Here is a 115,343-nt window from a genome sequence, read left to right as displayed (position 1 = left end):
CCCATTTGATAACAGACGAACGAAAGCAAGTCGTGATTCAAGGCGATGAAATCTAGCGTTGCGAAGCAACTTCGGAGATGCTAGGAAGCCATCTCAACTCCCGGCTGGATGCGGGCCACTCTGGGCGACCACGCATCTTTGCGGGGACGCTTCGCGTGGGGTCAGACTCGGGGTTCGGGATTCAAACGGTAGGGAAAGGCTTTGCTGGGGGGAGACTTCACCGGCGCCAGGCCATGTGTTCGGTGTTTCAAGGGTCGGTAGCATAAATCTGCAGACGCGTTACCAAATACGCCCACGACAATCGATACCGATTGGAGACGGAGACGTGGAAGACTGGCGGAACGACTGATCGGACGTTCGATTATGCTTACGATACATCCGATCGCCTGATTTCGATTGATGACAGTGACTCTTTCGCCACTGATTTTGAGTTCGCTTACGACGACCGGTCGCAGCTCATTCCGGAAAGCCAATTGATCGGCTTGCTTGGGACCGCGATCTCCTACTGTGAGAATTGGGGCGGGACGTCGACACTCCCCTCCTCGCTTGGCAGTTCTGATTTGCTGGCCGCTTACACGTTCCAGTATGACGCGGACAATCGCTTGACGCAGTTCTCTTCTTATCGTGATGGCACCTCAACCGCTTACGGCTACGACGTGCGTGATCAGCTGACGGGGAGAATGCCTCTCGCAAGCAGCACATCATCAATTCAATACCCTTTGTCCCCGGCCAATCGGACTGAAACCATCGGCTCAGAACGCTCGTTGCCGCAAATGACTTCTGCGTCGAGGACCTCGTCGAGATACATCGACTCGTGATTTTGTCCGGGCGCCAATACAGCGGCAAGTGGATTGCCGTTCCCATCGCAGAGAAAGTGGATTTTTGTACCGAAAAGTGCCGTTTCGTGGTGTGTCGGAAATGGACTACCAGCCGTGCCAACGGTCTTTCATTACCAAGCAAAGCGTGCAATCTTGTGGGAGACTCTTTGTAAGGCAGTGACGTTCCAAAAGCGCCTTCGCCAAACCGACGAACTCGCCGTAGCTCATCCCGGCGGTCGGAGGAAGCTCCGACTTTATCTTCGCAACGTCGACGCGTTTCAGCTTCCGATCAACATTGCGTGCATGCTCATCACTCGGGATTTGAGTACTCCAACGAATCTCTAATCTCTCGATTGCGTCCAGGAATTCAGCAATATTGTTGTCCGTGGTTGAAGATTTCCAGGCGGAATCGTCACAAGTGCCGTCAATTTCTGCGTCGTACACCTTCAGTCCTTGGGTTGGGGAGACATGCGAACGCCTCAATGTTACCACGAGCATTTCGGGGCCCGCCAAACACTCTGGAACAGTGATTTTGTGTCAATTCAGCTGGATTGTCTAAGCGGCACTGCCAGCGTTTTGTCGGCACCCAACAAAACGAATGTGGTTTATCGGATGCCTGCCTTAGTTTTCAAAACCGAGCTTCGCAGAGTGTCCCCCTCCAGGCAGAAGGGTAATTTGTGCACGAAATGTGCACGTTTCCCATGGAGAACAGGCCCATATCGTGCACTTCCTGGAATCCGAATTCGCATAAAACCCAGTGAATACGAGGGTTTGCGGGTGGAGCGGCTCGACTGGGGGTGCAGGGAATTCGTGACCAACGCCTCTATCCGCGGCGTACCGGTCAAGCGGAATGTCGACGGAAGCGATTTGGAGTGCAGGCGTTGAATTGCCAGCTCTTGCCGAGCAACTTCGGGTGATCCGTTCGTCACCTGCGAGATCCGCTCAACCCTATCTTGCGTCGATCTTCGGCGAGTTTTATAGTGCACGATTCAATGCACGAAACGAATGTAAATCGTGCAATTCCGTGCGAAACGTGCACGGGGTGGAAACGCAAAAACACCGTAAATTACGGTGCGGGCGATTAGCTCAGTTGGTTAGAGCGCTGCTTTCACACGGCAGAGGTCACAGATTCGAATTCTGTATCGCCCATTTCGGCAGCTTGCCGAATACCTCGTAAATCACCGGTCGAAACGCCGCTCAGGCGTTACCAGCTCAGTCAGGCTGCGCGACTCACTTTCAGCATTTACGGTACAGCGTACCGCAAACGATTGGAACTGAATCGCATGCCAAGACAAAAAGCAAAGCTCCCCAAGTACCTCTACCACGTCTCGGGCCAAGCCCGAGTCTATCTCGATGGACGGTACTTCTACCTCGGCACACACGACTCGCCCGAGAGTCACGCCCGGTACTTCGCCCTCTGCAAGGAGTACCAAAAACACGGCTGCGAGATGCCCGATCACTGCTCGACCCATCCGAGCGAGGACGCGCCCATCACGGTGAGCTGCGTCACCGCAGACTACCTCGAGTTTGCGCAGGTGAAGTATGCCAAGTCGCCAGGAGACTACTCAAAACATGAAAGCCTCTGCGACCTTCTCGATGACGAATACGGAGACCTGCCGGCGGTCGAATTCGGGCCGAGACGGCTCTCCGAAATACGTGACTTGCTCGTGGCCACCAAGAACCGCCGTGGCCGGCACAACACACGCCACTACATCAACCAGCAAGTTCAGACCATCGTGCAAGTTTTCAAACGAGCTGTCGCGAGAGAACTGGTTCCAGTCGAAGTCTGGACAGCACTGAAGGCGTTGGACTCGCTGCGAGAAGGCGAGACCGTGGCAAATGAATCCACCGACCGAGAACCGGTGGGGATTGAGGCTGTACGACAGACCGCCGAGCACCTTTCACCGGTCCTCAAGACCATGGTGCGGATCCAAGCGGCAACCGGCATGCGCCCCAGCGAAGTGCTCCGGATGCGTCCAATCGACATCGACAAACGAGCGGACGGTGTGTGGGTCTACCGTCCGAATGAGCACAAAACGAAACGGCACGGCAAGAAGAAACAGGTGCCAATCGTCGGTGACGCCCAAGTGGCTCTTGAGCCCTACCTGGATCGGGAGCCAACGGAATACTGTTTCAAACCGGAGGAATCCGCTCGTTGGTATCAGGAACAAAAATCCGCCAAGCGAAAAACACCGGCCAACCAAGGCGATCGCCCCGGTTACAACAAGCGCACCCGTGCGGGTGAATCGAAACCACGTCAGTACTCCCCGAAGTTCGACAAGGACTCCTATCGCCGAGCAATTGTCCGTGCGGCCAAAAAGGCCGGGGCGGAACACTGGACGCCGTATCAACTCCGGCACACCGCCGCGACTGTGATCCGGGAAGCACTCGGGATCGAAGGAGCCCAAGCTCTGCTCGGGCACTCCAAACGTCAGATGACCGAGCACTACGCGAAGGAGTCCCTCGACAAGGCGATCGAAGCAGCGAAGGCCGGTCCCAAAATCTAGGCTCGCCATTCCAGGTGGACCGACCATAGGCTCGTACCCTCTCGAGTCACTTTGGCGAAGCGATGAATCGGCCAGCGGTAAACGCCGCCGGCTGAATGCTTCCAAGCTTCCTTGCTCGTTGGGATGGGGGACGAAAATTGCAGGAACAATCTGTGGTCACAGCGTATCAGCGATCACAACTCGCACTTGCCAGGGCTGCAAAACGCAGACAGTTGGCGCTGGGCTAGCCAGGACAATGTCCGTCTGGACCTACCGTTACCCCTCGAACAGGAATGCGAATCCCGGACGTGATATTGATTGATACGCAATCCAGCCCGGTCCTGCCGGGGCCCGGTCCCCGGCACTCCGCAGCAGACGCGAAGGGTATCGAGAACTGAGTCGCCGGCAATTACAGAAGTGCCGAACGGCCATGTCCGTCGCACGACTGTTGCTGAGCGAGGCGTACAGGATTCGTTTTCAAAGAAGCTGAAGAATTGTGCATGACGTCTGATTGCTACGCCCAAGTGACTACGCAGAACCCTCTGCTATAGAGCATCGGGCTCGCCAAGGACGGTGTGAACGGAAATGAAATTGTCTTTTCAAAAAACGTACCTTGAGTCATCTGTTGCATGCGTTTTGATGTGACCTTCTGTTTCTTTCATTCACCGGAGGTCACTATGCCACATGGCAACAAGAACAAGGCATTTAAATCGCAAGCTGCCAACCCCATGAAACTCCTCACCGAGGAGCTCATCCAGTTCAAGGAAGTGCCGCCGCTGCTCCAGGACCGAGTTCATGTCTCCACGGTCTGGCGCTGGGCCACGCGAGGGTTAAAGAACTGCAAGCTGGAAACCGTGAGTATCGGCGGCAAAAGAGTCACCAGCGTTCAGGCAGTCAACCGTTTTCTGGAAAAGACATCGAGTCGCTGAGGAAGCTGTTTGGATCATGCAGAGATGCATTGGCCGCATTGAGGGTCCCGCACTCTCGTGCCTGCCCAGTGATGCGGAAACATGTGCGACGTCCGTCGCTGGTCGTTTGATCGGAAAACAGGATTTGCAGCCGAGGGGATACAGTTCGAGCATCTTTTGCAATTGCCGGGGGTATGCCGTCGCGACATGACGCCTTGGCCCTATTTCTACAAGTACTTTCGATGTCACGATCTGTACTACGGCTACTTCGACGAACGACGCAACTGCGAGAAGCAACAGCCTATGGTGACTCATTTCCTCGAAACTTTCTTTGAACGTCTGGGCGACAACTACGCTCGCTGCAAAGTTTGCTTGGACGCAGTCCTCAGGCTGGGACTCACTCCTAGGCAATTGACGCTTCGGACGAACCCGGCCAATCGCAAGGGCTATCTGTTGGGTGAACGGGACCGACATGAAATCGAACGAGATCCGCCTAGTGTCTGTGATGCGGACCTCCCAAGTTGTGCTGAGGAGGCATTTGGTTCCAACAGCCTGGTGATTGCTGTGCAGACCGCAACGGGGAGAATCCCTTACGCATCACCGAACGGATCTGTGAAGAAGCGGTCGTCCGGGGACTGAGCCCCGGCAGAAAGAGGTTGGGCGAGGAACTGGCCGTTTGCTTGACGGTCTTTCTTGGCTTTGCGTTGGACGGCAGCTTGCGGACGCGCTGACTGCCGTCCCCACCCTTTTTTAGATGGCGACGACTGCAGACTCTGGCTTCCTCTTCGCCTTCGCCCAGACGCCCGCTCTCACAAAGTTTGCAAATGTCCGCAGGTGCGGACACTCAGGGGATCAACGCTTTCTGTCACCTGATCAGTCAGGGCATCGGATCCACTGGAGTTGGGTCTCGGCGTTGATCGGTGCCCTGACGCATTGAGGAAATGCAATGACACGCAAGGAACAAGCTCGACGCAACCGCTATGAACAACCGTCGATTCCCACACTGCTCTTGCACTACCAATCGTTCTTTCGTCGGATCCACCCGAACTGCTCTGAAGTTCGGCCTTTGAAAAGTGACTTGTTCAATCAACTGGTCCGGTCTATCAGGAAGCACGGGTTGATGCGTCCGGTTTTGATTGACGAAGGCATGAGCTTGCTGGATGGACGTGCTCGCTTGGGTGCATTGCTGGTCCTCGGTATCGAACCAGAGCCCAGCATGTTTCGTGTCACAAAGCGCTCGCCAACAGTGGTCACGGAAAGGAACCTCGAACGACGGAAGCGAATTCGCGAAGCACAGCGAAGGAAGAAGCGTAGTGAAGCGGAGAAGGTACAACCGGCCGCCCAGGCCGCCACGGCGGATTCGAATTCAGTTCACACAGATTCACCGTCGAGAAAGAAGCCGGGTTCCAACCGTGCGTCTTCGAAACAGAAACGCCGTAAAAAGGTCCGCAGGTCCGCTTTGTTGAACCCCCGACCCGAGAACGCTGAAGAGACGCGGCGGAGTGAGTCGGCTGTTGGGGAAGCTTGGAACGAGACTGGAAAAGAGAGTCAACTCGCAGGAACTCGTTTGACTAACGAGGAGGTCGATCTGTTCAGAAAGCTTCTGGTGTTCCAGTTGAATGAAGAACAAGCCAATGATGACTCCAGCACCCCCTACGTTCGTTTGCTACTCTGGGACTACCTGGAGGCTTGCCGACGTAATCCGAGAGCCCACCGCTCTGGATACGAATATCAGCCCAGCATCCGCCGCCTCGCAATGTACTGCCAGTGCGATGAAAAGACGCTCCGCAATCTTGAGCTGCGTCCAAATCAGAGAGTCGATCTCGAGATTGTTTCGATCATCTTGCTATTGTCAGCACACCTGATGCCTGGCTCGGAAGATCACCGACACAACTTAATGGCTGATCGCATCATCGTTGCGGACCAGCGGTTGCACGAGCCAGAGGATACTCGTGGGCTTCTCTCAGCTCGGCTAGCAAGAATTAGGCCGCGTTAGCAAAAGTCCGCAGAAAACGTGCTCGGACGCGGCAGGCGAAGGGGGTAAAATCAGACTCAATAATACCCCTGAAAATGCCCCTCGTTTGGGCTCCGGTGCGGATGGACGCTCCAGCATAGGGGTGGAAATCCTGGATTCCCGGGGGGAAAGTGGAGGGGCGGTCCGCACCCTGACAGCACGGTCAGCAGGTGTTGTCTGCCGCAATTCACGTGGTTTCCGAGATAGATGTCCCGATATGAAAAAGTCCGCGGGGGATAAAACCGGCTGTTTGAACCTCAAGTGCGAAAATCACGGTTTCCAACGCTTGGGCTTCCTCCTCGTGGCATAACCTGCTTGATTCGGACTCACTCCGCGTTCGATTGTCGGTTCGTCCGCAACGGAGAGCGGCCATTTCACAAATGGTCCGGTAGCTAAAAAAAGAGCGTCAATCCAAATCGGATTGACGCTCGCTACTGTCTCGGCGCAGCCCTCACCGATGCTCCAGCTGAAGCTTGAGTTTTTCGATGAGTTCGCTGGCCTGTCGAATCGAAAGCCGAGATGGTGAATCAACACCAAAGTCCGCTTGAACCTGAGTTCCCAAGCGGACGTTTGCTTTCGATGCGATCGCATGAATTGCTCGAAGCTGTGCGTCCGTTGCCTTTCTCTGATGGGAAGGCGACGTTCGATTTGGCGACGGTTCGCGAGTACCGCAACTCGCGTTTCTGCCTGGCTCAGGCTCTGGAAGCAGCAACGGATCATTGCCTCTTTGCAAATTCAGCTGCCTTGAGATTTCTCGCTGACAAAGCGTGAAAGAGTTTCGAATGCGTTCAGTCAGCCTGGCTGAGTCGGGCCTGTCTGTCAGGTCGACTTCGATCTGGCAAGTTGCTCCCAAACTTCCGAAGTTTGGCTGCCCAATCTTTTGCGTCAGGCCAACAACAATGCGTGTCGTCATTGCAGGTTCCTGTGGTTGGAATGAGAATTCTGGGGATGGAGTAACCAATGGCAATGCAGCCATTCGATCTCGGCCTCAATCGCGTCCGAGCGGATCGCGAAGGGACCGAGCACAGGGCCGCCGACCGGTGAGAGGTCCGCGGTCCACTGGCCATTCTTCGTGGGTTCGACGTGGGAGCCTCGTTCAATATGAACGTGCCCTAACTGCTGCAAATCCAACGACTCGTCGTAGATCATTCGCAGCTCACCTTGTCGCCCCACGACGATCTCGGTGGAAGCTCGCATCAGCGTGATCGTCTCAGGATGCTTCGGCGTGGACGCTCGGTCATCCAGCCTTCCAGTGACGCTTCCACCCGCGACAGCTCATTGGCAACGCGTTGACGCATTTCCGACTGTTCTCGTAACTGCTGAGGCATCACGCCGCCGACGATGCGACGAGCATCCGCCACCAGGCGGTCCAGTTGGTTATCCGATCGAATGTTCAATCGCTGGAAACGGTCCAGAAACTCCGTCAGGTTGGTCACTGCGGTGTCACGGAACACTTTGGGGGAACCCTCGCCGTCGCCACGAAGTCTTTCGCCGAGATGAGTGACCAGCTGTTCGAGTTCATCGGCGAACGCTTGCTCGGCGAGCTTCACTGCTTCATCGAAACGACGCTGCACCCTGCTGCATTCGCTGTAGTACAACTGCGGGCTGACCTGCAGCAGATACTCCGGTGGATTGCAGCTGGGGTAATCCCACTCAATCCCAAACAGACGATGCAGGTTCACCTCGTAGTCAGCTGGATCGAACAGATCGCCCAACCGCTCGCGAGCTTGATCGATCAGTTCGTCGAAGTGCAGCTCCAGTTGCTCGACCGCTTCATTCAGTTCGGCTCGCACCGAAGTCATGAACACGTCGAACGTGGGCACATCGACTCGCTTGATCAACCGCATGCCAGGTTCGGTGTAAGGCAACGTGTTGGCCTTCCAGTGATCAGCGGCCTGCTTGCGGACAGCGGTCGCAGCACGGAATGCCGGGTGACTGGTGTCCAATAGCTTCTTCGAGGCGGAGACCGATTTGGAATCGGCATCGAACGTTCCGGCCGCTTGCCGGGTTTGATCGCTGCTCAGCGTCTTGCGGACGCTAGGCCAATGGATCCTCAACCGCACGGCCGTGGTCTCGGCTTGCAAGCGTTCGCTGACGCTGGCCATGGGGTTGGTGGTCGAGACTGGCTGGGAATCAACCGGTTGGGTTTGCATCGAAATTGACATGAGGTCTTCCTCTTCAAGTGTGGATGAAATGAAACGAAAACACCCCACCGACCAAATGGCCGATGGGGTGTCGAAAGTTCAGAAATGCTCCAGTTTGGACGGACGCACTGGATCAGGAGATGCCAGGTGCAGCTTGCTCGCTGCGTGGCGATCGATTGGGATCCTCGATCTTTGCCCTGGTCGCCTCCGGTGGAGAAAAAGCTTCGTCAAGCAATGCTTCGCAGACAGCTTGGCTTCCGATTGGTTCAGGTCGTGGCCAAAGCAGAAATAGGATAACGACCAATGGAAGGACACATGCCAGCAACAACGAGGAGGCTTCAAGTGCAGATGCCAGCAGTGTGTGTTTACGTTCCCGTTCATCCCATTCGCGGCGATCAGCCTCCAGTTGGTCGCGTTGTCGTCCGACTTCCGCGCGTTCAGTCTGCATCTCCTGTTGCAGTTTCAACCATTGGGCGTCAGTCAAATCACGACCAGACGGCCCGCATCCAACGAACGCATTAAACAGACTCATCACCAGGGGAAGCGTTATCCAAAAACGTATCTGGCTTCGAGGGCGTCGCATGCTGATGATCCCGGTGTGAGAAAAGAAAAAACAGGGCTTGCAAACTGCCGAGTTGCTGCCGAAGGCGGAGCACAAGCAAACACGCTATAGCGAGGGCAAGTGACAGCAGTATGCAAACAATCAAAATTGGAAACATCGAGAGATTCCTTTTTGGCTGAGGGAATTGAATTCAATCAACTCTCGCCGGGGATCGGTCCCCGGCGTCGTGGAGAGTCAGTTGACCGAAGGTGCAGTCCGCACTCGACGGCCTTGGGCTGAATGGTTGGTGGCTGTCTGGAACAACCCCGAATGGTCCGATGACAAACACCTTCCGTTGGCCCACTGACGCAGTCGCTCCACAGAATCAGAAGACGTCGTCGCCACGGGAACCACGTTTTTGGCTGCTTCCATCAAAGAGACGTCCAGCAACGCAGCGAGCCGGCAACAAGACTTGATCTCGGCACCCGTCCACTGATCGTCCACGGGAATCGTTTCGTCGTCAGCGATTCCGAAGTGCGTTCGATGCAGTCGCCAGATCTCGTCCTTCTGAGTCCTCCCGGGGAGATCCAAGAAGAACACACCGTCAAACCGTTCGGCTCGGCTGAATTCGGGCGGCAGGCGCTTCACGTCGTTGGCTGTGCAAACGACGAAAACATCGGACTCGTGGTCATTCAGCCAAGTCAGAAACGTCCCCATCATTCGGGACGACACACCGCTGTCATTCGCTGATCCAGTCGCTCCAGAGAATGCCTTTTCGACTTCGTCGATCATCAACACGCAGGGGGCCATGGCATCGACGGTTCGGAGTGCCTGGCGAGTCCGTTCTTCGGACTGGCCGACAAGCGAGCCCATCAAGCTGCCAACATCCAGGGTCAGCACCGGTCGTCCGACTTCGGTGCCGAGACACTTGCAAAACTCCGACTTGCCGCAGCCTGGTGGAGACAGCAGCATCACGCCGCGAGCGCGAGCCCGCCCCTCGGAATCAGAACGCATCAGTGCTCGACGAGTGAACGCTTTGAGCGACGAGAGTCCGCCAAGCGAATCGAAGCCGTTGCCGCCTCGGTGAAGCGTCAGCAGCCCAGAGCTTTTGAGTGTCTGCGTCTTGATCTCCCAGATCGCGTCGGGTTCCAAACGCTGATGACGCACCAGAGAAAGCGAAAACGCGTTCTCAGCTTCGAGTCGTGTCAGCCCGGAAGCGGCATCCAAGACAGCGGACATCTGGTCATCCGCAGGACGTTCGGCCTCATCGACCGCCACACCGCGTGCGATGTCGTGGAGCTGGCGACGGCACGGCCTCGAATGCTCGACAACCATGAAAAGTGTCGCCAGTTCCACCGGCAAGTCGACGACGGGCGACAGGATTACCAGCAAGTTGCGAGTCATCTTACCAGCCACCACCGCATGATGGACCGCTTGCACGATCTCAGCGGACTGGAGGAACCGATGGAAGTTCCGCAGGATCAAGACATGCGTCCCCTCCTGTTCGTTGCTTTGAAACGCGTGAATCGCCCCCAGCGGATCGTCACCATCAGGGATGGAAGGGCTCATCCCGCGATCAACGTCCCAGATTGACATTCGCCATTCCTCTGCATCGCAGAGACGTGCCAGTTCCGAGATTGCATCTTCGTGTTCGTGCGAGTGGATGTAGGTGCCGCTGAAGCAAGCGTCAACGAGTTCTCGCATCCGTGTTGTGAGTGACATGAGCGTCGCTCCTGATTGAAGGGTTGAGTGGATACAAAAAGAAGGCCCTATCAGCGTCAGTGCTGCCGGGCTTGTGTGTTGAGGTTGGATTCGTGGCTTTGGTGGAACTCCGATTTCATACGCTCGCTTTGCCGAGAACCCAAGGCATGTTCCAAAAACTCACTGGCTTGGCGACAGGAACTGCCGGCAAAGCCTTCCGTTTCGATCTTCGTTGAGCCATCGGGCGCAACGATCACTTGAATGATCTTCATCGCTCAAGCTCCCACGTTGACGGATAGCTGGATGTTTCCGCCCTCAAGCGAACGCTCGGTGACGGAGTAGCCCTTGCGTCGAGCCTCCAGCTTGGTCTTCTCGACGGCGTAAGCCTGCAAGAACTGATCGAGCTCTTTCTGGTTGCCCCAGTGCCCCTGATAGTTGTCGAATTTCGACTCGCCCGTCGTCAGGTCAAAGACGACCGGGTATCGCCACTTGGCAAGCTGAACTGCCAGACCCGAGACGGTCTGGCTGAACAGCTTCACCTCTCCTTCGACGGGATCGTCCAATCCCAGTCGATCGCAAGCCTTCCGGACCGCTGCCGCGTCCCGGACCTGCGTCGCAATCTGAACCACGTGAGACATGCGTCAATCTCCCTGCGTACAAAAGTGCTGGTGGCAACGCTGCCACCTTCACCTCTATGTAGCGCAAATGGTCTGCAAATTTAGTGCATGGTGTAATGTTGCAGTGATGTCCTGTCATTGAACGCCAGGGATGCCGTTTTGGGCGCCCAGCTAGGACTGCCATTTCACTGAATTTTGAGCATTTTGCCCTCCGTCAGAGCACTGAAAAAGATTTACACGGGGTCGAGGGGCGTTTGGGTGCGGAAAAGACGGGGAAAAGGGTCGGTTTGTGTGTGTTTTTTGTGCTCTTCCGTATACACGGGTATAAGTGTTGTGTGTTTGGTAGGTTTGGCTGCGACGATTCCGGCCCTCTTCCGCCCGGGACTGGCCCCCGGCTTCCAGCATCCGTGATCCGTTAGTCCTAGGAAGGATCAAGTCGTCGTTTCACCTCGCTCTGGATTTCGCGAATCCGTTTGGACGCTTCACCTGCGGACTTAGTCAATGCCTTGAGATCCTCAATCGCGAGTTCGCATTGTTCAGCCGCTTTGTCTAAATCACGGGCTTTGATACGAACAGCATCAGACGAACGTGCTTTCGCGGCAAATTCAGTTAGCAAATCGGTGAGGGATGATGTGTTTTGGACCACCTGGGTGATCATCTGTGTCGGTCGAATCTGTTTTTGAGTGTCCGGTCGATCGGACTGCTCGGCGTTCCACGCGGTGATGGCCCTGCTGAACTCCGCGCTCGACCACCCTTCACGAACCGACTTTTTGAGTAGCATGCGACGAGCAGAATTGAGTTTCCGAGTTTTGGAGTGCTTTAATTTTCCCAGCTTCAGAACGTGGGTCCATGAGAACCCCGCTGATATGGGACCAGAGCGTCTCCGCTTTTGAGAATTTTGTGGCGTCGCGGCCAATGTGTTCCTTGCGAGTTGCAAGATGTACCGACGAAGCTCAGTAGACAAGCTTCCAAGCGCGAGTAGACTCGCCGCAGTTGAGTGGTCGCCAATTGCAAATCGCAAGTCGGCAATCACTTCTTTCTGTGTTGCCGACGAAGCTGGTTGGCTTTCAACAAGAGCAAAAGAATCAGACGCAATGTCGAGCGCGTTCTCAATTTTTTTTACCGGCGATGGTTCTTTCAGCATTGCTTTCCATCTGGAAGCGCGTTCGCTCACTTTCAGGGGCATATCTCAAGTGGTGGTTTGGGGCTTGAAAAACGGGAACACCGGATCCACCGCATGCAGTTCGTCACGCTTCGGATGCTGAGTGGATCTGGCCGTGTCAACAGATTGTGCTGGATGGCGGGTTCCGGTTCCACGGGGTCTTGCTTCCAGCAAACGGATGTGGCATGGCGGGACACTGCAAGAATCATCTTTTTTTGCGCGAACCCTCGTGACGTCAACGCGTCTATCTCTCCGAACACCCAAGTCACATCCATCGACGAGCGAGTAACGAGCTTTCTGATGTCAACGAATATCCATTCCAGTCGACTCGAACAGAAACACGAAGGCAGTCTTTTCGCCTCGCTGGCAGTCCATTGCGAGCCGTCGAATTGCAATGCCCCGGCGTTCCCACGTCTGATGTGACACTCGCTTTCAAAAGCGAACGACTTCTTCATGAAGGCTCGGTGTCACACGGACAGCGAGCCTTTTTTCGTGTCCGCATCGAACGGGCAACCCCAACAACGAACCCAATTTGGGCTGGTAGCTGAGACGCCGGGCTTGCCCTATTGGCTAACGCGGGCGGCGGTCGGAGGAACCGCAGACGAGGATTCGAGCGTCTCCCGGCCCACTGAAAAGGAAGATATGCGCCGACAGCAAACGCTGCGGCGACGGAAGCAACACAACATCGGATACAGGTGCAGATGGAAGCACGCCTGGTTTGGGACCAGGAGGCTCTCGGTTCGACTCCGAGGTGTCCGACTTTTGAAACGACAGATGGTAGTCGAGGGCTGGTTGTCCAGGCCTTGCTGATAACGAGGTTGTGCCGAGTTCGATCCTCGGGGCTACCACTCAGGAAGTTTGAAGAGAGAAGGGTGAAGAGTGAAATGGTTGTGCCGCTGTGTGCATTCAAACTTCACCCTTCACATTTCAAACTTCCGCAGGCGTCCTTATAAGGCGACGGTCGCGGGTTCAATTCCCGCCACGCCGACTGAAACGAAACAACGACGACACATGGGATTGTGGCAGACAAGGTAATGCATCGGACTCTTAATCCGAGCGATGTGAGTTCGATTCTCACCGATCCCACTTGGAAATAGCAACTAGCTATTAGCCGTTTGCGATTAGCTCCAGCACTGGAAAGCTAGTTGCCAAGAGCTAACCGCTAAATGCTACTCCAGCACTGATGGTCTAACGGCAAGACTCCTCCGTCGTAACGAGGTGATGCGGGTTCGATTCCGGCTCGGTGCTCTTGAACGCTTCGGCGTATTGATCTTTGACAGTTTGGTAGTGATGCATTTTTGCGCCCATGATGTAGCGGTAGCCTGCTGCCTTGCCATGGCGGAAGTGTGGGTTCGACTCCCACTGGGCGCTTTGCAAAAGTCGGAAGGATGAAGCGAGAAGTGTGAAATAGCTCGCTTCGTTTCACACTTCATCCTTCCGAATTCAAATATTCATCGTGTCCTTGGCCGAGCGGCAGAGGTGCTGGGCTTCCAACTCAGATAGGCGGGTTCAATTCCCGCAGGGCACTCTTCATTGTCGAAAACTGTCTCCGGCGCGTAGTCGCGACGTGAGCCTTTGAAGCTCGCAGATCGGGTTCAATTCCCGGACGGAGTGCTTTGCAAGTTTGAGTTACGCCGGAATAGCAGTTGTTGGTCGCTGCACCTGACTCTGGCTGTGTTTTTCGCCGAGGGGGTCGTTCATTGGTTCGATTCCAGTCTCCGGTGCTGTTTGAATCCATAATCCATGGGGGAGCCGTTGGTGGCTCGGACTGACTGTTAATCAGTTTGCCGCTGGTTCGATTCCAGCCTATGGAGCTGTGGCCGTCCTGTATTGGTTTCAGGAACTTCGCTGTGAACGAAGTCCATGTCGGTTCAATTCCGATCGGTCACACTCGCGTCAAGATTTTCGGTGGCAAGTTCCTCTGGGAAGGAAGCTTGATTGTCTATCAAGTCGCTGCGGGTTCGACTCCCGTTGCCATCGCTTTCAATTCGCCGCATTCAACTACTGGCTAGGTCGGCTGTCTTTCTAACAGCAGGAGGGAGATCGATACTCCCATGCGGTACTCGCTTCGACCGAAGCAACAAAACGGCGTGGTAGATTCTGTTGGCAGAATCGTCTGGTTTTCATCCAGGAGTCCGCGGGTTCGATTCCCGCTCACGTCACTTGGCTAGCTTTTGGCTGTTAGCCAATTAGCGATTAGCTTTCTGCCACCGGGTTTTGCCAAGCAGGCACGCAGGATTGATTGGGTTTCAACTTGTGAGCCGTTTGGGCGTCAGCCCCGGTTTTGCTTGGGAACCGTGGCTAACGCCAAACGGCTCACATACACGATGACACCTACGTATCTGCTTAACGACTAACCCGCTAAGTGCTAACACGCTATTCCTGGAAGTCACCCGGCCGGATGAGGACACTGTCTTGAAAACAGCTGCGGGTCAAACCGTTGTGGGTTCGAGTCCCACGGCTTCCGCTTGTTTGACGAAAACTTGGGAGCGTTTCCACACGGGAGGTTGTAACCCTTCTGCCTTTAATTGTGTGGTAGTCGGCGAGAGGTGCGATTCCTTGCGTTCCCACTTCAAACACGTCCTTGGTGTAACGGTAGCACTGCTGATTCCAAACCAGTAAGTCAGGGTTCAAATCCTTGGGGACGTGCTCTCCGGATCGACAAACACAGTCCTGTGGTCCAACGGCTACGACACGTGTTTTACACGCAGGAAACGATGGTTCGATTCCATCCGGGACTACTGCCGGCGTCGTGGTGACGCTGGCCCGCACTTAACCATGGAGAACGACGATGTCCAGAAACACGAAGTACGTGCAATGTGCGATGAGACGCAGCATCGCCGGCGGATTAGAGCAGATGACTTCGTTCATTCCGCGAGAATTTGCCAAGGTCGGCCGAGTGCTGAGACTTCGGGACGACAGCGTTGGTTGGGTCGACGGCTGGGTGGTCGAAAGCGTCGGTGACGTAGTTGTCGAAGGCGACCAACTTCCTGACTCGCACAAGGCGATCAAAAACCATCGCAAGTCGACGGGCGACAGTGCTCCGCGACTGCATGCGTAGCACGGAAGGAAGCTTGAAGAGTGAAACTCCCGAGGCGAACCATTTTCGCTATCCACTCATCACTCTTCTTGCTTCATTCATGGGGCGCTCGTCCAACGGGAAGACGTCTGTTTTGCAAGCAGAAAATCGGGGTTCGATTCCCCGGCGCTCCACTCATTCACAAACGCTGAGGTAGGCCAACGGCGAGCCGCTTGTCTTAGGAACAAGTGCTTGCGGGTTCGACTCCCGCCCTCAGTACTGATTCAACATGCTGTGGTACGCAAACCGGCAAAGCGGCGAATTTCAAACGTTCGTGTTTGAGGGTTCGACTCCCTCCCGCAGTACTTCGATCTAAACATAGCCAAGTGGTGGAACCGGTAGACACGCGACACTCAGAATGTCGTGCCATTTCTGGCGTGCGAGTTCAACTCTCGCCTTGGCTACTTCGCGATTCAGTTGCGACAACGACGCGGATGGGCCAGTGCCCAACTGAGCCTCATAAGCTCGGGCCGCCGGGTGCGACCCCCGGATCCGCTACTGAAATAGCTTTTCGCTCAGGAGGAAAAGCTAACGGCTAACAGCTAATCGCTTCCTCAACGATCGCGTGGTCCAGCGGCTAAGACGCCTGCGTGACAAGCAGGAGACCGATGGTTCGATTCCATCCGTGATCACTGAAACGACAAGGTCTGTAAGTGTTGCGGCAGCACGCGTCTGTGGTATGGACGAAGACCGGGTTCAATTCCCGGACGGACCTCTGAGTGACGTTTGAAACAAATGGGCTGGCATGTTCCAAGGGGGCGACTGATCCTTGCAAGATCGGTGAGAAGGGTTCGATTCCCTTCCGGTCCACTCATTAACGGAAGGGCAATCCGATGGGCGACGGTATCCGGTTGCTAGCCGGACGAGCATCTTGATGGTGCCTTGAGGGTTCGACTCCCTCTCCTTCCGCTTGATTGAAAGGGCTCGATGGTGAAACGGACATCATCTCTGGCTTCTAACCAGAAGTTCCGGGTTTGATTCCTGGTCGGGCTACTGCCGATATTCGCAGTCACGTTGGCTGCCGGCATCCATTCGCTTGTTTGACACTTTTGAAAGGCAATGTCATGAGCATGCGTCAGATTGAGCGTCAATTCACGCGGATTGGTGCTCGAGCAAACGTTCATCCGCCGATAGTTCGGCGTTGGGGAACGGCTCTCCGTGAAAAAGTTTCGATCGACATCGGCAACGACGCCGAGGGCGAGTTCTTCGACATCTCGATTCAGCCACCACAGTTGGCCGAAACGCAGGTGATCGACGTTCAGCCTTCAATGCGGCACCTGCTGCTGATGTCGCGACAAGACGACGGAAAGCACAAGTTCTTGTGCGGACACGACGAGCGACATTGGTTCGTTGCTGCTGTTCCTGAATTGGCAGCCGTTTCATCTGTGAAGACAGCTTTCGACGCGCTCAAGCCGGTTGCGGTGCGAGCACTTGAGAACCGTCTTGGCGTGAAGCCGCGAAAGCGGAATTGTCGACGCAATGAAGCGATCATCCGTCAGGGCGAGTGGTTCTTCGTCCCGGTCGAAAACCCGGCGTTGGTCGATGAGCGTCTCGTTCTACGCAGCGAGCCGATCGCACGTGGTGGTGGAAAGCCGCACATTTGCGAAGAAGTGGTTCGGCAGGGTGGACAACTGGTTTACATCAGTAACCAGCACCCGAACGGATTGACCGAAGGACAGCGAATGCGATTGATCAGTCGTAAGCCTGAACTTCGTCACCTGCACTGGGTCGCTCAACGTAGAAACCCAAGCGTGTTCGTTCGCGGACGAGTTCGCCATCCGGATCACAAGACAATCATCTTGAACGGTTGGCACCAAGTCCTGATGAACACTGAAAACGAGTCGATCGCAATGCGACATGTCGCATTCATCGACTGAAGTTCGGTCCCGCACTTCGGTGCGGGGCCATTTTCCAAGCCGACGTGGCTCGATGCAGAAAGGCACCGCTCTTGGTCGTGTTTCTTTCATGGCTCGCTCATGCTGGTGCGAACCCAGTCGTCGGCTCTTGTGACTATGAATGAAGAAAACAACCAACTGACTCGCGGGTGTGCTGGACAGCATGGCAGTCTTCGAAACTGTCGGACCAGGTTCAATTCCTGGCGAGAACACTGCAGTTGACGATCGAGACCTCAAACACGGAGCAGACCCATGCGATACGAACACAACGTCGAGCAATACGACGAAGACCACTGCTTTCGAGCCGATGAGTAAACGCCGCCGCGGCTACCCATCCGAAACCAACGTCAAACGCGGAGTCCGAATCATCCAAGGCAAGCAACTCGAGGAAAAACTCGGCCGCAACGACCTGTGTCCATGCGGCAGCGGTCAGCGGTTCAAACGTTGTTGCCTTCGATCGGGGCGTCTGTGATGGCGTCAATCGCGATGACTACTGGCGGAGTAAATAGTCTGTAGCCTTGAGTCTCTAGCAATCAGGAATCGCTGCGAAGCGATTTGAGTAGCCCATACGTTCCCTTCGATGTCTCGACGACTTTGTCGTTGAGCGTTTTGGCGACATCGGCTGGCAGATACTCGAGCCGCCCAGCGATGTTGAGCTGATATTCCACTTCGCGTGCAGACGCGAACGCCATGTCGAGGAACCTGACGAAGTCTGCTTGCGATTGTCGAGCGCAACCCTCGACGATGTTGGATGCGATCGAAACGGCGGCTCGACGAAGTTGCGATGTCAGCCCGAACATTTCCTCGCGTGGAAATGTCTTGGTTGCACGGTACACATCCAACACCAATTCATCGGCCAGCTCAAATGCACGCAATTTCCTGTGATCACGCATTCCATTCCCCTGTCTTCCTAGAGACTAAAGACTAATCCCTAAAGACTACCTCAACGCTGGAGCCAGATGGCCAGGCAACCGGCTGCAACCCGGTTTAAGTGGGTTCGACTCCCACCAGCGTTTCTGACTGATCGACTGCAGGCTCGGACTACATATTGTCAATGTGAAACATCTGAGTTGTCCCTTCGTCGATCCGTCTTCAACCAAACCACGGCGACTGCCGGTTCGGACTACATCCACCAACGATAGCGTCCAGCGAGTCTGGGGATCGTGGAAACACGATCGGTAGGTTCGACTCCTACACGTTTGTGATCTGAATCAACACTTCGTCGCCGCGTTTACAGCACACGATTGACTGCCAGATTGGACTACATCACCTCGACTGTCGTGGGTTCGAGTCCCACCGAAGCGATCCTCGCGTTCGCTTCGTAGCTCAGTGGGTAGAGCATCGAATTTGTCTGATCGACCCACTTCGTCAATCGCGTTTTCCCCAATCGTCTCGAGAGATCGAACTATGCGTGTTTTACATTCCTGTTTTGCCATTCCGACCGGCCGCGAGTAGTCCAACTCGCTCCCCAACAGAGAACACACATGCACAATTCACTCTTTCAACGATTGCGGAACCATGAAAACCACAACCGAATCCCGATCCAAAACCGTGACCACCGTCGCGGCCCGGATCGCTGGCGAAGACATCGCCAAAGGTGACTACGTCACCATCCTCAGCGAGATCATCGAGCTTCCGTCCTACCTCTGGGACTGCTCAGGAATCTCGCAACCCATCGACGAACTCGTACGACTTCGCTACCTGCCAAGCGCAGCCGGCGAACCGCACAAAGTCGTCGCCGTTTGCTTGCCGTTCGTTTACGCGAAGCGACCCAAGGGAAACCTGATCGCTTTCGACACACGACAGCAACAACTCGTCCGTCTCGACCGAGACAACGGCCGTTCCCTTTGGAAACAAATGGGAAAGACCACCAAGAAGAAAACGAAATAGAAAGCGCACACGATCGACTGCCGATTCGGAGTACATCGATGAAGTGAGAAGAGTGATGGGTGAAGAGTGAAAGTTAGTCGCGGAGCTTCTTGACGATTGATGTCAAGATTGCGACCAGCTCGTCGCACTCCTCCATCATCGGCTGGAGTCGGTCCGTGGGAACGACATCCGTTTCTGCAAGCAGCCGTAGCCAATACAGCGTCTCGCGTGCCTCCTTGCAGGCAATGTTGTACTTCAGCCGGAAGTCCTTCCGACTTTGGCTCGCTTGCCCTTCCTCCACATTCGCACCGATTGACGTGCCTGACCGAATCAGCTGCCGGCTCAGCGTTTGAGCAACACCCGCCTGGTCTTCCAAGGACTGGCAGAGTTTCACAATCCGCTTTGCAAACGCGAACGTCCGGTCAGGCAAGTCAGTCTTCATCCCCAACAGACTACCGAATCTGCATCACTACCGCACGCTTCTCCATTTCACACTTCACTCCTCACCATTCAAACTTCTCCCGTGGCCAACAAGTCTCTATTCCAAAGCATCACCAGCGTCCTGCCACGAGCGACTGTTGTCAACGAAGCAGGCGGCCCTGCGTACAAGTTGTCAGCGAAGCACGCGCTCGCCCAAATGGCGGCGACGGGCACGTTCGGTAACGTCTACTACGCGTCCGCGCAAAACCAACTCGACGCGATGCGAAAGCTGATCGACGAGATCGACGACAACGAATTCCTGGCAAAGCTGGCAGTCTACTCACGTGAGCGTGCTTACATGAAGGACATGCCCGCAGCGCTGCTGGTCGTACTGTCGACGCGAGACACCAAGCTCATGCACCAAGTCTTCGACCGAGTCGCCGATAACGGCCGCGTTCTGCGCACCGTTTTCCAAATGACTCGTTCCGGACAGTTCGGTCGTAAGGGACTGTCGTCTTCGCTGCAGCGTGCGTTCCAACGTTGGCTGAACGATGCGTCTGTTGGCAAGTTGCTCTCAGCTTCGATCGGAAAAGATCCAAGCCTGCGAGACATCTTGCGAATGGCACGTCCGACGCCGAAGGATGACGCGCGTCGAGCGTTGTTCGGATGGTTGACCGACAAGCCAGTCGAGAAGTGGGCACCAGCTACGGCTGACAACCTGCCATCGACGGTTCAGTCACTGGTCGCTTACCGAGCAGCCGACACGGCCGAAACCCAAACGCTGATCGCCGGCGACCTGCAAGTTCGATGGGACTTGCTAGCCGACGCAGCCAAGGGTCCGCTCGTTTGGAAGGCGATTGCCCGACAAATGGGTCCGCAAGCACTGCGAATGAACCTCAACACGCTTTTGCGTCACGACGTGTTCAAGAAGCCCAAGGCGAACGGAGCACTTCGTAGCCTCGGATTCGCGGGAACCGACAACGCGATGATTGACTACGTGGCTGGCCAACTGGCTGACCGCGACGCGATCGCTCGCAGCCGTCAGTTCCCGTACCAGTTCCTGGCGGCTTACATGAACGCATCGGACGAGGTTCCAAGCAAGATCAAGACGGCGTTGCATGACGCTGCCGAGATCGCGTGCGGAAACGTACCGACGCTGCCTGGACCGGTCATCATCGGACTCGACACGTCTGGTTCGATGGGATGTCCAGTTACTGGCAATCGGGGCACGGGCAACCGTGCGGGTCGTTCGGGAAGAGGGGTCGGAACGTCAAAGATGCGATGCGTCGATGTTGCGGCTCTGTTCGCAGCAGCGATCCTGCGTCGCAACCCAGACAGCGTCGTGATTCCATTCGATACGCAAGCTTACAAGGCCAAGGTCGATCCAAGCGATTCGATCCTGTCACTGTCAGCACGCTTGTCGAAGTACGGAGGCGGAGGAACGGACTGTTCGTTGCCATTTGTCGAAGCCAACACACGCTACGCGAAGCAAGCCTTCGCAGGCATCGTGCTGGTCAGCGACAACCAGAGTTGGATTTCAAATGGCGTTTCGCAAGTCGGTACCTTTCACACTTCACCCTTCACTCGTCAAACTTCAACGATGACGCAGTGGGAGAAGTTCAAGAAGACCCAGCGTGGACTCGGCGTTGCCGATCCAAAGCTAGTCTGCATCGACATTCAACCCTACGGAACCACGCAAGCACCCGAGCGAGACGACATCCTGAACATCGGCGGCTTCAGTGACGCCGTGTTCAACGTCGTCGCATCGTTCCTCGAAAATGACGCATCCCGCTTCGTCCGCGAAGTGGAATCCGTCGAACTGTAAGTCGAAAGACGAACTGAAAACCGAAACGCCCGCGGAGGAACTTTCTCCGCGGGCGTTTGTTTTACCGTCAGTTACAACTCGACAAAAAATCGTCGTTCTTCAGCCGCTCATACGAAAACAAGATCAGCAGCAAGCACATCGGCTTTCTGCATTGCAATCCGACCACGATGCAGCCGGCTATCGCGATCGAGTTCGACGACGCAAGCTAAAACCGCAAGGGTCGGCAAGATCGCGACGCCCTCCTCGCCGTGATCGCACCTTGCATCCGCTGAGGTTGCTCGTCACACACGCCAACCAATTCCACCTCAGGATGATCGTGCGCCATGCGCAGCAGCTCGCTCATGTGCAAGTGGTCGAAGTTGATTCTGCCGATTCGCAATGGCTTGGTCATCGTTCTAAAAATCCGTGCTAGGGTCGCTCAGTTCGATCGGCTTGATCCAGATGTTTCGGTAGAGCACTTCGTGACCCTCACACTGCAATTTGATGCCACCGGGAGTGTCCGTGATTCCAAATCCGTTGTCGTTACCACCGTCGATTCCGGAATTGGCACCGCCCCAAACTTTGTTGATCTGCTGATTGAGATGAACTTTTTCACCATTGAAGTACATCGTCACCATCGGCTTCTCGGAAAGCGTGCCCTGTTCAAATCGAGCCGCCCGAAATTGGATGTCGTAAGCATTCCATTTGCCGAGCCCGTTGTAGGCATGATAGGGCGAGGGCGTTTCGTTGATCACAGCACCAAGCCCATGCTTGGTCTTGTCGCCATCCAGAATCTGAATCTCGTAGCGGTTCTGCAGGTAAACGCCGCTATTGCCACCCGCATTCGGAATCAGAAACTCGACGTGCAAACGAAAGTCACGAAATTTCTGCTTGGTCACGATGTCGGCGGTTCCGTACTTGCCCCCTGCCGCGGCTGGATCATCAGTCATGATCGCCGCTCCATCGTCCACCGGATCCTCGACCACCTTCCATTTGATTGGCAGTGAAGAACTGAACCGAGGGCCTTCCCAGTAAGTCCATTTCTCGTCCAGCATTTCTCGCGACCCATCAAGGATCAGCTCTGCCCCCACGATCGCCCGGGCACCGACACCAATCGCATCGTCACTCCTGGAAACCGCCGGCGCAAGAAACCCGACCCAGAAAACACACCATGAAGTGAAGCAGAGAAGACGCATCAGCAGGCTCTTGAACGAGAAATAACGGGCTAGCGACAATCGATCACTATAGCCCATTTCTCCACCGGCATCGTTTCGTCCTTGCCCCAGTGACTTCAGACGCGCCCGATCAGCATTGACGTTCATCCAATGAATCCGCCTGAGCCGCGTCGTCCGGTGTTTCGTACCCAGTGTTGTTTCGTACCCAAGTGTTCTCGACAATCGTATTGCTTGGCACGAATCGCGGGTCGTCAGAAGCGGTGCTAGCTACGATGAAGGATAAACTGGCGGACGCTAACTTCACTGGTCGTATCGTCATCGTCTAATTTCAAACAAGCCAACGATCACGAGATTGAATCATGAAGATCAAAACGCAGGTCGGTGACGTGCTGCAGACTCCCGCCGACGTTCTGATCTCCACGGCGAACCCATGGCTAAATCTGTCGGGCGGTGTCAACGGAGCGATCTTTTCCGCGGTTGGACCAGTCATTCAAGGCGAATTGCATTTGCACCTGAAAAACCTCGGCGTGTCTGCTGTCCCCGCCGGAACGGTGGTTCAGAGCCAGTCCGGCGGACTGCCGTTTCGTTGCATCCTACACGCGGTTGCGATTGATCCGTTCTATGATTCATCGGTTGACCTTGTGCGTGGAACACTTACCAAAGCACTGGACATGGCGGTTGATCTGGGAGCCAAGGCGGTTTCCGCACCAACGCTCGCGACTGGCTATGGCCCGATGTCGATTGCTGAGTTTGGCAAGGCATTGTCTCCGCTCGCGAATGAACGACGCTTTGACTCGTTGGCATTGACGGTCGTCGTTCGTTCGAAGGATGACCGATCGGAGCTCGACCAGGCGTTAATTTTTTTCAGCGATTCACGGATGGTCGAGTGAAGTACGGTTTTCTCTTCCTTCTGCTGGCCATTGGAATCACCGGCACCGCGTTGCGGGCCGGGCCGTGGGCATGGGTGCTGCTCTATCCCGCGTTCTCATTCGGAGTTGTCGCCGCGGCGTATCTCTTTTCAGCACCAAGTGTCTTCAGGAAACGGTTTGATGGACGGAGGTCACCGCTTGGAACATCAAGAACTACCGGTGCGTGCCAATGTTGGATGGTACGGGTGCGACCGCCAAAGAACTCCGCGAGCTAGCCAACGAAATTCAGCAAATGCCCAAACCGGTGCTGATTCATTGCGCCCAAGGCCACGGAAGAACAGGCCTGGTAGCGTCAGCGGTGCTTCTCGTGTCAGGAGCAGCGCAAACAGCGTCCGACGCGATCGCAATGGTCCAAGCCGTGAGGCCAGGAATCGAATTGAACGCCACTCAAAGATCCATCTTGGAGCAAGTCCAATGACCCGCAACGCCATCACCGGATGCATTCTGGGAACCGCTGTTGGCGACGCACTCGGCTTGCCATACGAAGGCGTTTCCAAGCAGCGTGCTCCAAAGTTGCTTGGGCCGCCCGACCGGTACCGGTTCTTTTTCCGGCGTGGCATGATCTCGGACGATACCGAACACACCTGCATGGTGGCTCAATCGCTGATCGAAGCTAACGGCGATGTGGATCGATTCGCACGTCTCTTCGCGAGTCGACTGCGATGGTGGATTCTGGCTTTGCCGGCGGGCGTCGGGAAAGCAACGGCGCGTGCGGGCATCAAGCTTTGGTTGGGTGCAACGCCCGCTACCTCCGGCGTCTTCTCGGCAGGCAATGGACCGGCGATGCGAGCCGCGATCTTCGGCGCGGCGATCGACGACGTGCCGCAGATGCTCGAATTCGTGCGTGTTTCCTCTCGTGTCACACACAGTGATCCGAAAGCCGAGTTCGGTGCGATCGCGGTGGCGTTTGCCGCTCGACACTCTCGCGTTCACAAACAGGTCGATGCGAACCTGTGGCTGTCCGATGTTGTCAATGCAGTGGGTGACGACGGTTCGGAGTTGACCAATCTCCTGCGTCGATCCGTCGATAGCGTTTCGGCTGGCGAATCAACCAAGTCGTTTGCCGATTCGCTTGGGCTATCCAAGGGCATCACCGGCTACACCTACCACACCGTCCCGGTCGTCATTCACGCTTGGTTGTCGCACTCGGAAGACTTCCTACAAGCGGTCACCGCCATCATCGAATGCGGCGGCGATGCCGATACGACCGCGGCAATCGTGGGCGGGATCGTGGGTGCCGGTGTCGGGGAAGCCGGCATCCCGTCCAATTGGATCAACGGCATTTGGGAATACCCACGAAGCATCGCCTGGATGCGATCACTTGGTGAAAGCCTAGCCGTAGTGGATCTTGTCAAAGATCCCAGTGTGGAAGGATCTATAACAAGATCCACTACAAGAGCTCCACGTATCAATCCGATCGCGGTGTTGTTTCGCAATCTGCTCTTCTTACTCATCGTCCTCTTCCACGGTTTCCGCCGACTCGCACCGCCTTACTGAAACGAAGAATTTGGGCCCATGAATCTCGACCGCGATTCCATCGAAGCGAACCTTCGCCTGCATGTCGATCGACTTGCCGGGTTGATCGGTCCGCGCACGCTCACAAAGCCGAAGACGATCGAAGCGACAATCGGATACATCGAAGGCCAGTGGTCCGCGATGGGCTATTCCAATGATCGCGAATGCTACGACGCACTCGGCGACGAAGCCACCAACCTGATCGTCGAGCAACCTGGAAGCAAACGGGCTGACGAAATCATTTTGCTCGGTGCCCACTATGACACGGTCGCAACCACACCCGGAGCCGACGACAACGCCTCGGCCGTGGCCGTCTTACTGGAAGTCAGCCGGTTGCTGCGCGAGCACACCGGCCGGCGGACCGCACGCTACGTCGCGTTCGCTTGCGAGGAGCCGCCGTACTTCAACGTCGATGCGATGGGCAGCCAACACCACGCTCGCGAGTCACGCCAACGCGGCGACAAGATCGTCGGCATGTTGTGCCTGGAAATGGTGGGCTACTACGCGTTGCACAAAGGCTCGCAGATCGTCCCACCCACGATCCCCCAGTTCCTGCATCGCTTCTTCCCGCAACGCGGCAATTTCCTGGCCGCCGTCGGCAACATGCCGTCCTGGAAACTCAACTGGCAATTCCGGCGAGGCTTCAAACGCGGCACCCGCCGGATGCCCCTGTTCTCGATCTGCCTGCCCGAAAAGATCAACGAAATCCGTCTCAGTGACAACAGTTCGTTCTGGGACCAGGGCTATCCCGCCCTGATGCTGACCGACACCAGTTTCCTCCGCAATCCAAACTATCACCAATCCACCGACACCCCCGAAACGCTCGACTACCCCCGCATGACCGAAGTTACCCTCGGCGTGGCCTCGGCGATGCGAAGGTTGCTGCATTGAACACGCGATCGTCGTGCAAGTGGTCAAACTACCTCCAACTCAACTCGGACTTCAAATAGTTCACAGTCGCCATGCAACCGCTTGAGAACAAACGCACCAAGATTCAATCGGGGATCGCCCGTGCGCGTTTGCTCCTCAAACGCGATTTGGCTTGGTTGCCCGGCTACCCGATGAGGATGACAAAGATCGAAGGCGAACCCGAAAATCCTTGTCCCTGGCAATCCGATTCGATGACGCCTGAAAACGATTCCACGAGCTGGTCGATTGACGGGGAACACCTACGGCGGGCTCAAATGACGGTCACCAAGCTGCGTCATCGGTTTCCTCGTGCGCTTCCGAAAATTGTGGATGATGCCGATGATTGGCTAAGACGCATCGACTTTCTGTTGGGCTTGCTGAAAGGGTTCGTTCACCACGGCCAGACTTTCGGCAGTGACGATGTTCTTCAAAGCGGAGTATTGCCGGCGCGTTGGACGAACTTAGCCGGTCGGATGAAATCCACGCATCCACAGCTCGCGAGCCTGCTGGATGCGGTCACGTTCCAAACGCTATCCGACCAGCGAACTTGCGATCTCGATTCATTAGTGTGGATTGAGCAGCATGCTGCCGAGCTCACGTTGCTCAGCAGTGTCAACCGCGAACAACCGCTCCAACTTCCGATTCGCATCCTGACCGTACGAGAGAATCTCCCGTCGGAATTGTTGAAGGTTCTCGTTCGGTGTTTGACTGATCCCTTGATTTGCACCTGCCGGTGGAAGCGACCGCACGCTCGGCTGCGTCAGTTGTGCGAAACCACACTGAAGGCAGCGAAACAAGTCGAGGTCGTTTTCCCGAAGGATTCGTCCGAAGAATCACTCGCCCATTTAGTCACGACCACTTTCCTCGAAGTTTGTGCCGATCGTCCAAAACAACAACGCGACCGTTTTGGCCTGCTCAATCAACTCCTGACGCCTGAGCTGGTTGACGTCGTCGCTGAGACTCAGGCGAAGATCGTCGCCGGTGAAGAAGAATTGTCGAAACGATTGCGGCGGTTGCAACCTCGGCATGGCCAAGGTCCGCAGCCGGAGTTCAGTTACCGTGACTTAAAGCGAAAAGTCGCAGCAACTTCGGAGATCGACCGCGTCCGAATCGCGACCATCACTGCGTTGGGAAATTGCCTGCAGTTGCAAAAGACGTTCAGTCCGACGGAATCGAGACTTTGGATTGATTTCTTGACTGGATTCCCGACTGACCATGTCGCACTGTCGATACGTCTGATTGCCAAATGGTGCCACAGCTGGAACTACAAGGCTGATCATCGGAGAAACTTCATTCGAGTCATCATATTGGTTTCGGCATTGATTCGGCGACGTGGAATCCCCCAGTCAATGCTGAAACATTGGTACCACCATGTCGACGAGAAACGTGCGTACAACGAATTCGTCGTGGATACAGCAGACGAATTAGCGGATCAGCCCAAGCTGGAAATTCGCACGGTGCGTCTGTTGGAAAAGGTTGCCTATGACCTTCAATTGGATATCGGATCCGAATTGATTTCGTCACTTGTGGAATTCGCACAAGCGACCGACAACGAGGACATGTCATGCTCACTCATCGAGCACTTGACGCGGAAACCCGACACGACCTACACCGCGATTAATTTGCGACTCGCGTATCACTTTGGCGACTCGGTTGACGTCATCTCCGATGTCTTGCTCTCGTTGGACAACCATCCCGATCTGACGGAGTTAGCGACACAGTTGAAGCCGCTTGCCGACGATAAAGATCTGAAACGGATGATTGCACGGCGCTTGGCTGACAACGATGGGAAGGTTCTATCGAGGATTGCTGCAACGACGGCAATTCTCCATAACCTGAAACAGCCAATCCCGAAGTGCGAGCGGTTTGATCAGACTGCGGATTGGGTGAATCGGTATCCGAGCGAATTCCATTCGGCTCTCGAGTCACTCGGCCAAGCAGCCGCTGACGCACCCCGAATCGCGGAAAGCGTGTTGGGCAAAGCGTTTCCATCCCCGGAAAAACTGAACCAACAGATCGACGCCCTTGAATCGAAACTTACCGAGAGTGCGGCAAAGCGGAATGACAATGCGCAGCGGGATCACCCCGCGGAGCCGTTCGATACTGCGCAGCCCATTGACGAAGACCGCATGCGTGGTCGTCTGACGAACCTTCGGCGAAGGAGAACGCAGGTGCCGTCCGTGTCGCTGGCGCGGCGTGAAAAGCTGATCGAGAAGTTGAGGAAGCGAACGGAGCTTGAACTTCTTCAACAGTACGCAGCGACGTCTCGATTGCACGCCGCCGCAGCGATGCAACGACGTTTCAGCCTAAAGACGTTTCCGGATGAATGGCTCAGCCCGCCGTTTGATCGCGTGCTCCGCGAAATCAATGGCTTGGATAGTCCCATGCAAGACTTGGGCATCCGGCTTTTGTTTGAGACTTCGGAACGAACCACTCGGAGCTTTGACGAAGAGCCCCGAAACCTAGTGTTTCGCCAGCGTATGGAAGCCACGGGAGTGCGGATGGAGCCTTGGTTGAGCGATCAAGTCAGACAGTCCGCAACCACCGCCGATGGTTTCCCCTATCAATTGGCCTTCACTCGCGATGTCATCGACTTCCTTCTGATGGGTTTTCATTTCGACACCTGCTTGTCGCCCGATTCGTTCAACTTTTTCAGTACCGTTGCCAATGCGGTCGATTTGAACAAACGCGTCGTTTATGCAAAAACGGATACGGGGAAAGTTATCGGCCGCTGCTTGTTTGCGTTGAATGATTCTGGCGAAGTCCTCACCTACTATCGCTACTCGCACAATCCTCGAGATGGCTTCGCAGAAGCGGTGGATCAATTTGCAGAGCAACTTGCTTCGCAGATGCAGACTTCAATCGCGACTGGCGGCAAGGTTTCCAAGTTGGTCGCGAAGGATTGGTACGATGACGGACCCTGGCAAACGAATTCAAATTGGCTCGGTGATGACGGGTTGCTCGCAAGGCTGACGAAAGACGGGGGTGACGCAAGTCTGCTGCCTGTGTTGTTGGAGGAGGTAGGCAGAGATTTCTTGAAACGCCGCGTAACTGAGTTGGCAATCAATACACGTGTTCGCGAAAAGCCCCAATTCCTACAGTCGTTGCTGGATGAATTTGAAAACGAATTGAGCGTCAGGCACAAGTTCACAATCGGAGTCAACGTCGATTCCATCGCCATCAGCCATCAACTGCTTTCACAGTTGCGATGGTCGGAGATTGTCGGCTTGGTCAATCGGCATCAATGCAACGAGTGCGATGTTTTCCACGGAATCGCAGAGTATTCACGCGTCTTCCGTGTCCTGAGCAATTTCCATCCGACGCTTGCCCTGCGAGCGATACGGGCATCACGCCCCTCATTCATCAAAGATGACACCAGCGACCCCAACCGAACTCGTCGTAATGCCCTGGCCCACGTACACCGACTGCTGGGACGCGAGCATTTGGCGGCCAAGCTGAGTGCGAAGTAGAAGACTGGTGTGATTGGAAATGGATCTCATCCTTCATTCGTGAGCCGATGGCATTCCGCCGACTTCGCGGCGTTCAGTTCGATGAAGCCTTTCCATTGGTCCGGGACGTCGTCCTCGTAGAAGATCGCTTCGGTGGGATCTCCTAAAGTAGAACGGTGGTCTCCACCGTGTGAAATCGAATCACGGTGGAGGACCACCGTGCCACCAAGGAAGTGAGAAAGCGAGTTTGGAACCGATCGGCCGGATGGTTGGTTGCTGCGCGAGTGGAAATCAGGTGACGAGCGAGCCGCCGAAATCCTGTTTGATCGCTACGCCATGCGTTTGGTTGCTTTGGTCGCCAGCCGCCTGAATCGAAGCGACCAAACCTCGATTGATCCAAACGATGTCGTTCAATCGGCAATGGCCAGCTTCTTCGACGCCGCCAGACACAGTCGCATCGAAGTCAGTCGCAGTGTTTCGCTGTGGCGTCTGCTCGCGACGTTCGCTCGTCGCAAGATGGCCCGTTCGATTGAACGGCAATCAGCGTTCAAGCGTGGAGGTGATCAGGTACGTGTCTCTCTCTATATAGCGTCCAAACACAAATTTTCGGCAACCACGAATCGGAATCCGAAGATGAGGCGGATGCATTCCTGCTGACGTTGAAAGCAGAATTACCGGACGATCTATTTGTGATCATCGAGGAAATCTTGGCCGGCCAAACGCATCGAGAGCTTGCTGGGTCGTCAGGCATCGACGAGCGAACCGTCCGTCGTCGCCTTTCGCGCGTTCGCGAACGACTGGCCCCAAACGTCGCCAGCACGAACGAAACGGCACACGCGGCAGTCAGTCCGCCGACGTTGCCGAGTGAACTACAACGAGTTCGTGCTCGGCAAATTGATCGGTAGCGGTGGTTTCGGCAAAGTCTATCGTGCGAGCATGCAAGCCGATGGCGGAACGTTCGCCGTCAAATACCTTCAGAAAGCGTTCTGGCAGAACGAAGCGGCTCGCGGATCGTTCCTGAGCGAGATTTACCTCGCCTCGCAAATCAACCATTCAGGCGTCATCCGCTACCTCAGTTACGGCGAATCGCCGCACAGTGGCCCGTATGTCATCAGCGAGTGGATTGATGGGCATTCACTACAGGACGTTGCCGACGTGACGCCGAATCAGATCGTCCATTGGCTCCGGCAAATCTGCGATGCCATCGGGGCCGTGCATCACGCCGGACTTTTCCACGGTGACCTCACGCCGAGCAACCTTCTGGTCGATGCAAACGATCGAATCACAATCACCGACTTTGGTTTTTCACAAGCATCTGCGGATTCGTCATCGCAAGTACTGGGAGGAACTCCGTGCTTCGCTACGCCCGAGCAAATCGACCCAGCGTTTGGTTCGATCGGCCCCAAGACCGACATCTACGCGATTGGCGGTCTCCTTCATTGGCTCACCTTCCGAAGGCCACCCAACTCCGGCGTGAGCCTCGATGAATCGCTGGCGTCAACGCTCTCGAATAGCGTGTATTGAAGCAGTTGTCTTCCTCGGCCGGCCACTTGGCTGACCGCGACGCGATCGCTCGCAGCCGTCAGTTCCCGTACCAGTTCCTGGCCGCCTACATGAACACATCGGACGAGGTTCCAGCCAAGATCAAGACGGCGCTACATGACGCTGCCGAGATCGCGTGCGGAAACGTGCCCACGCTTCCGGGACCAGTCATCATCGGACTCGACACGTCAGGTTCGATGGGATGTGCCGTTACGGGCAACCGGGGCACGGGCAACCGTGCGGGTCGTTCGGGAAGAGGGGGCGGAACGTCGAAGATGCGATGCGTCGATGTTGCGGCACTGTTCGCAGCAGCGATCCTGCGTCGCAACCCAGACAGCGTCGTGATTCCGTTCGATACGCGAGCCTACAAGGCAAAGGTCGATCCAAGCGATTCGATCCTCAGCCTGTCAGCACGCTTGTCGAAGTACGGAGGCGGAGGAACGGACTGTTCGTTGCCATTTGTCGAAGCCAACACACGCTACGCGAAGCAAGCCTTCGCAGGCATCGTGCTGGTCAGCGACAACCAGAGTTGGATTTCAAATGGCGTTTCGCAAGTCGGTACCTTTCACACTTCACCCTTCACTCGTCAAACTTCAACGATGACGCAGTGGGAGAAGTTCAAGAAGACCCAGCGCGGACACGGCGTTGCCGATCCAAAGCTAGTCTGCATTGACATCCAACCCTACGGAACCACGCAAGCACCCGAGCGAGACGACATCCTCAACATCGGCGGCTTCAGTGACGCCGTGTTCAACGTCGTCGCATCGTTCCTAGAAAACGACGCATCCCGCTTCGTCCGCGAAGTCGAATCCGTCGAACTGTAAGTCGAAAGACGAACAAAACCGAAACGCCCGCGGAGGAGCAATCCCCTGCGGGCGTTTTTTGTTTCCTCTGAGGACGCTGTACTGAACCGATGCGTGGCGATAGTGTCTCAGTTGGCTATGAGAATCACATCCATCGAATCGAAAATGCTTGCCGAAATACGGTATCTGAATGCAGGTCGTGGACCTGGCGACTTCTACAACGACGTCATCCCGGTTCATCGCGGATTCGTTGATGTATTGCCCGAGGGCACGTCTGCGATTGTCGTCACGGCCGACCTTCAAGGACGCGAGACCTTCGAGTCGGCTGGCGGACAACCGCTGCGGCTTCTAGGTGAAGTCCTTCCGGCGATTCTGCGAGCGGATGTACTCCCCTGTCTTGGTCTGCCAAAGGGAGACATCGGTGTTTTGCTTGCTGGTGATTTCTACACCGTCCCGGCACTCGACAAACGCGGCGGCAGCGGCGACGTACGGCCCGTCTGGGACGCGTTCGCCTCTGGGTTCGACTGGGTTGTCGGCGTCGCTGGAAACCACGACACGTTCGCGGACGGGGCGAACCGGCCGAGCTTCACTGGCTCGGTTCACTTCCTAGACAACGACCACGTTACGATCGGCGGCGTTTCGATCACCGGACTGAGCGGTATCACTGGAAACCCAAGACGTCCATGGCGACGCACCGAAGACGACTATGTCGAGACGCTGGGCATGCTCTTGTGCGAGGAGCCAGCGATCACACTCATGCACGATGGACCGGACGCTCCAGAGCGTGGATTCCGTGGATCACCACGAATCCGAGAAGTCCTTGAAGAACAGGGTCCAGGGCAATACGAGAACACGCTTGTTGTCAGGGGCCATTCACACTGGCCGGAACCGCTCGCCGAACTCTCATGCGAAACACAAGTTCTCAATGTGGACGCGAGAGTCGTTATCTTGACTGAGAACGAAACGTGAACCCAACCATCATCAATCAACAATGACAATCGCCTGCATCGACGTCGGCTACACCGAGTCCGAAACTGATCCAACGACAGCGATCGCTGCCTGCGTTGTCATCAACGACTGGAGCGATGCAACATCATTGAGCGAATTCGTCGTCAATGTCGATGCCGTCGAAGACTATCAGCCTGGTCAGTTCTATATTCGTGAATTGCCGTGTATCAAAGCGGTCCTTAGCGAACTTCCAAGTCCTCCAACGCACATCGTCATTGATGGTTACGTCTGGTTGGACGACCTGGACCATCCTGGCCTCGGTAAATACCTTCACGATGTTCTAAATAAAACGACTCCCGTGATCGGCGTCGCCAAGAATCCATTCAAGCGATCACTGCACGCTCACGAGCTACAGCGAGGCGGAAGTACTCGACCGCTATACATCACATCTGCCGGCATTCCTGTCGCCCAGGCGGCTAGCAAGATCGCTGCCATGCACGGCCCCCATCGGTTTCCAACCATCCTCAAGCGAGTCGACCGCCTCAGCCGAGGAGAACAACCGGTATGAATGATGTGCTCAAACGCTTCGCCGACTTTCCGTGGGTCGAAATCGCTCCTGGGGCGAGAGAAAAGCGTTTCAATGCTCCAAACCAGACAGTCCGCTTAGTTCAGTTCTCACCGCCATTTCAAGAGACCGAACCCTGCACCAAGGCACATGTCGGTTTTGTCGTCAACGGCGAGTTTGCAATCGAGTTCACCGATTCACACGTAGTCTTTCGCGAGGGTGACGCACTTTCGATTCCTGCTGGTCCTGCCACCGCCCACCGAGCGATCATCACGCAAGAGGTAACGCTATTCATGGTCGAACCGAAATAGGGCGGAGACGACAGTATCCGTCTGCATACGGGACTAGTTCAACGTGTCGACCAGCTCGACGGGCAAGCGTCCCGGTGCGGGCCAGGCTGCTCCGTATCCATGGTGTTGACGTGATTGCAGCCACGTAGCGGGTTTGGTAAGGTTTTGCAGGCTATTGCTGCGTCGAACCGGGAGGAATGGAGTAAACGTGACGAAGCTCAACGAATACCTCACGATCAAAGAAGCAGCGGAGTTCCTTGGAGTTTCGCAGAACACCCTTCGTAACTGGGGTAGATCCGGAAAGCTAAAAGAGCGTCGACATCCATTGAACGGATATCGTCTCTATTCGCCGGAAGAACTGAAGAAACTTCTTGATGCTGCGGACACTCACGCAAAGGGATCACGAAAACCGCGGTAGCAACTTGTCGTAGGGCATGGTCGAGTGAAAAAGATAGACAAGAAACAGCTTACCGAAACCGATATCCGCACGAAATTCATCACACCAGCAATCAAGGGCGGCGGTTGGGATCTGATGACACAGATCCGTGAAGAATTTTACTTCACCGATGGTCCGATCCTTTTCAAAGGTAAGAAGGGAAACAAGCAGCCCGTTCGCGGCAAGGCCAAGAAAGTTGACTACATTCTTTATTTCAAGCCCGACATTCCTCTGGCTGTCGTTGAGGCGAAAGACAATAAACACCGCTTGTGCGACGGCATGGACCAAGCACTTGAGTATGCGGATTTGCTTGACATCCCCTTCGTCTTTACCTCCAACGGAGACGGGTTTCGCTTCCACGACAAAACTCTGACCGGTAGCGAGCTAGAGAAAGACCTAGGGCTCGATGAATTTCCGTCGCCCGAGCATTTGTTTCACCGCTACTGTGCTTGGAAAAAAATCCCGAAGAGCAAATCGCTCCTCGTGTCTCAGGACTACTACGTCGACCCTGACGGCAAACGCGCTCGTTACTATCAAACGAATGCCATCAACCGAACCTTGGAAGCGGTCGCGAAAGGGCAGGACCGGATTCTCTTGACGATGGCAACGGGGACCGGCAAGACCTTTTGCGCGTTCCAGATCATTTGGCGTCTTTGGAAAGCTGGGACGAAGAAGCGAATTCTCTTCCTCGCGGATCGCAATGTTCTCGTAGATCAAACGATGGTTAACGATTTCAAGCCATTCAAAGGAGCAATGGCGAAGCTCAGCAAAAAGTCCAAGACAATCGAGCGATCCGACGGAACCAAAGAAGTACTTGAGTTGGCCGTCGATACGAAGCGAGGCATCGTCGACACATCGTACGAGATCTACTTGTCGCTCTATCAAGCGATCACTGGCCCAGATGAATCGAAGAAGCTTTATAAGCAATTCTCGGAAGACTTCTTCGACCTCATTGTGATCGACGAATGTCACCGCGGCAGTGCCGATGAAGACTCGGAATGGCGTGAAATTCTCGCTTACTTCTCATCAGCGACTCAGATCGGTCTAACCGCGACACCCAAAGAAACAAAGCGAATTTCCAATTCCGAGTACTTTGGCACGGAAGTCTATAAGTATTCCTTGAAGCAGGGGATCGCTGACGGCTTCCTCGCTCCGTACCGCGTTATTCGCGTGAATTTTGACAAAGACGACTTTTGGCGACCTGAAAAAGGGAAGAAGGACGCGAAAGGAAAAGATGTTCCAGATCGCGTCTACAACAAGAAGGATTGGGACAAAAACATCGTCATGACCCGACGCAATGAGGAAGTCGCAAGGCGGGTCGTAGAGTTCCTTCGCAAAACGAGTCCCTACGACAAAACCATCATCTTCTGCGAGGACATTGATCATGCGGAACGAATGCGGGGCATGGTTGCCAATGAGGCAAGCGAATTTGTCGTCGAGGACTCGAAATACATCATGCGCATCACAGGCGACAACCCAGTTGGAAAGCGTCAGTTAGACAACTTCATCCATCCCGAAGAACGGTATCCTGTCATCGCTGTCACATCACGATTGATGAGCACGGGAGTCGATGCAAAGACGTGCAAGTTGATCGTTCTGGATCGGGCGATTGAATCAATGACAGAGTTCAAGCAAATCATCGGTCGAGGGACTCGTATCGACGAAGACTACGATAAAACGTTCTTCACCATCATCGACTTCCGAAATGCCACCAAAAAGTTTGCCGACAAGGACTTTGACGGCGACCCGGTGCAGATTTACGAACCGCGTGATGGCGACGATATCCTCCCAGATGGAGACCCGGAGAACGAGCACCTCGACGACACAGAAATCGAAGACGATGACGAGTCGCTAGCTCGACCCGACGACTTGGACTTTCCGATGGTTGCCGAAGACGGCGAAGGCTATGAGTCATCCAAGGTCGTTGTCAACGATGTCCCGTTCACGATAACAACAGAACAAGTCAGTCACTACGACGATTCTGGGAAATTGATCACGGAATCCTTGCGAGACTACACACGGCGCGCGGTGACTGGCAAATACAAGACACTCGACGATTTCCTAAACGACTGGACCGTGAGCGAACAAAAAACGGCGATCATTTCTGAGTTGGAAAAGGAAGGCGTTGAGTTTCGAGCACTCGCCAAAGCGGTCGGGAAAGAATTCGATCCATTTGACTTGGTCTGCCACGTGGCGTTCGACCGGCCGGCACTCACGCGGAAAGAACGGGCAAACAATGTCCAGAAGCGAGATTACTTCGGCCAGTATGGGGACCAGGCCCGCGCCGTTCTGGAGGCACTGCTCATGAAGTATGCCAACCAGGGGATTAAGGCGATCGAAGACATTGACGTTCTTCGCGTACAGCCTTTTGATGAGATGGGTTCGTTGGTCGAACTTATCCAACTATTCGGTGGAAGGGATGGATATGACAAAGCGATCCGTGACCTTGCCGCTCTCATTTACGAACTTGCAGCTTAGGGACGGGTTGTCTTTTTATGTCGTTATCTTCAACCGTCAAGGCAATTCAGGACATCATGCGCAAGGATGTCGGCGTCGACGGCGATGCGCAGCGAATCAGTCAACTGGCCTGGATGCTATTTCTGAAATTTCTTGACGACCGCGAATTGGAGATGGAGGTCAAGGAACGAGGTTTTAAGTCACCGATTCCGGAGAGATTGCGTTGGCGAAATTGGGCCACCGACAATGAAGGAATCACCGGTGACGCTCTTTCTGACTTCGTCAACAACGAACTATTCCCCGTTCTGCAAGGCAAAGCGAATGGGATGAAGGCAGTTGCTCCTGAAACTATGGGCGCGGTAGTCCGAGGAGTTTTTGAAGACTCCTACAACTACATGAAAAGCGGAACACTGCTCCGCCAAGTAATCAACAAAATCCAAACTGGTTTTAGTCTCAATGACATGAAGGCTCGGCACGCGTTGGGAAACGTCTACGAGCAAATACTGAAGGACCTGCAGTCGGCAGGGAATTCTGGGGAGTATTACACTCCTCGTGCGGTCACTGAATTCATGATTGATCGGCTCGATCCGCAACTTGGCGAAACAATCTTTGATCCGGCATGTGGAACTGGCGGCTTCCTTACTTGTGCGATTGAACAGGTTCGTAAGAAACACGTGAAGAAGGCTTCCGATGAACGCAAGTTGCAAAAGTCAATCAGGGGTGTAGAAAAGAAAGCACTGCCGCATCTTTTGTGCACGACAAACATGCTGATCCATGGCGTTGATGTCCCCCACCAGATCAAACACGACAACACGTTGGCGAAGCCTTATAAAGAAATCCGAGCGCAACACCGGGTCGATGTCATTCCGACCAATCCTCCTTTCGGAGGCATGGAGGAAGATGGGATCGAGCAGAACTTCCCCAGCGCATACCGCACGCGAGAAACAGCCGATTTGTTCCTGGTGTACATCATGGCAATGCTCAAGCCGATGGGTCGCGCCGGAATTGTCTTGCCTGATGGAACGTTGTTTGGTGAAGGCGTTAAGACTCGAATCAAGGAAAAACTCCTGGACGAGTGCAATCTTCATACGATCGTTCGTCTTCCTAACGGGGTCTTCAATCCCTATACAGGCATCAAAACCAACTTATTGTTTTTCACGAAGATCGAGAAAGATGCCAAGGGTTCAACCAAGGATGTTTGGTACTACGAGCATCCCTACCCTTGTGGAATCAAAAGCTACAACAAAACGAAACCGATTGATTTCAAAGAATTCGCACCCGAACAAGAGTGGTGGGGTAAACCAGACGCCAGGGGCGGATTCAAAGGTCGCAAAGCGAATGATTTTGCGTGGAAGGTGCCAGTCGAGGAGATTATCGAGAATGGCTACAACCTTGACATCAAGAACCCGCACAGCACCGACACGGGCCCCGGCGATCCCGACGAACTGTTGGCTGAACTGGAGTCAATCCGCACCGCCAGCCGCGAAACACTGGTCCAACTCAAAAGTGAACTCGCCGCCGCGTTGACCGCATCGGACGGTGGGAAATAGCCGTGGCCGATAACACTCAACTCACAACGCCAGCTCAGTTCACCGAACTGCTTAGCACCATTCAGATCGTCGACGGGCGACTGGCAAGCCACGCATCCCGAGCGGTCAACATTAGCCTGACGGCCCGCAACTGGCTGATCGGTTACTACATCCACCAGTACGAACAAAACGGCGAAGACCGAGCCACTTACGGCGACAAATTGCTCAATCGGCTCTCCAAAGAGCTGGGGGAAGCGGGCGGCAGCCGTTCCGAAGCGAGGGAACTACGACGCTATCGGAAGTTCTATCAGTCCTATCCGCGAATTCGGGAGTCACTGTCTCCCGAATTTCGCAAGCTACTGCCAGTCAATGACTTAGGGCCTGGCGAGCCAATTCGGGAGACACAGTCTCCCATTTCTGACGATCCAAATCAAGTTTCCGCGTCCGACATCATCACCAAGCTGGCCTTCAGTCACATCGCTGAACTGATGGCTCTCGACACCCCCGAAAAACGCGAATTCTACGCCTCCCAGTGCATCTCTGGAGTCTGGTCCGTCCGCGAACTTCGGCGACAGATCGCCAGCCTGCTTTACGAACGCAGCGAACTGTCTGCCGACAAACAGAAACTGGATCAACTCACCGCATCCACCGCCGAAACTCAGCCATCGGCACTCGTCATTCGCGACCCGTACATTTTCGAGTTCCTCGGCCTGCGTCCCACTGAGGTCATGAGCGAATCCGATCTGGAAGCTCAGCTTCTGGACAAGCTGCAAGATTTTCTGCTGGAGCTTGGTGAAGGCTTTTGCTTCGAGTCCCGTCAAAAGCGAATCCTGATCGGCGCCACCCACAACTTCATCGACCTGGTCTTCTACCACCGCATCCTCAAGTGCCACGTGCTGGTCGAGCTGAAATTGGAGTCATTCAGTCACGAAAACATCGGCCAGTTGAACACGTACGTCAGTTGGTACGACCGCAATGTTCGCGGCGAAGACGACAATCCGCCGGTCGGCATCTTGCTTTGCACCGAGCGTAACCAATCACTGGTCGAGTACGCGCTGGCGGGCATGGACAATTCGCTGTTTGTCTCGCGTTACCAATTACAACTGCCCAGCAAAGAAACCCTGCAAGCCCAACTCGAAACCGAGCGTCAGCGATTGGAAGCCGACCACCGTGGAGGTCAGTCATGAGCAAGCGCCTCCGCGACACCGCGACGAATCGTAAGCCATCCACACCATCCAAGAAGCGCACCGCCACCAAGTCGTCATCCAAATCTTCCTCGAAGTCAGCTCGCCCGTGGGAGTCGCCGGCATGGGAGGAAGCGGTCCGCCAGACTCCCGGCTTAAAGCCGTTCTTCGACAACCTTGAGTCGTTTGTGGAGTTGCCGGAGGGAGTAGAGAAGCTGCGTGGCCTAACTCTTGGCTTGGCGTTTCAAGGCAAGCTACCGGATTCGGACGCCGTTCCCTACGAACAGTGGGAAGCCAAAACAGTTGCCGACATCGCTACCACAATTCACCCAGGCGCGGCTTGCGGAAAGCAACACATTCAAGAAGGCGGTTACGTCCATCTCCGTACTCATAATATCGCTACAGACGGCAAGCTGAATTTTGACCTCATTATACGAGTCAATCCTGACAAGATCGAACCCAAAAAAGCGCACCTGAAGAAGGGTGACGTGATCTTCAATAACACGAACAGTCAGGAACTTGTCGGAAAGACGGCTTTGGTCGATCAAGATTACGACTATGCGTTCAGCAATCATTTAACGTTAATTCGATTGAAGGAGGACGTTGATCCGAGTTTTCTAGTTGGTTATTTTCAGTACCTTTTAAAAACTCAATTCTTCTTCAATCTATGCAACCGATGGATCGGCCAGGCTGGAATCAATACAAAAGTCCTTAAGGAAATCCAAGTTCCACTTCCTCCCATAGCCGAACAGCGGCGGATCGTGTCGAAGGTGGAGGGACTGATGTCGTTGTGCGATACGTTGGAAGACGCGCGGCGGGCGCGAGAGAGTGTGCGAGAGCGAGCCAGCCGCAGCGTGCTGGCGAGCCTGACCAGCGCGCCCCGTTCTTTAGAACGCCGTGAAGACCGTGAGCGCCCCTCAGCAGAATCCACGGACAAAAAACCGTCGTCCGCTGCCGAGCCGCTCACACAGCCCACCGCCACCGGCGAAGCAAGTGAGCCGCACTCCACCAGCCGCGGTTATCAAGTCAGCACCGAGGAAACGCTGGCAAGTAGCTGGCAGCGTCTGAGCGATCACTTCGAGGTCCTGCTCGACCAGCCCGAAACGATTCCCCACCTCCGCCAGTCCATCCTCCAGCTCGCCGTCCAAGGCAAACTCGTCCCCCAAGACCCGTCGGACGGACTCGTTGAACAACAAATTTATGCAGCTCAACAAAAACAGACGGAGTTGTTTGAGCAGAGAAAGGGCAACCAGCGGTGGAGCTTTGAACCAATCGAAGCCTCGCACGAGCCTTTCCGAATCCCGCGAACGTGGAACTGGGCGCGAGTCGTAGATGTCGTTCAAAGAGTGACGGTTGGCCACGTTGGTTCGATGAAGAATGAGTACGTAAGCAACGGAGTTCCGTTTCTTCGCAGCCAGAACGTCCGAGTCAACAGATACGATTCGCTCGGACTCGTACATATTCCCAAAGACTTTCACGAACAGTTATCGAAATCTAGGCTGGAACCAAACGATGTCGTCGTTGTCCGTAGCGGCGCAAATGTTGGGATGACGTGCGTAATTCCTGAGTCCCTTTCCGATGCCAACTGCTCCGATTTGGTCATTATAAAACAACCCATTGCAATAGTTCCTGCATTTCTAGGCTACTACCTTAATCTGACATCAAAAAGGAATACTGACGAACAAGTTGTGGGCGTAGCACTTCCGCATTTCAATACACAGTCAGTTGCTGCGCTACCCGTGCCGTTGCCTCCGCTCGCCGAACAAAAGCGGATCGTGTCGAAGGTATCCGCCCTTTTGTCTCAGTGCGACGAGTTGTCCGCGCGATTGCGTTCCCGTCAGTCCTCCACTGACGCCCTCCTTACCGCCCTCATCCATCAAATTCTGGGAACCGAACAGGAAACAGAAATGGCAGCTTCAAAAACAAAGTCATCGAAAGCTACGGATTCGATACACACGGATCAGTTGAGGTCTGCTAAAGAACCCGTTTCATCGTCAACGGATCTTGTCAAACTCTTTGCAAAGAAGGGCGATCAGACGACGCCGGACCGACTCCTGTCAGCCAGCAGGCTCGCTGAAGACGTTGACTTGTTTTTTCAGCTTCTACGTGAATCGCGCGATGGCGGTGCACTTGATTTCTCTGAAGGGCTTAACCAGCCGATACGGAGAGTCAAATGAGGCTAATCCGACTTGCAATCAAGAGTCCATTTAAGAATTTGAACGGATTTGAAATCGACTTTTCGCCAGACGAAGACGCCACCATTGTGATTGGGCGAAACGGTGCGGCAAAAAGCAACTTCCTCGAATCTCTTGTTGCCATCTTTACGACAATTGACTTAGATGATTCATCGGATTTCGCTTACGAAATCGAATATCGCATCAAATCCCAAGTCGTTGCGTTGAGCTGTCAGGAAGATGGAAAGCCAAAGGCAACGCTGGATGGTAAGCGGCTCGCGAAGAAAAAGCTGGTAGAGGAATATATTCCGCGATACCTCGTCGCCTACTATTCGGGTGAGAGCGATCGTTTTAAAAAGCTGTTCTACAAGCATGACGATCAGGCGCTTGATAAAACGCTGAACAAGAAAGCAAATGAACTCAACGATCCAACTCGATTGGAGTTTCGCCGATTCGTCTATGCGAGACCCGAGCATGGTTTGTTTTCTTTGCTTGCGTTCTATTTCTCAAAGGATGACGCGGTTCAGCAGTTCTTAAAGGAACAACCTCGCATCACTGGTTTTGATTCCGTCCTACTTGTCGTTCACAAACCAATCTGGGCGCGGAAGGGTACGACAGCGGATGATTTCTGGGGCGCCACCGGACCTGTAAGAGTCTTGCTTGATCGCTTTTTGAGCCATTCACTCGGCGCTTTCGTCGGCTCTGAACGCGTGAGAATTGGTGTCAAAAAGTACGAAACTCGAGAGCTAATCTATCTGTACATCCCGGATTCAGAAGCCCTCGCGGAGCTCGCGGCTGAATACTCCAACGACCCAAGGGACTTGTTTCAAGCATTGGATACGATGCGGCTAAGCGATCTTTTAGAGTCATTTCGAGTTCGAGTGAACGTGCTTGGCGCAGACAACGCGATTCACACTCGAGAATTGAGCGAAGGCGAACAACAGCTTTTGACAGTTCTCGGCCTGATGCGATTTACCATGAACGATCATTCGCTCTATCTGCTCGACGAACCTGACACTCACCTCAACCCAACGTGGTCAGTCAACTACATGCTCTATCTAGCTGAGCTTGCTGGCCTGTTTGAAAACAGTCATACGCTGATCTCAACTCATGATCCTTTACTGGTGTCAGGGCTGCGCAAGGAGCAGATACGTGTTCTTTCTCGAAATCAAGCCGGACAAGTCTCTGCCCAACAACCCGAAGACGATCCAAGAGGAACCGGAGTCGCGAACGTGCTCACGAGTGAGTTGTACGGACTGGAGAGCCAGCTCGATCCATATAGTTTGGAAATCCTGAAAGAGATGTACCAGCTCTCCCAGCAGAAGAAGACCAAAAAGCGAGATAAACGGCTCGCCGAACTACGAGCCGAAGTCCCTGCTTTGGAAATCCTTGAAACATCGCCAGACCCCTATCGAAATATCGCGATGCAGGCATACGAGATGGCACTCGACAAAGTGCTCAATTCCAGCGAGGAGACTACAAAACGATCGAGGATTGTAGAGGCATTGGCCAACCGACTTTACGAAGAAGCCGAAGGGGCAGTCGAGTGATTCACATAGATTTAGACGACCTTGAGAACTTAGACGACTGGGTGGATAACGCTAAGAAGCTCACAGAAGATCTAGTAGCGAAGGATGCAAACAAGCGTTCGGAGTTCATCGAAGAGAAACGCATTGAAACGTGGGGAGCAAGCGATCTTCGCGAAGCATTAAGCAAGCTAGTTGGGCACAAGTGCTGGTACACCGAAGTTGGACTGGAAGGGGCTGACCCCCACGTTGACCACTTTCGACCGAAAGGCGCTGTCCGCGAGGTAGATGAGAATCTCAAGAAAACAGGGAAGTCAACGGACGGGTATTGGTGGCTTGCCTTTGAGCTAGAGAACTATCGTCTCACGTGCCAACATGCCAACGTCCGACGGATTGACGAGACCACCGACGGGGGCAAGTGGGACTATTTTCCAATCGAAGGCAATCGAGCACCTGAGAAAACGCCAACACCGCAGATAAATGAATGCAAGTTGATTTTGGATCCCGCATCTCCGACGGATGTGCAGCTGCTCTGGTTCGATTCCGACGGTTCCCCGAGTTGCTCGAGCGTGAAACGACAGCCAAATGACCTCGATCAACGACGAGTCGAAGCTACGATCTGGCTCTATCACCTTAAAAAGAAGGAGATCAAATCGGCGAGGGCGAAGGCGATGCGAGATATTGAGAAGGAGGTGAAGAACGCGAATGTTCAGTTCCAGCTTTGGAACCGTGATGGAGCGAATCCTAATCAACAAGCGAAGAACGTTTTCGACAAACACATTGCAGCAATTTGCAAAATGATTCACAAGAAAGAGAATTTCGCAGGAGCAAAACGTTGCATGCTCAAAATACTCTTCGCGAAGAATCCGGACTTTGCATGGATCGAGGAGTTTGTGCCGTGTTAGCGGGAGACGAGTCTAACGCCCACCATACACGTGCCGTGCATATCGAGCAAAGGTTGGCAGCGATAGATGAGCAGACGCTGGAAGCGTTGGAGTCGTCGATCGGAATGGGAGGATAGCAACATTGATCGCAATGGGGGCAATTGTGGGCTGGCTGGCCGTTTTAGTCGGCACGGTGTTAGTTTTCGTGCTGGGCATGCTGCCACTGGTGGTGTGTGTTGCCTATTGGCGTCGGCTGCAGTCACAGAAGACTCGCCAGAACCCTCTGACGCGGACACTGTTACGAAGCCCTGGTCATTCACTGCGCAAAAAGATTGATGAGCTCGATATCGAAGTGGATTCAATACTTACCGCATGGATGCTGCTCCCTGCACTCATCTGTGTAGCACACTTGTCGGATTCTTATTTTCGAGGAACACCCGAAAACGCCGGACGAGTCGTTGCAGGCATTGTCGCTGCCGTTGGCATTTCGCTCGTGATTGGTCGCACGCTTATCAAAAGACTCGAAGAGCTTCGCCAGTTTAAGCTTGGGCTGGAGGGTGAACTGGCGACTGGCCAAGAGCTGGACCAGTTGATGCTGGACGGTTGTCGAGTTTTCCATGACATCCCATTTCCATACGGCAACATTGACCATGTCGTGGTCAGCTGCAGCGGCGTATTCACGGTCAATACGAAGATGCGAGGCAAACCGAAAGAAGGCGAGGGTAAGGCGGAGGTCGTTGTGGATCACGAAAAAGACGAGATTCGATTCCCTGACTTCAAATGGCGAATTCCCAATAAGCAGCTTGAGACGGAATCCCGTTGGCTCTCGCAACATTTGTCAGCGGCGATGGGCGAGACCGTTGAAGCCGAGCCAATCTTGGCTCTTCCTGGCTGGTTCGTCGCCAACCGAATCGGCCGCGGCAAGGTGTTTGTGATCAACCCGGTCAAACCCAAGCGATTCTTCGTCCAGTCACGTCAGGTATTTTCAGATACGCGCGTCAGCCAACTGGCCCATCATTTGGAACAGCTATGCCGCGACGTGCAGCCGTCGTTTCGCGAAGATCCGAGATGGGACCAGCAAACCTAGGAGAGATCCTATGACATCCACTTGCGTTTAGCTCGACTATTCCGAATGCGAAGTTTAAGAGGTACTCGATGTGATCGAGCTGTTTGCATTACCTAGGACCCGTTCGGAAACAACTTCGGGATTTCAACACGGCACAACATAGTTGAATTTGCTGAGGCTTGAGTCCCGCTGAGTCGGTTCGTTGTTTTTGAATGCTTTCTCTACCTTGATTCCAGATTGATAGACTTTGCGAGCCAACTCGCAGACAACCCTCAAGCCGGTGCGAGTGCAGACTTTCGAAATCAGCGTCTGCATCCATGGGAGTGATTCGATGAGCCGTCCGCTGATCGCTCGTGTGAGATGACAGAACAGGCGATGGTCGATCGGGTTGTATTTGCTGCAATACGGAGGCAGGTGAGCGACGCGAATTGGGATTCCAAGGGTGACCGCCACGCGGTGCAGACGTTCGCGATAAAGCGGAACGCGGTAGCCGTTGCTGCCACCACAGTCGGCCAAGAGCAGCATTCCCCCGGCATCGGCGTAACGGGTTCGTCCCATTCGATGCCACCACCGGCGAACCGCATCAGCAGCTAACTCACCGGTGTCAGCGCCCGTCGCCAAATATACAAACGCTTCGTTGGCAACTGTATCGTAGACGCCGTAGGGAATTGCTTTTGGATCGCTGCTGTAGGTCCCGAAGTCATGGTCAAAAGCATGAAGCGATCCATCCGTCCAAGCGCGTCCGCTGCGGGAAAACTGACCGATTAACTCCTTCTTTTTCGTGTCCACGCTCAGGATTGGCCAACCGAGTCGTTCGTATTCCTGGCGAAGGTGCTGCAACCGGTCGAACTGTGACTGGCGAAACTCGCTGGCACCCAAAGGAATGTCTTTGGAAATCTTGCGACGGCCCAGCTTCAGGTTTCTACGAAGGATATTAGCGATCACGCCCGGTGAGAGCGAAAACCCAAGTCGATCGATGGCCGAGGCAATCACTCGCAGCCCGATGTTGGTCCAGACTTGACCGTCGCGGACCGGCGATCCAGCTGTTTGCGTCTTGACTTCAGCTTCAATCGCCTCAACGACCCCCGGCTGGCTTTTGCTAGCAAATGGACGGCCTCCCCTTTTTTACGGACTCGTCCTTGGGCCTCATCATGGGGCAAGTGTTGCAAGTCACGCTTGCCCTGCGTGATCGTATCGGGATGACAATCGAACAACTCGGCGATGTAAGCGATCCCACCATGCCCTAACTTGCTCGCTTCAATGGCCGCATACCGTCGTCGGTCCTTCTCGCTGAGCGATTCGTACAAGTTCCGCATTTGCGTTTCTACATCGAATCCGTAAACATTCTTCATCGCTGGCCTCCGTGAAAAGTGACGAGATCAGTTTACACGTTTCCCGAAGTTGTTTCCGAACGGGTCCCTAATGCAATTGTCGTCGGTGCGTGTTGCAAGAAATCTACCGAGCTCGGACATGCAGGCCATCACACCAGAGCACATGGGAAGCGCGATTGAATCGACACGCACTGGAGCATCCCCGAAGACAGTTGAGAGGAGTACTCTTTGTGATGCCTCTGCTTTTTGGGCGGTAGGGTAAATCAAGGTGGCTTGGCTGGCACCGAAGCCAAGTGCGTACGCGCACATTTGAAATCGGTCGTTTCGGGATTCATTTCCAAAGCTGCATTTGTATTTTGCGTCGAGGATCCAGCGTTGGTTACCGTTCACAAGGAGTGTGTCGGCCCTCATCAGCCGATAGGACTCGTCAGATCCATTGGCATCGTCCCAATGTCGGATGGACTCGCTTCGCGGCGCTACATGCCACCCTGTCTCGGTGGATAGCTCGCGGCACATCTTGCAGATCGCGTTTTCCCAAAGGAGAGCCAATGAGATGGTAAAGGTGTCACCGCCCCAACCGTGCGTTGGGCCGAAGGTCGCGCCCGTCAAAATCAGTCTCGCCAATTGCAGTGCTGGGCGGTAACCGGCAGGTGGAGCCGACATGCTGGACTGGATGATGTATTCACGATCTTCCGTGGAACGAGAAATACCAGACCAGAAATGTCGTAGGTTTTGGAATGAGGCAAGCTGTTCGCTCCCCAACTCACCGACGAACAACAGGATTCGATCCAATGCTGCTGCGAGCATTTGATTTGTCGGCGTGTTGATGCTCCGCCCGCGAACGGTCTGAGGAATCGCCGGAAGTCGCCAAGGTCGCTGGGCCAATCGACGACTCAGAATGCGTCCGCGAAGTTCGGGTGATTCCGTATCGAACCGGACGAATCCCATTCGCATATGGCAGCGGGTGACGATTTCGAGTTCCCGCAAGAAAAGGCCGGCGAGTACTGACTGGTACGATGCACTCTGTGAAACGTTCCCGTCTTGCTCCCAAAATTGAAGGTCCGGAAATTCGCCCAAATAGACCAGCCAATCAAGCAGCACCAATCCTGCCACTTTGGTCCGAATCAAGACTTGTCGGCCGCTGGGCAAACGAATGACGCCAACTCGTTCTCGCCCTCGGATCTCAACTTGGCCACGATGCTCGTGCACACGCAGCATTCGGTCTTCATGGTGACGAAGGAGTGTCGCGTAATCCTGGCCGAGGCTTTCAATTGAACCACGCCAAGCAACCGGATCCAGCGAACCTTCTTCGTCACAAACGATTGGATTGGCGGCAGCGTGGTTTGGAGCTTCCGCGAATAGAATCATAGTCAAAGACCCTCGCCGCTTTCCGGAGCTTGGGTATAATCCAACGGGGCCACATGAGCGTCTACCGAAACGCACTGGAGCAACGTGCTTTCAATCTGGGATTCGAGTACGCGATCTGGTCGACCGAACTGCATGGTGCAAAGCTCACGAACGTACGGCAGGACGCTGTACCGCACGATCCGTCGCAAGGCCGCTGCAATGAGCGGCTTGTCTTCAGATGCCTGGCTCTCGTTCCCAGCAGTTTGGACCATGAACAATGCGTGACCGATTTGCTGTTCAGGTGCGATACCGCGCTCCTCAAGCATCTGGTTGCATGCTTTCAAAGCTCCGCTTGAGAATCCCGATGGATTATTGCCCGTGCGACTCAGCCACGAATGCAGAACGCTGTAGTCCGGAAGCAGGTCGAGCCAGAGAAATCGTCGCCGTAACGCCAGATCCATTCTGCCGATGGATCGATCGGCACTGTTCATCGTGCCAATGATGTAGACATTGCTTGGGAATCGAAACTTGCGTCCCGAGAGTAACCGAACGCTCCGCCCACGGTACTCGAGCAACTGAAGCAGTTCACCCAGTACGGCCGCCGTATCGCAACGATTGATTTCGTCAAGCACAAGGACATGGCGGGTGTTCGGCCGATAGCGACTGAGAGAATCGATCCATTCAAGAAAGCAGCCAAGCTTCGGCTCGAACTTCAGTACGCCGTCGACAGTGAAAGGCTTGATGCCCTCGAAAAAATCCTCGTACGACCAATTGGCATGCATGAATATTGTCGAGTGATCACCCTGTTCACGCCCGTCGCGCGCCGCGGCAAAGTATCGAGAAAACATGCCGGCGATGTACGTTTTGCTTGTTCCGGGGGGCCCGGTCAGGATGACTTGCTGTTTAGTCAGAAGTGCGTCTTCAATTTCTCTCAGCTTGTCTAGCGGTAGCGCGGAACGCTGGCTCAATTCACTCAGTGTCTGCGGGGCATCTTCGTCGAGCCCTTCGAGCTCATCGTTGCCGACGGCAACTGGAGGATCGGTATTCCAAGTCCCTGTGCGGGCTGCTTGAAAGAATGGCCAAACCCAATCAAAGAATTCACCGATCTCATTGGCGAGAGCATCTGCGAGACCGGGCAGGTCCTCGATCCTATACCGTTGGATGATGTTAATTGGCTGCTCAGCCGAGATCTCAGGATCGGATTGCCCCAATTGCGCAGCGAAGACTCTCGCATCGACGCCATCCGAGTCATCAGGATCCATTGGTCGAACCAGAGTTCCCTCGGGAGCCGTCAGCAGGTACTCCTTGATCGGAATAGTGTTCGCAATGAGAGCGGCGCGAAGGTTATCGATGTATTCTTGGCAGTCATTGCCAAACGCGAATCCGAACTCAAACCGCCTCGAATCGGCTAGCAAGCTGAAAAACAGCTGGCAACTCTTGATCTTTGAACCGGACGCTGGGTCATAGAAGGCAGCCCAATAATGATCGTGGTAGCCACCTTGCCCGTAATCATTCTTCTTCAGAATGGAGATATTGCGATTGGTTGCGGCAACCTCGGGATCAAGTCTTGCGATCGGATCCGAGCGAAGCGATTCAACCAACACACGAGTCGGGTCACGCAGAGTCTGCTCGTAACGTGACTTGTTGGTTGAGTGCCAATCACCGTCACTGGTGTGCCGTGGCAGCTCCAATAGAAAATCGACCGAATCTTGCGTGTAGTAGTCAGAAGGCTGCGTTTCGCTAGCGTCGTCTTCCTCGATCTCTTGTTCTGCCTCAGCAAGCTCTTTGGCCGCAGCATCTTGCTTGATGCTCGCCGCAAGCGACTCGACTTCTGGATTTGACAAAGGAACGGAGCGGTAGTACGACGATAGATCGGGCGAATCTTTCGCCGTTTTTAGACGCTGCTCTTCCAGAGAAATGTAGACTGTCTTGACACCGGATTTCGTAATTGGAATGGAGGCGATGGCGGGAATCGCAAGGTTTTGAGGCAATGCCCAGACGTGAATTCTGCATTCGGCAACCTGGAAATAGCAAAAAAGAAAGACTGCGGGTTGGTCTGACGCAAGCTCGCTCAACTCATCGAGTTGCCCAGGCGGCATATTCGTCCAGAACCCTTGACCAACCCGGGCATTCCGATTCAGGACGATGCCATTACCCCATGCGTAACGCGAACCACGTTGCTTCACGAGAGTCGTCCCGTAAGCCTGAAGCCTTTGACAAACAATCTCCTGCATCATTCGGCCTGCATTTCTTTTGGCCTTTTCATCGAGTTCAGGGGCTTCGAATGCAACTTCCACGGACTCGATTTGCGATAAGACCTTCGCTGCCAGTTCGTCTGAATTCATCGGCAATCCTTGGTATTGAGAAGATCGTGCTCATGATCTCACGCCTGGCTTCCAATCACAACAGGGTCGGCCGCCCACGCCATCCGCCGCACGCTCGACAGCTGGGCCGCAGCGATGGAGACTGTGAAGAATGCCGATTTAATTGAGCACACGTGGTGATCAGAACAAGAGTTGTTCTTGGTGATCCGGGGCAGCTTCTTCTTCGTCGATCTCGGTGGTGGAGTCTTTGGCTTTCAGGCGTTCGATGAACGCTTCGATTTCGTTCTCGTAGGGGAACCAGTGGAACATGAGTTGGGTGTTCACTTCATCCGTGTTGGTGTTGAACCACTCGCATCGTTTTCGCATGTCCTGGAACATCGCACGCCACTGTTTCTCTTTCTTGACGGCTTCGGACTCGGACATCACTTCGATGTGTTCCACCTTCAGGCGGAATGGGCATCCCGACTGCAGTTGATTTCGTCGTCGTGCGATATTGGTGGATCGGCCGATCTTCACGAATCGTCTGCCGAGGAACTCGCAGGTGATGAAGTAGACGCCCGAGTTTGACAAGATGAGGTGCTTCCGGTCTTGAAGGTGATCGAACTGGCCGCGAAGAAAACGGATCCCTGGACAAGGAATCGATTCGTTCTGCTTGCGGAACGGTGCAGTCAGGTAGCGACAGACACTGTAATCCATCGCGTGTCTCTTTCACGCCCCTGCGTCCGCGTCACTGTCCTGGAGGAGACTGCCCGCGAAATCTCGGACGTATTGACTGGAATGGTTTGATTCGATCAGCACTTCCGTGACAAGCCGGTGCCAAGTTTTGGACGTCTGGCAGTCCTTGAACAACCTTGTTGGATACAAGCCAGACGGTTTGGTTGCGGGTTGGAGAGCGTCAAAAATCCCCGGCTCTAGCTTGTCGAGCCAAACGAGCAGGATCAGTGTCCCGATCGCAAAGTACGGACGCTCCGTCTCTTCGGGTGGGCGAGTTTGCATGCACCAGCAAAGAAACTTCAGCGCCGCATGTGAAGTCTTGTCGCCAAGTTTCATCGCACTCTCAACGAGCTGAATGATCGTCGAATCTTCCCCGGTAAAATAGCCTTGGTTCGCGGGTTCGCTCGCTGCGCGAAGCAACGCGGCGCACGCGAACAGACGCATCCAATGGCCTCGATCGCCGGTCGATCCAGGCGACCAACTTGGATCTTCCGGTTCCGACCACCGGATCAGCTCGAGAACCTCTTTCGGTTCCCACTGCATCGGGGCGAGAATTTTGCCGCTCTTGATCGCTGCAAGTTGCTCAAGGTGCTCGTCAAAATCCGCTCCGTAGTCCGCGGCGGCGATCTCACGAAGCATCGATTCATCCACGATTGAAAAGACAATCCGCAGCAGATCGTCGCTGGAGGCTTCGAGTTGATCCAAGGATTGGTTTGACACTTCTTCGACGCATTTCCGGCGGAAACAAAACGGACGGGTATCGACAACGAAACGAGACAGCTGAAGCGCCCAAAGGGTTCGTGTCCGTTCGGTAGTGCGGTCGCGATTGTCGATACGACACCATCCCAGGCGATTGCCCGCCCAGACGACTACCCGCAGCGAGCCTGCCTGTTCAAGAATTTGCTTAGTGCAGGCGTTCACTTTGCCTGCACTCGGGTGACAGAAATCGTGCGATCACTTCCGGCGATCACCTTGTCGTGATCAGTTTGGGGCAGCGGGATTGTCCAAACGCAATCCCGGTGCATGCCTCGCAAACGACGCAGTTCAACACGTCCTGCTTTGAGCTGGTTTGTCGCTCGTGGTGAGAATGGTGATTCCCATCGTTTGATAACACCACAACGTTCTGTTGTTGAGTGACAAAGTCAACGTAACCGGCATGTTCGTTTCATCGAAAATTCCGATTCGGCTCCGCGCATCTTTGCGAGATGTTGATTGCCTCGCAGCCATCTACAATCTCATCCCGCTTTCAGACAGGAACATTGGGCTGGCTTGACATCATGACTGACGAATTGAACGTGACTTCGGAACCTGTTTGCATCCAAGTGGAAGCCACTGATTGCTTGAACTATGCGTCTTGGCAGAATTCGGTCCCGCTGGTGAAGTCATTGCAGGTCCGAAACCGAACCGGCGAAGCGATTCAAGATGTCAGACTGTCGGTCGCTTCGTCACCGAGCTTTATCCGCCCCAAGCAGTGGGTGCTTGATCGACTGGATGCCAATTCCGAAAACGTGCTTCGTGATCGCGACGTGCAATTGGATGCAGACTACTTGAACGGTCTGAACGAAGCCGAACGTGGTGTCCTGAGGTTCACGCTCTGTCATGGTGAGAAAGTCATTGGGACGGCGGAGAAAGCAATTCGCGTTTTGGCCCGAGACGAGTGGGGAGGCTTGAATTCAGGAGGCGAGTTGCTGGCGGCGTTTGTGATGCCGAACGATCCCGCCATCGCGAAGGTGCTGAAGATTGCCAGCGATGTGTTAGCGAAACACGGCTACGACTCAGCACTCGATGGTTACCAGAGCCGTGACCCGCGACGTGCATACATGCTTGTCGCGTCCCTGTGGTCGGCGGTCGCGTCTCGCTCGTTGACTTATGCGAACCCGCCACGAAGTTTCGAATTGGTTGGCCAGAAAACTCGTCGTCCCGCCACGGTGATGACGGATGGCTTGGCCACATGCATGGACAGCACGCTGCTGTTCGCCGCCGCAATTGAAGCGGTCGGATTGAATCCCGTCGTGGTGATGGTGGAAGGTCACTGTTTCGTCGGCGCGTGGCTGATCGAAAAAACACTTGGGCATGTGATCGAGCGAGATTGCAGTGAGATCCGAAAAGCAATCGCCGCTCGTGAACTGATCACCTTTGAGACCACGCTCGTTACCGGACGTCCGCCAGCCCGATTTGAAGATGCGGTCAAAACAGCAACGGCAGCGACCAGCGAGGCAAAAGAAGACGCTTACCTCGCGACAATCGACATCGGGCGTGCGCGAATGAGCCAAATTCGTCCGCTCGCTTCGCATCAAGCCGCGGCGAACAACGCGGAAGAACCTCAAGAAGAACGTGGACCGCTTCCGTTGCCCGCCGCTCCCGCGATCGCCGATCTCGCAATGGAAGTGGCGGATGAGACGCCTGCCACGCCTGAAGGTCGCATAGACCGTTGGCAACGCAAATTGCTGGACCTCTCGCTTCGCAATCGGCTGTTGAATTTCAAGCCGAACAAGCAATCGGTACCAATCCTTTGCCCTGACATCTCCTTGCTCGAGGATCGCTTGGCAGATGGCAAGAAGCTGCGGTTGCTTTCGCTGCCGAAGCAAAACCCGCTCGGCGAACGTGACGCGGAAACTCATCGCCAGCGAACCAGCCAGGATCTGGACGTCGAGTTTGCACGCCAGGCTTTGAATCGTGACGAAGTATCTTGCTCCCTCACCGAGGATGAACTGTCGAAGCGACTGACCACGCTCTATCGCAACGTCCGGAATGATCTCTCCGAAGGAGGTTCGAACACGCTGTTTTTGGCAGTTGGATTCTTGCGATGGAAGCAGAAACCGGAAGAGTCCAAGACCTACCGGGCACCGTTGTTGCTGGTGCCTGTCAAACTGACTCGAAAAAGTGCGTTGTCGCCGTATTACCTGGCGTTGCACGAAGACGATGTCCGGTTCAACGCGACCTTGATTCAGTTGCTGAAAAAGGACTTCGATCGAGACTTGTCGTTCTTTGAGTCAGATCTTCCTCGCGACGAGAGCGGCGTCGATGTTCCGAAGATCCTTGCCACGATGCGTCGAGAAGTTCGCGATATTCCTGGCTTTGAAGTCGTCGATGAATCGGCATTGGGAACGTTCTCGTTCGCGAAGTATTTGATGTGGAAGGACTTGGTTGATCGCATCGAAGCGCTGAAGCAAAACCGAGTCGTCCGCCACTTGATCGACAGCCCCGACCAGGCGTTTGAATCCGCGTCGGGTTCGATCCCAAGTCCTGGGGAGATCGACGTTCGGTTTGCTCCCAAAGACATCTATCACCCGCTCCCAGCCGATTCGTCGCAGTTGGCCGCCGTGATGGCAGCCTCCGAGGGGCAGGACTTTGTTCTGGTAGGACCGCCGGGAACGGGAAAAAGCCAGACAATCGCCAACGTGATTTCGCAGTGCTTGGCAGTTGGCAAAACCGTGTTGTTCGTTGCGGAGAAGACAGCCGCCCTCGATGTGGTTTACAGAAGGCTGAAAGAACATGGGTTGGGCGATTGCTGTCTTGAGCTGCATAGCAACAAGGCCGAACGCCGGAAATTCCTCGACCAATTGAATTCGGCATGGCAAAACAACCGGCGAGTCGACGAGAACGATTGGCTCACCATCAGTGAGCGTCTGAAAATCCGCCGAGACGAATTGAACGCCTACGTTGCCTCCATTCACCAGACGCATCCCAACGGCTGGTCCGCATTCGAGGCGATGGGCACATGTGTGAAAGGTGGCGACCAACCAACGCCGCCTTTGGATTGGGCCGACAACGTGCAGCACGATCGCGACGCCTATCAAAACCTAGCCCGCATCGTCGATTCACTGGCACTCACCTACGGCGCGATCGATCCCGCATCCGCGTTGCCGATGGTGAAGAAGACGCAGTGGTCAGCCTCATGGGAGCAAACGCTGCTTGTTCAGTGTGGGCAGCTGCAGAGTGTCGCGAGTGGTTTGAGAGACGCATTGCAAGCCTTTGCCAAAGCGATCGGCATTGGACCGAAGCTGGATTGTTCGTTGGCGGAAATGGATGGTTTAAATCGGTTGGCAAGGTCCTTGGTCGATTGTGCCGGCGAGGATGTTCGCATGCTGTTCCACAAGCAATTTGCGAAATTCCCCGCGGCCAAAGCCAAATTGGCATCCGCGATCGAAGCCTACCATGACGCGATGCAGTCCATGGACGCGGACTACGCTGATTCGCTCGATACAGTTCCGATTGACGAGATCGACCAAAACTGGCGTCAAGCGGTTTCAGCATTCTTTCCGATGTCATGGTTCGCCAAGCGAAAGGTGACTCGTCTGTTGCAGACATACGCATCGAGTGGTGTCGCCAATCCGGAAACGGATATCGCGGGCGTTCGATCGGTCCGGCAGCAATTGACGACCATCGCGGCCAGTCCGCTCGCTAATCAGACAAGCCACTGGAATGGCACTGAAACCGACACGTCCAAGCTAGAAGCTCAGGTGGCAAAGGCCAGCGAACTTCGCTCTTCGATTGTCGCCATCGGAAAGCTGCTGAACGCGACGAACGAAATTTCAAAAGCAGTTCATCCGTCTATCAATGGAGAGAACGTTGAAGCACCTCCGTTCGTGGCTGCCGCGCAATTCCAGAAAGCGACGCAAGCATTTCTAGTTGGTATCAAAGCGTTTTCAGATGCCTCCGGGGCGATGCCTCTGTCGAAAGAGACCACGGGAATCGTCGAAGCCGCAATCGCCGCCGCGCAGGGCGTTGAAACGAATCGAAGTGGCCTGCAACGTTGGACGTCGTGGTGTGAGGTAAAGAAGGAGGCGAAGACAGCAGGGCTCGCTTCTTTCGTAACCGCCCTGGAGCAAGGCGAATTGAACGCGTCCGACTTAGTCGACCGTTTTCGGCTAGCCTACGCGAAGTGGTGGATTCGGGGCGTGATCGACCGGGACGATGTCCTGCGCTCGTTCCAACGCTTCAAGCATGAAGATGCGATCGCTGACTTTCGGGAATTGGATGAGCAGGCCCGAGCGGCAGCATCAACGCGTGCCAAACAGGCGATCTCCCACAACTTGCCTGTCGAAGGCATTCCCAAGAAAAGTGAACTAGGGCTGCTACGTCATCAAATCGGATTGACTCGTCCCAGCAAGTCGATTCGCGAGGTGATTAGTGCGATGCCGGAAGCTTTCGGGAAGCTTGCACCGTGTTTGCTCATGTCGCCGCTTTCGATCGCACAGTACCTGCCGTCGGACCAGGCCTTGTTTGACGTCGTCATCTTTGATGAAGCGTCCCAGATCACGACGTGGGACGCGATCGGTGCGATCGCTCGCGGCCGACAAACGATCATCGTGGGCGACCCCAAGCAACTGCCGCCGACAAACTTCTTTGGTCGAACCGACGATGATGAAACCAATGACGATATCGAAGATCACGAGAAAGACCTCGAAAGCATCCTGGACGAAGCGAAGGCATCGGGACTGCCAACACTCCAGTTGAACTGGCACTACCGCAGTCGCCATGAATCCTTGATCGCGTTTTCGAACTGGAACTACTACGGCAACAACTTGGTCACGTTTCCCGCGGCGGAATCGGAGGATCGGGGCGTCTCGTTCGTCCACCTTCCCGATGCGGTCTACGATCGTGGCAAGAGCCGCACCAATCGCAAAGAAGCAGAAGCGATTGTTCGCGATGCCGTCGAGAGGATGAAACGCAATCTCAGTCTGCCGGAAGAGAAGCGATTGACGTTTGGTGTGATCACGTTCAACTCTCAGCAACAGTCGCTGATCCAAGACTTGTTCGATCAAGCCCAGCGAGATTGCCCCGAGTTGGATTGGTACTTTGCCGACGAACGGATTGAGCCGACCGTGGTGAAGAATCTCGAGAACGTCCAAGGCGACGAGCGTGATGTGATGTTGTTTTCGATCACGTTTGGTCGCGACATCTCCGGCAAGAGCATCCCCCTGACCTTTGGTGCGTTGAATCGTGACGGTGGCGAGAGGCGATTGAACGTGGCTGTTACAAGGGCACGACAGGAACTGGTCGTCTTCTCGTCCTTCAAGGCTGACGAACTCAATGCGGAACGATCCAAAGCTCGAGGCGTGAGCGACCTGAAAGCGTTCCTGGAATACGCCGAGAAAGGTCCCGAAGCAATCGCGGCACGGATCGAAGGGAGTGTCGGTGGATTCGATTCGCCCTTCGAGGAGGCTGTTGCGGAGGCGTTGCAAGACAAGGGATGGCAAGTCGTGCCGCAAGTCGGCGTGTCTGGATTTCGCGTCGACCTGGGCATTCGACATCCCGACAAACCAGGTGCGTTTCTGTCCGGCGTCGAGTGCGATGGGGCGACCTATCATCGCAGTGCGGTGGCCCGCGACCGTGACAAGACTCGGCAAATGGTGCTGGAGAACCTTGGTTGGAACATCTTGCGAGTTTGGTCGCCCGATTGGTGGTACGACGCGAAATCGGCAACCGAAACGCTTGACCAACAATTGTCTGAGTTGTTGGAACAGTCGCGAAGCGAAGAAGCCGGGATTTCCAAGCCAGAAATCGAAACCCCACAAGAAGTGCCTGACGAAGCAGAACCTGCTAACGCGCCCTCCCAGCCGGCCCCGGCCGATGAAGAGTCATCGGCAAGCTCCGCCGCGAACAACGATTCCAATGCCAACTATGCTCGCGTCCAGTTACCGGACGCATTTGGCAACCAAGATCGGTTTTACGACTCGTCCTACGATGACGAACTGAAGCAGATGGCGATGGAAGTCTTGAAACAAGAAGCCCCCATTCGCGATGATGTTCTCGCCAAACAGATTGCCCGGGCACATGGATTCGCAAGAACGGGAGCCAACATCCGAAACCGCATCCTGGAACTGCTCGGGGACGTGGTCGCAACCGACGAATCGACCGGCCGCTTCCTCTGGTCCAGCGAAGAGCCACAGACGGTCGTGAATTTTCGGTTCGCCAAATCTGACGATGACCGACGCAGCGTCGATGAGATCTCCATTGCCGAGCTTTCCGGTTTGATCCATCAGCAGCGAGAGCTCTTGGCGGAAGACGATCCCGCTATCGCATTGGCTCGCAGTATCGGTCTGGCACGCTTGTCTCAATCCGCCCGAGATCGAATTGAGGAAGCGATTCGAAAAGTCTGCGAGGATTGATTGACGCACGGACTGGCCATCATCGTCGACGCTGTCGCGAGCGTTTGACTCGAGACATCGTCCGAGCGTCGCATCGCAGACCGATCATGAAGTGGCGGGCGTTGTTTTGGCATCCTTTTCTTCGGCGTACCTTCGCATCATCAGCGATGCGACATTGCTGTGGATCATGATCGAAAGTGTGATGGTGGTGAGGACGATTCCAGCGAGTCGATTGGCGATGGGATCCTCCAGTCCATGACTGATCGCGTAGCTCAGGTAGTAGAGTGATCCGATTCCGCGAATGCCAAACAGAGAGATCAGGATCTTTTGCGAGAAGCGGATGTCTTTGAGCGCCAGTGCGAGCAGCACGCCGATTGGTCGGAACAGGAAAAACACGAGCATCGCGATCCACCAGTCGCTCGCCATGGTCCAATGGGAGGTCGCGAGGGCGCCCACCAACACGACAACGGCGACTTCGATGATGTGTCCGAACTGGTCGTTCACTTCGGTCACCGTGTGCATCAGCTTGTCAGGCTGCTCGTCATCAGATTGCCGGTCCGCGTACCGTCGCATCGCAACGCCCGCAGCAAAGACAGCCAGGAAACCATAGGCGTGAAGCAACAGTGCCGCTCCATAGCTCAGCCCGATCAGTCCCAGCGTCAACGCTTCTTCGCAGGCGGCGGGCGAGTTGGCTTGCCGTTTGATCCACACTGCCGCGCGGCTGACCGAGTAACCGCTTATCCAACCCACACCAAGTCCTGCTGTAGTTGCCCACAAAAGATCCACCGTGATCCATCGCCAACCATATTCGCCGAGTTCATGGTGCCCAAGCAGTCCCAGGCCAAGCATGATGAATGGAAAAGCGGCACCATCATTGAGCCCCGCTTCGCCGGTGAGCGCGTATCGCAGTCGATCGGTGTCTTGATGATCTTTGACTTGCACGTCACTGGCCAGGACAGGATCCGTTGGTGCGAGAACGGCTCCCAGCAAGATGGCGGCTCCCAAGGGCAAGTCCAGCAACATCGTTCCCACGATGGCGACGCCGGTGATCGTGACGATCATTGTCACGGATGCCAGTGGAATGGGTGCCCTCAGGTAGTGCTTCCACTGTGGCTTGAGTTGCAATCCGGCGGTGAGCAAACTGATCAAGACAGCGACTTCGGTCACTGATTCCACCACTTTGACATGTTTGATCAACTCGAAATCGAGCAATCCCAGGCCCCACGGTCCGATCGCCGCACCGATCGCCAGGAAGATCGCGGGCATCGATACCGGCCAACGTCGCAGCGGCCCCCGGCCCAACGCAGCGAGCAGAAAGATCAGGCCCAATAGAAGCGACCATGCGGTCACCGGTTCAAGTTTCATGGTGGCATCTTTGTCTTCCTGCACTGGCATGGAGATCCAGTTGCAGTGGGCGCTGTCCATGGGAAGAGATCGCCGATTCCGCTTGATGGGCACTCCAGAAACCGGCGTGAAGTTCCCCTGAGAGCGTTCCGTGCTTTGCAGTCGCATCCACCCACACGAGTCACCGCAGCAACGCCTCGGTCACTCATGGGGTCGTTCCGATCTTGCCCGCGCTCGCGCCGCTCAGTTTCGGGCGCGATAGCCATAGGCATGTTGGATGTAGGCTCGATCGGCTGCGTAGTCGCCGTCGTACTCCTCGCGAAGATGTCGATCGACGTTGTCGTTCCAATTGGGATGCTCAGCGCCCAAACGGTGCTGGGCCGTGTAGCCGAACCGGAAGGCTTGTTCTCGGTTTTCAAAGGCATCGTCCGAGCCAGACATTTGTTTCAGCGTGTCATCGACATCTTGGTCCATGTCGCGTGACGAGTCGGAACCAAAGTCCGCTTTGGTTTGTTCCCAGTCATTGGCGAACGCTTTTTTGATGCGTTCCCAGGTGCTCAGATCGTCGTCGGTGTAGGTGTATGCTTGCTTAGCCATCAGTGAATCCTTGTGGAATGGGGATCGGTTGCTTGAGCAGCAGATTGCGTTGCCCAAGAGATCTCGTTTTCCAGGACCAAGTAGCAAACGCTGGGCCGATTGAGAGGTTGGCTTCTCTTCCCAAGCCGAATTCACACGATGCTGCAAGCAAGCAACGCCCACTTAAGCGATGCATTTTGGGAAGGGCCGCGAGTCGCGGACGATCAACGCGACGTTACAGAAGCGGCGAAAGTTGACATTTCGCATTCGATCCTGCCGTCGGTGTTGGATACCAACCACTTGAACTGGCAAGTATTGCCACGGGGATTCTGTCTATTGCGAGCTATCGCAGGTTCAATTTGACAATCGTTCACAGCCCAATGATGTTCGTCATCCGTGGTTGCATGGGGTTGTCAACGGATGAAACTGGTTGGCGATTTCGCATCGGCAGCGAATCATGTCAATGACGCTCGATCAAGTCCTGAGGGTTGACGTTGGCCGTGTCGGGGTTTTCCGTCACTAGGTACTTGCTTGGTCGCTATAGCGAATCTTCGAATTGGCAGTTAAGCTGTTTGCATGAACCGTGTTCTTTCACTACTGCTGATTCCCCTTTTCGTGCTCGGGCAATGCTTGCCTCATTCGCACGCGGGTAGCGGCGTGGCTGAATCGGACGGTCATACTTTGCGGCCGCATGTGCATATGCACGGTCACGCCCATGACGACCATCATGAGCATGACGGTGAAGGCGATACGGCATCGCCAAACGACTTGCTTTCGCCAGCTGCCGAACACGATTCGGATGCCGTCTATTTGGCTGCTTCGGGTCATTCGCTGACGCGAACTTCGGGGGTGATCGGGCTTGAGTTCCACTCGGTAGACTGGGTCGCGTTTTCAGATCCGCTTCCCGTCGCCCTTCGACCAAGATGGCGCACCAGTGATCCGCCGGATCGCTATCGGACGCTGCCAATCTATCTTCTCACGGCCTCTCTTCGGCTGTAGCGGACGCCTGCACACACTCGTTGACTGTGTTGCACCCGCCTCTCCATAGCGAAACTCACTGAGAGTTTCGATCCACCACGTCGGCCCAGCCGAAAGTCTCTCCGGATTTTCGCTGCCGGTCTGTGCTGCCCGCTGAGAATCCGTCGAGAACGAACCCCACAATGAAACACATCACATCCGTTCTGAAAGCCCTGGTCGGGCCAGGGATCATCATCGCTGTTGTCGCCGCGATTTGGTTCTTCCGAGCAGAATTGTTCGGTAGTAGAGAGTTGAGCGAAACGCCGACTGCTAGCTCGTCGGGCGAGTCTGCCGAGAAGCAAACGGTGCTTGAGATCAGCGAGCAAGCAAGGAAAAACCTTGGCTTGTCGTCCGCTCCCGCGAAGCCGCAAGCGTACTGGCGATCAGTCACGATTCCTGGTGTCGTGGCGGATCGGCCGGGATTGTCGGATCGTGGTGTGACATCGCCCGCTGTTGGCATTGTGACCGCGATTCACGCGTTTCCGGGCGATACGATGGGGCCGGGCGATGCCTTGTTCACGCTTCGATTGTTCAGCGAATACTTGCAGAGCACGCAGACGCAGCTCTTCAAGGCGAATCAAGAAACGGGCATCATCCAGGAACAGATCGACCGCTTGTCTGGAGCCGTTCGCACTGGTGCGGTGTCCAAGGCGAAGATGATCGAACTGCAAGCAGACATGAGCCGTCAACAAGCGATCATTCAATCCTCTCGGCAGGATTTGCTGACGCGAGGCCTGCGTCCTGAACAGATTGATCTCGTTCAACAACAAGGGCAGTTCGTCTCAACGATCGAAGTCACCGCTCCTCCACCATTGGCTGGACAAGTCGCTTCATCCGGCGAACCCAGTAACCCCGTTCAGCAAGCGAGTCTGATCACAGATTCCGTCTCACCGAGCGAAATTGCCTATGAGGTTCAAGAGTTGAGCGTGGAGATGGGTCAGCAGGTGCAGGCCGGCCAGTTGCTTGCCAAGTTATCGAACCATCAATCGCTGTACGTGGTCGGACACGCCTTCAAACGCGAAGCGTCGTTTTTGGAGAAGGCGGCGGCGGAGAATCGTCCCGTCGAGATCGAGTTTGCGGAGGATAAAGCCGGCGATTGGCCCATGATCGAGCAAACGTTTCATATTCGGCATCTATCGAATTCGATCGATCCTGCTAGCCGCACATTTGACTTCTTTGTCCCTTTGTCGAATCATTCGCACGCCTACACGAAATCGGGCAATCAGTTCTTGGTTTGGCGATTCCGTCCTGGCCAACGAGCAAGGATTCGCGTTCCGGTGGAACAATTTGAAAATGTCATCGTTGTGCCCGCTGAAGCCGTGGTTCGGGAAGGCCCTGAGGCGTATGTGTTCCGTCAAAACGGCGACCTCTTCAAACGGTTTCCGGTTCATGTCCTGCACGAAGACCGTCAGTCAATAGTGATCGCCAACGACGGCAGCATTCCACGTGGGAGCTACTTGGCCCAGAGTTCCGCCGCATCGTTGAACCGAGTCTTGAAATCGCAAACAGCCAGCGGCGAGCAGCCCGGCCTCCACGTCCATCCGGACGGCACTGTTCACGCCGCACACTGAGAATTCAACATGCTCGATTCTATTATTAGTTTCTCATTGCGTTACCGCATGCTGGTCGTCGTGATCAGTTTGGTCGTGCTGGTCTACGGCTCGTACCTTGCGACGCAAATGTCGATCGACGTCTTCCCAGACCTCGACCGGCCTCGCGTAGTCATCATCACCGAAGCACCGGGCTTGGCGACCGAAGAAGTCGAAACGCTGGTCACTCAGCCGATCGAAATCGCATTGATGGGTGCCAACGGAGTGCAAGCCGTTCGCAGTCAGTCGACATCAGGTTTGAACATCATCTTTGTCGAGTTCGATTGGTCGACCGAGATCCGTGCAGCTCGCCAAACCGTGCAAGAACGACTGACAACACTCGAAGGAATCTTGCCAGCGGGAATTCAGCCTCAGATGACACCGCCCTCCTCGATCATGGGCCAGATCGTCGTCGCAGGCATCTATCGACAAGACGGTCCCGATGGCGGAAAGCTTGCTCAAGTCGGAACGACCAATCTGATGGCGGAAATGACCGTGGCCGATGGTCAAACGCCGCACATCGAAGTTTGGCGACCAGGCGATCGACACGATTTTGCAACGTGGGAGAAACTTGCGCCGAAATCGGTTGACTGGTCGGCGGCAGAGGAACCGAACGTCGGGACGGCGACGATTGAGATCGACGGACGAACTTATGAAGCCAACTTTTATTCCGACGCCAAGCAACAACTTGAACTGCGTACGATCGCCGATTGGATCATCCGGCCTCGCCTATTAAAAACAACCGGCGTCGCGGAAGTCTTCATGCAGGGCGGCGATCGAAAACAGTATCAAATCCTGATCGATCCCACTGCACTGCTGGAATACGACATCACGGTGCAGAATGTCGAGAAAGCACTGCGGGAAAGCAACATCAACACGAGCGGCGGATTCGCCGTGACGGGCGAGACGGAGCGTCCGATTCGTGTGCTTGGGCGACTCGGGCCGCAACCGAGAGTCGTCATTGAAGACCTCAAAAAGGTTCCCGTCGGCAGCAACCCCAAACGCTCCGTGTTGCTCGAACAGGTCGCTCGAGTCACCGAGGGACCTCAATTGAAGCGTGGCGACGGAAGCGTCAACGGACGGCCAGGGATCGTGTTCACGACGGTCAAGCAACCGCATGTTGATACGCGAAAACTGACCGACGACGTTGCGGCGGCGTTTGCGGAGGTCGAAGCGTCGTTGCCAGCCGACATCATCGTCAACAGCGAATTATTTCGTTTGAAGAACTTCATTGACCGTGGAATCTTCAACGTTGCGGAAGCACTTGTGATCGGTGCGGTGCTGGTCATCATCGTCTTGTTTCTATTCCTGCTGAACTTTCGTACGACGTTCATCACGCTCACCGCCATTCCGCTGTCGCTTGTGTTGACCACGCTCGTCTTCCGTCTGGTCGGAATCCTCAGCGGCAGCGAACTGTCGATCAACGTCATGACGCTCGGCGGTATCGCCGTTGCCATGGGTGAATTGGTCGACGACGCGATTGTCGATGTTGAAAACATTTTCCGACGTCTTAAGCAGAACAACACCCTACCAACCGAAGGGCAAAAGCCGTCGATTGTCATTGTCTTTGAAGCCAGCAGAGAGATTCGCAGCTCGATCGTTTTCGGCACCGCGGTTGTCATCCTTTCGTTTCTGCCGCTCTTCGCACTCTCGGGCGTGGAAGGCCGTTTGTTCACACCACTCGGGTTTGCGTACATCGTTTCGATACTTGCATCGTTCGTCGTGTCGATGACCGTCACGCCGGTGCTTTCGTATTACTTGCTGCCCAAGTCAGGTGCGACCCACCGTGAAGGCGATGGGTTCTTGCTACGCGGGCTAAAGAACCTCGTCACGCCGCTGATACGACTTAGCATGGCGATGCCTCGCACGCTGCTGCTCCTGACCTGGATCGCCGTTGCGCTCGCGGCTTGGCAAATGTCCAAATTGGGCAGAAACTTCTTGCCGCCTTTTGACGAAGGCAGCATCCAAGTGAACGTGACGCTTCCGCCTGGTTCGTCGCTGGATGCGTCGAACCAAGTTTCGCGTTCGATCGACGCGGTCTTTCAGTCGATGCAAAAGACCGATGAAAGGCCCGACGGAGAGATTCTGTATTTCGTTCGTCGAACCGGTCGGGCCGAGATGGACGAACACGCGTCGCCAGTGAATTTCGGCGAATACATTCTCAGCATGAATCCGGATTCCGAGACCAATCGCGAAGACATCCTGGCCGAGTTGTTGGAGAAGATCAGCGATGAAGCACCGGGCGTGGACATTGAAGTCGAACAACCGCTTGCCCACTTGATCAGCCACATGGTTTCGGGGGTCTACGCTCAAATTGCGATCAAAATTCACGGGGATGATCTCGACACTCTTGGCCGAGTCGCCGAGCAAGTCAAAAACTCGATCCAAGACATTCCTGGCATCACGCCGCCGATTGTCGAGCCAATTCGCGAAACGGCTGAGTTGCATATCGAATTGCGTGCGGACGACTTGGCCCTGCACGGATTGACGCGAGAGTATGTCGCCAACGTGTTGCAAACGGCTTTGCAAGGCGAGGTGGTCTCGCAAGTACTCGAAGGCCAACGGCGCTTTGATCTGCTTGTTCGCTTGGAAGAGGAGTATCGGGCGGACTATGCCAATCTCGGGCGTCTTCGCATTGACTTGCCGCATCAAGCCGACGAAACCGAACGCGGGCAGATTGCACTGCGAGAGGTCGCAGACATCGGTGAAGGCACCGGGCCAAACTCCGTCAATCGGGAAAACGCCCGCCGACGGATCGTAATCCGCTGCAACACGCAGGGCCGCGATCTTGCCAGTGCGGTGGGTGAAATCAAACAACGAGTCGGCGATGAAGTGCAAATGCCGGTCGGCTACTTCATCGAGTATGGCGGGCAGTTTGAAAGCCAGCAGCGTGCGACTCAGCTAATCGTCGTGCTGGCTGGCATCTCCATCGTTGGCATGTTCGTGGTGCTAATGCTGCTGTTCCCATCGGTTCGGATCGTCTTGCAAGTTCTCAACGCCCTGCCGACTGCTTTTATCGGCGGTGTGCTGGCTTTGGTCATCACGCAGCAAAGCCTCACGGTCGCCAGCTTGGTTGGCTTCATCTCGCTTGGTGGGATCGCGGTTCGCAATGGGATCCTTTTGGTAACGCACTATTTCCACTTGATGAAAGAGGAAAACGAAGACTTCTCGCAAGCGATGATCATTCGCGGAAGTCTCGAACGACTCGCACCCGTGTTGATGACGGCACTTACCGCCGGCATTGGACTGATCCCATTGGTTCTAGGTGGTCAAGAACCTGGACGTGAGATTCTGTACCCGGTGGCAACGGTCATCCTTGGTGGATTGACCACGTCAACGTTCTGCGAATTCCTGATTCACCCCGGACTGTTTTGGAAGTTCAGCGGCCGAGACGCCGCAAGGCTTGCCGAGCAAGAGACAGAGGAGGACGAACTAGCAATGATTTGATCCACACACCCGACTGGTACGACAAAACTCTCACTTCCTATCCAAAGAACAATTCCATGAAGATTCAAAACACATTCGCCTCGCTGCTCACCGTCGCTTGCCTTTTCGGCTTCGGCGGTTGCAAGCAAGAAACCGCATCAACAACACCAACGCCAAGTGTCGAAACAGAGGCCGACGGTCACGAACACGCCGAAGGCGATGAAAAGGATCACAGTGTTGCCGGTCATGGCCATGGCACTGGCCCTCACGACGGCACGATCGCCGACTGGGGCGGCGGGAAATTCCACGTCGAATTCACAGTCGATCACGACAAGACTCAAGCAACGGTGTATGTGTTAGGTGGCGATGAAAAGACACCCGTCCCAATTGACGCAGAAACCATCGAGCTGAATATCGTCGATCCAGAAATGACGGTGACCCTGAATGCTTCGCCGGAAGAAAACGACCCCGACGGCAAAGCATCACGATTCATCGGCACGCATGAAAAGCTTGTTGTCGTTCAAGAGTACGAAGGAAGCATGACAGGTGTGATTGATGGCACACCGTACTCAGGCGACTTCAAAGAAGAAGCTCACGACCGTGAATAGGCTGCACTCTTTCAACCAGGACTAAGCGAATGTGGTTGATCGTCAAAGCGTTGATTTCAGCTGCGGTGATAGTCGCCGTGGCCGAGTTGTCGTCTCGGCTGCCTCGTTTGGGTGCGTTATTGCTGACACTGCCGACCATCAGCATTCTCGCGTTCATCATGGCTTGGAACAAAGACCACGACATGATCGCGATCAGCAAACTCGCTCGCGAGACGTTGGTGCTGGTGCCACTCGGATTGCCGTTTTTTGTGCCGCTGGCAATGTCCTCAAAAACAGGACTATCGTTCTGGCCAAGCTTTGGTCTGGGCGTCGTATTGGCAACGCTGACGATCGGAGCATGGTTCCGTTTTGGCCCGCAGGTTTCACCGTAAAATCGCGTAATTGTCGTCGGTTTACCAACTAAAACGAGGGCTTGTTGATGGAGCCTGCTACTTGCCGGCGGCAGCGACTGGTTTGATCGCGAGTGTGGGCAGAGCAGGTACTAATCAAGCCTTGCGCCAGACGCTCTGGATGGTTGTTCGTCGTTCAGGTTGGGCAACCGACGGTTCGTTCGATTTGAGCGAGGGTGCTGGCAAGGGTGGCTTTGGTGCGGGCCACTTGGACTTGCAGGGCGAGCAATTCGCGGTAGGTGGCGACGAGGTCGGTGAAGTCGGCTTTCTCGTTCTGATAGTCGGCCGTGCTGATCGTGAGTGTTTGTTCGGTCCGTGGAATCAGCCGTGTACGCAACAGTTCAAGTTGTTCGATCGCGGCGTAGGCGGCGGCGACTTGGCGGCGGAGCGTTCCACGCAGACGGTCGCGTTCAGCTTCTCGGCGTAGCGTCGCGCTGCTGCGGTTATGGGCTGCTTCACTGATGCCCGCGTTGATCTTGTCTCGCCAAATCGGAAGCGTCACGCCGATCGAGAAGTTGATGTTGTCGTGGCCATTCGCAACGGGGCTGAGGACGTTGTGATCGTCGCTGACAATCGAGTATCCAAGACCAAGTTGAAAGTCGGGGTACTGCTGCAAACAGGCGAGGGACTCTTTGGCTCGGTCGCGGGCGATTTCGGCGGCAAGTCCTTGCAGAGTTGGATTGCATTGCTCCGCTTGGGCGACAAGTTGTTCGATTTGCGGGGCCGCTTCATCGACCTCGAGTTCATCGGCCGCCACAGGCATGTAGTTCATTGGCATCCGAACGAGGGCACCAAGATCGGCTCGGGCTTGTTCGCGTTGTCGGCGTAGAGCAATCAGTTGTTCGGCCAGACGATCGCCTTCGAGTTCCGCACGAAGCACATCCTGTTGACTGCCACCTGTTCGGTAGCGGGCTTCGGATACCGCGATGAGGTCTTCGACGATCTCGGTGTTGTCATCGACGATCCGCAACAATTCGGCGGCGAGCCAAAGTTCGTAGTAAGCCAAGCGAACGGCTTCGGTGATTTCGATTTGCCGTCGTGCGACTTCTGCGCGAGCAACTTGGACTTCGCGGTATGCGACCTGCCCACGAGCGTCTAGCTTCTCCGGCCAGGGAACCTTTTGGCTGAGTGAGAACTGGTGACCGATGCGTCCGCCCGCCGTTTGAAGGGCTTGGTCATGAATGGGCCAGAACGTGTTGCCCACGACGGGATCTTCGAGCGAGGTGGCTTGCGGAATGCGATGCGATGCGGCGGCGACCTTTTGTCGAGCAGCGGCAATTGACGGATGAGATGCAACGGCCGTGGCGATCAGTTCGTCGAGCGTCACGGGAGTTCCCGGATCGGTTGATTCGACTTCGACGCCATCCAAAAACCCTGCGAAGGTGTTTTCAGTCGCTACGTCTGACTGCTCGTCGCCGTTTAGAAACTCGATGTCATCATTGTTGCTTTGCTCAGATGACACGACTGCGTCCTGATCATCCAATTCGGAATCATCCTGATGGGTTCGGAATCCCACCAGCATTGCATCGGTGGTTTTCTCGACGCCCTGACCATGCCCCGAAGTCTCCTGAATGACGTCGCCTTTACTGCGGGACTCGATCGAAGCATACGAGTTCGGCGTCGGCAGGGCGGGTTTGGATACAATGGCTTCGCGTGCCGTTCGGCACCCAGGCAGTGTGAGCAACAGGACGACCAGCAACTTTCGGTTCCTGCACGAATCAGTTCCGCTGCTGTTGCTCGACGCTGGCCCATTCGTGTTGCACCCAAGATTCCGTTGGTAACGATGTTTCCTCTTGCACTCTTTTCGGCATCGAGCGATAATGTGCATACCTTATTAGGGTATGTTTCCTCCGGTCGTTCCGAATGAATCTCGCAACAATCCACATTGCCGTTACAGCTTGCCTGATCGTCAGCACGACGATTCAGCCGATGGCTGCGCTGACGATGTTTGGCGACTGTGCGGACAAGGTTTGCGAGCAAACGCAGAACTGTCCGGGTTGTGGCTGCTGTGAGGTGCAATCAGCGAGCGATCGCTGCTGTTGCTGCACGCATGAAACAAAGCCCTCCGAGGAGCATAGACGGCAGCCCGAAAAGAGCATCGAAGCTCTGGTGGCAGCGGGGGCTTATCCGACGGTATCGCAGTGTACTTGCGGTGTATCCACGCCACCGATGGACCGAACGGATCACCGCGAACAAATCGTACGCGAGCTCGTGAATCGTCTTTCGATGCTGGACTTTGTCGTCCTAGACGAAACGCCCCTGGCGTTCGATCGGCCTCAAGCGATCGACGATTCTTTCGGAAGTCGGGCTGATTTCTCTCAGCGTTTTCTCTGCGTTTGGCGGATCTAACGAAGTTCGTTGGGGAGCGTGCGCGCTCACCAAAACGAATCTTCAACGGCCCCCCAAACCTTCTGACGGAACTGTTTCCGTCGTCCTACAGAGAGAACTTCCATGCGCTATCATGCAATTCCTGCAGCTCTGATGCTGCTTCTTACTGCAACCATTACCGGTTGTGCTGAAACGGACCAGACTACAACGGCACCGTCGGTGACGGCCCCAGTTGAGGCGACGCCGATGAGCTTTGCCAATTCCGAATGCCCCATCATGGGCGGCGAGCCGACCGAAGAACTGACGGCCGAATACGACGGCAAAACGATCGGATTCTGCTGCGAAGGTTGCCCGGAAAAGTGGGCTGCGTTGAGCGACGAAGAGAAGGCGGAGAAGTTCGCCAAAGTCGACGCTCACGCCGGGCACGACCACGATGCCGAAGGGCACGATCACTCAGAACACGCCTCCGAATAGTCAGGCTTCTCACGCAGCCCGCGGACAAAACCGACGGCAGCATCGCTTCTCGCATGCTGTCGTCGGCTGCTTCGCTAGGTGGAGTGATCCATGAGTGAAAACAAATCCAAACATACCGAAACGCCACTGGCGGAAGCGTCCGCAACCGGTGCGTCCGAACGAGTCGGCAGCGACGAAACATCGCCAAAGGCGAGCGTTGATGTTGCGTCCAAGGTGCGACTTCGCGACCGCCTATCCGCCCTCAAATGGCTTGGCCGGACGGTTACGCATGCCGGTGTCTTGTTGGCTGTGTTCGTGTTGGGCATTGCACTTGTTGGCTTGGCCCAGAGGCAGGGCTGGATTCGCAACGGCGATATGGTCGCGACAAGCGACGATGCCGGTTCCAACAATGGAGAAACGATTTATACGTGTCCAATGCATCCGCAGATTCGGCAGGACGAGCCGGGAAATTGCCCGATTTGTGCGATGAAGTTGGTGCCGGTTGCTGACTCGGCGAAGCCCTCTGTCGCGAACGCCGACGCCGGGGATGACCGCTATATCTGTCCGATGATGTGTACTCCGCCATCGAGTGAACCGGGACGTTGTCCGGTTTGCGCAATGGAGCTGGTCAAAGCAACCGGCGGTGGTGGCGGCGATGGATTGTCAGTGACGATCGAACCGGCCGCTCGCCGCTTGATTGGAATTCAAACCGCAACCGCCGAACTCGGTCCCGTCTCGCAAACCATTCGCACGATCGGATCAGTCGACTATGACGAGAGCAAGTTGGCAACGATCTCCGCCTACGTAGGTGGTCGCATCGAGAAGCTCTACGCCAACTACGTCGGTGTGCCGGTTGAAGAGAACGATGACCTCGCGTTGATCTACAGTCCCGATTTGTATTCAGCCCAAGTTGAATACCTGACCGCTGTGCAAGGAAGCGAACTGAAACGACTGGGTGGTTCATCCAACATGGGTGAACTCTCGAAACAAAAGCTGATCGAACTTGGTTTGACTGAGGACCAAGTCGCCGAGCTTCGTTCACGCGGGAAAGCTGAAAGCCGGATTCGTGTTCGCTCGCCGATTAAAGGCACCGTGATCGAGAAGCACGCCGTTGAGGGTGACTATATCAAGACGGGCGACAAGATCTATCGCATCGCCAATCTGTCGACGGTGTGGTTGATGCTCGATCTATTTCCGGACGATGCCGCTCGCATTCGTTTCGGACAACAGGTTGAAGCGGAAGTCTCATCGTTACCCGGCGAAGTCTTCACGGGACGGGTTGCCTTCATCGACCCGACCGTGAATTCCAAGACCCGCACCGTTCAAATTCGGGTCGAAATGCTGAACCCGGATGCGGAACTAAAGCCGGGCGACTACGCGACCGCACGCGTCTACGTTCCAGCCATTCGCCAAGATCGAATCTACGATCCGGTGCTCGCAGGAAAGTACATCAGCCCAATGCACCCGCAGGTCATCCGCGAGCAACCGGGCGATTGCCCCATCTGTGGCATGGATTTGATTCCCACGTCGAAGCTCGGTTATGCCAGCGAGCCATTGCCGAAACAGCAAGTTGTCACGGTTCCCCGCGATGCCGTGTTGATGACGGGCGAGAACAGTGTCGTGTATGTCGAAACGGATCCTGGTCGTTTTGAAATTCGCCGAGTGACGGTGGGACCGATGACGGACGATCGGGCGGTCATCTTGGAAGGCATGTCGTCGGGCGAAACGGTTGCAACGAATGGCAACTTCCTGATTGATTCGCAGATGCAGCTCGCCGGGAATCCTTCGCTGATGGACCCAAGCAAAGCGGCCAGCTATCCGCCTGGACCTCTGGAACTGCCTGACAACGAACCGATCGCATTGACCGGCGAGAGTGCCGAGCAATTTGACCGAGCTTATGCCGCCTACTTTGCAATTCAGAAAGCTCTGGCCGCCGACCAAAGTCCTCCGCCGCTGGAGATGAACAAGCTCGATGAATCGCTGGGCATGCTGACGAGATTGGCGGACGTTCCCGATGAGGCGCAAAGTCATCTGCAAAGTGCCAAGCGATCCCTAGCACGAATGCAAGGTTCGCTGGAGCAGGTCCGGAAATCCTTCCGGCCGCTCAGCCATTCGCTGCTCCGTGCGGCGACCATCGCTCGCGGCAAGCAGACAGCAACGAAGTTGGTTCACATGTACTGCCCAATGGTTCCCGGTGGTGGTGGCGATTGGATGCAACCTGAAGACGAGCTGGTCAATCCGTATTGGGGCAGCGAAATGCTTTCCTGTGGTGAAGTAGTGGGGGAGATGGGAGTGAAGGAGATGGGAGTGGGGAGTGGCCAGACTGGTAGTGATGCGCTGCAAGGAGAATTGAAATGAATGAGCGAGTACGGTCACATCGCGATTTGATCGTTTTTCAAAAATCGTTTGCTGCCGGAAAACGCATCTTTGAATTGTCGAAGTCGTTTCCCCGTGAGGAGATGTATTCGTTGACGGATCAGGTACGTCGTTCGTCACGGAGTGTGAGTGCCAATGTTGCAGAGGCATGGCGAAAGCGACGCTACGAAAAGCACTTCTGTAGCACGATGAATATTGCGGAGGCAGAAGCTGCCGAAACGCAGGTTTGGATTGAGTACGCTGCTGCGCACAGCTATCTCGATACGGACACGACGAAACAGGCGATCGAGTTCTACGACGAGATTTTGCGGATGATTGTCGCGATGATTCACGGCTCGTCGAAGTGGTGCGTCGACTTTAAGGCGGGAGTGAAGGAGTCGGGAGTGAAGGAGAATGGGGAGACCTACAACATCGAGAATGACTATCCCTTACTCGATCAACAACTTCTCCTAGCTCCCAGCCCCCCTTCTCCCACCTCGGAGCGAAGCGATGCTTAGAGGCATCATTCGCTTTTGCGTCAAAGAGCCTTGGTTGGTCGTCCTGCTGACGATCGGCGTCACTGTCTTTGGTTGGATCAGCTACAACCGTGTTCCGATTGACGCGATTCCAAACATTGGCGAGAACCAAGTCATCGTGCTGACACCTTGGCCGGGACGTTCGCCGAAAGACATCGAAGATCAAGTCACCTACCCGCTAAGCGTTTCGCTGCTGGCGGTGCCGGGAGCCGAATCGGTTCGCGGCAAGAGCATGTTCGGATACAGCTTCGTTCAAGTCACGTTCAAGGACAGTGTCGACTTCTACTGGGCACGCAGCCGGGTTTCCGAACAACTCGGCTCCGCCGCCTCGCAGCTTCCAGACGGCGTTGTGCCCCAGCTTGGGCCCGACGCGACCGGGCTTGGACAAGTCTTCTACTACGTCTTGGTGCCGCCCAAGGATGGCATGAGTCTGGCTGACCTACGGAGTCTGCAGGATTTCGTTATCAAGTACGACTTGCAGGCCGTCGAGGGTGTCAGCGAAGTCGCTTCCATCGGAGGTTACGTTCGCCAATATCAAATTGAAGTCGACCCAGACAAACTTCGTTTTCATGGCATCCCGCTCGACCAAGTCGTGACGGCCATACGCGGAAGCAATCTCGATGTCGGAGCCAAGACCGTCGAAACCGGCGGTATGGAATTCATCGTTCGCGGCAAGGGGTTTCTCGGCAGCGACGGTGACACCGAAAAGGCCATCCGAGACATCGAGCAAGCCGTCATTCTGCAGCGAGAAGGCGTGCCAGTCAGAGTTCGCGACATTGCTGCCGTGCAACTCGGGCCAGACTTTCGCCGTGGGGCACTCGATTACAACGGAGCCGAGGCGGTCGGTGGCGTCGTCGTGATGCGATACGGCGAGAATCCTCGAGCGGTCATCGAACGAGTGAAAGAAAAGATCACTCAAATCGAACCGTCGCTCGAAGGCGTCACCATCAAGGGCATCTACGATCGCACCAGCCTGATCGACGAAACGGTGGCGACACTTTCCACCGCACTGCGGGATGAAATCCTGATCACGGCGGTCGTCATTTTGCTGTTCCTGTTGCACATCCGCAGCAGCTTCATCGTCGCGGTCACGCTTCCGATTGCCGTCTTGCTGTCGTTCATCGCGATGAACGTGTTTGGCGTCGGGGCGAACATCATGTCTCTGGCGGGGATTGCAATCGCGATTGGGACGATGGTCGACATGGCAATCATCGTCAGCGAGAACATCTATCAACACTTGGCGGAATGGGAATCGGGAGTTGGGAGTGAAGGAGTTGGGAGTGAAGGAGTTGGGAGTGAAGGAGGTGGGAGTGAAGGAGGTGGGAGTGAAGGAGGTGGGAGTGAAGGAGGTGGGGGTGAAGGAGGTGGGAGTGAAGGAGGTGGGAGTGAAGGAGGTGGGAGTAAAGGAGGTGGGAGTGAAGGAGGTGGGAGTACGGTCCTTGCTACTCCCGACTCCCCTACTCCCGACTCCCAGCTTCCCCGCTCGCGTAGCGACGTCATCTACGATGCGGCGGTGGAAGTTGCGCCCGCCGTGCTTACCGCTGTCACGACAACCATCGTCAGCTTCCTGCCTGTGTTTTTCCTAACGGGGCGAGACTACAAGCTGTTCGCGCCACTGGCGATGACCAAGACGTTTGCCATATCAGCGGCGTTGATTGCGGCTGTGACGATCGTTCCCACGCTTTGCCAATTGCTGCTTCGCAGTGCGAACTATCGAAAGCAAACCGCGTTGATAGCGGCGATTGCGGGTGCCGCATTGTTCGGCCTGACCGCCTTTTTTGTCTGGGGGCATCACGTCGTCGATGAGTTTGATTTGCCGCTATCGGCAGTCACAGCAACGGCAGCAATGCTCGGCGCGGTAGCGGGTTGGATGTTGACTCGTGAACGCGTCCGACCAACGGATGAAAACATTGTCAGTCGGTCGATCGTTTGGGTCTATCGACCAACGCTCTCGCTGTTCCTGCGGCACAAATCCGCCTTTTTGCTATTGCCATCGTTCATCGTCCTGATGGGACTTGGCGGATGGTTCGGACTTCCATTTGTCGTCGCTCCGTTTGAGCGAGTCGTCCAGAAACTCGGCGTCCGCCCCAACGAATTGCCCGGCTACGTCGACCTCAAGCACACCTTCACCGGGCTTCAGACCGACGACTGGATCGCACTGGACGAGGGCAGTTGGTTCTACATGCCAACGCTCTACCCGGCGGCCAGCTTCAGTCAGTCGATGCAGATGCTGCAAACGCAGGACGTGTTGATCGGCCAAATCCCAGAGGTCAAGGATGTTCTGGGCAAGATCGGCCGGATTGATTCGGCCCTCGATCCTGCCCCCGCCGCGATGGTCGAAACCTACGTCATGCTTCGACCCCGCGAAGAATGGCGGCCCGGCGTGACGGCTCGTGATGTCTGGGATGAAATCAACCGCGTTGCGACGCTGCCGGGAGTGACGCCCGCTTCGCCACTTCAACCCATCGAGGGCCGCGTCGTGATGTTGCAAAGCGGCATCAAAGCCCCGATGGCGATTCGTATCTACGGCGACGATCTGCAAACACTCGCCGATGCAGCGATGCAGGTATCCGAACATCTCAAGCAATCGCCTTACGTCAACTCAGGAACGGTCAATCCTGACATCGTTCTTGGGAAGCCGTACATCGAATTCACCGTCGATCGTGAAGCCGCATCGCGGCACGGCATGTCGGCTCAGATGGTGAACCAAGTCATCGAGACTGCACTCGGCGGGATGAACCTGATCAATACGGTCGAAGGTCGAGAGCGTTATCCCGTCCGCTTGCGTTACAACCGCGATCTGCGTGAGCGAGTCGAACAACTCGATCGTTTGCCAGTGGTTACGCATAGTGGAGCCGTGGTTCCACTGGGTGAATTGGCAAAGCTAGAAACGACGTGGGGACCGGGTGCGATCAACAGCGAGAACGCTCGTTTGATCGCTCACGTTTCCTTTTCCTCTAACGGGGCGACCGGAGATTTGGAATCCGTCGCCGCTATTGAACAAACATTGCTCGAAGCTCAGGCGTTGCCCGAGGGAAACGCCAATCGACTTTCGCTTCCACCAGGCTACTCACTCGAAGCCGTCGGAAGTTTCCGCAATCAAATCGAAGCCAACAATCGGCTGATGTGGTTGGTGCCGCTGGTCATCGTTATCAACTTGTTGGTCATCTACCTGCAATTTCGTCACGTTCCGATCACGCTGGCCGTGTTCGCTGGAATCCCGGTCGCTTTTGGCGGCGGCATGATTCTTCTGGCGATCTACGGGGCCGAAATGAACACCGCGATTTGGGTCGGGTTTATCGCCCTCTTCGGCATCGCAGTCGACGACGGCGTTGTGATCGCCACCTATCTCGATCAAGTCTTCACGCGACGACGACTGAACACAGTCGCTGACATTCGAGCCGCAACGATTGACGCGGGCGTCAGGCGAATTCGGCCGTGCTTGATGACCACCGCAACCACTCTGGTCGCACTCGTTCCCGTTCTGATGGCGACCGGCCGAGGTGCTGACGTCGCCCGAGCGATGGCTCTGCCCGTTTTCGGTGGCATGGCGGTCGAAATCGTCACTCTGTTTGTGGTGCCCGTCGTCTACTGCGGCTTCAAAGAGTTCAAGATGAATTTCGGTCTAGCTGATCATCATTGGGCGGGCACCGAAGACACGCCTCGGGAAGAGATTTCTCATGCAGCGTAATTCATTGAATCAATTCGCATTCCTGGCACACGACGGACGTGTGCCAAATCTTTCTGCTTCAGGAGAGCAAGAATGAACGCAACTACCTTTCCATTGCTGGCCCATCCAACGTTGGTGGTACTGCTAGCGTTGGCTAGTCTTCCGACGACCCTGATTGCCCAGCAAGCAGTACCGCATGCGGGCAACCACCAACACGCGCAACGTCAGACGTCGACCACCGGTCCGCACAAAGGGCCCCTCAAAGCGGTCGGCAACCTACAAGCAGAAACGCTTGTCACCCCTGCCGGATTGAAGGTCTACCTCTACGATCTGGGCGGCCAACCCGTTTCTGTTCAACAGAGTCGTGGTGTGGCTCGTCTCTCTGTTGAAGGCAACGCCAAACGGTATCGTTACGACTTGTTCCCCAGCGAGGACAACGCACTCAAAGCTGATGTTGATCTGTCCCGCGTCGTTGGTCGGCAACTGACGGTCGACATTCAACTTGTCGGTGCGGCCCGCGACACCCTCGCTTACCAAGATGTGACGGTTCTTTCGCCGGCGCAATCCGAACTGGACGCGGTCGCGATCGCACGACAAAAGGTCTGCGTCGTCAGCGGGAAGCCACTCGGTAGCATGGGCAATCCCGTCGCCGTGCAAGTCGCAGGGCAACGATTGTTCGTTTGCTGTGCTGGATGCGTTGACGCCTTGAAAGCCAATCCTGAAAAGTTCACCCAAGCCAGGCCGAAAGTCGAAGTCGTCAAGTTCACCGAATCAGACGCGGCACTCATCACCAAGCAAGCGGTCTGCCCCGTGATGGACGAACCGCTCGGCGGAATGGGCCAACCGATCAAACTCTTGGTCGGTGGAAAACCGTTGTTCCTGTGCTGCAAAGGCTGCATCAAGAAGGTTCAATCCGAACCTGAAAAGTATCTGGCGATGGTCTATCGAGATGGGGAGAAGGGGAGTGAGAGAGTCAGGGGAAACGTCGTACCAGCAGGCACTGACGCGGTCCGACCAGACGTGTTTAAAGTGTCCGATGCGGATAAGCCGTTCATTGCGGCACAGAAAAAATGCCCCGTCATGGACGAACCACTCGACGCTATGGGTGGCCCCTACAAAGTCAACGCCGATGGCAAAGCAATCTACATCTGCTGTCCAGGTTGCGCGAAAAAGATCGCCGCAGAGCCGCAGAAGTATCTGGCTGTTCTGAAATCGCAAGGAGTCGATGCTCCAGCGATTCGCTGAGCGAAGGGAAGGAATCTGGGAGCAGAGCAACTCCCAACTCATTCCCAGTCTCAATCCACGCGGGGGTGGTGTCCTGACCGATGCGTTGTCTTTGGCAGCGTTGAAGCGGCACGCCACCCCTGCCTTCTTTCCCCTGCTTCGACAAAACAATGAAATACCGAACCTTCGCTGCCATGATTGCGACCTCCTCCGTCGTAATGCTCGGGCTCATGTACCTGAACACCTACTCGCTGGATCACGTCTTCTGGAGCGAAACACGTTTCTACATGGCGATTTTAATGGGAGCGACGATGGCAACTGTCATGCTTGCGTTCATGTTTGGGATGTACAAAAACAAGAAAGCGAACATCGGCATTTTTGTTGGCAGCGCGATCGTATTCGCGACGTCGTTGTTTCTCGTCCGCAGTCAGCAAACGGTGGACGACGTGTCTTGGATGAAGGCAATGATCCCGCATCACTCCATCGCAATCCTGACCAGTGAGCGGGCGAACATCTCAGACCCACGTGTTCGCAAACTGGCTGACGAAATCATCGAAGCACAGAGAAAAGAAATCGCCGAGATGAAACAGTTGATCGCGGAACTTGAGGGATAAGCAGAGAGACTATCGACTGTACTTTTGAAAGACAGTCATCAGCTCCTCCAGTTTCGCATCCACTTCGGTCCCGTCGCCGGTGGTCATCACATTCCGAATGCAAGTCTTCAGATGGTTCTCGAGGACCAAGCGGCCGACTTTGTCGAGCGCACCGGTCGCCGCCGAGATTTGCATCAGGGTGTCGACGCAATCAGCGTCTTCGTCGATCATTCGCTCGACCGCCGCTACCTGACCGGCGATCCGGCGGAGTCGGTGGGCGAGCTTCTTTTTCTCGTCTTCGGAGAGCATTCGTGGAGACTTCGGTTGGGCTTGCCGCGATAGTTCGCCTATTTTAGCGGGCGATTGCCATCAACGTCAGTCTGCTTCACATCATCATCTTCGGGGCGGCTTCATACTTCGACGGATCCCCGAATCGCCGAACAATCTCAGCAAACACGGCTCCCTTTTCAACTTCTTGGTCGCTGTTCATCACCAAGTCGTAGAGGTCATCGGGCAGAACACGCAGCACCGTCATCAATCCTTTCACACTCATCGGGTAGTTCGCTCGCATCCCCCGAACTTCCTTGCGACTCCAGATGGCCTTCATGAAGTCACCGGACATTTCCATGCCTTGCATTTTTTGCGGATAGCCCGGAACGTCGAACTTGGCCGAGCGTGAAGCGTCGACTTGGGGGCGGCTGCTGAGATTCGCGAGGTACTGATCGACCGATGCGTCATCTCGAATTCGCGGTCCGACCTGTTTGACCATGTGGTTCATCATGTGATGGACCATGTGGCAATGAAAGATCCAGTCGCCGGGATTGTTGGCGATGAGCTCGAAGCATGAGGCTTGGGCGACACCGACCAATTCGTTGTTGCGGGGAACCCAGGCACTTTTGGGAATGCGAGCCCCTTCGTGACCGGTCACCCAAAAGGTGTGTCCGTGCAAGTGGACTGGGTGGTGTTGCATCGGGGAGAAATTCAACAGTCGCACACGAACACGTTCGCCGTGTTTGCAGACCAGCGGCGTCGTGTAGGGGCCACTCTTGCCGTTGATCGTGTGCCAGTTCCAATCCATCGCCCACGAATCGCTGATCGTGTGCGTCGGTGGAATGTGAAAGTTCTGAAACAGCAATCCGAAATCGCGATCGACAGGCGGGCCGAAGACTTTCTTGGGATGGACAATGAACCAACCTACCTGACCAAACGCTTCTTGCATCGCTACGTGCGAGTGATAGAAGAACGTGCCCTCTTCATGGATGTCAAACTCAAAAACTTTCGTCTTGCCCGGCTTGATGGGATTCTGAGTCAGTGTGGCAGCTCCGTCATACTGAACGGGAAGCTCGAAACCGTGCCAATGCATGAAGGTATCTTCGGGCAACTCGTTGGTCACGATGATGCGCACACGATCGCCTTGAGTGACTTCGATCGTCGGGCCGGGCATGCTGCCGTTGTAGCCGTAGACGTTCATCTTCACGCCGGGATGAAACTCTTGTTCAACCGCCATCGGCACGAGTTCAAACACCTTCACCCCGCCGTCCATCTTGTACGGCAGCTTCGGAACGTCGGGAGCCTCAAACGGTGCAGGGCCATCGGAAGCCTTGCGAAATCCCGGAACCAGCTTGCCGATGTAGTAATCCGAATCCGGATCAAGTCCGCGACTGGGTTTGAACCGCGAGAATCCGTCGTATTCGGAGTTGAGGGTGGGGGAGTCAGGGAGAGTGGGAGACGGGGAGTTGAGAATGGGGTGCTGTGCGGCGGCGTTGCCGCCGAGCAGGTTGGAGACGAAGCCCGTCGCTGCGGCAATGGAGCCAGCTTTCAAGAATCCGCGTCGTTGTTCGGTGTTCGACATGTTCAAGTTCTCTCAACAAATTGATCGTGTTCCGATTAGCCATGAAGCGAAAGCCACGCGACTCCTCTTCTCCCTGACTCCCCATCTCCCAACTTTCTCACCTCGGCTTCGCAACCGCGTCGATGTGCCCCGGCGGAGTTGGACCAGGTGCCGCCATCAATCCGCCGTGCAGTAGGTAGCCTCGGACGAGTACTTCGTTGGTGCGGACTTGCTCAAGATGCTGCACACGAGTGAGACGCGAGTCGAAGTAGTCCATCTGTGCGTCCAACACGGTCGGCCAATCAACGCGGTTTGCCTTGTAGCTTTCGAGCAACTCTTGATAAGCCAATCTTGCCTCGGGGATGATGACGCGATCGTATTCGGTCGCGATTTGCAATGCCGTCAGATACTGTTGGTAGACGTTGGCCATCTGCTGCCCTAGCATCAACTCCGTGCGGCGAATCTCTTCCTGTTGCCGGCGATAGTCCAACTGGGCTTGCCGAATCGTGCCTTGGTTGCGATCGAACACGGGCAGCTCGATCGACACGCCCGCGGCAGCGGTTGTTTCTTTCGCCTCGAAGTTGTATCCCGCTCCGCCCTCGGCAACGATATCGGGAACCCACTCAACTCGTTCGCGGCTTAGCGTGACGCGATCCGCTGCCAACTTCGCCCGGGCGGCAGCAAGTTCTGGGCTTTCCGTCAGCACCAAAGACATCGCCTCTTGATAAGAAAGCGGTTCACCTTGTGGCATCAGGTCGCCAGATACGACACCGTCGGTCAAGTCGACACCCACGATCGCAACCAACCGCCGAAACGATTCTCGGTAGTGATTCTCTGCGGACAGCACGTCCAGCCTCGCCCGCTGTAGTGCAATGCTCGACTTGCGGACTTGTGGTCGTGTTGCTTGGCCTTGGTTGTAAAGCTCGCGAGCAGTGACAGCACTGTCTTCGGCTGTCTTGAGCAGTTCCTTTCGGAGCTCAACGATCTCGCGAGCGGCCAATGCGCGAAAGAAGTGGATACGAACGTCATTGCAGACACGGAACTGTTGAGCCATCGCGAGGTGTTCGGAGACATGAGCACGACGCATGTATTTCTCACGACTCAGCTTCAACTTGCCGGCAGTGACGAAACGTTGTGTTACCGTCATTCCCTGAAACTCGCCGGGGGAATCCTTGTCGCCTTCGACATCAACTCCGATCTGTTCGCCGATGTAGTTCAGCGTCGGGTTGGGGTACAAACCAGCCTGCAATGCCTTGGCGGTCTGTGCTGAGATCTGCAGTCGAGCTTGACGGATCGTGGGATTGTTCTGAGCCGCCAGTGTCAAGAAATCTTCTAGCCGATACCCTTGGACTTCGGTTTCCATTGGGAACTGTTCGGCGATCATTTCTCCGTCGACGTAGACGGGAGCCGGTGTGCCACCAAAGTCACTGCCGTCGATGCGAGCACCGGGGAACAACGGCCCGCTGGGATCGAGCTGCTCCAGTCCATAAGGTGCCGATGGCATTGGCGGTGGAGGCGTGAACGTGCGACCAATTGCCGAAGCCGGGCTATCCACCGAAGGCATTTGAGCACTGGCGGCGGTACAAAACATTCCGGCAGTCGCAATGACTGATAGTCCGGACTTGAACAAAAACGATCGCACTGAAGTGACTCCTTTGATCTGAGCAGCGGCATCTCGGCTTGCCTTTCAGATCGGCAAGATACCTGCATGGGGTATCTTTGCATCGGACTATCTCGAACCCATTTTCGGAGAGGGGGTCCAATTGTGCGGTTTGCTGAGCCTATGCGGTGGTTGCAAATCGACCAATCGGCACGATGTGATCTGGGCTGCCCGCAATCTCACTGCAATCGCAATCACCGACGCATCATTCACACTCTTCGCGGACGCAGCAATCATGGAGGATCACAGCATGCAACAGATCAGAGTCAGCGAACCGCCGCTCCATGATCCTCACTGTGTTTGAAGTCGGACAAGAGATGGCGGTCATGAGGGGGCAACACTACATGCCCAGCGAACGAATGCTGGTTGCGAAGGCCGCGTCGGAGTTGGATGAGACGGAGCAGGCGAGTGCCTTGATTGACGCCTCGGGTGTGGCTGTTGGTTCTCCGTTCGATCTCGCTCCGCCGTGCATCGTTTGGAGGAGGGGCCGACGGCGGTGCTGGGCTCCAATCGGAGGGCACTGAGATCGGTGCTGATCCGGCTACTCGGAGGCCGGTCAAACGCGGATCGTTTGCGGTACGACTACCGTTTATCGGTAAAATACCGCGAATAGTACCGCAATCAACGCCGTTGGTTGCAATTTGCTTTGCACCTGATATGATGAAAAACGCCACGAAAGTGGGGGTTTTCGCGCAAAAAACGTGATTTGCGTAAGGGCAAAAATTCGATTTCACACGGCAGAGGTCACAGATTCGAACTTTGCATCGCCCACTTGGATGCCTTCCCAAGCCTGTTCAAAAGCAATTTTGGCCAGGCTTTTTGTATGCCCGGACGCCTCTGCCCCACTCGTTCCCAGGCTCCTGCCTGGGAATGCAATGTCTTGGAGGCTCCCGCCTCCCACCACGACGAACGCCCCAACTGAAACACCATTCCGATCACTCATCGCCAATCAGGTCAGCAGCAGTCTTTCGGCAGTTGAACTGTTTGGGGAAACAATCACCACAGGTCGTTGATCAGGAAGAATACTAGTCGTGCGGCACAGTATGCCCCGATGGAAGCCAAGAGTCCCACCTTGAAACCGCCACGCCAGATTTTGATCGCTCCCCAAAAGCAGATCACGGAGAGAACGGTGAAGATCGGCCAGCGAACCAGGGCCCTGTAATTGTCGGGGTAAATCAGCGGTGCGTCTCAAGCGAACGCGGTGTACCAGAAATAGGCTGTCAACCATAACCCACTGGCGATTCCCGCTAACCCACCCAAGCCGAACACGACCACCGGAATCGTTCTCCATCTCGCAAGACGCCGGAATCGCGATGGGGCAACACTGTCGGTGGTGAGTGGCGGGGTGTACGGCGAGTTCAGCTCAGGATCCATGAGTTTCAACCGGACAACGATGATGATTGGAAGAGACGATCAAACAGGTTGCATATCGCCGGTGATAGATTCCCGTGACCGCCCAGGAATCCACTGGGACAGAGATAGCCACGAAGTGGCGACAGATTGTAGCCGTCGGCGTGAGCCGATGGAAACCATGAGCAACGTTTCCGGGAAGTCCCGAAGGGACGGCAGGTCGCACACGACTCCTGTCACCCCTTCAGGGCTTTGGTGTTGCTCGCGATTTCGAATCCACGGGCTCGCGCCCGTGGCGACAACCTGCCGTCCCGTTGGGACTGTGGTAGCCATGAAGTGGCGACAGATTGTCGCCGTCGGCGTGAGCCGATGGAAACCGTGAGCAACGTTTACGGGAAGTCCCGAAGGGACGGCAGGTCGCACACGACTCCTGTCACCCTTTCAGGGCTTTGGTGCTGCTCGCGATTTCGAATCCACGGGCTCGCGCCCGTGGCGACAATGTGCCGTCCCGTTGGGACTGAGATAGCCACGAAGTGGCGACAGGTTTTAGCCGTCGGCGTGAGCCGGTGGAAACCGTGAGCAACGTTTCCGGGAAGTCCCGAAGGGACGGCAGGTCGCACACGACTCCTGTCACCCTTTCAGGGCTTTGGTGCTGCTCGCGATTTCGAATCCACGGGCTCGCGCCCGTGGCGACAATGTGCCGTCCCGTTGGGACTGAGATAGCCACGAAGTGGCGACAGGTTTTAGCCGTCGGCGTGAGCCGGTGGAAACCGTGAGCAACGTTTCCGGGAAGTCCCGAAGGGACGGCAGGTCGCACACGACTCCTGTCACCCCTTCAGGTCTTTGGTGCTGCTCGCGATTTCGAATCCACGGGCTCGCGCCCGTAGCGACAATGTGCCGTCCCGTTGGGACTGAGATAGCCACGAAGTGGCGACAGATTGTCGCCGTCGGCGTGAGCCGATGGAAATCTTCATTCCTTGTTCGCGTCGTCCTTTTTCGAGGGTGCGTCGTTGAGGCCCTCCGAGTCAGCCGCTTCCTGTTTTCGGAACGCTTCGAACTCGTCTCGCATCTTTTCGGTATCTTTGCGGAGTTCGGTATGTGACTTTCGCAATTCAATGACCTCGGCTGGTAGGCATCAGCGTCTCGGTAAATTCCACCAGTTCTGAAGCCGTGTTGAATGCTCGAATCGACTGGACATGCAACACTCGACCGTTCTCGATCCACGCGATTTCTCCATTCCCATGAATCATCGCAGTGCCAGCATCGACCATCAACTGTTGCCAACCCGGAATCTCTCGCAACGGACCATAATCCTGCGACACGGAACTGCAGTCAACGAAATGAGTAGCCGTCGGTGAGCGATAACGCCACCGACGGATCTGTAGCCCGCGTCGCCATTTTCCATCCCGCCGTGGCCGATGGCCACGGCGGGATGGAGAATTTTTTTGGGAGACTGTTTCCGGGGGTGTGCTGCTACGCAGCGACCTCCGGCTACCATCTGACATCCCTACCGGGATGAAGAAAGGCAGAAGTCGGAAGGAAAATTGCATCCGTTGTTGGAGTGCCAACATCAAAGATTTAGCAGTCCAGGCTAACGCCCAAACGGCTCATAGGGTTGTGCTCGATTCCTCTTGCCGACCTGCTTGGGTCGAATCACGCGAGCAATTCTGGGAAGTTGCCGGTGGCTCCTGCGAAGCGATCGGTTTCCATCCCCAGTTGTTGCAACATCGTGACAAAGACGCGTGTCAGCGGTTGGTCTTCTTGCTTGATTTCTTTCGTGTACGGCTCGGGGCCGCCTCGCCAAGCACCGCTGATCGGATCGGCTCCGGCATAGTTCAGATACCGCCCGTGTTGGAACCCCAGGTTGCGACCTCCGGCGAGGACCAGCGGGTAATTGCGTGACAGGTGAAAGGCGCTCGACGCGGAACCAAACAACAGCAACGAGTTGTCAAGCATGGATCCGGTGCCGGCTGGTTCGGGAGTTTCTTTCAGTCGGGTTGTGAACCGGGCAAACTCTTCATTGAGGAATCGGCAGTACTTCCCCAGGTTTTTCCAGCCACCGGGGTTCTTTGTGTCGTGTGTCAACTTGTGTGCGAGATTGAACCCAACCGCCCGCGCCAATCGATCGCTGACCCCCGCGCCGTTCTCACGTCCGATCTGATAGGTCGCGACGCGAGTCGAATCGGTTTTGAAGGCGAGATAGATCATGTCCAACATGGTCTGCACGTACAGTCTCGGCGAATCAGGCGAGATATCCGCTTCGATCTTTGCGCGGTCAACGGTGGGCAGTGGTCGATTGACCCACTCCTTTGCTTTCCGAACGCGAATCTCTGCTTCACGTACCGAGTCCAGGTACTCGTCAAAGCGAAGCTTGTCATTGGACGACAGCATTCCACGCAGATCGCTTGCGTCTTCCAGCATCTCATCCAAAGCACTTTCATTCTTCGCCAACCGGCGAGCCGCGTCGGCGTTGCTTTTGACGAATAGCATGTCAAAGATGCGTTTCGGGCTTTGCTCCGAGGGAATCGCTCGACCAGTCCGGCTGAACGAAAGAGTCTGAGCAGCACGCGGTGTTCCGATTCCACCATCGGTCGACATCACAAGGGATGAAAAACGCGTTTGGTCTCCGATGTACTCGGCGTAAACCTGATCCAGAGAAATGGAGTTCTGGTACGCTCCCTCGCGGCGAATCTTCGCGGCAGTGAGGAATTGATCGGCATTGCGATGACCATGAACCTTGCGGGCTTCCGGGTGTGAAAACCCCGAGAGCACGGTCAGGTCGTCACGCAGCGGCTCGAAGACGTCGGTGCACTTGGTGAAAGTGAACTCCGTTCCTCCGCCATGCGGAAACCACGACCAGTCTTGGTAAGCGGGGTCTTCCCGCAGCGGCATCGGGACACCGTCGGGGAAATAGATGCAGGCGAGGCGTTTGGGATTCGTGTTGCCGTCTGAGTTCGCTGCCAAACGAGGCATGCTGGAACTCAACAGCGGGAGTGCCAACGCGGTCCCGGATCCTCGAAGGAACCGGCGACGATCAAGTTGATTGAGATTCAATGTCATCTGTCGTACTCCCTCGACGAATCGAAACGGAACGCAGTGAACCCTTCGCAGGATCCAATGCCCATCATCATTGTAACGCTTGACTATTTGGTTTGGAAAAGCTCGCTCGTCACCAAACACATCACCATCGTTTTGAGCCCATCACCGGATTCACGCACTCGCCCGGCAATTTGCCTGATTTCAGCCCGGTCGCCAAAATCCAGTTGCCGGCCCAAAGCGAACGACGCCATTTTCTCAACCGTTGCCTTCGCAAATTGATCGTGGCGTTTCTGAAGGAGGTGTTGTTTGAGCCCCTGCATCCCATCAAGGCGATCCTCGTTGGGTAGGTCGCTTGTGGCATCAACGACCTTCCCGTTGATTTGATCACGCCAGCGTCCCAGGGCGTCGTAGTTCTCAAAGGCGATTCCCCACGGATCAATTTTTTGATGACACGACATGCACGCGGCTTGATTGCGATGGTCTTCAATCCGTTCTTTCAGAGTCATCTTTGCGATTTTTGGATCGGTGAGATCGATCTCCGGAACGGCTGGCGGAGGAGGCGGTGGCGGGTCATTGAGAAGGTTCGTCAACAGCCAAACGCCACGCTTCACGGGGTGGGAATCTTCGCCATCGGAATTCATCGTGAGCAAACCGGCCTGGGTCAGCAGGCCGCCGCGATTTCGTCCAGCGGGCAAGTTCACGCGACGGAAATGATTGCCTTCGATTTCGGGGATCCCATAGTGCTTGCCAAGACGCTCGTTGACGACCAGGTAATCCGAGTCGATCAAATCCAGCACGCTTGAGTCTCGACGGAGCATGTCAGCAAACAGCTCGATGGGTTCCCGCTTCATCGATTCCAACAGTGCTTGATCGAGACCATCGTCACCTCGGGTCGGGTTCAGGTATTCCAGCGGCTGCATTCTCAGCCACTGCCCGACAAAGTGCTTGGCAAAACGTGCGGCTCGTGGATCGGCCAACATTCGTTCGGCCTGCCGACGCAGAACGTCGTGATCAGTGAGCTGGCCTGACGAAGCGAGTTGCAGCAACGTTTCGTCGGGCAGGCTACACCAAAAAAAGAGCGATAGGCGAGTCGCCACTTCGTTTTGAGACAGTTGATCCGTCTGCGGAACTTGCGATGCATCCTGCTCACCAGGTAGCACATACAGGAACTTTGGCGAGGTGAGAATCGTTGCGAGAACCTCCACGATTGCTTCCTGAAAATCGTCGCTGCTGGACCGCAAGCGTTGGAACAAGTGCAGCTTGCGATCGATGTCACGTGTGGTGGGTGTTCGCCGCCAGGCACGCGACATGAAATCTGAAATGATCTCTCGCGCGTAGGTGGATTCGTCGTGCGAATTCTCACTTTCAATGAACACTCTGCGGTGGGACCGAGGTGGCCACTCATCGTAAACGGGTGCGGCAATTTCCACGTGGTCGATCAGAATCGCGTCGCTCCCTGTCTCCCGTCCGTCCTGCCTGACCGTGCTGTTCGTGAACCGAATGTATTCCGACGGGTTCGGTTGAGCCCCGAGTTTAAACTCGCCGCGATAGGTGTTGCGGTGCTCAATCTCACTGAGGGGAACATCCCATTGGTAGATTTCCGGTTCCCCGAAGGGAGCTTTGATTGAAACATCCTGTTGACTCAACCGCTTGATCGACCGCCCTTGGTCGGTCGCTTGAAAGCCGAAGTGGAGTTGTAAGCTTGGAACTCGCTGGCCTGCATCCTCGGCGCGCGACGCTCGAATACGAACACGCATCGTTCCTTCGTCGGGCAACCGGTCACCAAGTTCAACGGTGAGTGCTTGGCGGCTCCCTGGCTGCACAACCGCGAAATGGGAACCTGGCTCTGGCATCGGTTGGTAGGTGTCGCTGTGCTTGAACGCATAAATTGCTTTGCGGTAGCTCCATTTGACCTCGGCTCTCAGTCCTGTCGAAAGATCCAGGTAATGTGACCTGTCCGCAGGAGACTGGAACTTCTCATTCAGACGTTCGATCTGCTCGGCCAATTTGTCTGGCATGTCCTCGAACTTCTTCTTGATCGATTCGACATCGCGGTCCAATCCCTTCGTTTCTCTTTCAAAGGCTTCCTTCATCGGGATCGCCCAATGGATCTCTGGCGGTCGATCACCTCGGACCGTGACTCGACGCAAGGCCTCCAGAGCAAGCTGGTGATAGGTCTCCACCTGCTTGACAGACATGTGCAGCGACTCGGCATTGTTTTCAAAGGCGTCGTCCTCACTGGCTTCCGCCGGGAGATCGCCCGCGAATGTCCAGGGCACACCCAGCAAGTCTTGAAGTGCGTGGTTGTACTCGTAACGTGTCAGCCGTCGAAACGAAGAGTGATTGCCGCTGGCCCGACGCAGTTGTTCGGCCGTTTGAATCTCAGTGGAAAGCCAATCCACCATTAGCGTTCGCTGCGAGTCGGTGAGTTCACTGGATTCCGGTGGCGGCATCTCCCCCTTGCTGAGCGCGGAGTACACCTCCAGCCACCAAGCGATGTCTTCGCCGTCGACCAAGTCGGGGTCAAGTTGGTCTGCTCGAAAGTTGCCTTCGACGCTGTCCCCACTGTGGCAATCAAAACACGCCTGCTCCATAAGAGGCTTGATCGATTTCTCATAGCGCTGCAGGCTAGGTCGAGGGTTCGTGTTGCCTGCATCCGAAGTTCGTTCGATGGCACCGACTTCGTTTTCACCGCGTGCTTTTTCGTTCAACACAAACTGCGAGCAGGCAGGCCGCTGCGCAACAAGGTTCAGCGTCAAAAGCACAATCACGCCAAGACACCGAGATCCTGTCCAGTGCTCTGCGAAGGATGGAGCGGCAAATCGATGTGGGAGCATGGTCGCTAGGGGAGGGAGCAGCGGCTACTTCGGGGGATCCCTCACTGTACCAAACCCAACTGACTCACGCCAAACAGATTCGCTTCCAGGGGTTCGGCCCCCTTTCAAATGCTTCCGGTCGTCGGCATGACCACAAAGGATGTTCGGCAGCTCGGCGAACGCTCCTGGTCCACCATTTCACCGTTGAATCAACGCCCCCATGAATCAGCGTCCCGAGAGCGCCGGAACTTCGCCGGAACCTGTTTGTGATCACAACGGGAATCCCGTTCCGCATCCCGCCGTGGCCGAGTGCCACGGCGGGATGCGGAGTGTTTGGGGGTGTGCTCGTTTTCCGGTGGTGCGCTGCGTTGCAGCGACCACCGGCTACCGTCTGACATCCCACCCGAGATGATGAAAGACAGAAGCCGGAAGAAAACTTGCAGCCCTAATGGCAGCGGCAACACCAAACGTTCGGCAGTCCTGCGAACGCCCAAACGGCTCGCATGGTTCTGCCGGATCAATCCTGACGACCTACTCAGTCGATATGCGTGACGACCACGTAGTAGGCCCCCAGCTCACCTTCTTCGATCTCGAAAATCGGGGCGAGTCGGTATGAACCCTGCTTGAGTTCCGTGACAAAGCTGACTTCTTCGGCGTCTTCCGCCACGGGTTGACGATCAAGATCTTGATCGTCGATCCGGAGGACCGCGTGGGTCGCGCCGATCGCGTTGCCAGGCACATTGCGAAAGGCTCGCGCTGGGCCGGGCACATTTTCGCCAGGCGGAAGAGCGGCGTTGATCGCGACGCCAGATTCAGCCGGCCAGCGACGAAGCGACACCTGATATTTCCCGTCTTGGACGACTTTCACGGCCCAGTGCCCCAAGTGTTTCAGCTTGTCTCCTTGGGGCGTTTTGCGATCGGCCTCGCGGATCGATCCCTGATGCCAGGGAGGGTAGACCTCCTGGATCCAGTCGTGGGCAGTCAAGCTCACGACCGGGTGTTCAGGGTGCCCGAGAAAGATCTCGGTTGTTTGTGCGAAGGTCGGTTTCAGTTCGGCCCACCATTGTTCGTAGAACTCTCGCATCTCAGCGACGATCTCTGGATGCTTGTCGGCAATGTTGTGCTTCTGTCCGGGATCGGAAGCAACGTTGTACAGTTCCTTCCGATTGACCAGACGATACTTGCCCGTCATCACCGACGAACCACGCCACTTGATCGGGTCGCGGACGCGCTGCGAATCGCTGATCACAAAGCGTTTGGGCCATTTCACTTGCTTGGTTGGGTCAAGCAAAGCGGCAAGCGAAACACCATCGAACTTCACTCCCTCTGGCTTCTTCACTCCCGTCATCTCAAGCAGCGTCGGGACAACATCCACCGCGTGCGTCAATTCAGCGACGTCATGTTGTTTCGTCAGTCCCCCATCCGGCCAATGCACAAAGAACGGGACGCGGTGCCCGCCTTCGTAAGGACTTCCTTTGCCAGCTTTCATGCCAGCGTTGTAGACTTTCGCGCCGCTGGCGGTTCCGTTGTCGGTGGTGAAGATAAAAATGGTGTTGTCTTCCACCCCGAGGTCTTTGAGCAATTGCCGAGTCTTGCCAACGTTGTCATCGATGTTGGTAATCATCCCATAGAAAGCAGCGATGTTCTCGGATTGCCCGTCGTACATCTCCAGATACTTTGGCGGGCAGTGCAGCGGTTTGTGCGGTGCGTTGGTCGAGATGTAGGCAAGAAACGGCTTCTCTTGTTTCGCACACTTGCTGATAAACCCATTGGCTTGCTCGAAAAAGACGTCCGTGCAGAAGCCTTTCGCGGGAACGATTTCACCGTTGTGAAAATAGGAACCGTCAAAGTAGGCGTTGTCCCAAAGGTCGGGTGTTTGGCCGATCCCGCCTCCACCGTGTCGATAGACCTCGGTGAAGCCACGATCTTCGGGACGATACGGGTAGTTGTCACCCAGGTGCCACTTGCCAAACATCCCCGTTTCGTAGCCAGAGTCGGCGAACATCTGCCCCACGGTGACTTCGTTCTCACGCAGCATCGATCGGCCCATGATCGTGTGCCAGACACCAGTGCGATTGGTCCAGTGTCCGGTCAGAAACGAACATCGGGTGGGCGAACAGGTCGGCGCGACATGGTAGTCGCTCAGTCCGGAGCTTTCTGACGCCAGACGATCGATGTGGGGAGTCTTGATGATCGGATTTCCCGTGCAGCCAAGGTCGCCGTAGCCCTGGTCGTCGGAAATGACAATGACCACATTGGGAGATTCAGCGGCGGCGGAGAGGGCGTTCGCTGCGATCACCATCGCGAGGAAGGCGAGGCAAGCGGAATGGATCTTTCTCATGAGTTGCTCGGTTTGGCTGGGGATTGCGTGTCAAACAGTGGGAGCAAGTTTATCCGAAGCAGGCCGGCAGGAGTCTTTCGGCATGGAACTGTTTTGCTAAGACGCTGTCGCTCCCACGTACAACCGGGGCGAACTCCCACCCAAGCCAAACACGACCACCGGAATCGTTCTCTACCTTGCAAGACGCCGGAATCGCGATGGGGCAACGCTGTCGGTGGCGAGGGGCGGGGTGCACGGCGAGTCCAGCTCAGGATCCATGAGTTTCAATCGGACAACGGTGGTGGTTGGCAGAGACGATCAAACAGGTTGCATGCCGACAAAAATCCGGAACCCCCGTCCTCCGCGAATGACATGATTTATCGCATTCCTACGACCGTCAAAGATGTGCGAGTTCAAAGTAGGCGACCCTGGAACTTGGATCAACAATCAACAGGATTGGCTCAGCACCACCGCGGCCAAACCGCAGTGCATCAGCGGGTATTCCAGACGAATCGTACCAAGAAGGGATTCCTTCCAAACGCATTGGCTCGTCACGTTGTGTCAGTGAAAGTCCGTGAGACTTGACAATGGGCGTTAGGTCTTCAAAGTCTGAAAAACGAAATCGAAAGGAGTGAGAAAAATCGATGCCCTGCTGCGTGTAGTGCTGGATGCCCGTGAATGGTGAAGGATCGCTATCAACGACGGTTTTGAACCACCGTTCCGCCTCATCCGGTGCAGATTCGCCGGACTCCATCGCAAGCATGACCCAAAGGCCCCCGCAGGCAAGCAGACCAACGGCCGCACCGCCGAAAATCGCGGCGATGCAGTACCCGACCCACTGGCGTTCGCGGTCAATCCGGTCTCGGTTGAACAACCTCATGTCACCAAGTCGTTGATCACTCGGATTCACTTCGCGTTGCGGTGCCACTCACAAACGTGACCCACGTTCCGTCTTCGGCGAGCATTCGAGATTGGATGGAGAGTTCCTTTTCGGATTTGAACTCATAGATGTCTTCAAACTTGGTTGTCGTTCCATCCGACATGAAATTGGGCCCCTCCGCTTCCAACGTCAAGATCTTGCCCGTGGAGTCGACTTGACCTTCATAGTGCCACATCATGGAGGTGACCGAGTCGATCCAAGTGCCCACGTACTTCTGTTTGGTTTCATCGAAGCCGATCGTTTGGATGCCATGCATTGGCGTTCCCGCGTAGTCGCCTTCCATGGTGTTGGTCAGCCAAAAACCGCCGAGCATGCGGGATGTCATTTTGCCTTCGGATTGAACTGGCGGTTGGTCGGGTCCCATGCTTGATTCCGACTTGGTCGTCCAGACGCCTGAAAATTGTTGCAGCCATTGGTGCTCTTGCGTCGGTTTGGGCATCGCCGGTTGCTCTTGCGCAGCCGCGTCTCCAATGAACCACCAAGCGACTGCCAGCGTCAGCAGCGGAAGTGATTTTTGCATGTTTCGGTTCCTGGTCCGTGAAAGGTTTCGATGACTGCGTTTCATTCTGATCGAAAGCGATGGTCAGAATCGACAAAACGCAGGGAATTCTGAATGTGGCTGGCACCTTGCGGTAGTGCCGTTGGTCGGTTCCGTTCCAACCAAGCGTACAGCTCCTTCCGCTTTTTCGCGATCGGCGTGACGCGTTTGGGAAGGCGTTTCAGCCCGATCGATGGATCGCCTTCCCGGTCATCGAGATCTGGCACGGACGACTTTCGTCGGGTCCACCTCAACTGGAAGACAGCAACTTCCTCGGCCAGGAATGTCGCAACAGACTTTCGAGCGGAACCGTGGCGACCCCGATCGATTCGGACGCGCACGAATCAGGCGGCCAGCCGCATCGGTTGGGTTCCAGTGCGGTTCTGGGTGATCAGGTGCCAGGCATCCGTTTTGTGGGTATGTTTCTATGGATCTGAAAATCGTTTCCCCATCTGATTCGCCTGACTTCATGACCATTCAGCTGATAGTGACTCACGCGGGCGGAGCCCACAAAGACGATTTCCTTGCCTGCAGCCTGCTGGCGCATTTGCATGGGGTTCCGATTCAGCGACGCGATCCAACCGAGGAGGACTTGGCCAATCCAGCGGTCTGTGTCGTTGATGTCGGTGGGGTGCATGATCCGCAACAGAAGAACTTTGACCATCACCAGTTCCCCCGCGATGCCCCGCCACTTTGTGCCCTGTCGCTGGTGCTCCAGGACATCGGGCTCTACGAAGACGCCCTGTCCTTTTGTGCTTGGCTTCGTCCAGCGGAATGGCTGGACACGTTGGGGCCCAACGAAACAGCCAAGTTGATGGAGATTCCGCGTGCGGCGTTGGGATCGCTCAATTCGCCGCTCGACATGACGCTGCTGAATCGATTTGCGAGCCACACGGAACTTGATTCAGAAAGTCCTGTCTACCAAGTCATGTGCATGGTGGGGGAGGACATTGTCAACTACTTGCGGACATTGCGTGAACGGCTGGACTACTTGAAGGAGCACGTTCAGTACTGGACGATTGAAACCGATGAGGAGCCGATCCAAGCCTTGTTCTTGGAACAAAGGGACGCGATTTCAGAGGACCCTTCGTTTGGAATATACGCGTTCATCGAGAGCGAAGGAAAGGAAAATGAGATCCAGGCAACGGTCTCCCCGGATCGGCGAGGCGATGGGTACGGACTGTCGCGTTACAACGACAGTCAACGCTTGGATTTTTCGCAAATTGAATCGCACGAAGACGTTCGCTTTGCGCACAAGCGAGGCTTTGTCGCCAAGGTCTCCACGAAGGACCCGGCGCAGCTCAAGGAACTGTTGAAACTCGCCGTGGTCAGAGTGGTCAGCTGAAAATGTGATGCCCCCTCACCCTCGCCCTCTCCCCCATGAAGCATGTGGGAGAGGGGACCTGCGCTTTCTCGGCTTCATTCCTTGTTCGCGTCGTCCTTGTTCGAGGGTGCGTCGTTGAGGGCCTCCGAATCAGCCGCTTCCTGTTTTCGGAACGCTTCGAACTCGTCTCGCATCTTTTCGGTCTCCTTGCGGAGTTCGGCGAGTGACTTTCGCAATTCGACGACCTCGGCCGGGGCGGCGGGCGCTGTCTCATTCAGGCTCTTGATCGCTCGATCGGCAGACTGTTTGATGCGGTAATTGGACGAACCAGCGTAGGAATCCAAGATCGCACTGGCACGTCGATCCCCTAGGGATCCCAACGCTCCGATCATGGCGGCTTGAACCGTGGTCTTGGGATGATCCAGTTGCGACACGAGGTAGTCAAAGCACTCCGCTTCCATTTCAGTGCCCTTGCTGAGTTTCGCCAGGGTGCTGACGGCGCGAGACATCCCGCGTGAATTCATGTCGCCACCACGTGCCTGCATCATTTCCAGCAGCGGTGCCGCGTAATACGGATCGTTCTGGCGGCCCATTGCGCTGATGGCGGCCAACGCCAATTCGTCTTGGAACGACTCGACGTTCAGTAGCTCGACCAACTTCGCTTGGGTCGTTTCGCCATGGAACTTTGCGAGGGCTGCGACCGCAGAGGCTTGGATCGCCGGGTTGGTTTCTGTTTCCAAAACCAACATCGCGGTTTCCAGCGTGCCGGGTTCAAAGGGCCGCAGCATGGCACCGACCACTTCCGAGCGAACGCGAGCATCGCTTTGATCTTTCCAGCTTGCTCGGAGAACCTCGTAGGCTTCGTCCGATTCATGGTCGGCCAACGCTTTCGCAGCCGCGATACGAACTCCAAAGAACGCGTCTTCGTTCAGCCGCTTCGACAGCAGTTCGACCGAGGCCTTGGTCTTCCGCTTGGCCAGGGAAGCGACAGCCAGCAAACGTCCCATCATGTCGTCTTCGCGTTCGACCTGCGCGGCGATCAATTCATTGGATTTGTCGAACTCCACCTCCGCGAGCACGGTGTACTCCGGATCAAAGCGAACGATCGATGGCTGGGCAGGCAAGGCGACGTAGAAGTCTTCCTCCTCTTCCTGAACCAGAATTTCATGGTCGATGACTTGGTCGCCAACCACGAACCGCAGCTTGGTCGGGAATTGGTACAGCAACACATCGTCGCTGATCGGCTGGGTTTGACGAATCGTGACTTTCGCCAGTTTCTGCTGGGGCATCCAGCGATAGGTGATTTTCAGGTCGGGGTGTCGAGGGTGATAGATCCACTGGTCGAAAAATCGATCCATCGGGCGACCGGATTGTTCCTCGATGACTTGCCGAAGATCATCCGACACGACGCTGGTCAGCCCATGCTTTTCCAAGTAGGTGCGGATGCACTGACGATACAGGTCTTCGCCGAGCTGGCTCCGCAACATGTGCAGCACCCAAGCACCCTTGGGGTAGGCCCGGTAATCAAACTGCTGCATCGGGTCGGTGTATTCCTTGTAGACAATCGGCTTGGTGTCCTTGTCGTTCGTCAAGATCCGACCGGTCGCATCGTTGTGCAAGCGATACAACATCGCGTCACGACCGAACTTGTGGCCTTCGTAGAGGTGCGTGTAGTAGGTTGCGAAGCCTTCGTTCAACCACAGATGGCTCCAGTCCTTGCACGTCACGTAATCGCCAAACCACTGGTGGGCCATTTCATGTGCGTCGAGGGAACGTGTCGACCGGATGTTTTCCGTCGCCTTGGAAAAGATGGTGCCGTCGGTCAGCGTCGTCATCGTCGTGTTTTCCATGCCTCCCGCGGTGAAGTCCGCGATGGTCACTTGATCGTATTTGACCCAAGGGAAAGCCATGCCGATCTCTTCTTCAAAGAACGCCATGATGTCCGGGGTGTCCACGAAACTGTTCGGGGCGTGTTCCGCCAAAGTGGGTTGGGTGTAGAAACCCAAGGGGACATTGCGATGTTGTTTTTCAAACTTGGTCAGATGCCCGGCGACCAAGCACATGAGGTAGTTGACATGCGGTTTCTCTTGCAGCCATCGAACCGCCTTCAACCCCGACGCATCGATTCGTTCGCCCATCCGTTTGCCGTTGCTGAGCACGGTCATGTCGGCTGGAACGTGGCAGATGATTTCCGTTGACGATCGCTCGTTGGGGTAATCAAAACACGGGAACCAATGCCGGGCTTCGTGGGCTTCCCCCTGGGTCCAAATGTGAGCGTCCGACTCCGGATAGCCCATGTCTGCGGTCCGAAAATAAAGCCCCGCATTGGGCTGGGCGGAGTAATCGATCTCAACGCGAAACTGTTTGCCAACCGGCAATGGCGTTTCAAAAGCGATCTGCAGGCTATCGCGGGTGGAAACAAAGTCAGCCACCTTGCCGCCGTCACATCGAACTTCTTTGACCTGCAGGTCGATCGCATCCAACCGCAACACGGAGACAGGTTTGGCGATCGGTTTCGCTGTGATCGAGCTGGTCCCCGAGACCGTTTTGGCTTCCCAATCCGGCGTCACATCCAGTTTGATATGCAGCACGTCGACTTGTCGGACCGGTGCGTATTGGTACCGCCCCGTCAGCGTGAGCCCCAGCGGCAAACGAGCTTGTGCGTGAGCCTCGGCACAGTATCGGCAGATCACTTCTTCGGCATGGATCTGGCCAGCCCCGATCAGCAGCCCCAGAATTGTCAGCAGCGTTTTCATATCGTGATTTCAGTGAGAACAAGAGAAAGAATGGCAGGTTGTGTTTCTAGAGTAACCAACGGCGAGCAGGGCTTCATCACTCACTCGCATCAATCGGATGAGGCGAATCATCGCGATCGAGTGAGCACCAGGCACCGGATTCCCCCACGGTGGTGTCGCAAGAGGATTGATGACGTGATGCAGCCGAAGCTCGGGAAAACTCTTTCCAACCGGCGGAGATAAACGACGGTCCGATTCGGATGCTCCTCGTACCGGTATAGAAAAGATCCGCCAGTGCGGATGCAAGGCCAGGGGGTCTGTCAGGACTTGTTTTTAGGGTAGTGGACGAGGCCACGAGTCCTGAACTGGCGTCGGATCCAAGGACTCGTGGCCTCGTCCACTACGATCAACCCTAACTTTCAGCTGTGACAGACCACGAGGGGGACTTGACAGGGTGGTTGAAGCAGATGCCCTTCCAAAGCAGATAGTGCGGCTTTCAAACACCTTGCTTGTCACTTCTTGCGAATCCTGCCCGCCCAGGAGGTCGTGCAGTTTTATTTCACTTTCCTTTGGGAGGGTGAAATGCTGTCCATGCAACGCATAAGCCCCCCGCCTAAAAGCGGGCTCAAAGAACGGCGCGACCTCAACAGAGGAATGGATTCGTTGCCTCATCCACTACGAAATGCTGGCAACAGGCACACGTGACCTACTCCGACGCCAACCAAGTTTCAATTGCCTGAAGAGCGGCTTCGGGTGTTCGGTGGGTCAGTGGGAAGCCACCGTAGAAGACTTGCAGGTTGGCACCCGCTGCGAACAGTTCTTCCAGCTCTTGGCGGCATTGATCGGCATCATCAAAGTAGATGCGATCACCAAGACGAAAGTAGGACTCGACCACGCCGAATCGGACGGGTTTCGTTTGGCTGGCTTGGCGGATTTGTTGGATGAGTTTTTGCAGGTTGAATTTGGCTCCGCCTCGGTTGTCCATCGTGAACCCTGGGGTTGAGTAGGGATTCACGGCGGTCCAGATTGGCGGACGCGTTGTGCTGGCGGGTTTGACGGTCGCCAACGCGACGATGTGCGTGTAGACACGATTGGAAGGCAGGCCTCGCTCATGGCATGTCCGAGCCAATGTTTCCATGTAATCGTGAATCGCCAGGTAACACAGTTGACGAAATTTCTCGTCCCTCGAAATCCCTTCCTTCTTTGCCGCTTTTACTAAGCGTTCTTCGTCCCAGCCGCGCCAGTGCAAGGACGCGTTCCCAAGCTGCTTGCCGAGGAACGAGCGGTCCATTTCGATCCCCTTGGCCGAGCGAGGAGCCTCCGCTCGCACGACGCCGTTTTCGCGATTGATCAGATGCCGCAAGAGTGGATCGCCGAAGTCAGGGAGATGGGCTTCCCAAGCGACATTGATGCCGGCGAAAAGATGCTCTTGGTTCTCGCTTCGCCATCGTTTCAACCGAGCGACCAACGGCGTGAGCACGCCTTCGTCCAGTTGCGATGAAGCGAAGTCTGCAAACGCTGGTGAACCGAAAGCGGGAATCGCGGGAGCGGGCGAGCACCACGGCCCCCAGTTGAACCAAGGACGCGGGATGCGATCGGGTAGCTCGTCGCCCACCGGAAAACGATCCCACTCACGCATCTCAGGATGTTGCCAAAAGAGAACGGCGGGCTGGTCCTCAGCGGACAACGTGTCGTCTGCTCCCCATCCATAACAGGAATCGAGATGCAAGAAGACGGGGATGCCGGTGCGTTCCGCAAGATCCAGTGCCTGCTCAACGTCTTTTCGAATCACATCGGAGGAGCGTGAAAGGATGCGAAGTTGCTGGACACCATAAGCCACCATCCGTTTCGAGGAGGCTGGCATCGGGTCGAATCGACGTGCCATCGAGCGAACATTGGCCTCGACATCTCGACCGGGGCCTTGGTCCGGCCCACCGCCTTCCAGAACGATGTACTGGATGTCAGCGGCCGACGATTCCGCCGCGTTCGATATCGCAAACGCTAGCAGCAACACCCCAAGCGTTCGCGCCGCCAACCAGCTGACGTTCCCAATCCAATTCGTTTTCGCATGCATGCCCCAATGCTAGTCAGAGGCGATCACCCGTGGTAGTCAGCCACAGGCAGTCCCCCTGGCGTCGAACACGATCGTCACTTCGTCTTCTTGTCTGTTTTTTCGACCAGCCAGATGTTTCGGAATTTCACTTTGGAACCATGTTCCTGCAGCACGATCGGCGAGGTTGGTTCCTCGGGGAAAGCGGCGTACTTGTTGCGACGCAGTGAGAGTTTGAAGTCATCGTGAATCAACTTTCCATTGAGCCGCACGGTGACACGCGCGGCACCGTTTTCCGTCATGAAGCCGTTCTTGCCGATCTCGGCGGCTTGGTATTCCAGGTCCACCGTTTGCCACTCGCCGGGGCCGAGTGCAGCGTTCACGTCAGGGGCCCGGATTTGATAGATCGCGCCGCAGTCACCCAGACCGGGGCGTTCTTTGTCGGCGCTGTGGAGGACTTGCAGCTCGTACAACGGTCCGAAGAAGATTCCGCTGTTCCCGCTGCCTTCCTCGGGCAATTGAAACTCCAGGTGCAATCGATAATCGCCGAACGTTTGCTTCGTGCAAAGAAACTGCTTGCGTCGCTTGCCGTCCAATTCAAACGCGATTTCCATCGCATCGCCGTCCACCATTTTCCATTGCACTTCCTGTTGGTTGTCGTTGGGATTGACCCATTGCCACGAGAACGGTTTCCAGGCATCGAACCCCGAACCGTCGAACAGCACGACGGCGTCCGCAGGTGGTTCTTGTCCCAGCGTTGATGTGGAGGCGTTGTCCGAGGAAACCGCCGATCCAGTTGCGGTCACGAGGATGCCGGTCAACAGAAACAGACGAACAAACATGCTTCTTGAAATCATCTTCATGTCCTTGAGAGGTGTGATCTCTTCGGTCAACGTTTCATTGGCAAACCTCACTTATTTGAGGATGGGCCCCACGATTTCTTTCCCGTTGGTGGTGCCGATTTGAAAGTGATGGACGCCGACCTTTTGGCCGTCGCGGTAGGTCCACACGACTTGTTTGTCTCGTGTCACTTCCATGAGTTTGGGTGCGTCCACGTCGGCTCGGCCGCCCGCGTAGCTGGTGATGACGACGTTCCCATTGGGCAACACTTGGGCTCCGCAGGGGTCCTGCAGCCATGCACCGGGAAGGTCTTCGTTGGTCAACGTCCAGATGACTTTGCCACTGGCGTCGAAGTCAACGACTCGGTTCCCGTTCGTGCAGCAAACCAGGGTTTGGCCGTCACCGTGACGGATCGCGGTGAAAGGCCACGAGTGAATTTTGTGCTCGGAATCGCCAGACACGGTCGTGTCCAGTTTACCGAGAAGCTTGCCCTTGTCGTCGTAGTGAAAGACGGCGAAATCCAAGAGATGAGGCACCAGGTAGGTTCCATCGGAAAGCTTGCGAGCCATCCGAGTCTGCATGTGATGGTTCTTCTTCTGGCAGGCCAGCGGGAACTCCAAAATCACTTCGCCGGTGGAGCTGAGTTCCAGCAACCGGGGCTGGTCGCCTGCTTCCGTGATCACAAACGTGCCATCCTCGGTTGGATGAGCGCTGTTGACCTCGCTCTGGGTGCCTTTCCAGATCAGGGTTTCTTTCCCGTCAGGAGCGATGCGGACGACTGCCCCACCTCGGTGACGTTTGGATTTGTTCAACGTCAAAATGATCGCGCCATCGTCGAGCACATAACCATCGCGAGAAGCGGATGGGTACGTCCAATTTGCCTTGCCGTCGGCGCCCATCAGGTAGGTCTTTTGACCGCAAGCAAGGAAGCTGTGGGTGATGTCCTGAGCCTTGGCAGCGTTGCCAGCGACGGAGCAACCGAGCACGCAGCACAGGAGTGCGATCAATCGATGGGGATGGTTCATGTGGGTTCAATCGAGGGAGAGGGTTTGGCGGGAGGACGCTTCCGAGAACAGCGGCAGGCGAAGGAACAGGTCGCGATCGTGGCCTTCAGGCCAGTCAAACGCCAAGCATCGAAAGCCCACCAGTCTATCCCAGACAAACGCCCCAAGTGGCGATCCTCACAATTTCTCGCGGAGGAGCGTTTCATCGTGTTGTCCCGTTGGGACCGGGCGTGCAAACACCAGCCACGAAGTGGTGACCGGTTGTCCGAGCGAGCGGGCACCAGCCACGAAGTGGTGACAGGATGTAGCCATTGGCGCGAGCCAATGGATATTGCGACAAACGAAATGGCGAAGTCCCGAAGGGACGGCAGGTCGTGCGATCCTGTCACCCCGTTGGGGCTTGGCGTGTTGGGTGGGGGCCTTGGGCCCACGAGCTGACGCTCGTGGCTACAGCATGTCGTCCCGTTGGGACTGAGGAAGGACGCGACGTGGCGACGTGTTGCACGAGCGCGCACCAGCCACGACGTGGCGATAGGATGGAGGCATCGGCCTCAGCCCGTGGATCCCCCTGTCAGACAAGAAGGTTGGTCATGTCGACGTTCACGAATCTGTTGTTCCATCTGATCTACAGCACGAAGTATCGCAAGCCTGCGATTCGGTCCGAATGGCAGGATGAACTGCATGGGTACATGGGCGGGATTGTCCGGGACCAGAAAGGGACGTTGCTAAGGATTGGCGGAGTCGATGATCACATTCACATGCTCGCGAAATTGAGCCCCACCATCGCCATCTCGGACGTGTTGCGCACGATCAAATCGAATTCGTCGAAATGGATCAACGAGCGATCGGACGTCCACCGAAAATTTGAATGGCAATCCGGGTACGCCGCGTTTTCCGTCAGTGAATCTCAAGCCCCAGCCGTCGCCGACTACATCGCGAATCAGGCGGAACATCATCGCAAGAAAACGTTCGAAGACGAGCTCCTCTCGATCTTGAAGCGGCACCGCATCGAATACGACCCACGGTATGTTTTCGAACGCGAAATCATCGCGTGATCTGTTCGCCGGCCCAGCCACGACGTGGCGACAGGTTGTCGCCATTGGCGCGAGCCAATGGATATTGGGCGAAACGAGATGGCGAAGTCCCGAAGGGATGGCAGGTCATGCGATCCTGTCACCCCGTTGGGGCTTGGCGCGGTGGGTGGGGGTCCTTGGGTCCACGAGCTGACGCTCGTGGCTACAGCATGTCGTCCCGTTGGGACTGGGCGTGATGGCGACAACCTGTCGTCTCGTTGGGACTGGGCGTGCGAGCACCAGCCACGAAGTGGCGACAGGATGTTGCCATTGGCGCGAGCCAATGGATATTGGGCGAAACGAGATGGCAGAAGTCCCGAAGGGACGGCAGGTCGTACGATCCTGTCGTCCCGTTGGGACTTGGCGCGGTGGGTGGGGGTCCTTGGGTCCACGAGCTGACGCTCGTGGCTACAGCATGTCGTCCCGTTGGGACTGGGCGTGCGCGACGTGGCGACGTGTTGCCCGAGCGGGCACCAGCCACGACGTGGCCGCGGATTGTGGCATTGGCGTGGTTGCGGTGGGTGTGGCACACTGGGCATTGTGCACACCACCCTCGGATGATCGGAGAACCACGCGTCATGATGAATCCCGTCGACCTCATTGGTGACATTCACGGGCATGCCACGGAGTTGAAGCGACTGTTGATTTCGATGGGATACGAACGGGCTGGGCTTGGGTTTCGACATCCGGATCGAAAGGTTGTTTTTCTGGGGGACTTCGTCGATCGAGGACCGGAGATCGCTGAGGTAATCACGATCGCCCGGGCAATGGTCGACGCGGGCGATGCGTTCGCCGTGATGGGCAATCATGAGTACAACGCGATCGCGTTTCATACGTCCTTGCCCAACAAACCCAACCAGTGGTTTCGCGAACACTCCGACAAAAACCGGAAGCAACATCAGGCGACGTTGGACCAGTTATCGCCCGGCGAATTGAAGGATGCGATCGCTTGGTTTCAAACGCTTCCCGTGACATTGGAACGGGATGGGTTCCGAGTGGTCCATGCGGCTTGGCGGGACCAGCCAATCTCGGTGATCGACCGGGCTCTGCAATCGCGGGGGCGTTTCACCCCAGAGTTCCTGGCCGAATCAGAGCGGCCTGGCAGCGAACTGCATGCGGCGATCGAGGAGGTGATGAAGGGACCGGAACTGAAACTGCCGGCCGGGCACAAGATCGTGGACAAGGCTGGTCACTCGCGGGACACGGTGCGGGTGAAGTGGTACGAACCGCCGGACGGGAGGACTTACCGGGACTATCACTTTGGGTCCGATGACGTGCCGGATCTGGCGATTGACCCGGTGCTGCTAACAGGCATGACGGGCTACCCAACGGAAGCCCCACCCGTTTTTGTGGGACACTACTGGCTGACGGGCACGCCATTGCCACTGGCCGCGAATGTGGCCTGCACGGATTACAGTGTCGCCAAAGGAGGCAAACTGGTCGCGTATCAGTGGGATGGCGAACCAACACTGTCAGCGGATAAGTTTCAGTGGACTGAAAATGGTTGTGATGCCCCCTCACCTTAACTCTCTCCCACTCTCCACTCGGGAGAGGAAACCAAAGGCTTGCAGACGCTGATGCTGGACTGGATCAAGGTGGCCGGGAAGCTGGCATATGACCGACCGACTCGCGAACGATTGCTGGGCTATCGGCCGGTTGTGATTTGCTTGATCCAATCGCTCGAGCGGGAGGCGTTCTTGTTCGTCCAGCCGGCCGCCAGTCGCGAGGCTTGGATGCCACCGCAAGAAGGGATTGAACCCAACGGTTCGGTGGAACGAGCCACGTCGCAGTGCTTGGACGTTGAACTGGGGATCAGCCGGAAACAAATGCATTTTCGTCGCTCCGTTTGGCTGGGACGAAAGGCGATCCCGGAACGACAAGGCAGCCGCGATGTGGAGTTTTCGATTCGGCCGATGCAGGGCAAGGCTTACTACGGATCGCTCTGCAAGGTCGCCGAAGACACGCCGATCACCTGCAACCCGGCGGAGGTGTCGGCGTTTGAATGGATGACGTTGGACCAAGTTCGCAATCGGTTGTCATCCAATTCGGATCGCAAAGCGGAACTGTTGCGTGTGCTCTTTGACAAGCTCGCTCGAATAGAGCTGTGAAGAGGTGGACCGTCCGGAAATCCGCTGACACACAGCATCGATCAACGGCACGACCTCAACAACCGAAGGAGAGTGAGGGCGATTGAAAACGGTGATTGGACCATGGCAAGTTGACAAAGCTTAATTCATCCGCCGACGAAACAGCCATCCGGCGGAGGTCAGCGTGACGGCCGCGATCAGGGCCATCGGCCAGAACTGATCGATCAACAAATGGAATGGAGTGCCTTCGAGGAACGTGCCCCGCACCACCACCATGAAGTAACGCAGCGGGTCGAGGTAGGTCAACGTTTGCACCAACGGTGGCATGTTCGCAATCGGGGTTGAGAATCCCGAGAGGATGATCGCAGGAACAAGAAACAAGAACGCGCCCAGCAAGGCTTGTTGTTGGGTCACAGCCAGCGAGGAGATCATCAGGCCGATGCCGATCACGGCCAGCACAAACAGCACGACACCGCAGTAGAGCGTCAACAGGCTGCCGTGAAAGGGAACTTCGAACCACAGGATGGTTGCCACGATGATCACGGTGGCTTCGGCGATGCCGATGATGAATCCCGGTGTCGCTTTGCCAACCAGAATTTCCCAGGGGCGATAGGGCGTGACCAACAACTGGTCGAACGTGCCTTGTTCTCGCTCCCGTGCCACCGACAGAGCGGTGACCAGCAACGTGACAACCAGCGTCAACAACCCCACGATGCCCGGCACAATGAACCAACGACTTTGTAGATTCGGGTTGTACCACGAGCGCACTTCCAGTTTGGCGGGTGCGCCGCTGAATCCGTGCTCAGTCGCCCAAGCCGCGTTGAACCGCTGGACGATCTGCCGAGCGTACCCCAGCGTGATCAGGGCCGTGTTGGAATCACGCCCGTCGAGAATGACTTGGATGGTACCCTGGCCATCTCGGTGAATGTCGCGACTGAAGGTGCGTCCGATGTGCAACACCACCAACGCTTGGCGGCTATCGACCAACGGAGCGATCTGGCGATCTTCCGTGATCGTGGCCACTCGCCGAAAGTTGCCGGAACCTTCAAATCGGGCCACCAATTCGCGTGAGGCCTCCCCGGAACTCTCGTTGTAAACCGCCAGTGGCACGTCGGTCACATCGAACGTTGCCGCATACCCGAACACCAACAACTGAATGATCGGCGGGGCGATGATCACGAACCGACTGCGGGGATCCTTCAGCAGAGCCAGGAACTCCTTTTGAATCAATGCGATCAGGTGGAACATGGGCAAGCCTGCTAGTGGAGTCGCTTGGGAGAGAGCTTGACCGTCAGACCGAGAAAGACGATTGCCATGATTGCCAGTGCGGCCGAATTGGGCAGAATGACGCTCCAAACGTCGCCAGCCAGAAAGGTCGTCTTCAAAAGAGTGACGTAGTAGCGGGCTGGGATCAGGTGCGTCAGCCACTGGATCGGCCAAGGCATGCTGCCAATGTCAAAGATGAACCCCGACAAAATGAAGGCGGGCAAAAACGTGGTCAGGATCGCGACTTGCCCCGCCACAAACTGGACTCGCGTCACCGTCGAAATGAACAGTCCCATACCGAGAGCGGTCAACAAGAACAGCGTGGAAGTCATCAGCAAAACCCACAGGGAACCACGCAGCGGCACGTCGAACAGCCACACTCCCATCGCGACCGAGAGCGTCAGCCCGCCCATCCCGAGCACGAAGTACGGCAGAATCTTTCCGAGCAGCACTTCCAGCATGGAGACCGGCGTCACCATCATGGCTTCCATCGTGCCGCGTTCCCATTCTCTGGCCATCAACATCGCGGTCAGCAACGAACCGATCAGCGTCATCACCAGAGCGATGACACCGGGGACGAGGTAGTTTCGGCTGCGGACATTGGCGTTGAACCAAATCCGTTGCTGCAACACGACCGGTTCCACCAACGTTGCCCCTTGCGCCGTCACGCGGTGTTCCAGCCATTTGCCGTGCACGGCGGTGACATACCCCTCAACGATTCGAGCGGTGTTCGCATCGACACCGTTGACCGCCAGTTGCATGGTGGCCCCGCCAGGCCGTCGCAACTTCGAAGAAAAGTCTTCACGCAGATGCAAGATCGCGTCGACACGGCGTTCCATCATCGCTTGCCGCGCCGCGGGCATCCCGTGGAGATACACCGGGCTGAAGTACAGAGAGTGCTCCAACTCGGCGCAGAAGCTGGTCGTGTCCGGCGTCGTTCGCTCAATCACCAACGCGATCGGCACATGTTCTGCATCCAGCGAAACGCCGTAGCCAAACATCAGCAACAAGATCACCGGCAGCACAAACGCGATCGCCAGGGAACTGGGATCTCGCCAGACCTGCAAAAACTCTTTCCGAACGAGCCCCCGCAGTCGCATCCACGATCCGCCACGTCGAGTTGCCATGGTCAAGCCTCGCTGTGGGGAATGTGGGATGACGTGGCGAACAACACGTCTTCACCCTCCTGGCAGGAGGGTCCAGCAGTTTTGAAGTGCTGTGCCAGGAACGTCTTGAGAACCCCGCCCGCGGCGCGGGAGGGGTCGGAAAGCGAGCGTTCAGCGAGATTTCCGGGGGAGGGCAATCCACACCGCTTCCCATGCTCGGCCCCCTCCCTCGCGTACGCCTGAACGGCGTCGCTCGACCTCCCCCAAAACTTCGTTTCGGGAGAGGTTCTCAAATGCTGAAACCCGCTAAAACGCGGCCTCGATGAACGGCACGACCTGCATGCGGCAGCGTCTGACCGTGTCGGTATGAGGAGTAAGAATTTGCGAGACGCGAAAAATTTCTGAGCGAGAACGCAGCACGTCCTCGTTGCACGAAGGGTTTCAGTCATGATTTGCCCGCTCTGAATAGAGGCGTGCCTTCCAGGGCGTGATGACCGATGACGGCACCCGCGGCACTCCAGCCCTGGTGACGGGTTCCTCCAGCGGTGAACCGTTGACCGTGCACGTATTCGGGAAAACTCCACGGTTCGCCATCCATTTCCAAGGCATTGGCTCGATGGATTCCCAGCAGATACCTCCGTGCCTCGTCCTGCTTGCCTCGGGCCGCCAGGTCGGCCACATAGAACCCCGTGACCATGGGCCAGAGACCACCGTTGTGATACTCGTGCGGTTGATTCTTGAACGTGTATGAGAAACTCATCTGCAAATCACGCCAGTCCTCATCCACCGGCTGGATCACGGGATAAAAAGCGGGCATCAATGACATGTCATCGGGAACGACGCCTTCATCGATGAGGAACGCATCCACGCGGGCACGCTGCTGATCGTCGGCCACGTCCAGCAACGAAACGAGCACGTTGGCCAAGGAGTCAAACCGGTAGCCGTATCCCTGCGGTGAAAAAAACGACATCCAGTGGTGATTAGCACAGTGATCGCAGGCTGCGGCCTTGCCTTTGCGGTAGAGCACTTCGTGGTACACATCATCGGGAAGCTCGTTCCCATCGTCGAACCAATAGTTGTCACGAATCACATGTTTGAGGTGAGTCGTTTTTTCTTCCAAGACGTGATCCGACGATCCGTGCAAATGACGATGGACCGCACACAGGTCTTGCTGAGCTTGCAAGTAAAGCAGTTGATCGTAGAGCACATAGCCGTGGTGAATGTACTCGTCCGCCCAATCGCCGGTTTGAGGCACGTACAACAGCCCACGGTTATTGAATTCCCAGGCACCGAGGAGGAATCGCACGCGTTCCATGACCGGCAGCATGTCGTTGAGGAAGTCGTCATCGCCAGTGGCGTGCCAGTATTGGCAACAACCGATGAGGAACCACAGGTCCGCATCCACCCGCCCCGTTGTACCGCCATAGCTGACACGACCTGCCGCGGTGTCCACGTTGCTCGGAATCTCACCTTGCGGCCCCTGGTGGTGAGCCAAGGTCACCAACGTGTGGCGCAAAGTGCCCACCAACTCACGGTCCCCCGTCATCAAGGCGGCAAGCCCCATGATCACTCCGTCCCGCGCCCACACTCGACGGTAATTGTCACGCAGCGAGGGACTGGCCAGAAACCCATCTTCGCTGCTGCACTCGCGCAACAACGCGATCGCGCGGTCGTAACCGTCACTGAGAAGTGCTTCGTTCGTCTGTTGCTCGTTCATGATCGTGATCCTGCTGCGGCGGTTCCAAGTGAAATCTCGCTCATTGGAGATTCAATCAACTGAATGAAGGCCTCTTCCATGGTCGGATTGGGATTGGACTGGTTCGCTGATTGATGTTTGATTTCGGCGGGGGCGCCGAGCGCTAGGATTTCGCCCGACATCATGATGGCCATGCGGTCGCAGTACTCGGCTTCTTCCATGAAGTGCGTCGTGACCAACACCGTGACACCGGATGCGGCCAGCGAATTGATGCGATGCCAAAACTCTCGCCGGGTCAGCGGATCAACGCCGGACGTTGGCTCATCCAGAAACAGAATCTCGGGTTCATGCATCAACGCACAAGCCAACGACAAGCGTTGCTTGTAGCCCAGTGGCAGGCCGCCGCTGTTGTCGCCCGCGATCGCCTGCAGCTCGAACTCATGCGTGGCCCATTCCATTCGTTCCCGTCGACGACGGCCACGCAATCCGTACGCACTGCTGAAGAATCGCAGGTTGTCGGCGACACTGAGCGTGCCATACAGCGAAAACTTTTGAGACATGTAGCCGATCTTCGCACGAGCGGTCGCGGCGGCTTTGCGAACGTCGAACCCTGCGACTTGCAAGGTTCCGCCCGTGGCAGGGAGCAAGCCACAAAGCATCCGAAACAACGTCGTCTTGCCCGCCCCATTGGCACCCAGCAAGCCAAAGACTTCGCCGGGCGCGACATCAAACGTCACTCGCTTGACCGCATAGAAATCGCCGAACTGACGCTCGACTTCCTGAACCTTGATCAGCGGCTCAGGGACATTCGCCTTCGACTTCTCTCCGGATGGGTCGAGTAAAATGAGGGGAGGCCTCTTTGATGGAACCTCGACTGCCGAGGAACGTTCGCGGCGTTCATGAAGCATCGCTATGAAACCGTCTTCAAATCGTGGCGGAACCGCGGTGATGGATGCATTGGGATCATTGGGAAACCACTTTTCGGCGGACGCATCCACGTTGCCTTCCACAATCAAGCGGACGGAGTCACCTTGGATCACCGCGTCGGTCACGCCTGCTTGGCCAGCCAACTGCTCTTGGACGTCACGGTTTTTGCGCCGCGGGATTTGCACTTGAAAGGCACGCCCGGTCAAAGGCTCGCTGAACTGAGTGGGCGGTCCCTGTCCCAGCAGTTGCCCTTCGTCCAGCATGATCACTTCGTCACAACGTTCGGCTTCATCCAAGTAGGCCGTGCTGAGCAGCACCGTGGTGCCCTCTTCACGCACGAAGCGTTCGACGATCGTCCAAAGTTCTCGCCGTGAGACAGGATCGACGCCGACGGTGGGTTCATCCAACAAGAGCAGTTGCGGTGGATGAATCAACGTGCAGGCCAAACCGAGTTTTTGCTTCATGCCGCCGGACAATTTCCCCGCCAGTCGGTTGGTGAACGGGGCCAGACCGGTCATGTGCATCAACTCGGTGAATCGCGTCGGTCGAACGTCGAGCGGAACCCCTTGAAGATCGGCGTACAGATCCAAGTTTTCCTGGACCGTTAAATCCTCGTACAGACCGAACCGCTGTGGCATGTAGCCCACCGTGACTTGGACCTGCAATGATTGCCGGGCAGCATCGAGTCCCAGCACGGTGACCGTTCCACGATCCGCCTGCAGAATCCCGGTGGCCAGTCGCATCACCGTGGTTTTGCCGGCACCATCGGGCCCAATCAGTCCGGTGATCTTTCCTGTGGCGACACTGAACTGCAAATCACGCAGCGCTGTGACGGTCCGCTTTCCCGCCTGGAAGTTCTTTGTCACATCGTTCAAATGCAAGGCGACGTCGCCACGGTTGGGCGACGAAACAACGAGTCCTTCGCTGCTCATGGTCGCGTCACAATGCTCGTGCCATCGGGCTCCACTTCGTTGGCTTCGTCGACCGTTTGGTTGAGCGGGATCTTGACCGTCGCGGGCATCCCCAGCCGCAATTCATTGTCGGGATTTTTGACGAAGACACGAACTTGATAGACCAACTTGGTCCGCAGTTCACTCGTTTCGACGGGCTTGGGGGTGAACTCGGCTGACGGTGAGATGAACCCGATCCATCCCGGGTAACCTTTGTCTGGAAAGCTGTCCGTGACAACGGTGGCGGTCATGCCTTCGGCAATCTTGCCCAGGTCGGACTCCGATACATAGGCTCGCACCCAAAGGGGATCGTTGAGTGCCATCGTGAAGACCGGCTTCAGCGGTGATGCCATGTCGCCCACTTCCAGGATTCGGGTCTGGATAACACCGACAGACGGCGCGTATAGCGACGCATCATCCAAATCATGTTCTGCCTGTGCCAGTTCGGCTTCATAGCGTTTGAGCGTCGCCTTGGCTTCGGCGATGTCCTCCTCTCGAGGACCAGCGAGGACCAAGTCCGCCACCGCTTGCAGCGATCGGATGCTGGCTTGAATCGAATTGTATTCCGCCAGGGCATCGTCGACTTCTTGTTGCGAGGCCGCGTTGGATTTCAGAAGTTTGCGAAGCCGTGCGATGGTGCGTTCTTTGTCGACCGCGGTTGCCTGGGCTTCCTCGACATCCGCAAGCGCCTTGGCAATTTCTTCCTTTCGCGACCCCGCTTCGAGTCGGGCGACGACCTGCTTCTGCGCGTCGACGATGGCCTGGGCGCGAGCAACGGCATGGCCCAGTCGCTCGGTGTTCAACTTGGCCAGCAACTGACCGGTGGTGACACGGTCGCCCTCTTCGACCTTCAGTTCCGCGATTCGCTCGCTCCCGTTGATTGCCAACTCCACTTGGCGAACATCAACGTTGCCGTACAGAACGAGTTCGCTGGTCCCCTGATGATCCTGCCCAGAACGCCAGTACCAATAGCCTGCTGCAATGCCACTGAGCACACCGGCGAAGAGGATGGAACGAATGAGTTTTGGCATGTTCTTGGGTCCCAGATTACGAGTCGTCATCGGAACCATGAAGCTCGATGGAAAGGCACTCGAGGTCGGATTGGCGTTTGCCCCACCTCTTTTCGAGTTCCGCAATCTTTATACCGGGACCTGGGCTCAGCGGCCAAACAAGCGGCGATGAACCTCTCGTCCGCTCCCATCCCCCGTAAAACGTGTGCCCAATCGCGCACCAAGCTTGGTTGCCAATCGCGGACGCCGTGTCGGTCAAAAAGTCGATGAGCGCGCGGTCAGTGTGTCCATTCCGCACACAGACGGTTCGCGTTTGTCGTCCTTGCTCCCGTCCTGGTCTCGCGAATCGCTGCCGTTCTGCGTCCGCTATCGGAGCGTCCCTTGACTCAGCGAACGCCTTCGCTTTCAGACGACGCGTTTGGATTTCAGATGGCCCGCTCTTCCAGTGCTTCCCCAACCGATGTCGAACTGCAAATCTTGCGTGTGCTGTGGGAACACGGTGCCTGCGGTGTGGGTGTGATTCACGAGCACCTGTCTCGTGAACGAGGCACCAACTACTCGACCACCATGAAAATGTTGTCGGTCATGTTGGGCAAAGGCCTGGTCAAGCGAGACGAAACACAACGTCCCCATTTGTATCGAGCGGCTTGGAGTCGCGAGCGAATGGGCAAGGGCTTGCTAAAAGATTTGGCGACCAAGGTGTTTGAAGGATCCGTGTCGAGCTTGGTTCTCAACGCACTTTCGAACAGCAAGGCAAGCCAAAGCGACATCGAAGAGATCCGTCAGATCCTCACTGAAATGGAGAAACGCAGCGATGAATAGTTGGATGGAATCCACTTGGGCAACACAACTGGGATGGGTGTTGCTCAACAGCGTTTGGCAATTTGCATTGATCGCGATCGGCATTGCCGCGATCCGAACTTTGCTGCCGGTCTCAGCGAGACAACGCCATCATTTGGCTTGTTTGGGAATGCTGGCGATGGGGCTGTGTCCGTTGGCAACATGGCACACCCTGTCGAGGTCAATCGACTCTGCGACCATGATGAGCAACCTGCCAATCCGCTTGAGTTTCGAGTCGAGCTGGCATCTGCAGGTGTTGGTGCCCGCCTGGCTCGTTGGGATCGCGATCTTTTCGACACGACCAATCTTGGGTTGGTGGTCGCAGAGAAAACTGTTGAGCGAAGCAACGAGCGATATCCCAGATCATTTGGCTGAATCGATTGCCCGAGCATTGAACCGAGTCGGTCTTCAACGCGCGGTGCAGTTGCCGGATGGGCTGGCATGATGATTGATCCGGTTGGCGGCGTTGCCGACCTTTCACCACATGATGACACATCGTTCCGATTCAGCCTGTTGATTGAGTCAGCCGGAACGCGATCGCATCCGGTTCGTCTCCGGCAACCGTGGACCAATGCCCACCGGCTGAACGCTGCATCTGCGAAACGAATTCACTCAACCGGCTGGATGGCGACGGGTTACTGCGAGAGTGGAGCAAACTCGAGTTCGCCGTCGACGTCCGCATCGCTGGTCGGGCCGGCGTGATTGCCTTGGGCGTCTTGCGTGTTGAGGTAGTCGCTCAGGCTGGCGTCTTGGTCCGCCGGAATGTTGTCCGGCTCCACGAGTCCTCCCACTTGTGACCTCTCGTTTGCCAATCGCATCCAGCCGACACTGCCGGGAGGAATCATGGCGTCGTGAACCATGGCCATGGGTTTGGCGGTGACGTACTCGGGGTTGCGGCAGGCACGGTTGCATCCGGAACAACGTTCGCACGGACGGCTGCCTCGCCAAAACATCAGCTCATCCAAACAGCTTCGCGACGCGACGAAAACGCGATCACCGGGTTGGATCTGATAGTTCGTCGCCGTGTTTCCCATTTGAACGATTTCGCGGTAACAAACCGGCAAGGTGACGCGGCATTCACAGGGATCGGTTGGCCGAGCCAACAGGATTTGGCACGGATTGGCGCTGGACGTCAAACCGCCCGCTGACACGATCGCATCGAGCACGGTTTCTGAGCCGGACAGCGGATACGCCCCCGGGGCGTTGACTTCACCCAGCACATAAAAGCGATCGACTGGTTCGAGAAGCCGAACGTTGACTGCGATGGCGTCGCAATCCTCGGGCAGCGGTTCTGGCCGGTTCGATTCCGAACCTTGTTCGCTGGCTGCTTGTTCGCTACGTAATTGTTGGCAGTCAGATTCCTGCTGACGAATCTGGTGAGCGATTTGTTGCTCGATGAGTGATTCCGCCTGCTCGAGATCGCGGCCGGCGACGATAACGCGTCCGTAAGGCCCCAGGTCCAAGGTTCCGTCCGCCAAGACGACTTGGTCGGCCGGCAATCGCAGATCGCGTTCCAGATTGATGGGCTCGATCAACAGTGCGTCACCCGGCTGCAAGGCTCGCGGTGGCAAGACTTGCTTGGCATTCTCTCGAGCGATTCCGCCGGGGATTCGAGAGGCGTTGAGCACCTCCTTTGCTTCGCTGGTGAGCGTCGCGCCGGACGGATACAGCGATAGCCCCAGCGTGCTGCAACCGGTGCTGGCCATTGCGAGCAAGCAACCAAGCGTGAACAGAATCTGATGACCAGAACAACTCATCCTATTACCTCTTGCCGTGGAATCCTTTCCCTACGAACAATCGGCTCAAAGAACAGAACTGGCGTGACTGATTCACGAAGACCGTGGTGATCATCACAACCCGCAAACCTCGCCGCGGTTCAACGTTCACGCGAATCAATCAGCGTTTTCGAACGCAAGCAGACTTAAGCAGGTCGGCAGGAATGATCGGGTAGAACCATGTGAGCCGTTTGGGCGTTAGCCCCGGTTGGACGTGGAAGCAACCACGCTTGCCAAGACATTTCAAATGCCGAAAGACTCCTGCCGACCTGCTTAAAATCCGCCGTCCATGCCATCGACGGCGCCGGCGGTGATTCCCGTCAGAATCAATCGCTGGCCTTCGCGAAGAAGGAATCGAGCCGTTTCTTCGCGGAATGTTTCGACAGGACGCAGTCGCACGATCGGACTTTGAGTGGATCCCATCACGGCCACGACCAGCGTCCGGTCGCGAAGCAGTTCCGAGACGCTGAGGATCGCGGAAGTGGGAAGAAGCGAGCGAAGAGCGTACTCTTGTGCCAATTGGGTAAAGTTTGCTGCGATGTCGCGATAGTCACCCGTCGCAATCAACGCGTTCAAATCCAATCGCCCGCTCCGCAAGTACACCTTGCCATCCGCTTGCACGAGCGCGTTGTCCGACCCCAGCCAGAACTCATCCAGCACGACGACTCCTTGGCCAAGGATGCCTTTGGCTTCGCCCACATCGAACGACTGATTGGCCAGCGAGATCGGGCCGAGAAAACGCGAGGCAGCAAGCAACCCAGGCACGGCCGCACCGCGAGTATCGCCCAGCTTGAATTCAAAGCGTCCGGACAAATCATCGATGGATTGAATGGATTTCCCACGCAGTGAAATCTCGCCAGAAATTTCACCGCTGGCCAGTGAACTGGATCGACCAAGCTGATCCGTCAACCGAACGATGTCCATTCGCCGGGTCTTCCAGTGGCTGGTCAGGTCGACACCGCCAGAGCGGCCCGACGAAAGTAGCAAACCGCCTTCCAATTGCCCTCCTCCAACGCGGGAACGCACGGAGGGAAAGTCGACGCTCCATTTGGATGATGGAAAATCCGCGGTCGCAACGATCGAACTGTGAGCGTTGCCAGCGGGAAGGCCGTAGATGTCCAGGTCTCGTCCATCGACGTTACCTCGCACCCGCATCGACTCGGTGTGTCCGGTGACGGTTGTCTTGCCAGACACTCGTCCAGCAAAGCTGTTCGCGGTCTCGCCAATGAACCACAGTCCGCGTTTCAAATCCACGCGGGATGCCACCAATCGCGTGTCGAATCGCGGGTGAATCCGTCCGTCGCCATCAACTAAATAAACCAGTCCATGCAGGCTGACGGAACCGTCCGCGTAGTCGCCTCTGAGAGACTGAATCCGGAGCACGTCGTTTTCAATTCGGCCAGCCAATCGAAGTTTTCTTGAAAGCGGCTGAGCACGATACTTGAGCTGCGACAGCTCGAGATCGATCGTTGTGTCCGGAATCGTTGTGTCTGGAATCACAGTGCCTGGTATCACTCTGCCAAGTCCGCTTGGTGATGCGAAGTTGACCGAGACATTGCCGGTTGCCTTTCCGGTCAGCCCCATCTTTCGACGTGCCAACAAATCAACCAACGCGTCCAACGACACGCCATCGAACTTCAGTTGGGAAGCTTGGAGCCGTGCGGGCAAATCATTCCACTGATCCGAAGCGATCAGTTGTGCGGTGGAGTTGCCTTGGACGGTTCCGCCGAAGAGGTCGCCGTTTAAATCGAACTGGAATTCACCTTGGTTGGCGGAAACGTTCGCGGTCAAATCACCGATCGAAGCATCGCCCAGCATGATGGACGAAGCAATCAACTCCGCCGACCCGCGATGCGCAACCGGATCGGTGAGTTGCTTCAAAGGGACTTTCCAATCGATCACGCCGGACAGCGTCGATGCGATTTTGAGTTCAATGGAGTCTGAAACAGGAAGTCGTAGCTCAGGTCGAATGTCGCGAAAATTGAGATCCACGACGAGGTCTTCTTGATCACGGCGAGGCACGGTTGCTTGGCCGGAGACTTGTCCGCCAAACAGAGTGGCGGTCAGCGATGTCAATTCAAAAGCGGTCTCAGTGAATTGATATTCGGACTCGACACGATGCACCTTGAAGCGTGAGGGGAGCTCAGAGCTTTGTCGCCGCGGAGTGAGAGCGAAGTTGGTTGGCGTGAAGCGGACATCGTGCTCGAACGAGCCGAGATCGACGCCCACGACTTGGATCGATGGAGACGCCAGTGCCCCAGCGATGTTCCATTGCAGTTGTTCCGCCCGGTCGCTCAGTTCGCCTTGCCCTTGGATTCGAAAATCAAGTTTGCCCTGAACGAGTCCTTCTTGTTCGGATGATTCAGAGGCGGCGATCCATTCGGACACCTGCCCGATCGGAAGGTCGTC

At 55.9% G+C, this 115,343-nt stretch carries 92 protein-coding genes and 23 tRNA genes (1 of these 115 cut by a window edge); 72 read left to right on the top strand and 43 right to left on the bottom strand.

What is annotated here, in order from left to right; all coding sequences use genetic code 11:
* Positions 1–311 precede the first annotated feature (311 nt).
* On the top strand, positions 312–818 hold the full coding sequence (locus UH5x_RS24090) for a hypothetical protein (RefSeq protein ID WP_047816383.1): 507 nt from the start codon (positions 312–314) through the stop codon (positions 816–818).
* Between the two features lie 105 nt (positions 819–923).
* On the opposite strand, the gene UH5x_RS24085 is transcribed toward UH5x_RS24090, so the two are convergent.
* Positions 924–1,262, bottom strand: a complete 339-nt coding sequence (locus UH5x_RS24085) for a hypothetical protein (RefSeq protein ID WP_150122668.1) — start codon at positions 1,260–1,262, stop codon at positions 924–926.
* A 631-nt stretch (positions 1,263–1,893) separates the two neighbouring features.
* On the opposite strand from UH5x_RS24085, the gene UH5x_RS24080 reads away from it, so the two are divergent.
* The 6 genes from UH5x_RS24080 to UH5x_RS24055 all read left to right on the top strand — a co-directional run bounded on the left by UH5x_RS24080 (position 1,894) and on the right by UH5x_RS24055 (position 6,997).
* Positions 1,894–1,967: transfer RNA gene (locus UH5x_RS24080), tRNA-Val, on the top strand.
* Between the two features lie 119 nt (positions 1,968–2,086).
* A complete protein-coding gene (locus UH5x_RS24075; protein ID WP_482633956.1) occupies positions 2,087–3,325 on the top strand; it encodes a tyrosine-type recombinase/integrase in 1,239 nt (412 codons plus the stop codon).
* A gap of 608 nt (positions 3,326–3,933) precedes the next feature.
* Positions 3,934–4,233, top strand: a complete 300-nt coding sequence (locus tag UH5x_RS24070) for a DUF1580 domain-containing protein (RefSeq protein WP_236696546.1) — start codon at positions 3,934–3,936, stop codon at positions 4,231–4,233.
* A gap of 186 nt (positions 4,234–4,419) precedes the next feature.
* Positions 4,420–4,851 (top strand): hypothetical protein, encoded by a 432-nt coding sequence (locus UH5x_RS24065; protein WP_482633955.1) that lies wholly within the window; start codon positions 4,420–4,422, stop codon positions 4,849–4,851.
* Between the two features lie 439 nt (positions 4,852–5,290).
* Positions 5,291–6,208 carry a ParB N-terminal domain-containing protein gene (locus UH5x_RS24060; protein ID WP_482633954.1) on the top strand — a complete coding sequence of 306 codons (918 nt, stop codon included), beginning with the start codon at positions 5,291–5,293 and terminating at the stop codon, positions 6,206–6,208.
* Positions 6,209–6,745: 537 nt separating this feature from the next.
* Positions 6,746–6,997 (top strand): hypothetical protein, encoded by a 252-nt coding sequence (locus tag UH5x_RS24055; RefSeq protein ID WP_150122671.1) that lies wholly within the window; start codon positions 6,746–6,748, stop codon positions 6,995–6,997.
* A gap of 138 nt (positions 6,998–7,135) precedes the next feature.
* Here the strand turns inward: UH5x_RS24055 and UH5x_RS24050 are convergent, their stop codons facing one another.
* The 7 genes from UH5x_RS24050 to UH5x_RS24020 all read right to left on the bottom strand — a co-directional run bounded on the left by UH5x_RS24050 (position 7,136) and on the right by UH5x_RS24020 (position 12,373).
* Positions 7,136–7,423, bottom strand: a complete 288-nt coding sequence (locus UH5x_RS24050) for a hypothetical protein (RefSeq protein WP_047816390.1) — start codon at positions 7,421–7,423, stop codon at positions 7,136–7,138.
* Positions 7,423–8,391, bottom strand: coding sequence for a hypothetical protein (locus UH5x_RS24045; RefSeq protein ID WP_236696547.1), 969 nt, complete (start codon positions 8,389–8,391; stop codon positions 7,423–7,425). The genes UH5x_RS24050 and UH5x_RS24045 overlap by 1 nt, the downstream gene beginning before the upstream one ends.
* Positions 8,392–8,503: 112 nt before the next feature.
* Positions 8,504–8,818, bottom strand: a complete 315-nt coding sequence (locus UH5x_RS24040) for a membrane or secreted protein (protein ID WP_150122672.1) — start codon at positions 8,816–8,818, stop codon at positions 8,504–8,506.
* Between the two features lie 348 nt (positions 8,819–9,166).
* Positions 9,167–10,633, bottom strand: coding sequence for an AAA family ATPase (locus tag UH5x_RS24035; protein ID WP_047816391.1), 1,467 nt, complete (start codon positions 10,631–10,633; stop codon positions 9,167–9,169).
* A gap of 56 nt (positions 10,634–10,689) precedes the next feature.
* Entirely contained in the window at positions 10,690–10,884 is a 195-nt protein-coding gene (locus tag UH5x_RS24030; RefSeq protein ID WP_482633953.1) for a DUF2997 domain-containing protein, read from the bottom strand.
* A 3-nt stretch (positions 10,885–10,887) separates the two neighbouring features.
* Positions 10,888–11,250 (bottom strand): hypothetical protein, encoded by a 363-nt coding sequence (locus tag UH5x_RS24025; RefSeq protein ID WP_482633952.1) that lies wholly within the window; start codon positions 11,248–11,250, stop codon positions 10,888–10,890.
* Between the two features lie 400 nt (positions 11,251–11,650).
* Positions 11,651–12,373: a hypothetical protein gene (locus UH5x_RS24020; protein WP_482633951.1), complete on the bottom strand. Its 723-nt coding sequence runs from the start codon at positions 12,371–12,373 to the stop codon at positions 11,651–11,653.
* Positions 12,374–13,077: 704 nt separating this feature from the next.
* Between UH5x_RS24020 and UH5x_RS24015 the strand changes: the two genes are divergently transcribed.
* The 24 genes from UH5x_RS24015 to UH5x_RS23900 all read left to right on the top strand — a co-directional run bounded on the left by UH5x_RS24015 (position 13,078) and on the right by UH5x_RS23900 (position 17,837).
* A tRNA-Pro gene (locus UH5x_RS24015) sits at positions 13,078–13,150 on the top strand.
* Between the two features lie 254 nt (positions 13,151–13,404).
* A tRNA-Lys gene (locus UH5x_RS24010) sits at positions 13,405–13,477 on the top strand.
* Between the two features lie 91 nt (positions 13,478–13,568).
* Positions 13,569–13,639, top strand: a tRNA-Thr gene (locus UH5x_RS24005).
* 52 nt (positions 13,640–13,691) lie between these two features.
* Positions 13,692–13,762, top strand: a tRNA-Gly gene (locus UH5x_RS24000).
* Positions 13,763–13,847: 85 nt separating this feature from the next.
* Positions 13,848–13,919: transfer RNA gene (locus tag UH5x_RS23995), tRNA-Gly, on the top strand.
* Positions 13,920–14,024: 105 nt separating this feature from the next.
* A tRNA-OTHER gene (locus UH5x_RS23990) sits at positions 14,025–14,115 on the top strand.
* Positions 14,116–14,131: 16 nt separating this feature from the next.
* Positions 14,132–14,205: transfer RNA gene (locus UH5x_RS23985), tRNA-Asn, on the top strand.
* 2 nt (positions 14,206–14,207) lie between these two features.
* Positions 14,208–14,281, top strand: a tRNA-His gene (locus tag UH5x_RS23980).
* Between the two features lie 17 nt (positions 14,282–14,298).
* A tRNA-Asp gene (locus tag UH5x_RS23975) sits at positions 14,299–14,371 on the top strand.
* Positions 14,372–14,478: 107 nt separating this feature from the next.
* Positions 14,479–14,553 (top strand) — tRNA-Glu (locus tag UH5x_RS23970).
* A gap of 222 nt (positions 14,554–14,775) precedes the next feature.
* Positions 14,776–14,858 (top strand) — tRNA-Ser (locus UH5x_RS23965).
* A gap of 111 nt (positions 14,859–14,969) precedes the next feature.
* Positions 14,970–15,040, top strand: a tRNA-Trp gene (locus UH5x_RS23960).
* Positions 15,041–15,060: 20 nt separating this feature from the next.
* A tRNA-Val gene (locus UH5x_RS23955) sits at positions 15,061–15,132 on the top strand.
* Positions 15,133–15,182: 50 nt separating this feature from the next.
* Positions 15,183–15,452, top strand: coding sequence for a hypothetical protein (locus tag UH5x_RS23950; protein WP_482633950.1), 270 nt, complete (start codon positions 15,183–15,185; stop codon positions 15,450–15,452).
* An 81-nt stretch (positions 15,453–15,533) separates the two neighbouring features.
* A tRNA-Ala gene (locus UH5x_RS23945) sits at positions 15,534–15,604 on the top strand.
* Between the two features lie 13 nt (positions 15,605–15,617).
* Positions 15,618–15,689, top strand: a tRNA-Leu gene (locus tag UH5x_RS23940).
* A gap of 12 nt (positions 15,690–15,701) precedes the next feature.
* A tRNA-Leu gene (locus UH5x_RS23935) sits at positions 15,702–15,775 on the top strand.
* A 15-nt stretch (positions 15,776–15,790) separates the two neighbouring features.
* A tRNA-Leu gene (locus tag UH5x_RS23930) sits at positions 15,791–15,874 on the top strand.
* Positions 15,875–16,029: 155 nt separating this feature from the next.
* A tRNA-Val gene (locus UH5x_RS23925) sits at positions 16,030–16,102 on the top strand.
* A 105-nt stretch (positions 16,103–16,207) separates the two neighbouring features.
* Positions 16,208–16,280 (top strand) — tRNA-Ala (locus UH5x_RS23920).
* Positions 16,281–16,289: 9 nt separating this feature from the next.
* Positions 16,290–16,379: transfer RNA gene (locus tag UH5x_RS23915), tRNA-Ser, on the top strand.
* A gap of 12 nt (positions 16,380–16,391) precedes the next feature.
* Positions 16,392–16,463: transfer RNA gene (locus tag UH5x_RS23910), tRNA-Arg, on the top strand.
* A 71-nt stretch (positions 16,464–16,534) separates the two neighbouring features.
* On the top strand, positions 16,535–17,347 hold the full coding sequence (locus UH5x_RS23905; protein ID WP_482633949.1) for a hypothetical protein: 813 nt from the start codon (positions 16,535–16,537) through the stop codon (positions 17,345–17,347).
* Between the two features lie 325 nt (positions 17,348–17,672).
* On the top strand, positions 17,673–17,837 hold the full coding sequence (locus UH5x_RS23900) for an SEC-C metal-binding domain-containing protein (protein WP_482633948.1): 165 nt from the start codon (positions 17,673–17,675) through the stop codon (positions 17,835–17,837).
* Positions 17,838–17,898: 61 nt separating this feature from the next.
* Here the strand turns inward: UH5x_RS23900 and UH5x_RS23895 are convergent, their stop codons facing one another.
* Positions 17,899–18,258, bottom strand: coding sequence for a four helix bundle protein (locus tag UH5x_RS23895; RefSeq protein ID WP_482633947.1), 360 nt, complete (start codon positions 18,256–18,258; stop codon positions 17,899–17,901).
* Between the two features lie 52 nt (positions 18,259–18,310).
* Between UH5x_RS23895 and UH5x_RS23890 the strand changes: the two genes are divergently transcribed.
* Positions 18,311–18,381, top strand: a tRNA-Cys gene (locus UH5x_RS23890).
* A 502-nt stretch (positions 18,382–18,883) separates the two neighbouring features.
* Positions 18,884–19,255: a hypothetical protein gene (locus UH5x_RS23885; protein WP_482633946.1), complete on the top strand. Its 372-nt coding sequence runs from the start codon at positions 18,884–18,886 to the stop codon at positions 19,253–19,255.
* 73 nt (positions 19,256–19,328) lie between these two features.
* On the opposite strand, the gene UH5x_RS23880 is transcribed toward UH5x_RS23885, so the two are convergent.
* Positions 19,329–19,676, bottom strand: coding sequence for a four helix bundle protein (locus UH5x_RS23880; protein ID WP_482633945.1), 348 nt, complete (start codon positions 19,674–19,676; stop codon positions 19,329–19,331).
* A gap of 81 nt (positions 19,677–19,757) precedes the next feature.
* Between UH5x_RS23880 and UH5x_RS23875 the strand changes: the two genes are divergently transcribed.
* Positions 19,758–21,479, top strand: coding sequence for a TROVE domain-containing protein (locus UH5x_RS23875; protein ID WP_482633944.1), 1,722 nt, complete (start codon positions 19,758–19,760; stop codon positions 21,477–21,479).
* A gap of 395 nt (positions 21,480–21,874) precedes the next feature.
* On the opposite strand, the gene UH5x_RS23870 is transcribed toward UH5x_RS23875, so the two are convergent.
* Positions 21,875–22,780 (bottom strand): 3-keto-disaccharide hydrolase, encoded by a 906-nt coding sequence (locus UH5x_RS23870; protein WP_482633943.1) that lies wholly within the window; start codon positions 22,778–22,780, stop codon positions 21,875–21,877.
* Between the two features lie 212 nt (positions 22,781–22,992).
* On the opposite strand from UH5x_RS23870, the gene UH5x_RS23865 reads away from it, so the two are divergent.
* The 19 genes from UH5x_RS23865 to UH5x_RS23775 all read left to right on the top strand — a co-directional run bounded on the left by UH5x_RS23865 (position 22,993) and on the right by UH5x_RS23775 (position 44,860).
* Positions 22,993–23,523 carry a macro domain-containing protein gene (locus UH5x_RS23865; RefSeq protein ID WP_482633942.1) on the top strand — a complete coding sequence of 177 codons (531 nt, stop codon included), beginning with the start codon at positions 22,993–22,995 and terminating at the stop codon, positions 23,521–23,523.
* Positions 23,524–23,731: 208 nt separating this feature from the next.
* Positions 23,732–23,980, top strand: a complete 249-nt coding sequence (locus UH5x_RS23860) for a dual specificity protein phosphatase family protein (RefSeq protein ID WP_236696550.1) — start codon at positions 23,732–23,734, stop codon at positions 23,978–23,980.
* On the top strand, positions 23,977–25,059 hold the full coding sequence (locus tag UH5x_RS23855; RefSeq protein ID WP_482633941.1) for an ADP-ribosylglycohydrolase family protein: 1,083 nt from the start codon (positions 23,977–23,979) through the stop codon (positions 25,057–25,059). The genes UH5x_RS23860 and UH5x_RS23855 overlap by 4 nt, the downstream gene beginning before the upstream one ends.
* An 18-nt stretch (positions 25,060–25,077) precedes the next feature.
* Complete coding sequence (locus tag UH5x_RS23850; RefSeq protein WP_482633940.1) at positions 25,078–25,968, top strand: M28 family peptidase; 891 nt, start codon at positions 25,078–25,080, stop codon at positions 25,966–25,968.
* A gap of 71 nt (positions 25,969–26,039) precedes the next feature.
* Complete coding sequence (locus UH5x_RS23845) at positions 26,040–29,456, top strand: hypothetical protein (RefSeq protein WP_482633939.1); 3,417 nt, start codon at positions 26,040–26,042, stop codon at positions 29,454–29,456.
* A 252-nt stretch (positions 29,457–29,708) separates the two neighbouring features.
* On the top strand, positions 29,709–30,092 hold the full coding sequence (locus tag UH5x_RS23840; protein WP_482633938.1) for an ECF-type sigma factor: 384 nt from the start codon (positions 29,709–29,711) through the stop codon (positions 30,090–30,092).
* 207 nt (positions 30,093–30,299) lie between these two features.
* Positions 30,300–30,959: a serine/threonine protein kinase gene (locus UH5x_RS23835; protein ID WP_482633937.1), complete on the top strand. Its 660-nt coding sequence runs from the start codon at positions 30,300–30,302 to the stop codon at positions 30,957–30,959.
* Between the two features lie 5 nt (positions 30,960–30,964).
* On the top strand, positions 30,965–31,801 hold the full coding sequence (locus tag UH5x_RS23830; RefSeq protein ID WP_482633936.1) for a vWA domain-containing protein: 837 nt from the start codon (positions 30,965–30,967) through the stop codon (positions 31,799–31,801).
* Between the two features lie 144 nt (positions 31,802–31,945).
* Positions 31,946–32,749: a metallophosphoesterase family protein gene (locus tag UH5x_RS23825; RefSeq protein WP_482633935.1), complete on the top strand. Its 804-nt coding sequence runs from the start codon at positions 31,946–31,948 to the stop codon at positions 32,747–32,749.
* Between the two features lie 22 nt (positions 32,750–32,771).
* On the top strand, positions 32,772–33,296 hold the full coding sequence (locus UH5x_RS23820) for an endonuclease V (protein ID WP_482633934.1): 525 nt from the start codon (positions 32,772–32,774) through the stop codon (positions 33,294–33,296).
* A complete protein-coding gene (locus UH5x_RS23815) occupies positions 33,293–33,604 on the top strand; it encodes a cupin domain-containing protein (RefSeq protein ID WP_482633933.1) in 312 nt (103 codons plus the stop codon). The genes UH5x_RS23820 and UH5x_RS23815 overlap by 4 nt, the downstream gene beginning before the upstream one ends.
* Positions 33,605–33,791: 187 nt before the next feature.
* Entirely contained in the window at positions 33,792–34,001 is a 210-nt protein-coding gene (locus UH5x_RS23810; RefSeq protein ID WP_482633932.1) for a helix-turn-helix domain-containing protein, read from the top strand.
* 24 nt (positions 34,002–34,025) lie between these two features.
* A complete protein-coding gene (gene hsdR / locus UH5x_RS23805) occupies positions 34,026–36,497 on the top strand; it encodes an EcoAI/FtnUII family type I restriction enzme subunit R (RefSeq protein ID WP_482633931.1) in 2,472 nt (823 codons plus the stop codon).
* 17 nt (positions 36,498–36,514) lie between these two features.
* Positions 36,515–38,026 (top strand): type I restriction-modification system subunit M, encoded by a 1,512-nt coding sequence (locus UH5x_RS23800; protein WP_482633930.1) that lies wholly within the window; start codon positions 36,515–36,517, stop codon positions 38,024–38,026.
* Between the two features lie 2 nt (positions 38,027–38,028).
* Positions 38,029–39,192, top strand: coding sequence for a PDDEXK nuclease domain-containing protein (locus UH5x_RS23795; RefSeq protein WP_482633929.1), 1,164 nt, complete (start codon positions 38,029–38,031; stop codon positions 39,190–39,192).
* The gene (locus UH5x_RS23790) at positions 39,189–41,366 is read left to right on the top strand and encodes a restriction endonuclease subunit S (RefSeq protein ID WP_482633928.1); all 2,178 of its coding nucleotides are present in this window, start codon (positions 39,189–39,191) and stop codon (positions 41,364–41,366) included. Before UH5x_RS23795 ends, UH5x_RS23790 begins: the two co-directional genes overlap by 4 nt.
* A 38-nt stretch (positions 41,367–41,404) precedes the next feature.
* Positions 41,405–42,913, top strand: a complete 1,509-nt coding sequence (locus UH5x_RS23785) for an AAA family ATPase (protein ID WP_482633927.1) — start codon at positions 41,405–41,407, stop codon at positions 42,911–42,913.
* On the top strand, positions 42,910–43,794 hold the full coding sequence (locus UH5x_RS23780) for a hypothetical protein (protein WP_482633926.1): 885 nt from the start codon (positions 42,910–42,912) through the stop codon (positions 43,792–43,794). The genes UH5x_RS23785 and UH5x_RS23780 overlap by 4 nt, the downstream gene beginning before the upstream one ends.
* Before the next feature lie 130 nt (positions 43,795–43,924).
* Complete coding sequence (locus UH5x_RS23775; RefSeq protein ID WP_482633925.1) at positions 43,925–44,860, top strand: nuclease-related domain-containing protein; 936 nt, start codon at positions 43,925–43,927, stop codon at positions 44,858–44,860.
* A gap of 123 nt (positions 44,861–44,983) precedes the next feature.
* Here UH5x_RS23775 and UH5x_RS23770 read toward each other — a convergent pair whose 3' ends face one another.
* The 6 genes from UH5x_RS23770 to UH5x_RS23745 form a co-directional block, all read right to left on the bottom strand.
* A complete protein-coding gene (locus UH5x_RS23770; protein ID WP_482635993.1) occupies positions 44,984–45,910 on the bottom strand; it encodes an ISAzo13 family transposase in 927 nt (308 codons plus the stop codon).
* Positions 45,829–46,191 carry a hypothetical protein gene (locus UH5x_RS23765; protein ID WP_482632733.1) on the bottom strand — a complete coding sequence of 121 codons (363 nt, stop codon included), beginning with the start codon at positions 46,189–46,191 and terminating at the stop codon, positions 45,829–45,831. The genes UH5x_RS23770 and UH5x_RS23765 overlap by 82 nt, the downstream gene beginning before the upstream one ends.
* A 27-nt stretch (positions 46,192–46,218) precedes the next feature.
* Positions 46,219–47,538, bottom strand: coding sequence for a 5-methylcytosine restriction system specificity protein McrC (locus tag UH5x_RS23760; RefSeq protein ID WP_482633924.1), 1,320 nt, complete (start codon positions 47,536–47,538; stop codon positions 46,219–46,221).
* A 2-nt stretch (positions 47,539–47,540) separates the two neighbouring features.
* Entirely contained in the window at positions 47,541–48,779 is a 1,239-nt protein-coding gene (locus UH5x_RS23755; protein WP_482633923.1) for an McrB family protein, read from the bottom strand.
* A gap of 1,242 nt (positions 48,780–50,021) precedes the next feature.
* A complete protein-coding gene (locus UH5x_RS23750) occupies positions 50,022–50,537 on the bottom strand; it encodes a GIY-YIG nuclease family protein (protein ID WP_482633922.1) in 516 nt (171 codons plus the stop codon).
* A gap of 12 nt (positions 50,538–50,549) precedes the next feature.
* Positions 50,550–51,275, bottom strand: coding sequence for a hypothetical protein (locus UH5x_RS23745; protein ID WP_482633921.1), 726 nt, complete (start codon positions 51,273–51,275; stop codon positions 50,550–50,552).
* Between the two features lie 557 nt (positions 51,276–51,832).
* Between UH5x_RS23745 and UH5x_RS23740 the strand changes: the two genes are divergently transcribed.
* Positions 51,833–57,670 (top strand): DUF3320 domain-containing protein, encoded by a 5,838-nt coding sequence (locus tag UH5x_RS23740; protein ID WP_482633920.1) that lies wholly within the window; start codon positions 51,833–51,835, stop codon positions 57,668–57,670.
* Positions 57,671–57,754: 84 nt separating this feature from the next.
* Here the strand turns inward: UH5x_RS23740 and UH5x_RS23735 are convergent, their stop codons facing one another.
* Together UH5x_RS23735 and UH5x_RS23730 are read right to left on the bottom strand one after the other, a co-directional pair.
* Positions 57,755–59,014 (bottom strand): cation:proton antiporter, encoded by a 1,260-nt coding sequence (locus tag UH5x_RS23735; RefSeq protein ID WP_482633919.1) that lies wholly within the window; start codon positions 59,012–59,014, stop codon positions 57,755–57,757.
* 222 nt (positions 59,015–59,236) lie between these two features.
* Positions 59,237–59,590, bottom strand: a complete 354-nt coding sequence (locus UH5x_RS23730) for a hypothetical protein (protein WP_482633918.1) — start codon at positions 59,588–59,590, stop codon at positions 59,237–59,239.
* 555 nt (positions 59,591–60,145) lie between these two features.
* Here UH5x_RS23730 and UH5x_RS23725 point away from each other — a divergent pair.
* The 5 genes from UH5x_RS23725 (at position 60,146) to UH5x_RS23705 (ending at position 66,580) form a co-directional block, all read left to right on the top strand.
* The gene (locus UH5x_RS23725; RefSeq protein WP_482633917.1) at positions 60,146–60,568 is read left to right on the top strand and encodes a hypothetical protein; all 423 of its coding nucleotides are present in this window, start codon (positions 60,146–60,148) and stop codon (positions 60,566–60,568) included.
* A 161-nt stretch (positions 60,569–60,729) separates the two neighbouring features.
* On the top strand, positions 60,730–62,157 hold the full coding sequence (locus UH5x_RS23720; protein ID WP_482633916.1) for an efflux RND transporter periplasmic adaptor subunit: 1,428 nt from the start codon (positions 60,730–60,732) through the stop codon (positions 62,155–62,157).
* A gap of 9 nt (positions 62,158–62,166) precedes the next feature.
* On the top strand, positions 62,167–65,622 hold the full coding sequence (locus UH5x_RS23715) for an efflux RND transporter permease subunit (protein ID WP_482633915.1): 3,456 nt from the start codon (positions 62,167–62,169) through the stop codon (positions 65,620–65,622).
* A 56-nt stretch (positions 65,623–65,678) separates the two neighbouring features.
* Positions 65,679–66,209 carry a hypothetical protein gene (locus UH5x_RS23710; RefSeq protein ID WP_482633914.1) on the top strand — a complete coding sequence of 177 codons (531 nt, stop codon included), beginning with the start codon at positions 65,679–65,681 and terminating at the stop codon, positions 66,207–66,209.
* A 29-nt stretch (positions 66,210–66,238) separates the two neighbouring features.
* Entirely contained in the window at positions 66,239–66,580 is a 342-nt protein-coding gene (locus UH5x_RS23705; RefSeq protein WP_482633913.1) for a DUF3147 family protein, read from the top strand.
* Between the two features lie 154 nt (positions 66,581–66,734).
* On the opposite strand, the gene UH5x_RS23700 is transcribed toward UH5x_RS23705, so the two are convergent.
* Complete coding sequence (locus UH5x_RS23700; protein ID WP_482633912.1) at positions 66,735–68,297, bottom strand: TolC family protein; 1,563 nt, start codon at positions 68,295–68,297, stop codon at positions 66,735–66,737.
* A 164-nt stretch (positions 68,298–68,461) separates the two neighbouring features.
* Here UH5x_RS23700 and UH5x_RS23695 point away from each other — a divergent pair, with 164 nt between their 5' ends.
* The 7 genes from UH5x_RS23695 to UH5x_RS23665 all read left to right on the top strand — a co-directional run bounded on the left by UH5x_RS23695 (position 68,462) and on the right by UH5x_RS23665 (position 77,778).
* Positions 68,462–68,947, top strand: a complete 486-nt coding sequence (locus UH5x_RS23695; RefSeq protein WP_482633911.1) for a hypothetical protein — start codon at positions 68,462–68,464, stop codon at positions 68,945–68,947.
* A 225-nt stretch (positions 68,948–69,172) separates the two neighbouring features.
* Positions 69,173–69,400 carry a hypothetical protein gene (locus UH5x_RS23690; RefSeq protein ID WP_236696562.1) on the top strand — a complete coding sequence of 76 codons (228 nt, stop codon included), beginning with the start codon at positions 69,173–69,175 and terminating at the stop codon, positions 69,398–69,400.
* Between the two features lie 90 nt (positions 69,401–69,490).
* Positions 69,491–71,737, top strand: coding sequence for a heavy metal-binding domain-containing protein (locus UH5x_RS23685; protein WP_482633910.1), 2,247 nt, complete (start codon positions 69,491–69,493; stop codon positions 71,735–71,737).
* On the top strand, positions 71,734–72,252 hold the full coding sequence (locus UH5x_RS23680; protein WP_482633909.1) for a four helix bundle protein: 519 nt from the start codon (positions 71,734–71,736) through the stop codon (positions 72,250–72,252). Before UH5x_RS23685 ends, UH5x_RS23680 begins: the two co-directional genes overlap by 4 nt.
* Positions 72,245–75,961: an efflux RND transporter permease subunit gene (locus UH5x_RS23675; RefSeq protein WP_482633908.1), complete on the top strand. Its 3,717-nt coding sequence runs from the start codon at positions 72,245–72,247 to the stop codon at positions 75,959–75,961. Before UH5x_RS23680 ends, UH5x_RS23675 begins: the two co-directional genes overlap by 8 nt.
* 72 nt (positions 75,962–76,033) lie before the next feature.
* The gene (locus UH5x_RS23670) at positions 76,034–77,185 is read left to right on the top strand and encodes a hypothetical protein (protein ID WP_482633907.1); all 1,152 of its coding nucleotides are present in this window, start codon (positions 76,034–76,036) and stop codon (positions 77,183–77,185) included.
* A gap of 149 nt (positions 77,186–77,334) precedes the next feature.
* Positions 77,335–77,778: a DUF305 domain-containing protein gene (locus tag UH5x_RS23665; RefSeq protein WP_482633906.1), complete on the top strand. Its 444-nt coding sequence runs from the start codon at positions 77,335–77,337 to the stop codon at positions 77,776–77,778.
* A 9-nt stretch (positions 77,779–77,787) separates the two neighbouring features.
* Here UH5x_RS23665 and UH5x_RS23660 read toward each other — a convergent pair whose 3' ends face one another.
* The 12 genes from UH5x_RS23660 to UH5x_RS23605 all read right to left on the bottom strand — a co-directional run bounded on the left by UH5x_RS23660 (position 77,788) and on the right by UH5x_RS23605 (position 92,478).
* On the bottom strand, positions 77,788–78,066 hold the full coding sequence (locus UH5x_RS23660) for a metal-sensitive transcriptional regulator (protein ID WP_482633905.1): 279 nt from the start codon (positions 78,064–78,066) through the stop codon (positions 77,788–77,790).
* Positions 78,067–78,142: 76 nt separating this feature from the next.
* Complete coding sequence (locus tag UH5x_RS23655; protein WP_482633904.1) at positions 78,143–79,609, bottom strand: copper oxidase; 1,467 nt, start codon at positions 79,607–79,609, stop codon at positions 78,143–78,145.
* A gap of 97 nt (positions 79,610–79,706) precedes the next feature.
* On the bottom strand, positions 79,707–81,179 hold the full coding sequence (locus UH5x_RS23650; protein WP_482633903.1) for a TolC family protein: 1,473 nt from the start codon (positions 81,177–81,179) through the stop codon (positions 79,707–79,709).
* Positions 81,180–82,436: 1,257 nt separating this feature from the next.
* A complete protein-coding gene (locus UH5x_RS23645; RefSeq protein WP_482633902.1) occupies positions 82,437–82,622 on the bottom strand; it encodes a hypothetical protein in 186 nt (61 codons plus the stop codon).
* A gap of 946 nt (positions 82,623–83,568) precedes the next feature.
* On the bottom strand, positions 83,569–83,709 hold the full coding sequence (locus tag UH5x_RS23640) for a hypothetical protein (RefSeq protein WP_482633901.1): 141 nt from the start codon (positions 83,707–83,709) through the stop codon (positions 83,569–83,571).
* Position 83,710: 1 nt separating this feature from the next.
* Positions 83,711–83,920, bottom strand: a complete 210-nt coding sequence (locus UH5x_RS23635) for a hypothetical protein (protein ID WP_482633900.1) — start codon at positions 83,918–83,920, stop codon at positions 83,711–83,713.
* Positions 83,921–84,251: 331 nt separating this feature from the next.
* Positions 84,252–85,658 carry a DUF1552 domain-containing protein gene (locus UH5x_RS23630; protein WP_482633899.1) on the bottom strand — a complete coding sequence of 469 codons (1,407 nt, stop codon included), beginning with the start codon at positions 85,656–85,658 and terminating at the stop codon, positions 84,252–84,254.
* 83 nt (positions 85,659–85,741) lie between these two features.
* Positions 85,742–88,408, bottom strand: a complete 2,667-nt coding sequence (locus UH5x_RS23625; protein ID WP_482633898.1) for a DUF1592 domain-containing protein — start codon at positions 88,406–88,408, stop codon at positions 85,742–85,744.
* Positions 88,409–88,988: 580 nt separating this feature from the next.
* Entirely contained in the window at positions 88,989–90,794 is a 1,806-nt protein-coding gene (locus UH5x_RS23620; protein WP_482633897.1) for an arylsulfatase, read from the bottom strand.
* A gap of 376 nt (positions 90,795–91,170) precedes the next feature.
* Complete coding sequence (locus UH5x_RS23615; RefSeq protein ID WP_482633896.1) at positions 91,171–91,653, bottom strand: hypothetical protein; 483 nt, start codon at positions 91,651–91,653, stop codon at positions 91,171–91,173.
* A gap of 16 nt (positions 91,654–91,669) precedes the next feature.
* Positions 91,670–92,233, bottom strand: a complete 564-nt coding sequence (locus UH5x_RS23610; protein ID WP_482633895.1) for a DUF1579 domain-containing protein — start codon at positions 92,231–92,233, stop codon at positions 91,670–91,672.
* A gap of 41 nt (positions 92,234–92,274) precedes the next feature.
* Positions 92,275–92,478, bottom strand: a complete 204-nt coding sequence (locus tag UH5x_RS23605) for a hypothetical protein (protein WP_482633894.1) — start codon at positions 92,476–92,478, stop codon at positions 92,275–92,277.
* A gap of 200 nt (positions 92,479–92,678) precedes the next feature.
* Between UH5x_RS23605 and UH5x_RS23600 the strand changes: the two genes are divergently transcribed.
* Positions 92,679–93,596, top strand: coding sequence for an MYG1 family protein (locus UH5x_RS23600; protein ID WP_047813079.1), 918 nt, complete (start codon positions 92,679–92,681; stop codon positions 93,594–93,596).
* Between the two features lie 74 nt (positions 93,597–93,670).
* Here UH5x_RS23600 and UH5x_RS23595 read toward each other — a convergent pair whose 3' ends face one another.
* The 4 genes from UH5x_RS23595 to UH5x_RS23580 all read right to left on the bottom strand — a co-directional run bounded on the left by UH5x_RS23595 (position 93,671) and on the right by UH5x_RS23580 (position 100,225).
* Positions 93,671–96,331 (bottom strand): M1 family aminopeptidase, encoded by a 2,661-nt coding sequence (locus UH5x_RS23595; RefSeq protein ID WP_482633893.1) that lies wholly within the window; start codon positions 96,329–96,331, stop codon positions 93,671–93,673.
* A 685-nt stretch (positions 96,332–97,016) separates the two neighbouring features.
* Positions 97,017–98,384: a hypothetical protein gene (locus UH5x_RS23590; protein WP_482633892.1), complete on the bottom strand. Its 1,368-nt coding sequence runs from the start codon at positions 98,382–98,384 to the stop codon at positions 97,017–97,019.
* Between the two features lie 74 nt (positions 98,385–98,458).
* Complete coding sequence (locus tag UH5x_RS23585; RefSeq protein ID WP_482636063.1) at positions 98,459–99,223, bottom strand: 3-keto-disaccharide hydrolase; 765 nt, start codon at positions 99,221–99,223, stop codon at positions 98,459–98,461.
* A gap of 51 nt (positions 99,224–99,274) precedes the next feature.
* Positions 99,275–100,225: an SMP-30/gluconolactonase/LRE family protein gene (locus tag UH5x_RS23580; RefSeq protein ID WP_482633891.1), complete on the bottom strand. Its 951-nt coding sequence runs from the start codon at positions 100,223–100,225 to the stop codon at positions 99,275–99,277.
* 569 nt (positions 100,226–100,794) lie between these two features.
* Here UH5x_RS23580 and tnpA point away from each other — a divergent pair.
* The 3 genes from tnpA (at position 100,795) to UH5x_RS23565 (ending at position 103,385) form a co-directional block, all read left to right on the top strand.
* A complete protein-coding gene (gene tnpA, locus UH5x_RS23575) occupies positions 100,795–101,259 on the top strand; it encodes an IS200/IS605 family transposase (RefSeq protein ID WP_482633890.1) in 465 nt (154 codons plus the stop codon).
* Positions 101,260–101,855: 596 nt separating this feature from the next.
* The gene (locus tag UH5x_RS23570; protein WP_482633889.1) at positions 101,856–102,803 is read left to right on the top strand and encodes a metallophosphoesterase; all 948 of its coding nucleotides are present in this window, start codon (positions 101,856–101,858) and stop codon (positions 102,801–102,803) included.
* Positions 102,804–102,854: 51 nt separating this feature from the next.
* Positions 102,855–103,385 carry an NUDIX domain-containing protein gene (locus UH5x_RS23565; protein ID WP_047813083.1) on the top strand — a complete coding sequence of 177 codons (531 nt, stop codon included), beginning with the start codon at positions 102,855–102,857 and terminating at the stop codon, positions 103,383–103,385.
* A gap of 120 nt (positions 103,386–103,505) precedes the next feature.
* Here the strand turns inward: UH5x_RS23565 and UH5x_RS23560 are convergent, their stop codons facing one another.
* The 5 genes from UH5x_RS23560 to UH5x_RS23540 form a co-directional block, all read right to left on the bottom strand.
* Positions 103,506–104,612, bottom strand: a complete 1,107-nt coding sequence (locus UH5x_RS23560; RefSeq protein WP_482633888.1) for an ABC transporter permease — start codon at positions 104,610–104,612, stop codon at positions 103,506–103,508.
* An 11-nt stretch (positions 104,613–104,623) separates the two neighbouring features.
* Positions 104,624–105,757, bottom strand: coding sequence for an ABC transporter permease (locus UH5x_RS23555; protein ID WP_482633887.1), 1,134 nt, complete (start codon positions 105,755–105,757; stop codon positions 104,624–104,626).
* Between the two features lie 424 nt (positions 105,758–106,181).
* On the bottom strand, positions 106,182–107,453 hold the full coding sequence (locus UH5x_RS23550; RefSeq protein WP_482633886.1) for an amylo-alpha-1,6-glucosidase: 1,272 nt from the start codon (positions 107,451–107,453) through the stop codon (positions 106,182–106,184).
* The gene (locus tag UH5x_RS23545) at positions 107,450–109,291 is read right to left on the bottom strand and encodes an ATP-binding cassette domain-containing protein (RefSeq protein WP_482633885.1); all 1,842 of its coding nucleotides are present in this window, start codon (positions 109,289–109,291) and stop codon (positions 107,450–107,452) included. Before UH5x_RS23545 ends, UH5x_RS23550 begins: the two co-directional genes overlap by 4 nt.
* Positions 109,288–110,340, bottom strand: a complete 1,053-nt coding sequence (locus UH5x_RS23540) for an HlyD family secretion protein (RefSeq protein WP_482633884.1) — start codon at positions 110,338–110,340, stop codon at positions 109,288–109,290. Before UH5x_RS23540 ends, UH5x_RS23545 begins: the two co-directional genes overlap by 4 nt.
* Positions 110,341–110,748: 408 nt before the next feature.
* On the opposite strand from UH5x_RS23540, the gene UH5x_RS23535 reads away from it, so the two are divergent.
* The gene (locus UH5x_RS23535; RefSeq protein ID WP_482633883.1) at positions 110,749–111,141 is read left to right on the top strand and encodes a BlaI/MecI/CopY family transcriptional regulator; all 393 of its coding nucleotides are present in this window, start codon (positions 110,749–110,751) and stop codon (positions 111,139–111,141) included.
* Entirely contained in the window at positions 111,134–111,604 is a 471-nt protein-coding gene (locus UH5x_RS23530; protein ID WP_482633882.1) for a hypothetical protein, read from the top strand. The genes UH5x_RS23535 and UH5x_RS23530 overlap by 8 nt, the downstream gene beginning before the upstream one ends.
* 190 nt (positions 111,605–111,794) lie before the next feature.
* On the opposite strand, the gene UH5x_RS23525 is transcribed toward UH5x_RS23530, so the two are convergent.
* Together UH5x_RS23525 and UH5x_RS23520 are read right to left on the bottom strand one after the other, a co-directional pair.
* Complete coding sequence (locus tag UH5x_RS23525) at positions 111,795–112,916, bottom strand: polysaccharide biosynthesis/export family protein (RefSeq protein ID WP_482633881.1); 1,122 nt, start codon at positions 112,914–112,916, stop codon at positions 111,795–111,797.
* A 291-nt stretch (positions 112,917–113,207) separates the two neighbouring features.
* Positions 113,208–115,343, bottom strand: partial view of an AsmA family protein gene (locus UH5x_RS23520; protein WP_482636062.1) — the 3' portion only. It continues 900 nt past the right edge of the window; only the last 2,136 of its 3,036 coding nucleotides appear in the window; its start codon lies beyond the right edge, outside the window; its stop codon occupies positions 113,208–113,210.

The organism is Rhodopirellula sp. UH5 (assembly GCF_056839225.1).
This window is presented reverse-complemented; position numbering and strand designations above follow the sequence as displayed.

Coding starts and splice junctions, on each gene's coding strand:
- UH5x_RS24070 (WP_236696546.1), top strand. CDS start 3,934: ATGCGTTTTGATGTGACCTTCTGTTTCTTTCATTCACCGGAGGTCACT.
- UH5x_RS24065 (WP_482633955.1), top strand. CDS start 4,420: ATGACGCCTTGGCCCTATTTCTACAAGTACTTTCGATGTCACGATCTG.
- UH5x_RS24055 (WP_150122671.1), top strand. CDS start 6,746: ATGGTGAATCAACACCAAAGTCCGCTTGAACCTGAGTTCCCAAGCGGA.
- UH5x_RS24050 (WP_047816390.1), bottom strand. CDS start 7,423: ATGCGAGCTTCCACCGAGATCGTCGTGGGGCGACAAGGTGAGCTGCGA.
- UH5x_RS24045 (WP_236696547.1), bottom strand. CDS start 8,391: ATGTCAATTTCGATGCAAACCCAACCGGTTGATTCCCAGCCAGTCTCG.
- UH5x_RS24040 (WP_150122672.1), bottom strand. CDS start 8,818: ATGCAGACTGAACGCGCGGAAGTCGGACGACAACGCGACCAACTGGAG.
- UH5x_RS24035 (WP_047816391.1), bottom strand. CDS start 10,633: ATGTCACTCACAACACGGATGCGAGAACTCGTTGACGCTTGCTTCAGC.
- UH5x_RS24030 (WP_482633953.1), bottom strand. CDS start 10,884: ATGAAGATCATTCAAGTGATCGTTGCGCCCGATGGCTCAACGAAGATC.
- UH5x_RS24025 (WP_482633952.1), bottom strand. CDS start 11,250: ATGTCTCACGTGGTTCAGATTGCGACGCAGGTCCGGGACGCGGCAGCG.
- UH5x_RS24020 (WP_482633951.1), bottom strand. CDS start 12,373: ATGCTGAAAGAACCATCGCCGGTAAAAAAAATTGAGAACGCGCTCGAC.
- UH5x_RS23950 (WP_482633950.1), top strand. CDS start 15,183: ATGTCCAGAAACACGAAGTACGTGCAATGTGCGATGAGACGCAGCATC.
- UH5x_RS23905 (WP_482633949.1), top strand. CDS start 16,535: ATGAGCATGCGTCAGATTGAGCGTCAATTCACGCGGATTGGTGCTCGA.
- UH5x_RS23900 (WP_482633948.1), top strand. CDS start 17,673: ATGAGTAAACGCCGCCGCGGCTACCCATCCGAAACCAACGTCAAACGC.
- UH5x_RS23895 (WP_482633947.1), bottom strand. CDS start 18,258: ATGCGTGATCACAGGAAATTGCGTGCATTTGAGCTGGCCGATGAATTG.
- UH5x_RS23885 (WP_482633946.1), top strand. CDS start 18,884: ATGAAAACCACAACCGAATCCCGATCCAAAACCGTGACCACCGTCGCG.
- UH5x_RS23880 (WP_482633945.1), bottom strand. CDS start 19,676: ATGAAGACTGACTTGCCTGACCGGACGTTCGCGTTTGCAAAGCGGATT.
- UH5x_RS23870 (WP_482633943.1), bottom strand. CDS start 22,780: ATGAACGTCAATGCTGATCGGGCGCGTCTGAAGTCACTGGGGCAAGGA.
- UH5x_RS23865 (WP_482633942.1), top strand. CDS start 22,993: ATGAAGATCAAAACGCAGGTCGGTGACGTGCTGCAGACTCCCGCCGAC.
- UH5x_RS23860 (WP_236696550.1), top strand. CDS start 23,732: ATGTTGGATGGTACGGGTGCGACCGCCAAAGAACTCCGCGAGCTAGCC.
- UH5x_RS23855 (WP_482633941.1), top strand. CDS start 23,977: ATGACCCGCAACGCCATCACCGGATGCATTCTGGGAACCGCTGTTGGC.
- UH5x_RS23850 (WP_482633940.1), top strand. CDS start 25,078: ATGAATCTCGACCGCGATTCCATCGAAGCGAACCTTCGCCTGCATGTC.
- UH5x_RS23845 (WP_482633939.1), top strand. CDS start 26,040: ATGCAACCGCTTGAGAACAAACGCACCAAGATTCAATCGGGGATCGCC.
- UH5x_RS23825 (WP_482633935.1), top strand. CDS start 31,946: ATGCTTGCCGAAATACGGTATCTGAATGCAGGTCGTGGACCTGGCGAC.
- UH5x_RS23820 (WP_482633934.1), top strand. CDS start 32,772: ATGACAATCGCCTGCATCGACGTCGGCTACACCGAGTCCGAAACTGAT.
- UH5x_RS23815 (WP_482633933.1), top strand. CDS start 33,293: ATGAATGATGTGCTCAAACGCTTCGCCGACTTTCCGTGGGTCGAAATC.
- UH5x_RS23800 (WP_482633930.1), top strand. CDS start 36,515: ATGTCGTTATCTTCAACCGTCAAGGCAATTCAGGACATCATGCGCAAG.
- UH5x_RS23790 (WP_482633928.1), top strand. CDS start 39,189: ATGAGCAAGCGCCTCCGCGACACCGCGACGAATCGTAAGCCATCCACA.
- UH5x_RS23775 (WP_482633925.1), top strand. CDS start 43,925: ATGGGGGCAATTGTGGGCTGGCTGGCCGTTTTAGTCGGCACGGTGTTA.
- UH5x_RS23765 (WP_482632733.1), bottom strand. CDS start 46,191: ATGAAGAATGTTTACGGATTCGATGTAGAAACGCAAATGCGGAACTTG.
- UH5x_RS23760 (WP_482633924.1), bottom strand. CDS start 47,538: ATGATTCTATTCGCGGAAGCTCCAAACCACGCTGCCGCCAATCCAATC.
- UH5x_RS23755 (WP_482633923.1), bottom strand. CDS start 48,779: ATGGATCCTGATGACTCGGATGGCGTCGATGCGAGAGTCTTCGCTGCG.
- UH5x_RS23750 (WP_482633922.1), bottom strand. CDS start 50,537: ATGGATTACAGTGTCTGTCGCTACCTGACTGCACCGTTCCGCAAGCAG.
- UH5x_RS23740 (WP_482633920.1), top strand. CDS start 51,833: ATGACTGACGAATTGAACGTGACTTCGGAACCTGTTTGCATCCAAGTG.
- UH5x_RS23735 (WP_482633919.1), bottom strand. CDS start 59,014: ATGAAACTTGAACCGGTGACCGCATGGTCGCTTCTATTGGGCCTGATC.
- UH5x_RS23730 (WP_482633918.1), bottom strand. CDS start 59,590: ATGGCTAAGCAAGCATACACCTACACCGACGACGATCTGAGCACCTGG.
- UH5x_RS23725 (WP_482633917.1), top strand. CDS start 60,146: ATGAACCGTGTTCTTTCACTACTGCTGATTCCCCTTTTCGTGCTCGGG.
- UH5x_RS23720 (WP_482633916.1), top strand. CDS start 60,730: ATGAAACACATCACATCCGTTCTGAAAGCCCTGGTCGGGCCAGGGATC.
- UH5x_RS23715 (WP_482633915.1), top strand. CDS start 62,167: ATGCTCGATTCTATTATTAGTTTCTCATTGCGTTACCGCATGCTGGTC.
- UH5x_RS23710 (WP_482633914.1), top strand. CDS start 65,679: ATGAAGATTCAAAACACATTCGCCTCGCTGCTCACCGTCGCTTGCCTT.
- UH5x_RS23705 (WP_482633913.1), top strand. CDS start 66,239: ATGTGGTTGATCGTCAAAGCGTTGATTTCAGCTGCGGTGATAGTCGCC.
- UH5x_RS23695 (WP_482633911.1), top strand. CDS start 68,462: ATGAATCTCGCAACAATCCACATTGCCGTTACAGCTTGCCTGATCGTC.
- UH5x_RS23690 (WP_236696562.1), top strand. CDS start 69,173: ATGAGCTTTGCCAATTCCGAATGCCCCATCATGGGCGGCGAGCCGACC.
- UH5x_RS23685 (WP_482633910.1), top strand. CDS start 69,491: ATGAGTGAAAACAAATCCAAACATACCGAAACGCCACTGGCGGAAGCG.
- UH5x_RS23680 (WP_482633909.1), top strand. CDS start 71,734: ATGAATGAGCGAGTACGGTCACATCGCGATTTGATCGTTTTTCAAAAA.
- UH5x_RS23675 (WP_482633908.1), top strand. CDS start 72,245: ATGCTTAGAGGCATCATTCGCTTTTGCGTCAAAGAGCCTTGGTTGGTC.
- UH5x_RS23670 (WP_482633907.1), top strand. CDS start 76,034: ATGAACGCAACTACCTTTCCATTGCTGGCCCATCCAACGTTGGTGGTA.
- UH5x_RS23665 (WP_482633906.1), top strand. CDS start 77,335: ATGAAATACCGAACCTTCGCTGCCATGATTGCGACCTCCTCCGTCGTA.
- UH5x_RS23660 (WP_482633905.1), bottom strand. CDS start 78,066: ATGCTCTCCGAAGACGAGAAAAAGAAGCTCGCCCACCGACTCCGCCGG.
- UH5x_RS23655 (WP_482633904.1), bottom strand. CDS start 79,609: ATGTCGAACACCGAACAACGACGCGGATTCTTGAAAGCTGGCTCCATT.
- UH5x_RS23650 (WP_482633903.1), bottom strand. CDS start 81,179: ATGTTTTGTACCGCCGCCAGTGCTCAAATGCCTTCGGTGGATAGCCCG.
- UH5x_RS23645 (WP_482633902.1), bottom strand. CDS start 82,622: ATGGATCCTGAGCTGAACTCGCCGTACACCCCGCCACTCACCACCGAC.
- UH5x_RS23630 (WP_482633899.1), bottom strand. CDS start 85,658: ATGACATTGAATCTCAATCAACTTGATCGTCGCCGGTTCCTTCGAGGA.
- UH5x_RS23620 (WP_482633897.1), bottom strand. CDS start 90,794: ATGAGAAAGATCCATTCCGCTTGCCTCGCCTTCCTCGCGATGGTGATC.
- UH5x_RS23615 (WP_482633896.1), bottom strand. CDS start 91,653: ATGAGGTTGTTCAACCGAGACCGGATTGACCGCGAACGCCAGTGGGTC.
- UH5x_RS23610 (WP_482633895.1), bottom strand. CDS start 92,233: ATGCAAAAATCACTTCCGCTGCTGACGCTGGCAGTCGCTTGGTGGTTC.
- UH5x_RS23600 (WP_047813079.1), top strand. CDS start 92,679: ATGGATCTGAAAATCGTTTCCCCATCTGATTCGCCTGACTTCATGACC.
- UH5x_RS23595 (WP_482633893.1), bottom strand. CDS start 96,331: ATGAAAACGCTGCTGACAATTCTGGGGCTGCTGATCGGGGCTGGCCAG.
- UH5x_RS23590 (WP_482633892.1), bottom strand. CDS start 98,384: ATGCATGCGAAAACGAATTGGATTGGGAACGTCAGCTGGTTGGCGGCG.
- UH5x_RS23585 (WP_482636063.1), bottom strand. CDS start 99,223: ATGAAGATGATTTCAAGAAGCATGTTTGTTCGTCTGTTTCTGTTGACC.
- UH5x_RS23580 (WP_482633891.1), bottom strand. CDS start 100,225: ATGAACCATCCCCATCGATTGATCGCACTCCTGTGCTGCGTGCTCGGT.
- tnpA (WP_482633890.1), top strand. CDS start 100,795: ATGTCGACGTTCACGAATCTGTTGTTCCATCTGATCTACAGCACGAAG.
- UH5x_RS23570 (WP_482633889.1), top strand. CDS start 101,856: ATGATGAATCCCGTCGACCTCATTGGTGACATTCACGGGCATGCCACG.
- UH5x_RS23565 (WP_047813083.1), top strand. CDS start 102,855: ATGCTGGACTGGATCAAGGTGGCCGGGAAGCTGGCATATGACCGACCG.
- UH5x_RS23560 (WP_482633888.1), bottom strand. CDS start 104,612: ATGTTCCACCTGATCGCATTGATTCAAAAGGAGTTCCTGGCTCTGCTG.
- UH5x_RS23555 (WP_482633887.1), bottom strand. CDS start 105,757: ATGGCAACTCGACGTGGCGGATCGTGGATGCGACTGCGGGGGCTCGTT.
- UH5x_RS23550 (WP_482633886.1), bottom strand. CDS start 107,453: ATGAACGAGCAACAGACGAACGAAGCACTTCTCAGTGACGGTTACGAC.
- UH5x_RS23545 (WP_482633885.1), bottom strand. CDS start 109,291: ATGAGCAGCGAAGGACTCGTTGTTTCGTCGCCCAACCGTGGCGACGTC.
- UH5x_RS23540 (WP_482633884.1), bottom strand. CDS start 110,340: ATGCCAAAACTCATTCGTTCCATCCTCTTCGCCGGTGTGCTCAGTGGC.
- UH5x_RS23535 (WP_482633883.1), top strand. CDS start 110,749: ATGGCCCGCTCTTCCAGTGCTTCCCCAACCGATGTCGAACTGCAAATC.
- UH5x_RS23530 (WP_482633882.1), top strand. CDS start 111,134: ATGAATAGTTGGATGGAATCCACTTGGGCAACACAACTGGGATGGGTG.
- UH5x_RS23525 (WP_482633881.1), bottom strand. CDS start 112,916: ATGAGTTGTTCTGGTCATCAGATTCTGTTCACGCTTGGTTGCTTGCTC.